The 101,044-nt window shown below is 72.5% G+C and carries 88 protein-coding genes and 2 pseudogenes; 44 read left to right on the top strand and 46 right to left on the bottom strand.

Features of this window, described 5'->3' with window-relative positions; all coding sequences use genetic code 11:
* From ACFPIJ_RS20835 to ACFPIJ_RS20865, 7 genes are all read left to right on the top strand, one after another.
* A partial coding sequence (locus ACFPIJ_RS20835; RefSeq protein ID WP_380116842.1) for an extracellular solute-binding protein occupies positions 1 to 993 on the top strand: 993 nt, incomplete at its 5' end.
* Positions 994 to 1,113: 120 nt separating this feature from the next.
* Positions 1,114 to 1,899, top strand: coding sequence for an SDR family NAD(P)-dependent oxidoreductase (locus ACFPIJ_RS20840; RefSeq protein ID WP_380116843.1), 786 nt, complete (start codon positions 1,114 to 1,116; stop codon positions 1,897 to 1,899).
* Entirely contained in the window at positions 1,896 to 2,492 is a 597-nt protein-coding gene (locus ACFPIJ_RS20845) for a bifunctional 4-hydroxy-2-oxoglutarate aldolase/2-dehydro-3-deoxy-phosphogluconate aldolase (protein ID WP_380116844.1), read from the top strand. Before ACFPIJ_RS20840 ends, ACFPIJ_RS20845 begins: the two co-directional genes overlap by 4 nt.
* Before the next feature lie 23 nt (positions 2,493 to 2,515).
* Positions 2,516 to 3,763 (top strand): BNR-4 repeat-containing protein, encoded by a 1,248-nt coding sequence (locus ACFPIJ_RS20850; RefSeq protein ID WP_380116845.1) that lies wholly within the window; start codon positions 2,516 to 2,518, stop codon positions 3,761 to 3,763.
* A complete protein-coding gene (locus ACFPIJ_RS20855) occupies positions 3,763 to 4,908 on the top strand; it encodes a golvesin C-terminal-like domain-containing protein (RefSeq protein ID WP_380116846.1) in 1,146 nt (381 codons plus the stop codon). The genes ACFPIJ_RS20850 and ACFPIJ_RS20855 overlap by 1 nt, the downstream gene beginning before the upstream one ends.
* Positions 4,909 to 5,008: 100 nt before the next feature.
* Positions 5,009 to 5,989, top strand: a complete 981-nt coding sequence (locus ACFPIJ_RS20860; RefSeq protein ID WP_380116847.1) for a pirin family protein — start codon at positions 5,009 to 5,011, stop codon at positions 5,987 to 5,989.
* A complete protein-coding gene (locus ACFPIJ_RS20865; RefSeq protein ID WP_380116848.1) occupies positions 5,990 to 6,256 on the top strand; it encodes a GNAT family N-acetyltransferase in 267 nt (88 codons plus the stop codon).
* Between the two features lies 1 nt (position 6,257).
* On the opposite strand, the gene ACFPIJ_RS20870 is transcribed toward ACFPIJ_RS20865, so the two are convergent.
* On the bottom strand, positions 6,258 to 7,100 hold the full coding sequence (locus tag ACFPIJ_RS20870; protein ID WP_417323603.1) for an SCO6745 family protein: 843 nt from the start codon (positions 7,098 to 7,100) through the stop codon (positions 6,258 to 6,260).
* Between the two features lie 243 nt (positions 7,101 to 7,343).
* Between ACFPIJ_RS20870 and ACFPIJ_RS20875 the strand changes: the two genes are divergently transcribed.
* Both ACFPIJ_RS20875 and ACFPIJ_RS20880 read left to right on the top strand, forming a co-directional pair.
* On the top strand, positions 7,344 to 7,916 hold the full coding sequence (locus tag ACFPIJ_RS20875; RefSeq protein WP_380116849.1) for a TetR/AcrR family transcriptional regulator: 573 nt from the start codon (positions 7,344 to 7,346) through the stop codon (positions 7,914 to 7,916).
* A gap of 89 nt (positions 7,917 to 8,005) precedes the next feature.
* Complete coding sequence (locus ACFPIJ_RS20880; RefSeq protein WP_380116850.1) at positions 8,006 to 9,508, top strand: MFS transporter; 1,503 nt, start codon at positions 8,006 to 8,008, stop codon at positions 9,506 to 9,508.
* Between the two features lie 114 nt (positions 9,509 to 9,622).
* On the opposite strand, the gene ACFPIJ_RS20885 is transcribed toward ACFPIJ_RS20880, so the two are convergent.
* The 11 genes from ACFPIJ_RS20885 to ACFPIJ_RS20935 all read right to left on the bottom strand — a co-directional run bounded on the left by ACFPIJ_RS20885 (position 9,623) and on the right by ACFPIJ_RS20935 (position 20,253).
* Positions 9,623 to 10,717, bottom strand: coding sequence for a LacI family DNA-binding transcriptional regulator (locus ACFPIJ_RS20885; protein ID WP_380116851.1), 1,095 nt, complete (start codon positions 10,715 to 10,717; stop codon positions 9,623 to 9,625).
* 74 nt (positions 10,718 to 10,791) lie between these two features.
* Entirely contained in the window at positions 10,792 to 11,001 is a 210-nt protein-coding gene (locus ACFPIJ_RS20890) for a hypothetical protein (protein WP_380116852.1), read from the bottom strand.
* Between the two features lie 94 nt (positions 11,002 to 11,095).
* Positions 11,096 to 11,932 (bottom strand): hypothetical protein, encoded by an 837-nt coding sequence (locus ACFPIJ_RS20895; protein ID WP_380116853.1) that lies wholly within the window; start codon positions 11,930 to 11,932, stop codon positions 11,096 to 11,098.
* Positions 11,929 to 13,911, bottom strand: a complete 1,983-nt coding sequence (locus ACFPIJ_RS20900) for an RICIN domain-containing protein (RefSeq protein ID WP_380116854.1) — start codon at positions 13,909 to 13,911, stop codon at positions 11,929 to 11,931. The genes ACFPIJ_RS20895 and ACFPIJ_RS20900 overlap by 4 nt, the downstream gene beginning before the upstream one ends.
* Before the next feature lie 444 nt (positions 13,912 to 14,355).
* Positions 14,356 to 15,759, bottom strand: coding sequence for a HAMP domain-containing sensor histidine kinase (locus ACFPIJ_RS20905; RefSeq protein WP_203853724.1), 1,404 nt, complete (start codon positions 15,757 to 15,759; stop codon positions 14,356 to 14,358).
* Between the two features lie 38 nt (positions 15,760 to 15,797).
* On the bottom strand, positions 15,798 to 16,484 hold the full coding sequence (locus ACFPIJ_RS20910) for a response regulator transcription factor (RefSeq protein ID WP_033363396.1): 687 nt from the start codon (positions 16,482 to 16,484) through the stop codon (positions 15,798 to 15,800).
* A gap of 185 nt (positions 16,485 to 16,669) precedes the next feature.
* A complete protein-coding gene (locus ACFPIJ_RS20915) occupies positions 16,670 to 17,221 on the bottom strand; it encodes a QsdR family transcriptional regulator (protein WP_380116855.1) in 552 nt (183 codons plus the stop codon).
* Between the two features lie 10 nt (positions 17,222 to 17,231).
* Complete coding sequence (locus ACFPIJ_RS20920) at positions 17,232 to 18,176, bottom strand: threonine/serine dehydratase (protein ID WP_380116856.1); 945 nt, start codon at positions 18,174 to 18,176, stop codon at positions 17,232 to 17,234.
* A gap of 308 nt (positions 18,177 to 18,484) precedes the next feature.
* Positions 18,485 to 19,240: a crotonase/enoyl-CoA hydratase family protein gene (locus tag ACFPIJ_RS20925; RefSeq protein WP_380116857.1), complete on the bottom strand. Its 756-nt coding sequence runs from the start codon at positions 19,238 to 19,240 to the stop codon at positions 18,485 to 18,487.
* 87 nt (positions 19,241 to 19,327) lie between these two features.
* Positions 19,328 to 19,519, bottom strand: a complete 192-nt coding sequence (locus ACFPIJ_RS20930; protein WP_203853720.1) for a hypothetical protein — start codon at positions 19,517 to 19,519, stop codon at positions 19,328 to 19,330.
* A 47-nt stretch (positions 19,520 to 19,566) separates the two neighbouring features.
* Positions 19,567 to 20,253, bottom strand: a complete 687-nt coding sequence (locus ACFPIJ_RS20935) for an ArsR/SmtB family transcription factor (protein WP_380116858.1) — start codon at positions 20,251 to 20,253, stop codon at positions 19,567 to 19,569.
* 63 nt (positions 20,254 to 20,316) lie between these two features.
* Between ACFPIJ_RS20935 and ACFPIJ_RS20940 the strand changes: the two genes are divergently transcribed.
* Positions 20,317 to 21,318: a hypothetical protein gene (locus tag ACFPIJ_RS20940; RefSeq protein WP_380116859.1), complete on the top strand. Its 1,002-nt coding sequence runs from the start codon at positions 20,317 to 20,319 to the stop codon at positions 21,316 to 21,318.
* The gene (locus tag ACFPIJ_RS20945; RefSeq protein ID WP_380116860.1) at positions 21,315 to 22,046 is read left to right on the top strand and encodes an isocitrate lyase/PEP mutase family protein; all 732 of its coding nucleotides are present in this window, start codon (positions 21,315 to 21,317) and stop codon (positions 22,044 to 22,046) included. Before ACFPIJ_RS20940 ends, ACFPIJ_RS20945 begins: the two co-directional genes overlap by 4 nt.
* A gap of 284 nt (positions 22,047 to 22,330) precedes the next feature.
* Here ACFPIJ_RS20945 and ACFPIJ_RS20950 read toward each other — a convergent pair whose 3' ends face one another.
* A complete protein-coding gene (locus tag ACFPIJ_RS20950) occupies positions 22,331 to 23,344 on the bottom strand; it encodes a LacI family DNA-binding transcriptional regulator (RefSeq protein ID WP_380116861.1) in 1,014 nt (337 codons plus the stop codon).
* Positions 23,345 to 23,435: 91 nt separating this feature from the next.
* Between ACFPIJ_RS20950 and ACFPIJ_RS20955 the strand changes: the two genes are divergently transcribed.
* From ACFPIJ_RS20955 to ACFPIJ_RS20965, 3 genes are read left to right on the top strand one after another with little or no spacing between them, the layout of a single operon-like run.
* Positions 23,436 to 24,146, top strand: a complete 711-nt coding sequence (locus ACFPIJ_RS20955) for a cupin domain-containing protein (RefSeq protein WP_380116862.1) — start codon at positions 23,436 to 23,438, stop codon at positions 24,144 to 24,146.
* Positions 24,147 to 24,163: 17 nt separating this feature from the next.
* Positions 24,164 to 25,315: a Gfo/Idh/MocA family protein gene (locus ACFPIJ_RS20960; protein WP_380116863.1), complete on the top strand. Its 1,152-nt coding sequence runs from the start codon at positions 24,164 to 24,166 to the stop codon at positions 25,313 to 25,315.
* The gene (locus ACFPIJ_RS20965; protein ID WP_380116864.1) at positions 25,312 to 26,127 is read left to right on the top strand and encodes a sugar phosphate isomerase/epimerase family protein; all 816 of its coding nucleotides are present in this window, start codon (positions 25,312 to 25,314) and stop codon (positions 26,125 to 26,127) included. The genes ACFPIJ_RS20960 and ACFPIJ_RS20965 overlap by 4 nt, the downstream gene beginning before the upstream one ends.
* A 63-nt stretch (positions 26,128 to 26,190) precedes the next feature.
* Here ACFPIJ_RS20965 and ACFPIJ_RS20970 read toward each other — a convergent pair whose 3' ends face one another.
* Positions 26,191 to 27,570, bottom strand: coding sequence for a serine/threonine-protein kinase (locus ACFPIJ_RS20970; RefSeq protein WP_380116865.1), 1,380 nt, complete (start codon positions 27,568 to 27,570; stop codon positions 26,191 to 26,193).
* Between the two features lie 242 nt (positions 27,571 to 27,812).
* Positions 27,813 to 28,271: a MarR family winged helix-turn-helix transcriptional regulator gene (locus tag ACFPIJ_RS20975; protein ID WP_203853711.1), complete on the bottom strand. Its 459-nt coding sequence runs from the start codon at positions 28,269 to 28,271 to the stop codon at positions 27,813 to 27,815.
* A gap of 271 nt (positions 28,272 to 28,542) precedes the next feature.
* On the opposite strand from ACFPIJ_RS20975, the gene ACFPIJ_RS20980 reads away from it, so the two are divergent.
* On the top strand, positions 28,543 to 29,526 hold the full coding sequence (locus ACFPIJ_RS20980) for a Kelch repeat-containing protein (RefSeq protein WP_380116866.1): 984 nt from the start codon (positions 28,543 to 28,545) through the stop codon (positions 29,524 to 29,526).
* Between the two features lie 135 nt (positions 29,527 to 29,661).
* Here ACFPIJ_RS20980 and ACFPIJ_RS20985 read toward each other — a convergent pair whose 3' ends face one another.
* Positions 29,662 to 30,405, bottom strand: a complete 744-nt coding sequence (locus ACFPIJ_RS20985) for a DUF72 domain-containing protein (RefSeq protein ID WP_380116867.1) — start codon at positions 30,403 to 30,405, stop codon at positions 29,662 to 29,664.
* A gap of 165 nt (positions 30,406 to 30,570) precedes the next feature.
* Between ACFPIJ_RS20985 and ACFPIJ_RS20990 the strand changes: the two genes are divergently transcribed.
* The 5 genes from ACFPIJ_RS20990 (at position 30,571) to ACFPIJ_RS21010 (ending at position 38,925) form a co-directional block, all read left to right on the top strand.
* Positions 30,571 to 30,702 (top strand): hypothetical protein, encoded by a 132-nt coding sequence (locus ACFPIJ_RS20990; protein ID WP_380116868.1) that lies wholly within the window; start codon positions 30,571 to 30,573, stop codon positions 30,700 to 30,702.
* Between the two features lie 549 nt (positions 30,703 to 31,251).
* Complete coding sequence (locus ACFPIJ_RS20995; protein ID WP_380116869.1) at positions 31,252 to 33,999, top strand: ATP-binding protein; 2,748 nt, start codon at positions 31,252 to 31,254, stop codon at positions 33,997 to 33,999.
* A gap of 22 nt (positions 34,000 to 34,021) precedes the next feature.
* The gene (locus tag ACFPIJ_RS21000; protein WP_380116870.1) at positions 34,022 to 37,477 is read left to right on the top strand and encodes a helix-turn-helix transcriptional regulator; all 3,456 of its coding nucleotides are present in this window, start codon (positions 34,022 to 34,024) and stop codon (positions 37,475 to 37,477) included.
* Positions 37,478 to 37,481: 4 nt separating this feature from the next.
* The gene (locus ACFPIJ_RS21005; protein ID WP_380116871.1) at positions 37,482 to 37,913 is read left to right on the top strand and encodes a hypothetical protein; all 432 of its coding nucleotides are present in this window, start codon (positions 37,482 to 37,484) and stop codon (positions 37,911 to 37,913) included.
* Positions 37,914 to 38,043: 130 nt separating this feature from the next.
* Positions 38,044 to 38,925 carry a diacylglycerol/lipid kinase family protein gene (locus tag ACFPIJ_RS21010; RefSeq protein WP_380116872.1) on the top strand — a complete coding sequence of 294 codons (882 nt, stop codon included), beginning with the start codon at positions 38,044 to 38,046 and terminating at the stop codon, positions 38,923 to 38,925.
* Between the two features lie 41 nt (positions 38,926 to 38,966).
* On the opposite strand, the gene ACFPIJ_RS21015 is transcribed toward ACFPIJ_RS21010, so the two are convergent.
* The 10 genes and pseudogenes from ACFPIJ_RS21015 to ACFPIJ_RS21060 all read right to left on the bottom strand — a co-directional run.
* Positions 38,967 to 40,346, bottom strand: a complete 1,380-nt coding sequence (locus tag ACFPIJ_RS21015) for a nucleotide pyrophosphatase/phosphodiesterase family protein (RefSeq protein ID WP_380116873.1) — start codon at positions 40,344 to 40,346, stop codon at positions 38,967 to 38,969.
* On the bottom strand, positions 40,343 to 41,479 hold the full coding sequence (gene eboE, locus ACFPIJ_RS21020; RefSeq protein WP_380116919.1) for a metabolite traffic protein EboE: 1,137 nt from the start codon (positions 41,477 to 41,479) through the stop codon (positions 40,343 to 40,345). The genes ACFPIJ_RS21015 and eboE overlap by 4 nt, the downstream gene beginning before the upstream one ends.
* Positions 41,479 to 42,330, bottom strand: a complete 852-nt coding sequence (locus ACFPIJ_RS21025; protein WP_203853696.1) for a TatD family hydrolase — start codon at positions 42,328 to 42,330, stop codon at positions 41,479 to 41,481. Before ACFPIJ_RS21025 ends, eboE begins: the two co-directional genes overlap by 1 nt.
* On the bottom strand, positions 42,330 to 42,926 hold the full coding sequence (locus tag ACFPIJ_RS21030; protein WP_380116874.1) for an EboA domain-containing protein: 597 nt from the start codon (positions 42,924 to 42,926) through the stop codon (positions 42,330 to 42,332). Before ACFPIJ_RS21030 ends, ACFPIJ_RS21025 begins: the two co-directional genes overlap by 1 nt.
* The gene (locus ACFPIJ_RS21035; RefSeq protein ID WP_380116875.1) at positions 42,923 to 43,783 is read right to left on the bottom strand and encodes a sugar phosphate isomerase/epimerase family protein; all 861 of its coding nucleotides are present in this window, start codon (positions 43,781 to 43,783) and stop codon (positions 42,923 to 42,925) included. The genes ACFPIJ_RS21030 and ACFPIJ_RS21035 overlap by 4 nt, the downstream gene beginning before the upstream one ends.
* Entirely contained in the window at positions 43,780 to 44,643 is an 864-nt protein-coding gene (locus ACFPIJ_RS21040) for an SCO3242 family prenyltransferase (protein WP_380116876.1), read from the bottom strand. Before ACFPIJ_RS21040 ends, ACFPIJ_RS21035 begins: the two co-directional genes overlap by 4 nt.
* Positions 44,640 to 45,755 (bottom strand): inositol-3-phosphate synthase, encoded by a 1,116-nt coding sequence (locus ACFPIJ_RS21045; RefSeq protein WP_380116877.1) that lies wholly within the window; start codon positions 45,753 to 45,755, stop codon positions 44,640 to 44,642. Before ACFPIJ_RS21045 ends, ACFPIJ_RS21040 begins: the two co-directional genes overlap by 4 nt.
* 167 nt (positions 45,756 to 45,922) lie before the next feature.
* Positions 45,923 to 46,507: a YidC/Oxa1 family membrane protein insertase gene (locus ACFPIJ_RS21050; RefSeq protein ID WP_380116878.1), complete on the bottom strand. Its 585-nt coding sequence runs from the start codon at positions 46,505 to 46,507 to the stop codon at positions 45,923 to 45,925.
* A gap of 91 nt (positions 46,508 to 46,598) precedes the next feature.
* Positions 46,599 to 46,856 carry a hypothetical protein gene (locus ACFPIJ_RS21055; protein WP_380116922.1) on the bottom strand — a complete coding sequence of 86 codons (258 nt, stop codon included), beginning with the start codon at positions 46,854 to 46,856 and terminating at the stop codon, positions 46,599 to 46,601.
* 88 nt (positions 46,857 to 46,944) lie between these two features.
* Positions 46,945 to 47,406: pseudogene (locus tag ACFPIJ_RS21060) on the bottom strand (diguanylate cyclase); the annotation flags it as partial.
* A gap of 396 nt (positions 47,407 to 47,802) precedes the next feature.
* Between ACFPIJ_RS21060 and ACFPIJ_RS21065 the strand changes: the two are divergent.
* The 5 genes from ACFPIJ_RS21065 to ACFPIJ_RS21085 all read left to right on the top strand — a co-directional run bounded on the left by ACFPIJ_RS21065 (position 47,803) and on the right by ACFPIJ_RS21085 (position 52,784).
* Positions 47,803 to 48,768 carry an ABC transporter ATP-binding protein gene (locus ACFPIJ_RS21065; RefSeq protein WP_380116879.1) on the top strand — a complete coding sequence of 322 codons (966 nt, stop codon included), beginning with the start codon at positions 47,803 to 47,805 and terminating at the stop codon, positions 48,766 to 48,768.
* Positions 48,752 to 49,630 (top strand): ABC-2 transporter permease, encoded by an 879-nt coding sequence (locus ACFPIJ_RS21070; RefSeq protein ID WP_380116880.1) that lies wholly within the window; start codon positions 48,752 to 48,754, stop codon positions 49,628 to 49,630. Before ACFPIJ_RS21065 ends, ACFPIJ_RS21070 begins: the two co-directional genes overlap by 17 nt.
* Positions 49,630 to 50,541, top strand: coding sequence for an ABC transporter ATP-binding protein (locus ACFPIJ_RS21075; RefSeq protein ID WP_380116881.1), 912 nt, complete (start codon positions 49,630 to 49,632; stop codon positions 50,539 to 50,541). Before ACFPIJ_RS21070 ends, ACFPIJ_RS21075 begins: the two co-directional genes overlap by 1 nt.
* On the top strand, positions 50,541 to 51,254 hold the full coding sequence (locus tag ACFPIJ_RS21080) for an ABC transporter permease (protein WP_380116882.1): 714 nt from the start codon (positions 50,541 to 50,543) through the stop codon (positions 51,252 to 51,254). Before ACFPIJ_RS21075 ends, ACFPIJ_RS21080 begins: the two co-directional genes overlap by 1 nt.
* 126 nt (positions 51,255 to 51,380) lie before the next feature.
* Positions 51,381 to 52,784 carry an MFS transporter gene (locus tag ACFPIJ_RS21085; protein ID WP_380116883.1) on the top strand — a complete coding sequence of 468 codons (1,404 nt, stop codon included), beginning with the start codon at positions 51,381 to 51,383 and terminating at the stop codon, positions 52,782 to 52,784.
* Here the strand turns inward: ACFPIJ_RS21085 and ACFPIJ_RS21090 are convergent.
* Positions 52,744 to 53,499, bottom strand: coding sequence for a 3-ketoacyl-ACP reductase (locus ACFPIJ_RS21090; RefSeq protein ID WP_380116884.1), 756 nt, complete (start codon positions 53,497 to 53,499; stop codon positions 52,744 to 52,746). The two genes, ACFPIJ_RS21085 and ACFPIJ_RS21090, sit on opposite strands and share 41 nt — an antisense overlap.
* Positions 53,496 to 54,884: a hypothetical protein gene (locus ACFPIJ_RS21095; protein ID WP_380116885.1), complete on the bottom strand. Its 1,389-nt coding sequence runs from the start codon at positions 54,882 to 54,884 to the stop codon at positions 53,496 to 53,498. Before ACFPIJ_RS21095 ends, ACFPIJ_RS21090 begins: the two co-directional genes overlap by 4 nt.
* Positions 54,885 to 54,962: 78 nt before the next feature.
* Here ACFPIJ_RS21095 and ACFPIJ_RS21100 point away from each other — a divergent pair, with 78 nt between their 5' ends.
* Positions 54,963 to 55,328: a hypothetical protein gene (locus ACFPIJ_RS21100; protein WP_380116886.1), complete on the top strand. Its 366-nt coding sequence runs from the start codon at positions 54,963 to 54,965 to the stop codon at positions 55,326 to 55,328.
* Between the two features lie 57 nt (positions 55,329 to 55,385).
* Here the strand turns inward: ACFPIJ_RS21100 and ACFPIJ_RS21105 are convergent, their stop codons facing one another.
* From ACFPIJ_RS21105 to ACFPIJ_RS21125, 5 genes are all read right to left on the bottom strand, one after another.
* Positions 55,386 to 56,987, bottom strand: a complete 1,602-nt coding sequence (locus tag ACFPIJ_RS21105; protein ID WP_380116887.1) for a DUF2334 domain-containing protein — start codon at positions 56,985 to 56,987, stop codon at positions 55,386 to 55,388.
* A 20-nt stretch (positions 56,988 to 57,007) separates the two neighbouring features.
* Positions 57,008 to 58,177, bottom strand: coding sequence for a non-hydrolyzing UDP-N-acetylglucosamine 2-epimerase (wecB, locus tag ACFPIJ_RS21110; protein ID WP_380116888.1), 1,170 nt, complete (start codon positions 58,175 to 58,177; stop codon positions 57,008 to 57,010).
* 13 nt (positions 58,178 to 58,190) lie between these two features.
* Positions 58,191 to 59,501 (bottom strand): glycosyltransferase, encoded by a 1,311-nt coding sequence (locus ACFPIJ_RS21115; protein WP_380116889.1) that lies wholly within the window; start codon positions 59,499 to 59,501, stop codon positions 58,191 to 58,193.
* Between the two features lie 3 nt (positions 59,502 to 59,504).
* Complete coding sequence (locus ACFPIJ_RS21120; RefSeq protein ID WP_203853677.1) at positions 59,505 to 59,672, bottom strand: LPXTG cell wall anchor domain-containing protein; 168 nt, start codon at positions 59,670 to 59,672, stop codon at positions 59,505 to 59,507.
* 190 nt (positions 59,673 to 59,862) lie between these two features.
* On the bottom strand, positions 59,863 to 60,681 hold the full coding sequence (locus tag ACFPIJ_RS21125; protein ID WP_380116890.1) for a serine/threonine-protein kinase: 819 nt from the start codon (positions 60,679 to 60,681) through the stop codon (positions 59,863 to 59,865).
* A 191-nt stretch (positions 60,682 to 60,872) separates the two neighbouring features.
* Here ACFPIJ_RS21125 and ACFPIJ_RS21130 point away from each other — a divergent pair, with 191 nt between their 5' ends.
* Entirely contained in the window at positions 60,873 to 61,865 is a 993-nt protein-coding gene (locus ACFPIJ_RS21130; RefSeq protein WP_380116891.1) for a LacI family DNA-binding transcriptional regulator, read from the top strand.
* Positions 61,866 to 61,872: 7 nt separating this feature from the next.
* Positions 61,873 to 63,222, top strand: a complete 1,350-nt coding sequence (locus tag ACFPIJ_RS21135; RefSeq protein WP_380116920.1) for a serine/threonine-protein kinase — start codon at positions 61,873 to 61,875, stop codon at positions 63,220 to 63,222.
* A gap of 66 nt (positions 63,223 to 63,288) precedes the next feature.
* On the opposite strand, the gene ACFPIJ_RS21140 is transcribed toward ACFPIJ_RS21135, so the two are convergent.
* On the bottom strand, positions 63,289 to 63,420 hold the full coding sequence (locus tag ACFPIJ_RS21140) for a hypothetical protein (RefSeq protein ID WP_380116892.1): 132 nt from the start codon (positions 63,418 to 63,420) through the stop codon (positions 63,289 to 63,291).
* 409 nt (positions 63,421 to 63,829) lie between these two features.
* A complete protein-coding gene (locus ACFPIJ_RS21145; RefSeq protein ID WP_380116893.1) occupies positions 63,830 to 66,658 on the bottom strand; it encodes an ATP-binding protein in 2,829 nt (942 codons plus the stop codon).
* 63 nt (positions 66,659 to 66,721) lie between these two features.
* Between ACFPIJ_RS21145 and ACFPIJ_RS21150 the strand changes: the two are divergent.
* A pseudogene (locus tag ACFPIJ_RS21150) lies at positions 66,722 to 67,468 on the top strand (PP2C family protein-serine/threonine phosphatase); the annotation flags it as partial.
* Between the two features lie 49 nt (positions 67,469 to 67,517).
* Here ACFPIJ_RS21150 and ACFPIJ_RS21155 read toward each other — a convergent pair.
* Positions 67,518 to 68,648 (bottom strand): FAD-dependent oxidoreductase, encoded by a 1,131-nt coding sequence (locus ACFPIJ_RS21155; RefSeq protein ID WP_380116894.1) that lies wholly within the window; start codon positions 68,646 to 68,648, stop codon positions 67,518 to 67,520.
* Positions 68,649 to 68,710: 62 nt separating this feature from the next.
* Here ACFPIJ_RS21155 and ACFPIJ_RS21160 point away from each other — a divergent pair, with 62 nt between their 5' ends.
* A complete protein-coding gene (locus ACFPIJ_RS21160; protein ID WP_380116895.1) occupies positions 68,711 to 69,226 on the top strand; it encodes a TetR/AcrR family transcriptional regulator in 516 nt (171 codons plus the stop codon).
* Between the two features lie 77 nt (positions 69,227 to 69,303).
* Complete coding sequence (locus tag ACFPIJ_RS21165; protein WP_380116896.1) at positions 69,304 to 71,973, top strand: putative bifunctional diguanylate cyclase/phosphodiesterase; 2,670 nt, start codon at positions 69,304 to 69,306, stop codon at positions 71,971 to 71,973.
* Between the two features lie 63 nt (positions 71,974 to 72,036).
* Here ACFPIJ_RS21165 and ACFPIJ_RS21170 read toward each other — a convergent pair whose 3' ends face one another.
* Positions 72,037 to 74,694, bottom strand: a complete 2,658-nt coding sequence (locus ACFPIJ_RS21170; RefSeq protein WP_380116897.1) for an MGH1-like glycoside hydrolase domain-containing protein — start codon at positions 74,692 to 74,694, stop codon at positions 72,037 to 72,039.
* A gap of 337 nt (positions 74,695 to 75,031) precedes the next feature.
* Here ACFPIJ_RS21170 and ACFPIJ_RS21175 point away from each other — a divergent pair, with 337 nt between their 5' ends.
* The 6 genes from ACFPIJ_RS21175 (at position 75,032) to ACFPIJ_RS21200 (ending at position 83,064) form a co-directional block, all read left to right on the top strand.
* Entirely contained in the window at positions 75,032 to 76,951 is a 1,920-nt protein-coding gene (locus tag ACFPIJ_RS21175) for an amylo-alpha-1,6-glucosidase (protein WP_380116898.1), read from the top strand.
* A gap of 206 nt (positions 76,952 to 77,157) precedes the next feature.
* Positions 77,158 to 78,429 carry a glycosyltransferase family 4 protein gene (locus ACFPIJ_RS21180; RefSeq protein WP_380116899.1) on the top strand — a complete coding sequence of 424 codons (1,272 nt, stop codon included), beginning with the start codon at positions 77,158 to 77,160 and terminating at the stop codon, positions 78,427 to 78,429.
* A 129-nt stretch (positions 78,430 to 78,558) separates the two neighbouring features.
* Positions 78,559 to 80,208, top strand: a complete 1,650-nt coding sequence (locus tag ACFPIJ_RS21185) for a protein kinase domain-containing protein (RefSeq protein WP_380116900.1) — start codon at positions 78,559 to 78,561, stop codon at positions 80,206 to 80,208.
* Positions 80,201 to 81,037 carry a patatin-like phospholipase family protein gene (locus ACFPIJ_RS21190; protein ID WP_380116901.1) on the top strand — a complete coding sequence of 279 codons (837 nt, stop codon included), beginning with the start codon at positions 80,201 to 80,203 and terminating at the stop codon, positions 81,035 to 81,037. The genes ACFPIJ_RS21185 and ACFPIJ_RS21190 overlap by 8 nt, the downstream gene beginning before the upstream one ends.
* Positions 81,037 to 82,029, top strand: a complete 993-nt coding sequence (locus ACFPIJ_RS21195; protein ID WP_380116921.1) for a 1-acyl-sn-glycerol-3-phosphate acyltransferase — start codon at positions 81,037 to 81,039, stop codon at positions 82,027 to 82,029. The genes ACFPIJ_RS21190 and ACFPIJ_RS21195 overlap by 1 nt, the downstream gene beginning before the upstream one ends.
* 141 nt (positions 82,030 to 82,170) lie before the next feature.
* A complete protein-coding gene (locus ACFPIJ_RS21200) occupies positions 82,171 to 83,064 on the top strand; it encodes a Gfo/Idh/MocA family protein (protein WP_380116902.1) in 894 nt (297 codons plus the stop codon).
* A gap of 57 nt (positions 83,065 to 83,121) precedes the next feature.
* Here ACFPIJ_RS21200 and ACFPIJ_RS21205 read toward each other — a convergent pair whose 3' ends face one another.
* A complete protein-coding gene (locus tag ACFPIJ_RS21205) occupies positions 83,122 to 87,249 on the bottom strand; it encodes an SCO7613 C-terminal domain-containing membrane protein (RefSeq protein ID WP_380116903.1) in 4,128 nt (1,375 codons plus the stop codon).
* 109 nt (positions 87,250 to 87,358) lie between these two features.
* Here ACFPIJ_RS21205 and ACFPIJ_RS21210 point away from each other — a divergent pair, with 109 nt between their 5' ends.
* Positions 87,359 to 87,658 (top strand): hypothetical protein, encoded by a 300-nt coding sequence (locus ACFPIJ_RS21210; RefSeq protein ID WP_380116904.1) that lies wholly within the window; start codon positions 87,359 to 87,361, stop codon positions 87,656 to 87,658.
* Between the two features lie 15 nt (positions 87,659 to 87,673).
* Here ACFPIJ_RS21210 and ACFPIJ_RS21215 read toward each other — a convergent pair whose 3' ends face one another.
* The 3 genes from ACFPIJ_RS21215 to ung form a co-directional block, all read right to left on the bottom strand.
* Positions 87,674 to 88,306, bottom strand: a complete 633-nt coding sequence (locus ACFPIJ_RS21215; protein WP_203853701.1) for a response regulator — start codon at positions 88,304 to 88,306, stop codon at positions 87,674 to 87,676.
* 382 nt (positions 88,307 to 88,688) lie between these two features.
* A complete protein-coding gene (gene macS / locus ACFPIJ_RS21220; protein WP_380116905.1) occupies positions 88,689 to 89,951 on the bottom strand; it encodes a MacS family sensor histidine kinase in 1,263 nt (420 codons plus the stop codon).
* Between the two features lie 7 nt (positions 89,952 to 89,958).
* On the bottom strand, positions 89,959 to 90,633 hold the full coding sequence (ung, locus tag ACFPIJ_RS21225) for a uracil-DNA glycosylase (protein ID WP_380116906.1): 675 nt from the start codon (positions 90,631 to 90,633) through the stop codon (positions 89,959 to 89,961).
* A 335-nt stretch (positions 90,634 to 90,968) separates the two neighbouring features.
* Between ung and ACFPIJ_RS21230 the strand changes: the two genes are divergently transcribed.
* Positions 90,969 to 92,042, top strand: coding sequence for a hypothetical protein (locus ACFPIJ_RS21230; RefSeq protein WP_380116907.1), 1,074 nt, complete (start codon positions 90,969 to 90,971; stop codon positions 92,040 to 92,042).
* Here ACFPIJ_RS21230 and ACFPIJ_RS21235 read toward each other — a convergent pair.
* Positions 92,002 to 92,661, bottom strand: coding sequence for a class F sortase (locus tag ACFPIJ_RS21235; RefSeq protein WP_380116908.1), 660 nt, complete (start codon positions 92,659 to 92,661; stop codon positions 92,002 to 92,004). The genes ACFPIJ_RS21230 and ACFPIJ_RS21235 overlap by 41 nt on opposite strands.
* A 4-nt stretch (positions 92,662 to 92,665) precedes the next feature.
* Positions 92,666 to 93,139, bottom strand: coding sequence for a hypothetical protein (locus tag ACFPIJ_RS21240; protein ID WP_380116909.1), 474 nt, complete (start codon positions 93,137 to 93,139; stop codon positions 92,666 to 92,668).
* A gap of 294 nt (positions 93,140 to 93,433) precedes the next feature.
* Between ACFPIJ_RS21240 and ACFPIJ_RS21245 the strand changes: the two genes are divergently transcribed.
* The 3 genes from ACFPIJ_RS21245 (at position 93,434) to ACFPIJ_RS21255 (ending at position 96,535) form a co-directional block, all read left to right on the top strand.
* Positions 93,434 to 94,720: a citrate synthase gene (locus tag ACFPIJ_RS21245; protein ID WP_380116910.1), complete on the top strand. Its 1,287-nt coding sequence runs from the start codon at positions 93,434 to 93,436 to the stop codon at positions 94,718 to 94,720.
* A gap of 121 nt (positions 94,721 to 94,841) precedes the next feature.
* Entirely contained in the window at positions 94,842 to 95,501 is a 660-nt protein-coding gene (locus tag ACFPIJ_RS21250) for a hypothetical protein (RefSeq protein WP_380116911.1), read from the top strand.
* A 233-nt stretch (positions 95,502 to 95,734) separates the two neighbouring features.
* Positions 95,735 to 96,535: a hypothetical protein gene (locus ACFPIJ_RS21255; protein WP_380116912.1), complete on the top strand. Its 801-nt coding sequence runs from the start codon at positions 95,735 to 95,737 to the stop codon at positions 96,533 to 96,535.
* Positions 96,536 to 96,538: 3 nt separating this feature from the next.
* Here ACFPIJ_RS21255 and ACFPIJ_RS21260 read toward each other — a convergent pair whose 3' ends face one another.
* The 3 genes from ACFPIJ_RS21260 to nhaA form a co-directional block, all read right to left on the bottom strand.
* On the bottom strand, positions 96,539 to 96,904 hold the full coding sequence (locus tag ACFPIJ_RS21260; protein WP_380116913.1) for an STAS domain-containing protein: 366 nt from the start codon (positions 96,902 to 96,904) through the stop codon (positions 96,539 to 96,541).
* Positions 96,905 to 96,938: 34 nt separating this feature from the next.
* Complete coding sequence (locus tag ACFPIJ_RS21265) at positions 96,939 to 97,898, bottom strand: sodium:calcium antiporter (RefSeq protein ID WP_380116914.1); 960 nt, start codon at positions 97,896 to 97,898, stop codon at positions 96,939 to 96,941.
* A 165-nt stretch (positions 97,899 to 98,063) separates the two neighbouring features.
* Positions 98,064 to 99,263 (bottom strand): Na+/H+ antiporter NhaA, encoded by a 1,200-nt coding sequence (gene nhaA / locus ACFPIJ_RS21270; protein WP_380116915.1) that lies wholly within the window; start codon positions 99,261 to 99,263, stop codon positions 98,064 to 98,066.
* A gap of 141 nt (positions 99,264 to 99,404) precedes the next feature.
* Between nhaA and ACFPIJ_RS21275 the strand changes: the two genes are divergently transcribed.
* Positions 99,405 to 100,154: a hypothetical protein gene (locus ACFPIJ_RS21275; RefSeq protein ID WP_380116916.1), complete on the top strand. Its 750-nt coding sequence runs from the start codon at positions 99,405 to 99,407 to the stop codon at positions 100,152 to 100,154.
* Between the two features lie 93 nt (positions 100,155 to 100,247).
* Positions 100,248 to 101,044, top strand: a 797-nt coding sequence (locus ACFPIJ_RS21280; RefSeq protein ID WP_380116917.1) for an Hpt domain-containing protein, incomplete at its 3' end; no start/stop codon positions are given.

Below are 101,044 nucleotides of genomic sequence, written 5' to 3' on the forward strand. Positions count from 1 at the left end.
CAGTTGACCGGTGCGGTGCAGCTGGACGTGGCGTGGCTGGCCACCCTCGCCGCCACCGGCAAGCTCCTGGACCTCAAGAGCGTCGCCACCGGCCTGGACTACACCCCGGCCGCCCTCGCTCTGGGCCAGTCCGGCGGCAAGCAGTACGGGCTGCCGTGGACGTTCGCCGGGATCGGCCTGATCAGCAACACCGAACTGCTCACCAGGGCCGGTGTCACCAGCCCGCCGAAGACGGTCGCGGAGTTCGAGGCCGCGCTCACCGCGGTCAAGGGCCTCGGCGGCGGGATCGTGCCGTGGGCGGGGATGACCAAGGTGGACCAGCTCAAGGACATCATCCCGTGGATGTGGGAGTTCGGGTCCCCGATCGTGCAGGACAACAAGGTCGTCATCGGCGACGACGGCAGCGTCGAGGCGCTCACCTGGTACAAGAAGCTCTACGACCAGAAACTCATCGCCCCCGACGTCAACCGCGTCGACGCCCGCGCCCTCATGTCCCAGGGCAAGACCGCCTTCTACGAGGACGCCATCGGCGGACGCGCAGCCGTCACGAAGTCCTCCCCGGACAAGGACCTGGCCGCGAAGATGGTCCCCGTCGCCCGCCCGGTCAAGAACAGCGGCGACAAGCCGCGGCACCTCGCCTGGGGCCAGGTCATCGCGGTGATGAACGGCGCTGGCGCGTCCGCGGCGGCGAACTACGCCAAGACCGTCACCACCGACGCCGGATACAACGTGGACTGGTTCAAGAAGACGGGTCTGCCGCCCACCACCAACGCCGGCCTCGCCGACGCCGCGGTGAAGAACGACAAGTTCGCCACCGACTTCACCAGTCAGATCGGCGCGAACTCCAGCGCCAGCCCGTTCTGGGTCTACCCGCAGTTCTCCCAGATGGAGAAGGTCCTCGCCGAAGAGGTCCAGTCGATCCTCATCGGCAAGAAGAACCCCAAGGAAGCCCTCACCTCCGCCCGCGACCGGATGAACGCCCTCATCAAGTGAAGCCCACCAGCGTCTGTTTCATAAGGGGGGTCGGCGTCTGGGCCCGCCGCAGCCCGGCCATCCCTTATGAAACAGACGCCAGGGCCGGCGGGGACCCTGTCGCTCACGACGAGGTGTGCCGTGTCTGAACGAGCCGTGGTCACCGGTGCGGCCGGCGGCATCGGATCCGCCGTCGCGCAACGGTTGCGCGCCGACGGCTGGGACGTCACCGGCCTCGACCGGGCTGTCACGCCCTTCCGGCAGCTCCCGAAGCCGGGCGGTCGAGCGGGCGTCGAACCGGTGGACCTCCTCGACGAACCGGCCGTGGCCGCCACCTTCGCCGCACTCGGGCCGGTCACCGCGCTCGTCACCTGCGCCGGCCTGACCGCCGGCGCACCTGCGCACGAGACCACGCTGGGCGACTGGCACACGGTCCTGGACGCCAACCTCACCGCCGCGTTCCTCGCCGTCAAGCACGCCCTGCCCGGCATGATGGCGGCCGGCCGGGGCGTCGTGGTCACCATCGGATCCATCCACAGTGGATCGTTCGGGCCGGGCCTGCCCGCGTACGCCGCCGCCAAGGCCGGACTGACCGCCTTCACCCGGCAGGTCGCCGTCGACTACGGGCGGCACGGCATCCGCGCGGTCACCGTCGCACCCGGCTGGATCCGCACCCCCGCCACCGAGGAACGCCTCGACGGCGACGCCGACCGCGAGCGGCAGCGCGAATCCCATCCGCTGCGCCGGCTCGGCGCGCCCGCCGACGTCGCCGCGGCCGTCGCGTTCGCGGTGTCCGACGGCGCGGCGATGCTCACCGGCACCGAGATCGTGCTCGACGGCGGCGCCACCGCGGTCCAGGCCGCCGCCCTGCTCCGGGCCGGCCCGCGGGCCCGGCTCGGCCTGAGACCCCTGGGGGAACCGCAATGACGTTCGACGAACTGCTCGACGGCCGCCCGCTGGTGGCGATCCTGCGGGGGGTACCGGTCCCGCGCGCCCTGGAGATCGCCCGCGCCGTCTGGGACAGCGGCCTCGGCATCGTCGAGGTGCCGATCCAGAGCCCCGAGGCCGTCGAGTGCCTGCGGGCCCTCGCCGGGCACGGGCACCCGGTCGGCGCCGGCACGGTCCGCAGTCCGGAGCAGGTCGCCACGGCCGCCGAGGCCGGCGCGGTCTTCACCGTCGCGCCCGGCCTCGACCTCGACGTCGTGCGGGCCAGCCACGAGGCCGGCCTGCCGCACCTGCCGGGCGTCGCGACGGCGTCCGAGGTGCATCACGCGCTGAAGGCCGGCTGCGACTGGCTCAAGGCATTCCCGGCCGGCTCGCTCGGCCCGGGCTGGCTGCGCGAGCTGCGTGGCCCGTTTCCCGAGGCGAAGTTCGTCGCCACCGGCGGCATCGGCGCCCACAACGCACCCGAATACCTGGCCTCCGGCGCGCGAGCGCTGGGGGTCGGCGGCGCCGTCACCCGTGACGGCGGCCTGCCACCGCTCCTGGAGGTCCTGAGAACGGCCCGACGCACGACCTGAGCAAGCCCCTGAGGAGGGGACAGATGAACAGAGCCGTCCTGGTCGCCGCCACCGCCATGGCGACGGCCCTCGTCACCGTGCCCGCAACCGCCGTGCACGCCGCCCCGGCAACCGTCACCCTGGTGCCGTACCCCATCGACAGTTCCAACCAGGCGGCCTGGTGGTCGCCGCTGGACACCTACACCCCCGGCAACGACTACGCGTATCTGGCGTTCAACGAGCCCGGCTCGTCCGCCGGCACGCACCGGGTCGCCATCGCCCGCCGCGACACGGCCGGCGGCTGGACGAAGCTGCCCGTCATGAACGGCGCGGCCCAGGCCGAGTACACCGACGACGTCGGACACAACCAGCCGTCGATCGCGCGGGACGGCAGCGGCCGGTTCCACGTGCTGGCCAGCATGCACAACAACGCCTGGCGGTACTTCCGCTCCGACACCGTCGGCGGCGCGCCCACCAACCACGCCGCCGACCTGCCGGACCAGGGGATCGGCGTCACGTATCCGGTCCTGACCACGGCGCCGAACGGCGACCTGTACCTCATCGCCCGGCTCGACGGCGGCACCGCCCGCTCCGGCCGGCTCTACCGGTGGAACAACGCCGCCGCCACGTGGACCCGGATCGCCGTGTTCGCCGAGTCCGCCAACCGGGCCGTCTACCCCGACGACCTGCAGTTCGACGCCGCCGGCAACCTGCACATCCTGTGGGAGTGGGGGCTGTATCCGGCGACCGCGTTCCGCCACCAGCTCAGCTACCTGCTCTACCGGCCGTCGAGCAACACGTTCGCCGATCACACCGGGGCGGCGGTGACCGTGCCCGTCAGCACCGCCACCGCCGACGTCATCCAGCCGATCGAGGCCGGCGAGGTGTACCAGGGCAACGACGGGACGGGACCCGCCGTGCAGAGCGCCAAGCTCACCGTCGACGGCACCAGCCCCAAGGTGGCGTACCGGTACCGGAGCGGGACGAACTTCATGGTGCGCTACGCGTACGTCTCAGGCACGACCTGGGTCCGCGACACTGTCTACTCCGCCACGCAGACGACCGCCGCGATCGACATCACCTGGCACCCGACCGAACAGAAGCGCGTCTACTACGCCACCGACGCCGGAGCGATGTACGTCGCCACGAAGACCGGCACCGCGTGGACCGCCGCCGCGGTCGCGCCCGGCATCCCCGTGCAGCGCTTCGCCGTCGAGCGCACCACCGCCGGGGTCGACGTGCTGTATCTCGTCGACCTCACCAACCTTCGCCTGTACTACGGGAGGAACTGATGCGCCGCCTGCTCACGATCCTGTTGCTGGCCCCTGCCGCCGCGCTCATCCCCGCGGTGGACGCCCACGCCGACCCGGCCGGCACCGGCTACACGCTCGTCTTCGCCGACGAGTTCAACGGCTCCGCGGTCGACACCGCGAAATGGAACTACCGCACCGACTCGAAGGCGTACAGCACCCAGCGCCCGCAGAACGTCTCCGTCAGCGGCGGCGCGCTGAACATCGCCCTCAAGAAGGAGACGTACGGCGGCAAGGACTACACCGGCGGCGGCGTGGTCAGCAAGCAGACGCTGCGCTACGGCTACTACGAGACCCGCGCGAAGCTCAACGACGGCGCCGGCTGGCACAGCTCCTTCTGGCTGATGGCCGGCGACGGCTCGACCACGTACCCCGCGTCGCAGCGCACCGAGATCGACGGGTTCGAGATCGACTCGGTGACCCCGACCCGGATCCACCACGGCGTGCTCACGTGGAAGGGCAACGGCGTCTCGGCCGGGAAGTCCTACGGCACCACCTACACCAGCGCCGCGATCGACTCCCGGGACTGGCACGTCTACGGCATCGACTGGTCCGAGACCAGCACGAAGTTCTACATCGACGGCGTGCTCAAGTACACCGCGCCCTACCTGCCGACGGACTGGACGCACGACTACACGAGCATCTGGCTGACCAGCATCGCCTACGGCAGCGTCCCCGACGCGACGAAGTTGCCGTCCAGCGTCCAGTTCGACTACGTGAAGTACTGGCAGAAGGACTACTACGTCGATGACGACGGCCCGGCGGCGTACGGATACAGCGAGACGGGCACCTGGTCCACGTCGACGCTGACCGGCTGGACCGTGGGCTCGCCGACCCGGTACGCGGCCTGCGGCACCGCCGGCAACACGGCGACCTGGCGCCCCAACCTCCGTGCGGCGGGCACCTACCGCGTCTCCTACTACCGGGTGACGGCCGCCAACAGTGACCCGGCGGCGAAACTCAGCGTCGCCGGCACCCAGACCACCGTCAACGGCACCGCCGGCCCGTCCGGCTGGGTCGACCTGGGCACCTTCGCGCTGCCCGCGGGCACCGGCACCGCGGTCACCCTGACCGGCTCCGGCACCGGCTGCGCGAGGGCGGACGCGGTGCGCTTCACCCGGGTGTAGCGGCCTGAGCAGGGCTGAGTGGAGATTGTTGACTTGCGGAATACTTGCCCGGCAAGTATCGTTACTGCAGGCGACAACCGCTCAGCCCTGGAGGCATCAGATGCCCGCGATCACCGTCGACAACGTCCTTGCGCTGCCCCGCGTGTCCACCCCGGACCCGGTGACGGCGCGCCCCCGCCCGGTGGTGTCCGTGACCACGGCGCCGAAGGGCTTCGAGGGCGAGGGCTTCCCCGTCCGCCGCGCGTTCGCCGGCGTCGACCTGCGCAAGCTCGACCCGTTCATCCACATGGACCAGATGGGCGAGGTGGAGTACGCGCCGGGTGAGCCCAAGGGCACCCCGTGGCACCCGCACCGCGGGTTCGAGACCGTCACGTACATCATCGACGGCGAGTTCGTGCACAGCGATTCCAACGGTGGTGGCGGCGTCATCCGGGACGGTGACACCCAGTGGATGACCGCAGGCTCGGGCCTGCTGCACATCGAGACCCCGCCGGAGCACCTCGTCGTCAGCGGTGGCCTGTTCCACGGCTTCCAGCTGTGGGTGAACCTGCCGAAGGCCGACAAGTTCGCCGCCCCGCGCTACCAGGACATCCGCGGCGGCCAGGTGGCGCTGCTCAGCTCGCCCGACGGCGGCTCGCTGGTGCGGATCATCGCCGGTGAGCTCGACGGCCACGCCGGTCCCGGCAACACGTACACGCCCATCACCATGATCCACGCGACGATCTCGCCCGGTGCGTCGCTGACGCTGCCCTGGCGTCAGGACTTCAACGCCCTCGCGTACACCCTGGCGGGCAAGGGCACCGTCGGGACCAAGGGTCGGCCGGTGGAGCTGGGCCAGCTCGCCGTCTTCGGCGAGGGCGACAGCATCACCGTGACCGCCGACGCGAAGCAGGACCCGCGTCACCCCACGATGGACGTGCTGTTCCTCGGCGGTAAGCCGATCCGGGAGCCCGTCGTGGCGTATGGTCCGTTCGTCATGAACACCAAGGCCGAGGTCGTGCAGGCGTTCGAGGACTACCAGGCCGGTCGGCTCGGCAGCATCCCCGCGGCGCACGCCGGCGTTCGGGGAGAGGCGTCCTGAGTGGACATCGAGGTCGTCGACAGCCCGGAGCAGCACCGCTTCGAGCTCCGGGTCGACGGTGAGCTCGCGGGTGCGGCCTACTACCGGCTGCACCCGGACGAGATCGTCTTCACCCACACCGAGGTAGACAAGGCGCACGAGGGCAAGGGTCTGGGCAGCAAGCTCGCCGCCGGTGCCCTGAGCGCGGTGAAGGACCGGGGACTGCGGGTGGTCCCGCAGTGCCCGTTCATCGCCGGCTACCTCAAGCGGCACCCCGAGCTCGCATAGGTCACGCGGGCGCCGGCAGCCCGATCGGGTTCGGGTGCCGCAACAGCTGCGACGTCTGCACCGCGACCGGTCGCAGCAGCTCCGCACAACGCGCCGTGGCGTCGGTCCCCAGGACCCGCCACGGCGTCGCCGCGAGCGCGTCCGTCGTGGCCTCGATCGCCGTGCACGCCTCCCGGGCCGGACCCGTGGCCTTCCCGTCGGCGTCGACCCACCCGCGGGAGCGCAACCGTTCGGTCGCGGCGTCCCACTCGTCGTCGGTCCAGCCCCGCGCCGGCTGGTAGAACTCACGGCCGTCGCCGTCGCGCAGGGCGACCCGCCACGCGACGGACTCCGCGCCGTCGAGCTGCCGGACGAGCAGCGCCGCGACGTGGCCGTCGCCGCGGTGCTCCCGCAGGATCGTCGCCGCCTGCCACAGCACCCCCGCCGGGTCCTCCGGCCAGGGCAGCATCGCGTTGGCCGCGCCGAGCACCCGGCCGTGCAGGTCGGCCGCCTCCGCCGCCGCCCGCAAGAGGCGTGCGACCTCGGTGAGGTCGGCGTCCACCTTGAGCAGGACCCGCCGCGCCCCGTCCAGCCGCGCGGTCAGCGCCGCCTCGGGCGTGATCCTGGTCCAGACGTCCGGCAGCGCCCGGGTGACCATCCGCGGCGCGAACCCGTAGAACGCGGCCAGCACCGGACCCGCCGGCACGGCGCCGAGCGGGGCGCTGCGGCCGGCGAAGTACCCGCGCCAGTAGCCGCGCAGGCCCGCCGACTCGAACGCGCGCAGTGCGTCGTCGGCGAAGTAGGTGACCGCGTGGACCGGTTCGAACAGGCTCCACATGCGCCGTTCGATCGACAACTCTGTCATGGACCTGACGATATATGCACTGAGCGTGCGTGCACCCGGAGCCGTCAGTGGAAAAGGCAACACTCGAGGCCGGACCAGCCGCAAGCCATTCCCGGAACGCCCTGTGACGTCGTTCACGAGGGTGAGGTGTACGGAACGGTTTCGTACTCGCGCCGGTCGGGAGTAGGGTTTCGATACGAAACGGTTCCGTACACCTGCGATCCAGGGCTTGCGAAACCGGTCATTGCAATCTAGGAAGTGGTCATGTCTCCCACACCGAAGCCCGGTCGTCGCGATGCGATCTGCGAAGCGGTCTTCGAGCTGCTCGGTGAGGTCGGATACGACCGCATGTCGATGGATGCCGTGGCGGCGCGGGCCCGCGCCAGCAAGGCGACCATCTACCGGGGCTGGCCCACCAAGCCCGACCTGGTGATGGACGCCTTCGAGCACCGGTTCGGCGGCTCGTTCGAGCCGCAGGACACCGGTTCGCTGCGCGGCGACCTGATGGCGCTGCTCACCGCGGCGTGCAGCTTCGCCAACAGTCCCGACGGCGACGTCATGACCGGTCTGATGACCGCGGCCACCCGGAATCCGGAGCTGGCCGAGACGATCCGCCGCTGTGCCTACGAGGCGAAGCAGTCCGCGTACGACACCATCGTGCGACGCGCGGTGGAGCGTGGCGAACTGCCGCACTGCGCCACCGCTGAGCTGCTGCACGAGATCCTGCATGCCATGGTGCTGAACCGGACCATGTGGCGTGAGGCCCCGCTCGACGAGTCGTTCGCGACCCGCATGGTCGACCGGGTGCTGCTGCCCGTCCTACGTCAGCCCGCCTGACCTTTTCGCACAACACGCTTGCGCTGTCAAGACCCGTCCGTCCACCTGGACGCGGTCTCGATCAACCATGCCTTGGGAGGCATACGCTCATGTCGAACGACTCGGGGGGAACGGCCACCGCCACGGCGGCGGCCACGGCTGCGGTCGACCCGAAACGCTGGCTCGCGCTGTCGGTCATCGCCATCGCGCAGCTGATGGTGGTGCTCGACGCCACGGTCGTGAACATCGCCCTGCCTTCGGCCCAGGAGGCCCTGCACATCTCCACCGCCGACCGGCAGTGGATCGTCACCGCGTACACCCTGGCCTTCGGTGGCCTGCTGCTGCTCGGCGGGCGCATCGCCGACTTCTTCGGGCGCCGCCGCACGTTCCTGGTGGGCCTGCTCGGCTTCGCCGGCGCCTCCGCACTCGGTGGCGCCGCGGTCAACGCCGAGACCCTCTACGCCGCACGTGGCTTGCAGGGCGCGTTCGGCGCGCTCCTCGCTCCGGCCGCCCTGTCCCTGATCACGGTGACCTTCACCGAGGCGAAGGAGCGGGCGAAGGCGTTCGGCGTCTTCGGCGCGATCTCCGGCGGTGGCGCCGCGATCGGCCTCATCTCCGGCGGCCTGCTCACCCAGTACGCCAACTGGCGCTGGACCCTGCTGGTCAACATCCCGATCGCGATCATCGCGTTCGTCGCGGCGCTGCCGGTCGTCCGGGAGAGCAAGGCCGCCGGGGACACCCGATACGACATCCCCGGCGCGATCCTGGCGACTGCCGGTCAGGTTGCGCTCGTGTACGGCTTCACGAAGGCCGCCACCGACGGCTGGAGCGCCGGCGTGACGGTCACCTGGCTGGTGGCCGCAGGCATCCTGCTCACCGCGTTCGTCGTCTGGGAGTCGCGGGCCAAGCACCCGCTGCTGCCGCTGCGGGTCCTGTGGGACCGCAACCGGGGCACCTCGTTCGTGGTCTCGATCCTGGTCGGCGCGGGCATGCTCGGCATGTTCCTGTTCATGACCTTCTACCTGCAGCAGACGATGGGCTACTCGGCGCTCAAGAGCGGCTTCGCCTACCTGCCGTTCTCGGTGGGCATCATCGCCGCGGCCACCGTCGCGGCCCGGTTCCTGCCCCGCGTCGGCCCCCGGGTCATCATGTCGGTCGGTGGCCTGCTCGGCACCGCGGCGATGATCTGGCTGACCCGCCTGGACCTGCAGTCCGACTACGTCGTGGACATCCTGCCCGCGTTCGTCGCGATGAGCTTCGGCATGGGCCTGGTCTTCGTGCCGCTCAGCAGCGTCGCCCTGACCGGCGTCGCGAACCACGACGCCGGGGTGGCCAGCGCGCTGGTCAACACCACCCAGCAGGTCGGCGGCTCGCTCGGCACGGCCCTGCTCAACACCATCTTCACCACGGCCGTCACCGGCTACCTCACCTCGCACGCCGCGTCGCCGCTCATTGAGGCGGAGGCGGCGATCCACGGGTACAACGTGGCCTTCACGGCCAGTGCCGTGCTGCTCGGTGTGGCCGCGCTGCTGGTCATCCTGTTCATCCGCCGCACGCCGGCGGACGTGAACAGCACGTCGGACCAGGAGCAGGTGCCGGTCCTCGTGCACTGAGCACGGTCTCGATCCCGGGTCCCTGCGGCGCTGTTCCGGCCGCGGGGACCCGCGTCGTTCCGGGCGCGTCGTTTTCCGGGCGCGCGGGGACCCGCGTCTGTTCGGGGCGCCGGATCAGGCGGGGGGTGCGGTGCTTTCGCGGACGACCAGTTCGGTGGGGATCAGCAGGTGGTCGGCCGTGACTTCGGTGCCGGCCCGGGTCTCGGCGATCGCGCGGGTCAGGGCGGCGGCCGCGGCACGCCCCTTCGCCAGCACGTCCTGGCGGACCGTGGTCAGTGCCGGCCGCATCCGCGCGGCCAGGGGACTGTCGTCGAACCCGATCACCGACAGGTCCTCGGGGACCCGCAAGCCCAGGTCGTACGCCGCCTGGACGACGCCCTGCGCGATGGCGTCGGAGAAGCACAGCACCGCGGTCGGCCGTGGGTCCGACTCGAGGATGAGCCGGGCGCCGTCGTAGCCGTCCTCCGGGGTGCAGTGCGCGAGCCGGACGACCGGTGGATCGATGCCGGCCGGGGTCAGCGCGTCGAGCCAGCCCAGAATCCGTTGCTGTGCCACGTATCCGTCGATGACCTGGGAGTCGCCGCCCTCGTTCGTGGCCGAACCTGAGACGACGGCACCGGCCGGCTCCAGCCCGTCGGCGCGGCGGACACCGCCGGTGATGATGGCGACGCGCTGGTGGCCGAGGCCGACCAGGTGCTCGGCGGCGGCGCGGGCGCCCAGCCGGTCGTCGACGTTGACGCTCGGGATGCCGGCCGCCGGCACCTGGTCGATGAAGACCAGGGGAAGCCGGCGGCGGATGAGCCAGTCGATGGCCGACGAGGTCGGGTCACAGGAGTAGACCATCGCCCCGTCCATCGCGACGTCCCGCGCGGGGACGACGTCGTCATGGGCGGTGGCGGTCAGCAGCGTCAGGCCGAGGCCGGTGGGGGTGAGCTCCTCCGCGATCGCGCCGAGGAACGTGGTGGCGACCTCGTCGTTGAACGCATACCGCAGTGACTCGGTGAGCAGGACGCCGACGGCGCCGGTCGTGCCGCGGGCCAGGGCCCGGGCCGCGGGGTCCGGCCCCACGTAGCCCAGGTCCGACGCGACCGCGAGGATCTTGTCCCGCAGGGTGGGGGAGAGCTGATCCGGCCGGGAGAAGGCATTGGAGACGGTCATCCGGCTCACGCCGACCTGATCGGCGATCGTCTGCAAGGTGACCCGTGCCATCGCACCCTCCCGCCATCCGTCGAGCGAGTCCCCGTGCCGTCAATTCGTCGGGGACCCGACGACGATATCGCGCTTCAGCGTGCCGGGCTGCATGCGGCGGCCGGGGCGACCGCGTCGGCGGCCCGGCGCAGCGACGCGGCGAGGGCCGCGCGGACCTGACGGGCCCTGGGGCGCCGTCCGCCCAGCAGCGGCGCCGGCGGCGCGACCACCGGTGCGTGGGGCAGTGCGCTGCGCACCTCGTGGGCCATCGCGTTCTGGGACTCGATCATCGCGAACGGGAACACGGCTGACCTCCTTGAACCGGCGCCGCCTTCGTGCAGCGCCTATACCGGTACAGTACGGTGAGGTGCTGTACCGGTCAAGAGGGCGTGCCGGGCGTCACTTCCGGCGCGTGGTCGTCCTCCGGGTGGAGGCCTTTCGGCTCGGTGTCCTCCTTGCGGCGGCCCGGGCCGCGATCGACTTGCGGTGGAACAGCCAGGCGGCCAGCCCGGCGAGCGCGGCGACGCCGAGGGCGTACCAGACCCAGGTGTACGAGGTCTTGGGCGTGGTCGTGGCCGGCGGCGGGGTCGCCGCGGCCGGGGGCGGCGCGCAGACGATGTCCTGCGGCGCGCCGTCGGCCGCCACGTGCAGCACGCCCTGACAGCGCCCGATCGCCGGGGTGCCCATCTCGGCGACGACTGTCCAGTCGCCCGCGTCGAGGGTGCCCGCGAACGTGAGCGCGTCACCGTTGCGGCGCAGCCCGGCGGGGCCCTGGCGGCGGCCGTCGGCGGTGGTGGCCAGCAGCGTGATGCCGGCCGCCTCGGTGACCGGGTGGCCGTCCTGCCAGGTCGCGGTCACCCACACCGAGCCGTGGCCGTCGCCGTGCAGCGTGAGGATGACGCCGTCGTGCGCCGCGGCCGGCGCCGCCGTCCCGAACACCACGCCGGCCACGATCGCCGCGGCCACCGTCGCGCGGCCGGCTGTGCTTGTCGTCCGGGCGGCGGTTGCCGCGTCGGCGGCCGTTGCGTCGGCGGTCGCGGTTGCCGCGTCGGCGGCCGTTGCGTCGGCGATCGCGGTCGCCGCGTTGGCGGCCGTTGCGTTGGCGGTCGCGGTCGCCGCGTTGGCGGCCGTCGTTGTTGTCAGGGTGGCGGTCGCCGCGTGGGCGGCGGCCTTCAGGCAGGCCGCGGCCCGGCGCCACAAGGACGCCGGGCCGCGGTCGGTCGGGGACTGGTTCACGTGCGCTGCGGGATCCAGCTCTGGTACTTGGCGCCGCTCGGCTTCTGCAGGACGAGCAGCCGGCTGCCGAAGTACTCGTTGTTGCTGACCCCGACGACCAGGCCGCTCACGGACTGCAGTGAGACACCGAACTCGGTCTTGGTGAGCGTCCACTGCAAGGCCTTTGCACAGTCGCCCTGCACCAGGGTCGCACCGGCGGTGTCCTTGTCACCCGTGGTGGTGATGCAGGCGTTGGTCGCCTTGGACTTGACCACGAACCTGCCGTCGGCCACCGGCTCCAGCTTCCACTGCTGGTTCGCCCCGCCGTGCCGCTGGTAGATGATGATCGGCGTGCCGGCCGCGCTGCGGGCACCGAACACGTCGGCCACCCCGCCGGTCAGGCTGTTGCCGAACACCATCCACGAGCCGGCCGTCGGCGCCGGTGCGGCGGCGGTGTGGACCTTCACGGTCGTGGTCCACGGGGTCAGGGTGCCGTTCTGCGCGAGCGAAATCCCGATCTGATAGTCGGTGTCGGGGCGCATACCGACGATCCGGACGTTGGTCGAGCCGACCTGGCCGATGGAACGTCCATTGAGGACGACCGCGTAACGGCTGCCGGCCGCGGCCGCGTCCCAGGACAGCCGCACCGAGTTGACGGTCGTGTCACTGACTCGCAGCTCCTTGAGCCCGGTCGGCGGCTTCGTCGGCGTCGGCGTGGGCGACGCGGTCTTCGTCGGCGTGACCGACTTCGACGGTGTGGGCGACACGGTCTTCGTCGGGGTCGGCGACGCGGTCTTCGTGGGGGTGGGCGACGCCGTGGGTGACGGCGGCGGAGGCGTGGTGCCGCCGGGGCCCGCGATCAGGAACTGGTTGTTGGCCACGTTCCAGTTGTTCGCGAGGTAGCTGCCGGGGCTCGGGTTGGTGTTGTAGTAGTCGTCGTGGTTGCAGTCCATCCGGTTCTCACCGGCCTTGTCGGTGCAACCGGTCCTGACGGACGTCTTCAGACCACCCGAGTCGTTGTAGCACATGATGTCGTACTCATCGAGGCAGTGCCCGGCCTTGCTGGAGTTCGGCGCGTTGTTGTTCACGGCGCCGAGGTTGTGCCCGAGCTCGTGCGCGGCGACGCTCGCCGCCCAGCAGCCGGAGTCGCTGCGGCCGTAGCCGGGACCGCCGTTGCTGCGGTTGTTCGTGCCCGGCTGGGTGTCGCCGTTGAAGGTGCCGATGCCGCAGTACACCTTCGACTCGCCGAAGATCATGTACTTGCGGTCGGTGCGGTTGTAGCCGAGCGCCTTCAACCCGTTGATCGTGGCGTCGAAGGTGTTCAGGCCACCCGCCGGCAGCTCGACCTCGCGCACGTCGACCTTGCAGTCCGCGGTCGTCACGAAGCGGACGTGCCGCTCGCCGCCGGTCTCCTTGGCGCTCGTGTTGTAGATCGCGTCGACGCCGGCGCTCCAGGTGCGGAAGCTCTCCAGGTACTGGTTGAACCGGCTCGCCGTGTTGGCGTCGCGCACGTACAGCACCTGCACGCGCTTGCCGGCCACCCCGTCGCCGTCGCAGGCCACGCCCGCCGCGCCGATCGTGTACCCCACGGCGGTGTCGCCGGCGGCCTCCGGCACCAGGGCGAAACCGCTGTCGGAGGAGACCGATCCGTCCTGGGCGGTGACAGTCTGTTCCAGCGGGGCGGCCGCCGTGTCCGACTCAGGGACGACCTGGGTCGGGCCGGCCGCCGTGATCGGAGCGATGGTGCCGCGGACGGTCAGACCGGCCGGCGGGACGTCGGGGCCGTGGCTGCACTGGCCGCGCTCGGTGAGCTGGTACCCGCCGACGCACGGCTGGCCCTTCTTCGCCGGCGTCAGACCCGAGTACACCAGGCCGAGCTCAGGGTTGTCGGCCGGAACGCGACTGATTGCGGCCGGCCCCTTCTCTGCGAACAGGTCGTCGATCGCGCCGGGTCCGGCGATCGCCGCACCCGTGCCGACGACCGCGACCGCAACGGTCACGGCGACACGGTGCAAGAGTCGAGACACGCTCGGTTCCTCCGGAGGGGAAGGGGGCGAGCGGCAGGGACGGGCACAGGGCAGAGGTACCCGTCCCCGCCGCTCGCGGGACGGCCGGCCTTCGAGGGTGGCAAGGCGGGTGAGTGCCGGTCCGTCCACGTGGGAACGGGCTGACCATAGCGAGCCGTCAACGTGCCGTTCCAGCCCAAACGACCCAATTAAGGGACTCATAACCGAGACTTGTGGCGCTCCTACGCTGCCGGCCTGCCAGGTGGCTGTCCGCGCCGGTCCAGCCCCTGACCGGAGGCCGCCGGCGCGGATCCGTCCTGCTCCGGCCGGGCGGCCGGGCGGCTGGACGACCGCGCCGGACCCTGCGGGAGGGCGGGCCGGACGATCACGCCGGACACCCGCGCAAGGCTCGACCGATCGATGACCGTGCGGCTCGGGCTACGGGGCGGGTTTGCCGCGGCGGCGGCGTTCGTTCGGCTCGCGGGAGAGGCGGCCGACCAGGCCGAAGCGGCTCTGCGGCGGTTGTTCCACCGGGGCGGGATCGGCGTCGGCCATGACGATGACGACGCTGGCGCCGCCGAGGGTGCCGGACGTGCCGATGTTGACGGTGCCGTTGCCCTCCACCGCGACCCGCCGCACGATGTCCAGGCCCAGGCCCGTCGAGCCCTGGCCGCTCTCGCCGCGCTGCAGCGCGAGCTCCGGGTCGGGGATGCCGGGTCCGCCGTCCTCCACCCGCAGCACGACGTAGCCGTCGTCGCGCCGGGTCACCGCGACCTCGAAGGGGACGCCCTGTGGGGTGTACCGGATCACGTTGCCGATCAGTGCGTCCAGCGCGGCGGCGAGCTCGCTCTTCGCGACGTGGACGGGGGCCGGCCGGTCCGTGCCGACCGCCTTGCAGTCGCGCTCCTGATCGCCGGCGACGGCGGACCAGAACATCATCCGGTCCCGCACGACCTCGGCGACGTCGCAGCCCTGCTCGCCGGTCGAGGCGGCCGCCCCGTCGCTGCGTTCGCCGCGGTCCGGGGTGGGGGAGTGCGCGTCGATCGGCTCGCGCATGGCGCGGATCAGCTTGTCGATCTCGACCTCGAGCGCGGCGATGGCGTCGCGGATCCGGTCGGCGTCCTGACTGTCGTCCAGGGTCTCCGCGTCGAGCCGGAGCGCGGTCAGCGGCGTGCGCAGCCGGTGCGACAGGTCCGCGACCAGTTCGCGTTCGTTGGTCAGCAGGGCCATGATGCGATCCGCCATCACGTTGAGCGCGAAACTCGCCTCGGCCAGCTCCCGCGGCCCGGACGGGTCGAGCCGCACGTCGAGGTACCCCTCGCTGAGCGCTCCCGCGGCACCGGCGAGCTGCCGGGCCGACGCGGTGACCTTCGCCGCGAGGCGGTCGCCGACCCAGACCGAGGCGATGACGAGGCCCAGGGCGACGGCGCTCAGGGCCCACCAGGCGCCACTGACCCCGTCGGACAGCTCATCCTCGGGGATGAAGACCTCGACAACCGCCGTGCGCCCGGATCCGACGTCCACCGGCTCCAGGTAGGACAGGCCGCCGGCGACGGTCGCGGTGACCGGCGCGGCCTGGTCGGCGGCGTGGGCGAGGTCCTTGGCGGCGGCGTGCCCGGTCCCGATTTCCAGGCCCTCCTCGCCGAGGTTGTGCACCGACACGCGGCTGACCGCCGGGCCGCCGGTGCTGGCGATGGCCCGCTCGATCGCCAGGGGGTCCGTGGTCACGGTGAGGACCGCCACGACCACGGCGGTCTGGCGTTCGGCGTCGGCGAAGGCACGCTCGCGGGCGAGCTGCTGCACGACCAGCCCGAGTGGGATCAGGAACGCCAGGGCCACCATCGTGGTGACCGCGGCGCAGACGTAGGCGAGGGTCCGCCTCAGTCCGGGGCCGCGAACCTGAAGCCCACGCCCCGCACGGTGTGCAGGTATCTGGGCGCCGAGGCGCTCTCGCCAAGTTTCCGGCGTAGCCAGTACAGATGCACGTCGATCGTCTGGTCCTCGCCCACTGAGGGTTGCCGCCATACCTCCTCCAACAGCTCGCGGCGTGAGACCACCCGTCCGGGACGGGCGGCGAGGTACGCCAGCAGGTCGAACTCTTTGCGGGTCAGCGTCAGCGGCTCGCCGTGCAGGTGTGCCTGCCGTTGTCCGATGTCCACCCGCAAGCCTCCCACCTCGATGGCGGTGGGTTCCTCGCGGCTCGCCCGTCCGGTGCGGCGCAGCACGGAGGTCATCCGGGCGTCGAGGTGGGCGGACGTGAACGGCTTGATCATGTAGTCGTCGGCGCCCGCCTTGAGCAGCCGGACGATCTCCGCCTCGTCGTCGCGGGCGGTGGCGATGATGATCGGGGTGTCCGCGATGCCGCGCAGCATCCGCAGGGCGTCGGCCCCGTCGAGGTCGGGCAGCCCGAGGTCGAGCACGACCAGGTCAGGTGTCTCCGCGGCGAACCGCCGCAACGCCTCCAGGGCGGTGCCGACCGCATGCACCGTGTGGCCCCGGTCGGTCAGGGAGCGCAGCAGGGCACCCCGCACGACATGGTCGTCCTCAACCAGCAGCACCGTGGCCATGCGAAGAACATACGTCCTGGCGCAAGTGGCAGTTCCCGCGGTCGATGGACGTTTCCGACATGTCCGCTTTTTTCGACCGCGGCCATCGTACGTTCGTCGAGACTTCTGTGCACTCGGGTACCGGCGGGTAGCCGGGTGCCGTGCAACTCCCGGCGCGGCCGTCGGTGCCTGTGCGCCTCGCCCTGTCAGGGCTGGTCGTCCAGGAGCCGCCCGATGACCAGCAACGCCTGCTCCACGTCCGGTTCGCCGTCGGCGATCGCGTCGGCGTAGAGGAAGCTCTCGCCGATGCGCACCAGGACGAAGGCCAGGGTCCGCGCGTCCATCCTGGGGGTGAAGGCGCCGGCCGCGATCTCCTCCTGCAGGAGGCCCTCCAGGTGGGCGCGGACCCCTGGCTGGACGACACCGTGCTTCGACGTGAGGATGCGCAGCGCCGCCTCGGGCTCCGCGGCGAGGAAGTGCCGCAGGCTCGGCTGCTCGATGACGCCGGCAAGGAAGTTGCCGATCACGGCCAGGATCCGGTCGGCGCCGCGCCGGCCCTCCGCGTGCTTGACGGCCCGCTGCAGGCTGCGCTGGGTGAGCTGCCACAACACCTGACCCAGCAGCTGGTCGCGGCTGCCGGCGCGCCGGTACAGGGTGGCGCGGCCCATGCCCAGCTCGACCGCGAGCGAGCGCATGTCGACCCGGCGCTGCTCCAGGAACCGCCGCATGGCCGCGTCGAAGATCTCATCGAGCGGCATGCCAGGCAGGCTACACGCCCTGAGACAGATCCTGAACTGTCTCAGCGGTGAGATCCGCCGGATCGGTGTTCGCCCCGCACAGCACCACCGCCACCCGGTGCGCGCCGCCACCCTGCGGCCCGGCCTCAATCAGGTCCAGCGCGGCGAACGCGGCGGCCGCGCCGAGCTCGACCACGATCCGGTGCTCCGCCCACAGCCGCCGCCGGGCCCGGACGATCGCGTCGTCGTCCACGAGCAGGCTCCGCACCCCGTGCCGCACGGCCGCGTCGAAGCCGATCGTCCCGATGCGCCGCGCGCCCAGCGAGTCCGCGGCGACGCTGTCCACCGCTACGTCCACGGGATGACCCGCGGCGAGCGCTGCGTGCAACGTCGGTGCACCGACCGGCTCGACCGCGACGACCCGTGCCCGGTCACCGATCGCCGCCGCGATGCCACCGACGAGCCCGCCACCGCCGGTGGCGACCAGGACGGTGTCGACGTCGGGCAACTCCAGGGCGAGAGTGCCCTGACCCGCGACGATCTCGGGCTGGTCGTAGGCGTGCACGAACAGCGCACCGGTCTCCGCCACCCGGATCGTCGAGGCGGCGTACGCCTCCGCGTACTCCCGGCCGTGCTGGTGCACGACCGCGCCGAGCTCCCGCAGCCGGCGCACCTTCACCGCCGGCGCCACCTGCGGCACGAACACCTCGGCCGGGATGCCGAGCCGCGCCGCCGCGAACGCCACGGCGAGCCCGGCGTTGCCGCCGGACGCGGCGACGACCCCGGCGGCCGGCAGCTCACCCGCCTCGCGGGCGGCCAGGATCCGGTTGAACGCCCCGCGGGCCTTGAACGAGCCGCTGTGCTGCAGCAGCTCCAGCTTGAACCACAGGCCGGGCGCCACCTCGATCGACGGGGTGCGCCGCACCTGCCCGTCGATCCGCTGGGCCGCCGCTTCGACTGCACTTCTGTCGACCATTCGCCCACCCTACGGTTCCGGCGTCCGGCTCGGTCGCCGCGGTCGCCCTGAGCAGCGATGCTTCGAGGGCCACGACCCCGACGCCGCCAGGTGGGTCGGTGCGGCGGCGCGGTGATGCGACGTGACGCGGCGGTGCGGTGGCGCGGCGGCGTGGCGTGGCGCGGCGGCGTGGCGTGGCGCGGCGGCGTGGCGCGGCGGTCTGGTGTCCCGATAAGTACCTTTCGCCGGTTTCTCGCGGTCCGGGCATCCTCCGTCCGTTGATCTCCGTGGCGGAGCGGCCGGGGCGCGCCCCATCGCGACGGGCGTCGTCAGGTGCCGCCGCGGCCCTCGCCGGCGGCGAACCGGGCGGCACCGGCCGCCGCGCCCGCGCGTAGGGACGCCACGCCGTAGCCGTGCTCGATCGCGAGGGCGTCCGGTAGGGGGCGCCCCAGTGACTCGTACACCGAGTGGCGGTCGTTGCGCAGGCAGTCCTGCGGCAGGGCAGCGAGCGTGGCCGCGAGTGCCTCCGCCGCGGGCCGGGACCCGCCGGCCGGCACGACCCGGTCGGCGAGACCGATCCGGTGCGCCTCGGCCGCGTCGACCGGACGGCCGGTGAGGATCAGGTCGAGGGCGCGGCCGACCCCGATCAGCTGCGGCAGCCGGACCGTGCCGCCGTCGATCAGGGGTACGCCCCAGCGCCGGCAGTACACGCCGAACGTCGCGGTCTCCTCGACCACCCGCAGATCGCACCAGATCGCCAGCTCCAGGCCGCCCGCGACCGCGTGGCCGGCGACCGCGGCGATCACCGGCTTGTTCAGCCGCATGCGGGTCGGGCCGAGCGGGCCGTCGCCGTCCGCCTCGACGCGGAGCCCGTCGCCGGTTGCGACCGCCTTCAGGTCGGCGCCGGAGCAGAACGTGCCGCCGGCGCCCCACAGCACCGCGACCGCGGCGGTGCCATCGGCGTCGAACTCCCGGAACGCGGCCGCGAGCCGTTCCGCCGTGTCCCGGTCGACGGCGTTGCGGGTCTCCGGCCGGTCCAGCACGACCGTCCACACCGGACCGGCCCGTTCGATGCGCACACTCATACCAGCCAGTGTCGGCCACCAGGACGACGACCGCGCCCGGACCCCGTACTGAGGTCGGACGCGGCCGTGGCAGCGGGTTGCGGGCGGTCAGCGGCGGCGACCCCGGCGGTAGCTTCCGTAGCGGGTGTGCCAGGTGCCCGCGCCGGCCAGGTGCAGGGCGACGCACAGGAACCCGGCCAGGCTCAGGGTCCCCACGTCGAGGATGGGCCCGGCGTCGGCACCGAACAGGTCCATCAGCAGCGCGACAGCGAACAGGATCGCGGCAACAACAGCGAACACAACGGCCTCCTTGGTAGTGACCGCTGAGTACCCAACCGCTGCGAAACCTAATCGACGCCGTCGATGCCGAGCAGGTCGGCGAGCGCCGCCCGGCCGTCCGGCGTGACCCGCACCGCCCGGCCGGACCCGATCCGGGCCACCCAGCCGCGGGCCATGAACCGCTCGCACAGCCGCGCGCCGGCGATCCCGGCCAGGTGCGGCCGCCGCTCCGTCCAGTCCAGGCAACCCCGGGCCACCGGCCGCTTCCCGCCGTCCAACGCCAGGCCCTGACCGGCCATCCAGGCCCGGCCGGCCTCCGTCAACGCGAACCCGCCCGTCTGGTCCAGCAGCCCGCGCGCCGTCAGCGCGTCCGTCACCGCCACCCCGAGCCGCCCGGCGAGGTGGTCGTAGCAGGTCCGGCCCCGCGCGAGGGCCGCGGACGCCGTCGCCGCCCGCAACCCCACCGGCCGTTGCGCGTCCGGTGCCAGCCGCGCCGACATGTCCTCCAGGAGCGCGGCGACCGACGGGTCGGCGAGCCGGACGTACCGGTGCCGCCCCTGCCGTTCCTCGGCCAGCAGCCCGCCGGCCGTCAACCGGTGCAGGTGTTCCGTCGCCGTGGACCGCGCAACCCCGGCGTGCCGGGCCAGCTCGCCGGCGGTCCACGCCCGCCCGTCGAGCAACGCCAGGCACATCGCGGCCCTGGTCTCATCGGCGAGCAGCGCGGCGAGCCTGGCGAGCGAGGACGGAGCGTTCACGGTCCCATTGTCCCCGTCGTCAGTTCGTCGGGCACCGAACGGTCCCGGCCGTACGTTCGTCCCATGCAGATGATCGACGACCTGCACGACGCTCTCGCCGTGCTCCACGACCCCGCCTTCGTCGTCCCGCCGGTGCCCCCTGCCACAGCCGGCGTCGCCTGGCTGCGGTCCACCGTCGGCCGGTTCAGCACCGGGGAGGCGCACACCCGTCGCCGCGCCCTCAGCGAGTCCCTGCTGTCCACAGTGGACCCGGTGGCGCTGCGTGAGGCGGCCGCGTCATCCCCGCACGCGCACCCCGTGCAACTCCTCGCCGCCGCGCTCGGCCTGGACTCCTCCCCAAGGACGACCGACGCGGTCCGTGCGGTCGCGGCCGCGTACCAGCCCGGCACCGGCGACGAGGCAGCGGCGGACCTGGCCGTGCGGGTGCTGATCGACACGTTCGGCGGCACGCCCGACGAGCTGATCGCCGCGCGGATCGGGGTGCTGGTCCAGGCCTGCGACGCGACGGCCACCCTGATCGACCGGGCCCGGACCACCGACCTGGAAACCGCGTTGCGCGACACCCCGCCGGTCCCCGCCACCAAGCGGATGGCCACCCGGTCGACCGACCTCAACGCCGCCCACGCGGCGGCGGACCACCCCCGCAGTGGCCGCGTCGAGGCGGGCGAGGTGGTGCGGGTCAGCCTGCGCGGCATCCCGTTCGGTGCCGGCCCGCGCGGCTGCCCTGGCCGCACCCACGCACTCGCGCTCGCCGAGGGCGCGCTGCGCGGCAGCTCCGGTGCAGCGGTCGGTGGTGTGGGAGTCGGTGGTGTGGGAGTCAGTGGTGCGGCGGTCGACGGCGTGGGGGTCGGTGGTGTGGGGGTCGGTGGTGTGGGGGTCGGTGGTGTGGGGGTCGGTGGTGTGGGGGTCGGTGGTGTGGGAGTCAGTGGTGCGGTGGTCGGTGGTGTGGGGGTCGGTGGTGTGGGGGTCGGTGGTGTGGGGGTCGATGGTGTGGCAGTCGACAGCGCGGCGGCCGGTGGCTCGGCGGTCGACGGTGCGGTGGTCGACGGTGGTGATGTGCGGTGAACGACTTCCGCTCGCTGCACCGCGCCGGTGACCCGCTCATCCTGCCGAACGCCTGGGACGTCGCCTCAGCCCGGCTTCTCGCCGGTGCGGGCTTCCCGGCGATCGGCACGACCAGCCTCGGCGTCGCCGCCGTCAACGGGCTGCCCGACGGGGAAGGTGCCACCGACGCCGACACGTTGCGGCTCGTCCGCAGGATCGCCGGGCTGCCGTGCCACGTGACGGTCGACATCGAGCGCGGGTCGGTCGGCATGGCGGTCGCGGTCGCCGCGGCCGGCGCCGCCGGGATCAACGTCGAGGACGCGATGGGGCCGGTCGAGCCGCAGGTGCGCCTGATCCGGGCGGTGAAACGGGAGCTGCCGGAGCTGTTCGTCAACGCCCGCACCGACACCCACTGGCAGCGGGCCGGGGATCTGGCGGAGACGCTGCGGCGGGTGAGGGCGTACGCGGATGCGGGCGCCGACGGGATCTTCGTCCCGGGATTGCGTGAGCCGGCGGACATCGCGGCCGTCGTCCGTGCGGTGGATCTGCCGGTCAATGTGCTGCACGACCCTTGCGGACCCACGCTTGCCGAGTTGACGGCGCTGGGGGTGCGGCGGGTGAGCACCGGGTCGCTGCTGTTCCGGGTGGCGCTCGCGGCGACCGTCGAGGCCGCCCGCGCGGTCCGCGACGGCACTCCGGTGCGCGCCACCGGCCTGCCGAGCTACGCCGAGATCGCCGCTGCCCCTTGAGGCCCGCCATCCGCGGAGCCATCCCGGTCTGGGGAAACGTCGGCCGTGATCCAAGGACGGATCGGGCGGTCCGGAAGCCTGTTGCGGATTGACGTCGCGGTCGGTCGGTGGGGCCTGTTCCCCGCCCTCCGAAACGCACGGGATCCAGCGCTGTCGAGCGCTTGATTCGGCTCCAGAACACCGATCAGGCCTAAGAACGGAACCCATCGACAAGGCGGCGACTGGGAGTACCACAGCCACCAGGAACAGCGCAGATCACCGCAAAGCACCCAAGCGCCGGACCATCAGGTCAGCGGGGCCGAGGACTCCCGGTGGACCAGCGTCGCCGGGGCCGGTTCGACCCGCGGGGTCCGGGCCCGGTCCTCCAGTGCGAGCGTCATCGCCCGCGCGCCCATCTCCGTCAGCGGCAGCCGCACCGTGGTCAGCGCCGGCGTCACGTCCCTGGCGATCGGCATGTCGTCGAACCCGACCACGCTCATCTGGGACGGCACCGCGATGCCCCGCTCCCGCAGCACGCTGAGCGTGCCGACGGCCATCGAGTCGTTCAGGGCCACGATCGCGGTCAGGTCGGGCGAGTCGTCCAGCAGCTGCCGGGTCGCGGCGGCGCCGCTGTCGCGGTCGAAGTCGGCGAAGACGATCCGGCGCTGGGGCAGGGTCCGGCCGTACTGGCGGGCGGCCCGGCGCAGCCCGGCGAGCCGGTCGGTGGTCGTGGTCAGCACCTTCGGGCCGGCGATGACCCCGACCTTGCGGTGGCCGCCGCCGAACACCTCGACGCCGGCGAGGTGCCCGCCGTCGGCGTTGGCCGGCATGACCGCGTCGCCGGGCAGCTCGTGCCGGCCGATGACGCTGACCCGGCCGCCGGTGCGGGTGTACGCGCCCAGTTTGCCCGTCAACGCCTTCGTGAACGCGGGGTCGTGGTAGCCGGAGCCGGCCAGGATGATCGCCGCGACCTGCTGGGCCCGCAGCAGCTCCACGTATTCCAGCTCGCGGGACGGGTCGCGGTAACTGTTGCAGATGATGACGAGCCGCCCGTTCGCGGTGGCGACCTGTTGCAGGCCCCGGGTGATCTCGGCGAAGTACGGGTCGGACACGTCGTGCACGATGACGCCGACCGCGGTGCGCTGGGCCCTGGCGAGGAACTGGGCGTGCGCGTTGGGCACGTACTGCAGCTCGTCGACGGCGCGCAGGACCCGCTCGCGCAGCTCGTCGGTGACGAGTTTGGTGCTACCGCTGATGATCCGCGAGGCGGTTGCGGGGGACACCCCGGCACGGCGGGCCACGTCGGCGAGCGTCGCCATCGTCCGCCTCCTTCCATTGACTCGTTCGCAGCATACGGGTTAGCGTCGTCAGTACCAGAGGAAAGCGTTTTCCTGGGATGAAGGGGTGACCATGACGGACCAGATGCCCGGAGCGGTCGGGATCTCCCGGTTGTCCGTCTACGACTCGGTGGCACCCGACGGGCTCCTGGGCGGGACGCCGCACATGCACCTCACCTGCTCGGAGGGGTACGTGGTGGCCGCCGGCGAGGGGCTCGTGCAGACGCTGTCCGGCGAGGGGTACCGCGAGACGCCGCTGCGCACCGGCACCGTCGCCTGGTTCCCGCCGGGCACGATCCACCGCCTCGTCAACCAGGGCGGCCTGCAGATCGTCGTCATCATGCAGAACAGCGGCCTGCCCGAAGCCGGCGACGCCGTGCTGACGTTCCCGCCGGACGTCCTGGCGGATCCCGCGGCGTACGCGCAGGCCGCCACGCTGCCCGAGGGCGGGGTGCCGGGCAGCGACATCAGCGCCGCGTTCCGCCGCCGCGACCTTGCCGTCACCGGCTTCCTCGCGCTGCGGGAGAGCGGACCCGACGCGCTGCAGGCGTTCCAGGCGGCCGCCGCCAGGCTGATCGCACCCAAACTGCCCGCCTGGCGCGAGCGGTGGGAGCGCGGCGCGCTCCAGGCCGCGCTGGAGACGGGCCGGCAGATCGACGCGCTCGCCGCCGGCGACGCGGGTCATCTCGGCCGGGGCGGCATCAACGTGCTGCCCGCGCCGAGCGAACACGGCCGGCACGGCATGTGCGGCCTGCTCGACACGTACCACGCAACCGTCGCATGAGGAGCCTGAGGAGTCCTGTGTCCCGCATCCCGATCGGTATCGTGCTCAACGGCGTCACCGGCCGCATGGGGTACCGCCAGCATCTGGTCCGCTCCCTGCTCGCCATCCGCGAGGCGGGCGGCCTGCCGTCCCGCGACGGCTCGCTGATCTGGCCGGAGCCCGTCCTCGTCGGCCGCAACGCCGACAAGCTGGCGCAGCTGGCGGCGGCACACGGCCTGACCGAGTGGACGACCGACCTCGACGCCGCGCTCGCCCGGCCCGACGTGCAGATCTACTTCGACGCGCAGGTGACCCAGCAGCGGGAGAAGGCGATCCGCGCGGCCATCGACGCCGGCAAGCACATCTACACCGAGAAGCCCCTGGCCGATGACACCGACGCCGCGGTCGCGCTCTGCCGTGCCGCGCGGGCGGCCGGCGTCAAGCACGGGGTGGTGCAGGACAAGCTGTTCCTGCCGGGCCTGCGCAAGCTGAAGCGGCTCATCGACGGTGGATTCTTCGGCCGGATTCTGTCGGTGCGCGGCGAGTTCGGCTACTGGGTCTTCGAAGGTGACTGGCAGGCCGCGCAACGCCCGTCGTGGAACTACCGCGCCGCCGACGGTGGCGGCATCGTGGTGGACATGTTCCCGCACTGGCAGTACGTGCTGGAGCAGCTGTTCGCGCCCATCCGCTCCGTGCAGGCGACCGTTGCAACCCACATCCAGACCCGGGTGGACGAAAGTGGTACGCCGTACGAGGCGACCGCCGACGATGCGGCCTACGGCACGTTCGAGCTCGAGGGCGGCATCGTGGCGCAGATCAACTCCTCGTGGACGGTCCGGGTCCGCCGTGACGAGCTGGTCGAGTTCCAGGTCGACGGCACCCACGGCAGCGCCGTCGCGGGCCTGCGGGAGTGCCACGTCCAGCACCGCGGGACGACGCCGAAGCCGGTGTGGAACCCGGACCTGCCGGTCACCGAGCCGTTCCGCGCGCAGTGGCAGGCGGTGCCGGACAACGAGCCGTTCGACAACGGTTTCAAGGCGCAGTGGGAGCTGTTCCTGCGGCACGTCGTGGACGGCACCGACTTCCCGTGGGACTTCGCCGCCGGCGCCCGCGGCGTCCAGCTCGCCGAGCTCGGCCTGCAGGCCGCCCGTGAGGGCCGCCGCGTCGAGATCCCGGCCCTCGACCTGTGAGCGGCGCGCTCGACCGGTTCTCCCTCAATCAGGCCACCACGAAGCGCTGGCCGGTCGACGAGACCGTCAAGGGCTGCGTGAAGCAGGGCGTCTCGCAGCTCGGGCTGTGGCGCGACCAGGTCGACACGTTCGGCCTCGAACGCACCGCCGCCCTGGTCCGCGCGGCGGGCATGAGCGTGACGACGCTGTGCCGGGGCGGGTTCTTCACCACACCCGGCTGGTTCGACGACAACCGGCGCGCCATCGACGAGGCGGCGACGCTGGGCGCGCCGGTGCTCGTCCTGGTCAGCGGCGGGCTCCCGGAGGGTAGCCGGGACCTGGACGCGGCGCGCCGCACCGTCGGTGACGCGATCGGCGAACTGGTCCCACACGCCGAGGCGGCCGGGGTGCAGCTGGCGATCGAGCCCCTCCACCCGATGTTCGCCTCGGACCGCTGCGTGGTGTCGACCCTGTCCAACGCGCTGGATCTCGCGGCGCCGTTCCCGCCGGCGGCGGTGGGGGTGGCCGTCGACACGTATCACCTGTGGTGGGACGACCAGGTCTGGACGCAACTGGCCAGGGCGGGCGCCGAGGGACGGATCGCCTGTTTCCAGGTGGCCGACTGGATCACGCCGCTGCCGGAGGGCGTGCTGCTCGGCCGAGGGCTGCCCGGCACGGGCTGTGTCGAGCTGCGCCGATTCCGCGAGGCGGTCGACGCGACCGGGTACACCGGCCCGATCGAGGTCGAGGTCTTCCACGAGGCCGTCTGGTCCCGGCCGGGCGCGGACGTCCTCGCCGAGTCGATCGAGGGTTACCTCACGCACGTGCTCTGACCGGAGACGAAAACGGGAGCGGTGCCCCATCAAGGGGGTGCCGCTCCCGACCTGTGCGTGGCGTCAGGGAACGACGTTGCCGGGGCCGGGGTCCTGTGGCTCGGTCGTGGTCGGCGCAGGGGTGGTCGGCTCCGCCGTGGTTGGTGTCGGGCTCGGCGCGGTCGTCGTCGTCACCGGTGTCGTCGCGGTCGCCGTGACAACCTCGGTCGCCGTGGCCGACACGAGGCCGGACCCGGTCGGGAACACCTGGGGACCGTTGGTCGGGTTGCCCACCGTGGTCGTGGAGCCCGGGTTGGGCCGCTGGCCGGCGGTCACGTTCGGGTTGGGTGCCGGGGACAGGTTGGCGCCGACCTCGTCGCCGCTCGTGCTGCCGCGGTGGGTGCCGGGGTCGGACTTGCCGCCCATCATGTCCGAGGTGGTCTCGGCCGCGGCGAAGACGAGCGCCAGGGCCATCGGCACCGCGATCGCCATCGAGGTCACCCGGCGGCGCGACATCGGGGTGGAGCCGCGCAGCCAGCGGCGCTGCGCCGGCAGGGGCGCCGCGTCGAGGTCGTCGACGGCGAGGCCGAGCAGCAGCTGCCGGGCGTCGGGCCGGTCCAGGGGATCGCGGCTGAGCGCGGCGGCGACGAGCTCCCGGACGGGGTCGGGGATGCCGTTGAGGTCCGGCTCGCCCTCGAGGATCTTCCAGGCGCGGGCCGCGGCCTCCTCGCCGCCATACGGGTGGCGTCCCGTGGCCGCGAACGCGACCAGGCAGCCCCAGCCGAAGATGTCCATGGCGGCCGAGGGCTCCTCGGCGCGCAGCTGCTCGGGCGAGGCCCAGCCGAGGCTGCCGACGATGTTGCCGGTGCCGGTGATGTCGCTCGCGGCGTCCATCGCGCGGGCGATGCCGAAGTCGATGATCCGGACCCCGCCGAGGGTGACCATGAGGTTGCTCGGCTTGAGGTCGCGGTGGACCAGGCCGACGTTGTGGATGGCGGCGAGCGCGGCCGCGACGCCCAGCGCGACGCTGTGCAGCATCGCCGGGTCGAGCGGGCCGTCGTCGGCGACGAGCCGGGACAGCGGGATGCCCTCGAGATACTCGGTGACCAGATATGGCCGGTCCTCGTGCATCCCCGAGTCGAGCACCCGCGCGGTGCAGAAGCCGGGGACCCGCTGCGCGGCCCTGACCTCGCCGGCGAAGCGCACCCGGAACCGGGGGTCGCGGGCGAGGTGCGCGTGGACCAGCTTCACCGCGACCCGCGAGCCGTCGGAGGACTGCGCCAGGTAGACGGTGCCCATGCCGCCGACGCCGAGCTGACCGATCAGCCGGTAGTCGTCGATGCGGATCGGGTCGTTGTTGTTGAGGTCACCGATGGCGGCGCGACGCGACGGCGCGGCCGAACGCAGCGGCAGGTCCGGCGTGCCGGACTCGCCGGCGCCGTCGTGCTTGCCAGCCTCGGTCATCGGGGTCCTTCCAGCAACTCGGCACAGGTCCTATGCAGTCTGATCTGTCCACCGCAAGATGAAAAGACCACCCTGGATGCAACCCTCGTGCCCGTTCGGGCACATTTGCACCGGGCGGCATCCGCGCATGGTGCCCCGACACTAGTCGAGATGCGGGCAGACGTCCGCGCCGGAGGTCACACCTGTTGACCTGCTCCGTCCAACGACTGACACCCGGTCGGATGACGCGGATGCGCGCCACTTCAGCGTGGTCGCTCCAGGTGAGCGATCATTCCACGCAGCGCAGTCGTGACGACGGCGAGTTGTGCTGGCTCCAGATAGGAAAGGGCGAAGACCTCCTCGCTTTGCGACTCCGGCAGCAGCTCACGGATGAGCCGCTGGCCCTTGCGGGTCAGTTGCAGCACGACCAGTCGGCCGTCGTCGGGATGGTCGCTGCGGCGCACCAGCCCCCGGCCGGACAGCGTGTCGACGACGCCGGTCAGCGTGGCCTTGGAGATGCCCGCCTGCTCGGCGACGTGCCTCGTCTCCATCCTCCTGGCCGCCGCCACCGTGCGCAGCACCACGAAACCGGTCCACGTCAGCTGCCGTGGACGCAGCACCACCTGCTCGACGTGCTGCCGGACGGCGTTGGCCGCCCGATGCAGGTGCAGCACGGTCTCCGTCGCCGACGAGTGCGCGGCGATGTCCTGCGTAGCGGTCACCGCGCGTCACGCAGACGCTCATGTTGTGCCACGAAACCTCGCATGCCCATGTGGCGGCCCCCCTCCGGTCCCCATAGAGCACACAGAATATCGGGAACATAGCGGCTCCGTTGTCCCCTCATCACCCTCAGCAATTCTCTGAACGCGATAAGTAGACCGACTCCGGGGTATCTGCCGGTTTTGTCCTGCCAATTTATCGGCTATCGGATGAATTGAAACTTCTGAAGCGCGCATCTGTACCGACCGGCGTTGCATCGACGACACTGGAACCATGCGGGTCACACTGCTGGCCGCAGCGATGCTGCTTGGGCTGACCGCCTGCGACGGTCCGTCCGGGCCCACTCATCCCACCACTACGGCAGCAACCGGCACAAATCAGGCCACCGGTCCGTGGCGGAGACTGCCCGACGCGCCCTCCGAGCGCACCGAGGTCGCTGCCGCCGTCACCGGGACGCGGATCGTGGTCGCGGGCGGGTATCAGCGCGACGGCGGCAGCGTCAAAACCGTCGAGATCTACGACACCGCCACGCGTGCCTGGAGCACCGGGCCACCGCTGCCGCTCGCCGTCAACCACGCGATGGCCGCCGCGGTCGACGGCGTGGTCTACGTGTTCGGCGGCTACCTCGGCGACGGCACCCCGAGCGCCGCGGCGTTCAAGCTGGCCGGCGACCTGAGCCGGTGGGAATCGGTGGCGGACATGCCGGAGGCGCGCGGTGCCGGTACCGGCGCCGCACTTGGCACTTCGATCTTCGTGGCGGGCGGCATCGGCCCTGGCAAGGACGTCCTGGCCGGCTCCATGCTCGTCTACGACAGCGGGACCGACCGGTGGCGCTCCGCACCCGGACCGCCCACGCGGCGCGAGCACCTCGGCGGCGCGGCCGCGGGCGGGCTGTTCTACACCGTCGGTGGCCGCACGGGCGCGGGCAACCTCGCCACCGTCGAGTCCTACGACCCGGCCACCGGCGCCTGGACCAGGCGCCCCGACCTGCCGACCGCGCGCGGTGGCCTCGCCGCGACCGGCACCTGCCACGGCTGGGTCGTCGCCGTGGGTGGCGAGGGCAAGGCGACGTTCCCGCAGGTGGAGCTGTTCGAACCGGCCGCGGACCGGTGGCGGGCGCTGCCGGACATGCCCAACCCGCGGCACGGCCTCGCGGTGGTGACCGTCGGTGCCACCCTCGTCACCCTGCCGGGTGGGCCGATGCCGGGACTGTTCGTCGCCGCCACCACCGAGTCCCTCGACCTGGATCCGTGCTGATCGGTCCTCGTCGCGGCCTGGTCAGTCCTCGTCGCGGTGGCCGCGGCGCAGCAGCCGGTTGCGTTGCCAGATGAGGAACGTGAACAACGCGATCAGCAGCACGATCACGCACAGGAACTTGGCCATCGCGACAGCCTACGGCGGTCCGGCCCGGCCGACCTCCAGACCCCGTCGCCGCGCCAGCCCGGCCAGCGCGAGGGCGTCCCGCACCGCCGCGCCGCCGGGGTCGTTGTTGCAGTAGACGTAGGAGTTCGTGAACCGCGCCAGCCGGCCGGCCCACGTGTCCAGCGCGGTCCGCCCATACCGCGGCCACGGCTTCGCCCGCCCTTCGTGCAGCCGCAGGTACCCCCAGTCGCCGGTCGACCATAGCGGCGTCACCGGCCGGCTCCCGCGGTCCGCCCAGCTCAGCGCCGCGCCCCGGTCCCGCAGCACCTGCCGCACCTCGTCGACCCACCACGAGGCGTGCCGCGGCTCGACCGCCACCCGCGTGTCCCTGGGAAACGCCGCGAGCGTCGCGTCCAGCGCGGCCACGTCGACGCGCATGGTCGGCGGCAGTTGCAGCAGCACGGGTCCGAGCCGGCTGCCCAGTCCGGCCGCCCGTTCCATGAGCCGCCCGACCGGCTCCTGCGGGTCCCGGAGGCGGCGGACGTGGGTCAGGTACCGGCTGGCCTTGACCGCGACGACGAAGTCCCCGGGCGTGCGGTCCCGCCACGCCTCGAACGTCGAGCGCTCCGGCAGCCGGTAGAACGCGTTGTTGACCTCCACCGTGCCGAACACGCTGGCGTAGTGCTCCAGCCAGCATCGCTGCGGGAGCGCGGCCGGGTAGAACGGGCCCTTCCAGTCGCGGTACTGCCAGCCCGACGTGCCGATCAGCATCATGCGGGACCGGATACCCAGTTCCGGGCTCTGTCGTCTACGTGTACGTACGTCGGTCGTGCGGCCGACTACGTATGCCGCCCCGGTGGGATTAGGTAAGTGTTACCGATGTTGCACGGACCTTACCGCGCGACGATATAGGCACACAGATCGAAGAAGGAGCCCGACATGAACATCCACCCGATCCTCCTGACCGAGCTCGTCCGCCAGCGGCAGTTGCACATGCTCGACGAGGCCAAGCATTGGTCAAGCCGCGTGAAGCTGCGCCGCCGAGCGAGCCGCTCCGGTGCGGCGGCCTGAGTCCAGGTCCGACACCCCGCAGCCCCGGACGCTCAGCGTCTCCGGCACCCACCTCCCTCCGGGTGCCGTTGACGCTGGGCCGTCCGGGGCTGTTGTGCATGCGGGCCAGGTGACCCGCAGATCCGTCCTTCGGTCGTGAGGCGGGCGAAGGCGGCTGTGTGGGCAGCCGGCCGGCAGTGGATCATCGGGGGAGATCCACTGCCGGCGCGGGCAACGAGGCCGAACCGGACCTCAGCAGCACCGGATCGGGCGGCGGGCGGGGTGACTACGCGTGGCGGCGGCGGACTAGGTACCGGGTCGGCGGCCAAGATACGTAACAGGTACCGATGGAAATGGCTCCTTACACGACCAGGATGGAGACAACACCGAGTCAGGGAGCTACGAAATGATGCATCCAGTGTTCCTCTTCGTTCAGGTCCAGCACCGCCAGGAGGACCTCCTCGGGCTGCACCGCCGCACGCGGCGCGGCAACGGGGACGACCGGCCATGGTGGCGCAGGTCGCGTCCGTCACAGCCATCGCACCGGCCGCCCGCCGGTAGGCTGGTGGCGTGCGGGCCAGCCGTAACGGAGTGAGCCAGGTGATGGTCGGCCGCGACGATGAGCTACGCCGGTTGCGGCGGCTTCTCGACGGGTCCGAGCCTTCCATCGCCATGCTCGGCGGCGAGCCGGGCATCGGCAAGAGCCGTCTGGTGCAGGAGCTGTTCACGGGGTTGCCCGAGACGGTGCCGGTGCTGGACGGACAGGCCGATCCCGGCACGCTGAGCCGGCCGTTCGAGGTGCTGCTCGACGCGATCGACAGCTGCCACCGCTCGACCGAGCTCGACCCGGAGCTGCTCGTCATCGTCACCGACGCGTCGCGGTCGATGATCGACCGGATCCAGGCCGGGCTGGAGATCGTGCGGCTGCTGACGACGCCGGGGCCGTCGGTGGTCGTGTTCGAGGACCTGCACTGGGCCGACTCGGAGAGCGTGGCGCTGTTCGAGCGGATCGCGGACCTGCCCGGCAGCCGGCTGCTCATCGGCACCTACCGGCCGGACGAGGTGACCCGCCGGCATCCCCTGGCCGACCTGCTGACCAGGCTCGAGCGGCGATACATGGTCACCAACGTGCGGCTGGAGCGGCTCAACCTCGCCGAGACGTCGCGGTTCCTCAAGTCCGTGACGGGCCGGCCTCCGGCGTACCGGACGGCGCTGTCACTGCACAACCGCACCGGCGGCAACCCGTTCTTCCTCGAAGAGCTGATCAAGGCAAACGGCGACGAGGACCTCGACACGCTGTGCGACCGGCCGCTGCCGTGGAACGTGGCGGAGGCGCTCCGGCGGCAGCTCGACGACCTCGACCCGACCGAGAAGCGGATCGTCGAGGCGGCCGCGGTGTTGGGCCGCAAGGTGCCGTTCGACCTGCTCGCGGCGGTGACCAGCCACAGCGAGCCGGAGCTCATCGACGCGCTGCGGGACCTGGTGCGGCGCGGGCTGATGGTGGAGACCGGCGACGACGAGTTCAGCTTCCGGCACGCGCTGACCCGTGAGGCGCTCGTCGACGAGATGCTCGCCCGGCAGCGCCGCCGCCTGCACGAGCTGGCCCTCGAAACGCTGCTGTCGACCGGCAGCAAGGACTACGCGCTGGTCGCGCACCACGCCCGCGGCGCCGGGCGCTACCTGGACATGGTCGAGGCCGCCCGGCGGGGGCTGGCCACCTACCTGGCGATGGGCTCGCCGTATCAGGCGCTGCAGCTGGCCGAGATGGGCCTCGACGAGCTGCCCGACGACGTGGAGCTGCTGGCGTGCGGGGCCCGCGCGGCGTGGCTGGCCGGGCTCCTCGACGACGCGCAGGAGCTCGGCCGGCGCTGGCTGGCCGCGGCCGGCACCCGCGGCGAACGCGCCGACGCGCTGCGGCTGCTCGTGCGGCTCAGCTGGGAGATCGGCAGCAGCGGCAGCATGCAGGAACGGGCCGCCGAGCTGCGGGCGGAGATCGAGCCACTCGACGACGGGCCGGCCAAGGCGCACGCGTATGCGGCGATCGCTCAGGCGTACATGCTGCACGACGACACCGAACGCGCCATCGAATGGGCGGACAAGGCGATCACCCTCGGCGAGGAGCTGGGCCTGCCGGGTGTGTGGCTGGCCGGCAAGGTCGAGAAGGGCTCCGCGCTCGTCAACTTCGCGGCCGGCGTCGACGACGGGATCAAGCTGCTCAACGAGGCGGCGCAGGAGGCCGAGCAGGAGGGGGAGTGGCTGCTCGCGGCGCGGTCGCTCAACAACCTGTACAACCTGCTGCCCGGTGGCCCGGCGGACTGGGCCGCGGCGCTGGAGCGGATGCGGACGTTCGCGGAGCGGGCCGGGTTCGAGTCCCTCGCCGTCGCCGCCTACTTCCAGGGACGGGCCCGGCTCGCCGTGCAGGAGGGCAACCTCGGTGGAGCGCTCGCCGAGCTCGAGTCGGCCCGTCGGCGCGACCGGGGCCTGCTGCGCACCCGCAACGGCATCGACTACCACGGCGTGTTCTTCGCCGGGCTGCTCCTGGAAGCCGGCGAGCTCGACCGGGCCGACACGGTCATCCGCGGCATGGCGGAGGCGACCGACACCTACACGATGCTGACCCAGACGTCCGTGCCCGGCCTGCAGTTCCACCTGGTCGCCCGGCGCGGGCAGACCGAGCAGGCCCGCGAGCTGCTCCGGGCGGTCCTCGACGCGGTCCGCGTCACCGGGGTCACCGGCCGCGACTTCGCCCACGACATCATCTCCGCCGGCCTCGTCGGCGGGCTCGGCGTCGACGAGCTGCGGCCCGTCGCCGCCGCGATCGACGACCCGTTCTTCGACGACGCGTGGCGGTGGCTCGCCGACGCGCAGATCGCCGAGGCGGCCGGTGACCACGCTGCTGCCCTTGCCGGCTACCGGCGCGCCGTCGCCGAGCCGTCGATGCTGCTGCCCGCCACGAAGGGCTCCGGCCACGTCGGCGCCGCCCGCTGCCTGCTCGCCCTCGGCGACCTCGACGGCGCCCGCCAGCACGTGCGCACCGCCGAGCCGCTCCTCGCCCGCTGGTCCGGGTGGCGGGTCGCTGAGCTGTCGGCCCTGCGCGGGCGGCTCGGCCTCGGCACCCCGGTCGCCGGCGACCAGGCGCTGACCCCGCGCGAGCGGGAGGTTGCGGTGCTGCTCGCCGAGGGGCTGACGAACGCCGAGCTGGCCCGCCGGCTGTACATCTCACCGCGGACAGCCGCCGTCCACGTCTCCAACATCCTCAGCAAGCTCAACCTCGAGTCGCGCACGCAAATCGCGGCCTGGGTCAAGGCCGGCAGCTGACCCGTCCGGCAGACTGTCGGGCATGACCGTCTTCGTCGGCCGGACCGCTGAGCTGGCGGCGCTGCGGCGGGCCGCGGACCAGGCGCGCGCCGGACACGGCGCCGCGGTGCTCGTCACCGGCGAGGCCGGCATCGGCAAGAGCACCCTGGTCGACCGGTTCACCGCCGACACCGGCCGGCCCGTCCTGCTCGGCCGGGCCGGCGACGGCGCGCCCGCCCTGTGGCCGTGGCGGCGCATCCTGCGCACCGGTCAGGATCACGGGATCCCGGGCCTCGACCCGGACACGCTGCTGCCCGGGCCGCACGACCCGGCATCGGACCCGTCGGCCGGGCGGATCCCGGTGGCCCAGTTCGAGGTCCTCGACCGGGCCGCGAGAGCGCTGCTGGCCGCGCCGCCTGCGGTCGTCGTCCTGGAGGATGCCCACTGGGCCGACCCGGCGTCGCTGCGACTGCTGCGCCACGTGTGCGCCGACCTGTCCGACTCGTTTCTCGTCGTCGTGTGCACGGTCCGCGACCCCGACGGCCCGACCCCCCTTCCGGCGGCCCTGACCGACCTGCCCAACCTGACCGAGCTCCGGCTCGGCGGTCTCACCAGCGCCGACGTTGCGCACTACCTGCGCGGCACGACCGGCGGCCCGGTCGACCCGGCCCGGGTGGACCGCGTGCACCGGCAGAGCGGCGGCAACGCCCTGTACGTCCGCGAACTCACCCGCCTCGAATCCCCACCCGTCGGCGCCTTGCCCGGCGCCGGAGGTTCGCGGGTCGATGGCGGGGCGGTGTCGCCGGGTGGTGGGGGTTCGCGGGTCGGTGGCGGGGAGCGGGAGCCGGGTCATGCGGGCGCGCTGCCCGGTGGCGACGGGTTGCGGGTCGGTGGTGGGGGACGGTTGCCGGGTGACGGGGGTTCGCGGGTCGGCGGTGACCGTGCGCCGGCCGACGGGGAGGCCCAGGTCGGCGATGACCGTGCAGTGCGCGGCGGGGCGGGGACGCAGATCGGTGGTGAGGGGCGGCTGCCGGGTGGTGAGGGGCGGCTGCCGGGTGGTGAGGGGCGGCTGCCTGGCGTCGGGGGCGTGCCTGCCGGCGGCGAGGCGTTGCGGGCCGGTGGCGAGCGCGCCCTGCCGGCTGAAGGGCTGCGGGCCGGCGATGGGGGATGGGTGCCGGGTGCGGGCGGCGCGGGGCAGGCGGGCCGGCTGCCGGTGGAGCTGCGCCGGATCGTCGAGGCCAGGCTGTCCCGGCTGAGCCCTGCCTGCCGCGACCTGCTCGGCGGTTGCAGCGCGATCGGCGCCGAGATCGACCCCGCGCTCCTACCTGAGGATGACCGGGAGGCGCTGCTGGCGGAAGCGATGACCGCCGGTGTCCTGGTCGAGGACACCGCGCCGGGCGGCCGGTTGCGGTTCGTGCACGACCTCGTGCGGCAGGCCAGGTACGAGACGATGACCCGCACCGAACGCCTCACCTGGCACCGGCGGCTCGCGGACGCCGTCCACGACGACCCGGCCGGCCTCGCCCGGCACCGGCTCCGCGCCGCCGTCGACGCGCCGAGCCGCCGGGCCGCCGCCGACGCCGCGCGGGCCGCCGCGGCCGACGCGGCCCGGCGGTTCGCCTTCGAGGACGCCGTCCGCTGGCTCGACCAGGCGCTCACCGTCGCCGGGGACGACCCGGAACTGATCCTGGCCGCCGCCGAGGCCGAATATCGGCTGGGGCGCATCGACGCCGCGCTGCGCCGGTGCCTCAGCGGCCCGTTCGGCACGGCGGACCTCGCCGCTCGGGCCGCTGTCGTTGTCCGCGGCGTGGGCGGTGGGGCCATGCCGGCGGTGCTGACGTTGTGCGCACGGGCCGAGGCGCTGCTCGGCGACGAGCGCTCCGCGCGGCGCTCCCGGGTCCTCGCCCAGCGGGCGTTCATCGAGGCGAGCCTCGGCAGCGTCCCCGGAGCAACGCCGACCACCCCGGGAACGACGGCGGCCACCCCGGCCCCCGAGCCCAGCCCCGCAACCGGCACCGCGGCCGATCCTGAGACCGGAACCGCGGCCGGCGCCGCAACCGAGACCAGCCCCGCAACCAGCCCCGCAACCAGCCCCGCAACCAGCCCCGCAACCAGCCCCGCAACCAGCCCCGCAACCAGCCCCGCAACCAGCACCGCCACCGGGGCCGGCATCGCGGCCAGCCCCGGCACCGCCACCGGGGCCGGCATCGCAAGCGGGACGGCGGCGGGCGGTGTGGTCCGGACGGCGGGCCTGGCGCTCGAACTCGCCGAGGAGGCCGGTGACCCCGCCGCCGTCGTCGACGCGCTGCACGCCATGAAGGAGGCGGTGGCCGGGCCCGACCACATCGCCGAGCAGCTGGCGCTCGGCACCAGGATGATCGATCTCGGCGCGCGCGAGGACCGGCCCGACGCCGCGTTGTGGGGCAGGATCTGGCGGATCGAGGCGTCGTTGCTGCTCGGGGCGATGCCGGCGTTCCAGCTCGAGCTGAGCGCGCTGGAGGAGCTGGCGGACCGGCTCGGCTGGCCCGTCGCGCGGTGGCACGCGGCGCGCGCACGGGCGACCGCTGCCTGGCTCGCCGGTGACCTGGGTGCGGCGGCGGTGCACATCGGCCGGGCGCACACCGTCGCGCTGCGGATGCAGGACCTGTCGGCGTACTGGCAGTACTACGCGTTCATGACGGCGTTGCTGCGGCGCACCGGCGAGGAACTGCCCGGCCTGCAGGAGACCCTCGCGGGTGCGGCGCACGTGCCGATCGCGGACGCGTTCGCGGTCGGGTACCTGTTCGAGCAGGGCGCGGCCGACGGTGCGCTCGCGCGGTTCGACCGGCTCCGGGCGGCGCTGCCCGGGCTGCCCCGCGACGCGCTGTGGCTGCCCGTGGTCGCGTCGACCGGTGAGGCGGCCGTGCTCGCCGGCGATCTCGGCGTGGCCGAGGTGTGCCTGCGGGAGCTCACCCCGCACGCCGGACTGCACGTCAACTCGGTCTCCGGCTGTTATGGGTCGGTGTCGCGGTTTCTCGGGGTGCTCGCGGGTGCCCTCGGTCGGTACGACGAGGCGATCGCGCACCTGGAGGCCGCCGAGACGATGGAGCGGCGCGTCGCGGCGCCGCCCGAGCTGGTCCTCGCCCGGGTCGAGCTCGCCGCGGCGCTCGTCGCGCGCGGCGCACCGGGCGACCGGCCCAGGGCGGGACGGGTGGCCCGGGCCGCGGCCGACAGTGCCCGCCGGCTCGGGCTGCGGCCGCTGCGGCGGCGCGCCGAGGACCTGCTCGCCGGGCTGGACCGCGAGGTCGCGCTCACCGCGCGCGAGCGGGAGGTGGCCGCGCTCGCCGCCGAAGGCCACTCCAACCGTGAGATCGCGGAGCGGCTGACCCTGTCGGAACGCACGGTCGAGACGCACGTCCGCAACGCCCTGGCGAAACTCGGCTGCGCCAACCGCACGCAACTTGCGGCGCGGTTCAGTGTCGGTACTGAGGAGAACGGCACCGTCCTGCGGCCACGCTGAACGCATGTACGCGACTCTGGAAGTCCAGGCTGACCAGCTCACCGTGACGCTGTCCGGCGAGCACCGCGACGGCAGCCACACCGTCCTGCACGACGTCGCCGGCCCGGCCGGCGGCACCAGCCCCGCGGCGGCGAACGTGCTGCACTTCGACGGGCCCGCCACCGAGGCCGCGCTCGCCGCGGCCGACTTCGCCTACCGGGAGCGGATCGCGCCGGCGTTCCGTGCGGCGCCGGGTGCGGTGCGCAGCCTGGTGCTGTTCGACCCGGTGCGACGTGCGACGGTGGTGGTGTCCACCGCCGTGGACGCCGCCGCCCTGGAGGCGCTCGGGCAGGCGATCGGCGGGCAGGAACTGCTGCCGGGCGAGGACGTGGCGCTGCTGCCCGGCCCCGACCGGGTCAGCTTCCATCCGGTGGCCCAGGTGGTCGAGCCGTCATGAACGCCGGTTGCACAAGAGGGTCCGCGTGGGCCGGCCCGGCCAGGATGCATCGCTCTTCGTGAAACCGGCCCTCAGGGCGGACCGGTGCGCGACGGCGGTGCAATCGACGTGCGGGCCGTATCGTGAGCGGGTGCTGGTCGTCACGAACGAGCTCGCCGGTCGGACCGAGGCCGATGCCGTCGAGGCCGTCCTCGACGTCCTGCGCGGCGCCGGTGCGGGTGACGTCGAGACGGCCGCCTGCGGCGACGCGTCCGACATCGACCGGATCCTCGACGCCCGCCGGGGCCGCCGGCTGGTCGTCGTCGGCGGCGACGGCTCGTTGCACACCGTGGTCGGCGCGCTGGTGCGGCGCGGTGAGGCGGGTGCGTGCGAGGTCGCGCTGATCCCGCTCGGCACCGGCAACGACTTCGCCCGCGGGGTCGGCATCCCGGTCGACGACCTGGAAGCGGCCGCCCGGCTCGCCGCCGGCGGCACCGCGCACCCGACCGACCTGATCGTCGCCGAGGACGCCGGTGTCGTCATCAACGCCGTCCACGTCGGCGCCGGTGCGGAGGCAGCGCTGAAGGCCCGCCCGCTGAAGAAACGTCTGAAGATCGCCGCGTTTCCGATCGGGGCGGTCCTGGCCGGGTTCACCGCGCGGGGCTGGCGGCTGCGGGTCACCGTCGACGGCGCGGTGGTGGCGCGCGGGCGGCGCAGGGTGCTGATGGCCGGGTTGTCCAACGCGCCGACGATCGCCGGCGGCACCGGTGAGCTCGGCCCGGGCGCGGACCCGACGGACGGCCTCGCCGACGTCACGGTCTCCTTCGCCGTCGGGCCGTTCGCCCGGGTCGGCTACGCCCTGGCCCTGCGCAAGGGCCGCCACCCGGACCGGGACGACGTGACCCACCTGCGCGGCCGCGAGATCCGCATCGAGGGCGAGTCGTTCCACGTCAACGCCGACGGCGAGCTGACCGGCCCGTTCAGGACCCGCCGCTGGACCGTCGCGAAGGGCGCCTGGCTCCTCGTGCGCTGACGCACGAGGAGCCAGGCAAGCCACAAGCGCATCGGCCGGCGTCAGGTCAGGCCGGCGAGGCGCAGCAGCAGCCCCTTCACCTCGGTCGCGTCGACGGTGTCGGCGTCGAGCTGCAACGAGGGGTCGTTGCACAACCAGACCGGCCCGTCGTCCACCGTCGCCGGCATCAGGCCGTGCGAACCCTTCACCGCCTTCGCGCCCGCGTCCAGGCCGACCACGCTCATCATGTACCGCATCCCGAGCTTCTTGCGCGCCAGCGCGACCCCGGCCCGGGCCTTCGCCGCGCCCGGCCCGGCCGGGTCGAAGAGCAGCTCCGCCGGGTCGTAGCCGGGCTTGCGGTGGATCTCGACGAGCTGCGCGAAGTCCGGCTTGCGGGCGTCGTCGAGCCAGTAGTAGTACGTGAACCACGCGTCGGGCTCGGCCAGCAGGACGAGCTCGCCGGCGCGCTCGTGGTCCAGGCCCGTGCGCTGCTTGCCAGCGGCGTCGAGGACCTCGCCGACGCCGGGCAGGCCGGCGCACAGCTTCTGCACCAGCGGCAGGTCCGCGGCGTCGCGCACGTAGACGTGCGCGATCTGGTGGTCGGCGACCGCGAACGCCCGCGACGTCCACGGGTCCAGGTACTCCATGCCGTCCTGGGTGTAGACGTTGAGCAGACCTTCGGCGCGCAGGAGCCGGTTGACGTCGACGGGCCGTCCGGCGTCGGTGATGCCGTACTCCGAGAGGACGACGACGGTCACGCCCCGCACCTCAGCGGCGGCCAGCAGGGGAGCGACGACGTTGTCCAGGGCGGCGGCGGCCTCGGCGGCCTGCGGCGAGGACGGGCCGAAGCGCTGCAGGTCGTAGTCGAGGTGCGGCAGGTACACCAGGGTCAGGTCCGGTGACTTCTCGACCATGATCTGCTCGGCGGCCCGGGCGATCCACGCCGAGGAGGGGATGCCGGCGCCGGGGCCCCAGTAGGTGAAGAGCGGGAACTCGCCGAGCTTGGACGTCAGCTCGTCGTGCAGCGCCGGCGGGAACGTGTAGCAGTCCGGTTCCTTGCGGCCGTCGGCGTAGTAGATCGGGCGCGGGGTCACGGTCCAGTCGACGTCGGCGCCCATCGCGTACCACCAGCAGACGTTCGCCACCGTGTAGTCCGGCTTGACCCGGCGGGCGGCGTGCCACAGCTTGTCGCCGCCGACGAGGGCGTTGTGCTGCCGCCACAGGAAGATCTCGCCGAGGTCCCGGAAGTACCAGCCGTTGCCGACGATGCCGTGGTCGGAGGGCAGCGCGCCGGTGAGGAACGTCGATTGCACGGAGCAGGTGACCGCGGGCAGGACCGGGCGCAGCGGCACGGTGGCGCCGACGGCGGACAGGCGCGGCATGTGCGCCAACAGTCGCGGGGTCAGCCCGACCACGTCGAGGACCAGCAGGGGTTTGCTCATCGGGGCTCCAACGTCTTGAGGCCGAGGTCGTGCAGGATGTCACGGGCGTACGCGAGCTCGGCCGCCATTCCCGCGGCGAGTTGCGAAGGGGTTGCGGGGCGCTGGGATTCGGGCAGCACGCCCCAGGTGTAGGTCTCCACCTCGAGGTGGTCGCAGCCGGCGACGGGCCCGCCGAGCAGCGCCGCGAGGCCGGCCCGCAGCACGTCCGTGGTCGCCTGCAGCGGCGGCTCGGGCGAGGCGTGCAGCGGCACGTGGTAGTGCACCCGCCACGGCCCGTCGGCGCCGCTGGACAGCGCCTCGTCCAGGTCGTCGAAGGACGCCGCGCAGCCGCGGGAGCGGGTCTGGTGCATGAACCGCGGCTCCACGTATGACGCGAGCGCCGGCGCGGTCGGGTCGTCGACCGCGAGGGCCGCCGACACCTGGATCTTCACGACCGGCAGGCCCGCCCGGGCCAGGCGCTGCACCGCGGTGACCGGGTTCTCCCAGGCGCAGGCCAGGTGCGCAAGGTCCACGCAGACCCCGAGATACCTGGGATCGACCCGGGACAGGTGCACCGTCGCCTGGAGGGTGTTCTCGATGACGCACCCCGGCTCCGGTTCGAACGCGACCCGGATCGGCCGGTCCAGGAACGACAGCCCGTAGGACAGCTGGTCCAGGGCCCGGTTGACCGCGGTGACCTGCGGGCCGTCCCAGGGGTCGCGCCAGCCCAGCGGCAGCGTCGAGATCGAGCCCCGCTCGGCGTCGTCGGGCAGCAGGTCGACCAGGACGCGGGCCAGGTCCATGGTGTACCGCAGCCGCCGCGGGTCGGCCCAGTCCGGCAGGTACACGGCCTTCTTCACCACCGGTGCCTGGAACGCCTCGTACGGGAACCCGTTGAGGGTCACCACCTCGAGCCCGCGGACGTCCAGCTCGTGCCGCAGCCGCCGGCGAAGCGTTGGGTCGCCGGCGAGCAGCGCGGCCACCGGAGCGGCCAGCCACAGCCCGAGGCCGAGCACCGGGGTGTCCAGGAACGACCGGACCTTCGCCGCGTAGACATCGAGTTGCGTCAGGATGCCCGGCAGGTCCTCCGCGGGGTGGACGTTGGTCCCGTAGGCCAGGTGGATCACCTGGCCGTCGGGGTGCCGCAGCCGCATCACGACCCGCCGCGGAGGATCGAGTTCCCCTCGAAGGTGGCGTCGACATCGAGCAGATCCGAGACGTCGAGGCGTTTCGACTGGCCGTAGAACTCGACCGGGTTGCGCCACAGCACCCGGTCGACGTCGTCGTCGGTGAACCCGGCGGCCAGCATCGCCTCACCGGTGCGCAGGGTCAGCAGCGGGTCGGAGCGGCCCCAGTCGGCGGCGGAGTTGACCAGGACCCGGTCCAGGCCGTGCTCCTGCAGGATCGCCACCATCCGCGACGGTGTCATCTTCGTGTCGGGGTAGATGGAGAAGCCCATCCAGCAGCCGCTCTCGGCGACCCGCGCGACGGTGACCTCGTTGAGGTGGTCCACGACGACGCGGCCCGGGTCGATACCGGACTCTCGGACCACGGCGATGGTCCGGTCGGTGCCGCGGGCCTTGTCGCGGTGCGGGGTGTGCACCATCGCCGGGAGGTCGTGCTCAACGGCGAGCGCGAGCTGCGCGGCGAAGACCTCGTCCTCCTCCGGCGTCATCGAGTCGTAGCCGATCTCGCCGACCGCGACGACGCCGTCCTTCTCCAGGTATCGCGGCAGCACCTGCAGCACCTCGCGGCACCGCGGGTCGTTGGCTTCCTTCGGGTTCAGCGCGATCGTGCAGTGGTGCCGGATGCCGAACTGCGAGGCCCGGAACGGCTCCCACCCGACGAGGGAGTCGAAGTAGTCGGTGAACGAGCCGACGCTGGTGCGCGGCTGCCCGAGCCAGAACGCGGGCTCGACCAGCGCACGGACCCCGGCGGCGGCCATCCGCTCGTAGTCGTCGGTGGTCCGTGACGTCATGTGGATGTGTGGATCGAAGATGCGCATCACGAAACCCTTTCCTGGAGGCGGTGCAGCAGCGCCGTGGCGTCCTCGGCGACGGCACGCCCGGCGGCGTGACGCTCCTCGACGAGCCCGGCGAGCATGGTGGCGAGCTCGGCGTCGGCGCGCTCGTCGAGGTCGGCGACGGCGGCCAGGGGCAGGCCCATGAAGACCGCCTTCAGCACGCCCTGCCGCCACGCGGCGTCGGGCAGGCACGCGGCGGCGGGCCCGAGCGCGGCGGCGACCAGCCGGGTGTCGTTGGTGCGCAACGCGTCCAGCAGGATCGGCTCGAACGCCTCCGAGGCCGGCAGCAGCGGCAGTGCCCGCAGGACGGCCCGCTTCTCCGCCGCGTCGCCGTAGCGGTACAGCGGCTCCAGCTCGGTCGCCAGGGCTTCGACCGGCAGCCGGGTCAGCAGGACGACCCGGGCCGCGTCGTCGACCGTCCAGCCGGGCAGCCCGGCGAGGGCCCACCGGCCGCAGCGGCGCCCCGCGGCGGGGAACAGGCGGCCGACCGCGGCCGGCTGGCGCGCCACGGTCTCCAGCGCCGTGTCCAGCCACACCGTGTCCGCCAGCTCGGCGGTGAGGGAGTCGTACAGGTTCATGGCACCTCCTGGAATCGGTCCAGTGACTGCGCTTCGGCGGCGCGCAGGAAGGCGAGGGAGTCCCGGGCCACGGTCGGCGCGGCGTGGCTGTGCCGGGGCAGTTCGACGGCGACGAGGCCGCCGTAGTCGGTGTCGTTGAGGGCCTGCAGCACCGCCGGGAAGTCGACCTCGCCGGTGCCGAACTCGAGGTGCTCGTGCACTCCGCGGCGCATGTCGTCGATCTGCACGTTGACGAGCTGACCGGCGACGCGGCGCACGCACTCCTCGGCGGACACCGGCTCCAGGCAGCGGCAGTGGCCGATGTCGAGGGTCAGTCCGAAGTGGACGGGCGCGCCGAGGTCGGCCCGCAGCCGCTCCCAGTCGTCGATCGACTCGACCAGCATGCCCGGCTCGGGCTCGAAGCCGAGCATCATCTCCGCGCTCTCGGCGGCGGCGAGGACCTCGGCGCTGCCGGTGACGAGCCGCCGCCACGCGAGGTCGGGCGGCAGGTCCGGCGGGCGGACCCCGGCCCAGAAGCTGACCGCCTCCGCGCCGAGGTCGGAGCCGATCCGCACGGCCCGGCGCAGGAAGTCGATCCGCGCGTCGGGTTCGTCGTCCAGCAGCGTCGGCGCGTGCTTGTGCCACGGGTCGAGCAGGTACCGCGCGCCGGTCTCGATGACGACGCCGAGGCCGAGTTCGTTGAGGCGGTGGCCGAGCGCTCGGACGTGCCGCCACAGGTTGCTGTCGTACGGGTCCAGATGATGGTGGTCCAGGGTCAGCGCCACACCGGTGTAGCCGAGCCCGGCGATCACGGTCAGCGCGTCGTCGAGGCGGTGGTTGCTGAAGCCGTTCGTGCCGTACCCGAACCGGAGGCTCATGTCGGTGACAGCCGTTTCGCGAGGTGCCGGCCCAGTGGCGCGGCGGCCGCGACGGCGATCCCGGCGATCGGCGCGCCGGCCCGTGCGGTCAGCGCGCCCTGCAGCGTCGGCAGGTTGACGATCCCGGCGCCGACGGACGCCCGGATGTTGCCGGCTGTCGGCTTTTCGAGGGCCTTGAGCTGCGCCTCGCCGTAGCGCTTGGCGTACCAACCGGACAATGCGACGGGGATGAGCGACCGCCACCCGAACGGCCGCGACGGCAGCGCCGCGGACACGGCCACCGCAGCGGACCCGGCGAGGGTGGCGGCCGGCAGGGCGGGCGTGGAGCCGTGCACCTCCGCGCGGGACAGGGCGGTCACGGTGTAGGTGTGCGCGAACACCGTCGCGGCCGGGAATGCAGCGGAGCGCAGCCGGCCGCCGCTCGCGCCGAGGAGCACGTCCAGGGCCCGGCAGGTCGCCATCGCCGCGGGACCCGCCGGGGTGTTCTTGAGCTTGAGGTCGTAGGCCCAGACGGCGCCGGCGAGGGGGACCGCGACGGCGAGCGCCCGGCGGCCGCCCGCGAGGCCGGCGAGGGCGACGCCGGCAGCGGTCAGCCCGGCCGCGACCCCGAACGCGGTCCGGGGCGTGATCCGGCCCGACGGGATCGGCCGCTCCGGGCGCTCGACGGCGTCGAGCTCCCGGTCGGACCAGTCGTTGGCGGCCATGCCCGCCCAGTACAACAGCACCGACGACGAGGCGAGCACCGGCGTGCGCGGCCCGAGCGTCCCCGCGGCGGCGGCCCCCGCGACCACGTCACCCGGCACGCTCAACGCGGCGGGCGCACGCACCAGCTCGGCGAGGGTCCGCCAGTCGGGGCTCACAGCGACCGCACGAACACGGCGAGTGCCTCGAACTGTGCGCCCAGCGCGTGGTCCACCTCGCCGAGGGGGTCCTTGAAGAAGAACGCGAGCTCGGTCAGCGGCCCGACCCGCCCGGCCCCGTGCGCGGCGGCGGTGAGCCGGGCCAGGTCCAGCACCAGCGGCGCGGCGAGCGCCGAGTCGCAGCCGTGCCAGGTGAACTCCATCCGCATCGGCGTGCCGAGGAAACCGGCGAACGTGATGAGGTCCCAGGCGGTCTTGAAGTCGCCGATGTCGGGCACGTACTCGATGCGCGTGTGCCCGTCCGGCTGGTAGCCGAGGGTCTCGCTGAGCACCCGCTGCTTGCTGGCGGACTTGGCCGCGTTGGCGGCGGGCTCGGCGAGGGTCGCCCCGTCGCCGCCGCCCAGCAGGTTGGTCCCGGACCAGGACTTCACCCGCAGGTTGCGCATCGCGAACATCGGGGCGAGCACTGACTTGATCAGCGTCTCGCCCGTCTTGCCGTCATGCCCGGCATACGCGACATTCTGGAGTACGGCGAGCTCGTGCAGTGCCGGCAGGCGGGCGCCCGTCGACGGCGTGAAGTCGACGAACGAGCAGCCCGCCTCGAACGCCGCGTACGCCATCAACGAGCTCGGCGGCAGCGTGTCCAGGGCGTCGCGCAGCGTCTCCAGGGACGTGTGCGCGGGGTGTGGCGCCGCCGCGGCCTCGGTGGAGGCGACGTTGACGACCACCACCCGCGCCAGGTCGTGCCGCCGCCGGAAGTCCAGCAGGTCGGCGGTGACGGCGGCGGCGACCTCGGCCGCGGTGCCGTGCGGCAGCGGACGGATCTCCTCGTCCACCGCCACCAGTTCGTCGTGCAGCGTCGCGACCAGTCTTCCCGGCACGACCCCGGCCTCGGCCAGGGCCTCGGCCTTCTTCGCCACGCTGATGGTGGCGATGTCGTGGCCGCCGAAGACGAGGTCGCCGAGCCCGGGCAGCGCATCACTGCGCAGCACCGGATGCTCGGTGACACAACCGATCGGCTCGGTGAGCCCGGCGCGCACAGCGGCAGCGCCGACGATGCTGGTGACGGCGACGGAACCGCGCGCGCCTACCAGCCACACACCCGTTCGCACCGGGCCCTCCTATGGCGGTTGGAGTTGTGTGACGATCTTGTGGGCGACATCGCCGATGGTCGCTGATTTGGCAGCGTAGAACTCGATGCCTTCCTTCCGCCAGTGGCAACCGAACTTTTCTACAAACCGAAAAAACTTTGCGCCAGTACGTGCAAAAGCGTTCTGGCTCATCGCCTTGCGACGAAACGCTCGACGGCCGTCCACAGCCCCGAGGTGACGAGGTAGATCCCGGCCGCGACGGGAGTGAAGACGGCGAACGCCACGGTCCCGAACGACAGGGCGCGGACCAGGGCCGGTGAGCCCTCCGGCAGCTGCCGGACGTTCCAGCCGGCGATCGCGGCGAGGGCGGCGACGATGAGCCAGCCGGTGAGCAGGGCCGGGTGGTCGAGGAGCCGGGCGGTCAGGTCGGCGCCGAGCAGGGTGTGCCCGCGGACGGCGTCGCCGCTGAACTCGCGGTACAGCAGCCAGATGACGGGCGCCTGCGCGAGCATCGGCAGGACTCCGGCGAGGGGACCGGACCCTTCGGCCCGCATGAGCTCGGTGGTCTTCTCGGCGAGGGCGACGGGGTCCTTGCCGTGCCGTTCCCGCAGCGCGGTCAGTTGCGGGGCGAGCCTGGCGCGGACCTTCTCGGCGCGGTACGCCCGCAGGCTGAGCGGGAGCAGCGCCGCGCGGACGGCGAGGGTGGCGATGACGATGGCGGCGGCGACGGAACCGGTGGTGGAGGCGAGCAGGACGAGGACATGGTGCAGCACGATGGGAGCCCTTCGGCAGGATGCGCGCACGCGCCAGCCACCGCAAAGGGTCGGGGGTGCGCGGAGATGGACGAGCGGGAGTCGGGAGGGACTACCGCTGTCCAGGCGCGCGGGGGCGCGGCCGCCCGGCCGCGTCGGGGTCCATCGCCCGGGTGGGCCGGGCCTGCCGCGAGCGGGCCCGCGCCGGCACGGGGACGGCGCGCTGCGCCGCGGTGGGCGCACCGGTGAGCAGGCGCGCCGCGAGCACGATCGCGAGTGCGGCGAGGACCGCCGTCGCCATGGCGACGGCGTCGGCCGGCGAGGTCACGGAGGACCACGCGGCGAGGAGGGTGGCCAGCGACCACGACATGCGAATGAGGATACGCTTGCCGCGCGACCCTCATGTCAACCACGAACTCGTCGCCACCGAGCCGGGCGACCAGATCGCCCTCGCGGGCGTGGGCGCGCAGCCGCGAGGCGACGACACGCAGCAGCTCGTCGCCGGCGGCGTGGCCGAGGGTGTCGTTGACGGCCTTGAACCCGTCGAGGTCGAGCACGAGCACGGAGGCCGGGACGCCGGGGGTGAGCCCGGAGCGGGTGAACTCCTCCAGCAGGTTGCGGTTGCCCAGGCCGGTCAGCGGGTCGTGCAGCGCCTGGTGGCGCAGCTCCGCGCGGGCCTCGCCGAGCTGGCGCAGCAGGACGGCCACGACCAGGTGCAGGGCCGGGGCCAGGGAGACCAGCTCGTTGGGCAGCGGGTGGCCGGCGATCGGCTCGGCCCAGCCGTAGAGCGCGACGCAGCTCAGGGAGGTCGCGAGCCAGGTGAGCAGGGCGCCGGTGAGCTGGTTGCGGAAGGCGCCGACGACGATGGGGATGACGAAGATCGGCCAGAGGGTGACGTCGGTGTAGCGGATCGTGCCCATGATCGCGCCGATGGTCGTCGCGGTGTCCAGTGCCACCAAAACCGCACTTATCCGCGTATAAGAGACATGCCCGACGTTGCGGAGCGCGTACCAGGCCAGGATGTTGGTCAGCACGAGCGGCGCCGCCCACAGCGTGAGTGTGTTGGGCACGGGGAGCAGCACCACGGTGCACACGACCCACAGCACGGAGCCGGACCGGCTGATCAGTCCGGCCCACTCGATGCTGCGCCGGAAACGGAGCAGTGGCAGATCCACGCCCCAACGTCGACCGCGCGTAACCGAACCTGAGAAGGATCTGAGGCAATCTGAGGAAAATCTCAGGTTGAACCCCTAGGTGGACGCTTTCAGGTGCGTTCCGGATAGTCCTCAGGGTTGACGGTCCGTAAGGTCGGCGACGTGGCACTCATCGAGACGCGTGCGCTGACGAAGCGCTACGGGGGTGGCGTCACCGCCCTTTCGGAACTTTCCCTGGCGGTGGAGCCAGGGATCATCGGGCTGGTCGGCGCGAACGGCGCCGGCAAGTCCACCTTCATCAAGATCATGCTGGGGTTGCTCCAGCCGTCCGGCGGCGACCTGCGGGTGCTCGGGCTCGACCCGACGACCCAGTCCGTGCAGGTGCGGCAGCGGGTCGGCTACATGCCCGAGCACGACTGCCTGCCGAGCGAGACGTCGGCCGCCGAGTACGTGACGCACCTGGCGCGGATGAGCGGGCTGCCCGCCAACGCCGCCCGGGAGCGGGCGTCGGAGGCGCTGCGGCACGTCGGGCTCTACGAGGAGCGGTACCGCCAGATCGGCGGCTACTCGACCGGCATGAAGCAGCGGGTCAAACTGGCGCAGGCGCTCGCCCACGACCCGGACCTGCTGCTGCTGGACGAGCCGACCAACGGCCTCGACCCCGCCGGCCGAGACGCCATGCTGGAGCTGGTCTACCGCATCGGCACCGAGTTCGGCATCTCCATCGTCGTGTGCTCGCACCTGCTCGGCGAGGTCGAGCGGATCTGCACGTCACTGATCGCGATCGACGGCGGCAAGCTGCTGCGCTCCGCGACCGTGTCGGACATGACGACCAGCCGCGACGTGCTCACCGTCGAGGTGAGCGAGGGCGTGGAGCTGCTTGTCGCCCGCCTCGCGGAGCAGGGACTGCCGGTGACCCGTGACGGCGCCGCCCTCATGGTGCCGTTGGACAGCGAGGAGGTCTACGACCAGATCCTCGTGGCCGTGGCCGAGCTGGACCTGCCGTTGCACCGCCTCGACCAGCGCCGGCACCGCGTCGCTGAGCTCTTCCAAACCCCGTCAGTGACCGGGCCGAACGGACAGACCGGACCGGCAGCACAGGAGGTCGGCCATGGCGCAGCCAACTAGCGTCATCCATGACATCGGCTATCAGCGTTACAAGGGGCCCCGGCTCGGCCGCTGGTACGCCAACCGTTCCCTCTACGAGCAGAGCCTGCGCACCGCGTTCGGCATTGGCCGGGGCGCCAAGGCGAAGATCTTCCCGTGGATGGTGATCGGCATCGCGCTCAGCGTCGCCGTCATCCAGATCGCGGTCCGGTCGCTCACCGACCAGTCGTTCATCACCTACCGGGGGTTCGCGGCCACCATCGCGTTCCCGGTGATGCTGTTCCTCGCCATCGTCGCGCCCGAGCTGGTCTCCCGCGACCTGCGGGACCGCACGCTGCCGCTGTACTTCAGCCGGCCGCTGGCCCGCACCGACTACGCCCTGGCGAAGTACACCGCCCTGGCAACCGTGATCCTGCTGCTGCTCGCCGTGCCGCAGCTGCTCATGTACATCGGCGCGGTCTTCACCCGCACCGACGGGTTCTCCGGCGCCATGAAGGAGCTCGGCGACATGGGTCCGGGCCTCGTCGGCGCCTTCATCCGGGCGCTGGTCCTGGCCGCGATCGCGCTGCTCGTCGCGTCGCTGACGGGCCGGCGGGCGTTCGCGGCGGCGTTCATCGTCGGCGTGTTCATCATCACCACGCCGATGGTCGGCATCCTCAACGTCATCGGCGGCGAGGGCAGCGCGCTGGCCAGCCTCTCGTTCGCGGTGAACCCGATGACCCTGCTCATCGGGCTGGACCAGTGGCTGTTCGGGGCGGAGCCGGACCAGGGCGGGGGGATGCCGATCGGCGACTACGGCCCCGTCTACGGCGCCGCCACCCTGGTCCTGCTCGCCGGCTGCCTCGGTCTCCTGCTGCTTCGTTACCGGAAGGTGGCCGCCTGATGGGCACCGTCGACCTGCAACACGTGTCGCGCTGGTACGGCAACGTCGTCGCCGTCAACGACGTCACGATGACCCTCGGTCCGGGCGTGACGGGCCTGCTGGGCCCGAACGGCGCCGGCAAGACCACGCTGCTGCACATGATGTCGGGCTTCCTGGCCCCGTCGAAGGGCACGCTCACCGTCGACGGCGCGCCGTCGTGGCGCAACCCCGACGTGTACCGGACCCTCGGCCTGGTCAGCGAGCGGGAGGCGGTCCACGGCTTCCTCACCGGCAAGGAGTTCGTGGTTGCCAGCGCGCGGCTGTTCCGCCTGGCCAACCCGGAGGAGGCGGCCCGCCGCGCCCTGGCGATGGTGGAGATGGAGCCGGCGCAGGACCGGCGGATCGACACCTACAGCAAGGGCATGCGGCAGCGGATCCGCGTCGCCGCCGCGCTCGTGCACGACCCGGGCGTGCTGCTGCTGGACGAGCCGTTCAACGGCATGGACCCGCGCCAGCGCTTCCACATGATGGACCTGCTGCACAAGATGGGCGACGACGGCCGCACCGTGCTGTTCTCCTCGCACATCCTGGAGGAGGTCGAGCAGGTGTCCGGCACCGTGCAGGTCATGGTCGCCGGCCGGCTCGCCGCCTCCGGTGACTTCCGCACCATCCGCCGGCTGATGACCAACCGGCCGCACGTGTTCTCCATCCGTTCCAGCGACGACCGCCGCCTCGCGGTGGCGCTCATCGGCCAGGCATCCGTCGCGGGTGTCGACATCGACGCAACCGGCCTGCAGGTGCGCGCGTCCGACTACGGCACGTTCACCCGGTCGCTGCCCCGCATCGCGCTCAAGGAGGGCGTCCGGGTGCGCCAGCTGCTGCCCGCCGACGAGTCCCTGGAAAGCGTCTTCTCCTACCTGGTGGGTGCCTGATGAATCCGACCATCGCCCGCATCACCCTGCGCGGCCTGCTCGGCCGCCGGCGGATCTGGCTGCTGGTGCCGCTGCCGATCCTCCTCATCGGCTTCGCCTGGGCGGCCCGCGCGTTCGGCGAGGCGCCGGCAGAGTGGGGTGAGCCCGTCATCGTCGGGCTCGGCTTCACCGCCGTGCTGCCCGTCATCGCGCTCATCGTGGGCACCGGCGTGCTCGGCTCCGAGATCGACGACGGCACGATCACCCACATCCTGTCCAAGCCGCTGCCGCGCTCCGAGATCGTGTTCACGAAGCTCGCCGTCGCGGTCGGGGTCACCGGCGGGTTCGCCGGGGTGCCGCTGTTCGTGGTCGGGCTCCTCGCCGACTCGACCCCGCTGGCCTTCGCGCTGGTCGTCGGCGCGTTCGTCGGGGCCCTCGCCTACTCGGCGCTGTTCCTGGCGATCAGCGTGCTCACCCGCCGCCCGGTGCTGCTCGGCCTGGTGTACGTCGTGCTGTGGGAGGGCCTGCTCGGCAACATCATGTCGGGCACGGCGAAGCTCAGCATCCAGCAGTACGTGCAGACGATCGTCGACTGGCTGGCCCCCACCGACGTCCTCGCCGGTTCGGTGTCGGTGCCGGTGAGTTTCGTGATGGCCGGCGTCTTCACCGTCGGGATGACGGCGCTCGCGGTGCAGAAGCTCCGGACGTTCGCCGTGGCGGGCGAGACGGGCTGACGTCGCCACCGCCGGTGCGAGGGGCTACCGTGCGCACGTGAGCGGGCCGGAGCGGAGCGCAGGAGCCGCGAACCAGAATTGCGGTGTTGGCTCAGGCCGACGCCGGAGCGCAGCGGAGGTGGCGGCATGAGCTTCCACCGCGTCTACAGCGTCGCCGTCTTCATCGTGCTGGCGTCGCTGGACAACGTGGCGATCAGCCTGGTGCCGCCGCTCTACTCGCCGATCAGCCGCTCCCTCGGCGTCGGCGAGGGAGCGCTCGGCGTGGTGACCGCGGTCGGCTACCTCGTGACCGCGGTCGCCGCCGTCGGCTGGGCGTACGCCGGCGACCGCACCGACCGCAAACCCGTCCTCATGATCGGCACGCTCATCTGGGCCGGCGGCGCGGTCGGCACCGTGTTCGCCGGCGGCTACTGGGCGTTCCTCGCCGCGCAGATGCTCGCCGCGGTCGGTCTCGGCGCCGTCGGCTCGGTCGGCTTCTCCGTCGTCAGCGACCTCATCTCGCCCCGCCGCCGCGGCCTGGTGATGAGCCTGTGGGGGCTGTCGCAGGGGATCGGGACCCTGGCCGGGGTGCTCGTCGCCAGCCAGCTCGGCGGCGCGGACTGGCGGCGGCCGTTCCTCGTGCTCGCGGGCCTCGGGGTCCTCGCCTCCGCGGCGTACTTCACCACCGCCGACATCCGCCGCGGGCAGAGCGAACCGGACCTCGCCGCGGTGTTCGCCGCCGGTGAGGAGTACGAGCACCGCATCTCCCGCGCCGACCTGCCCGGCATCATCGCCCGCCGGACCAACGTCTGGCTGATCCTGCAGGGGCTCACCGCCCAGGCCGCGTTCGGCTCCCTCGTGTGGCTGCCGCGGTTGTTCCAGGCCAAGGCCGAGGCGCAGGGCTACGACGAGCAGTCCGCCATCCAGATCGGCGGCATCCTCGCAACACTGTTCCAGCTCGGCGGGGTGCTGTCCGTCGTGGGTGGGATGATCGGCGACCGCTGGCAGCGGCGGGACGCCGGCGGGCGGGCCAAGGTCGCCGCGATCGGGATCCTCGCCGGTGTTCCCCTGTACGTGCTGCTGTTCTTCGCGCCGTTGACCCTGCCCGCGCCGGACGGGCGGTCGGCGACGGCGTTGGTGCTCGGCGCGCTGTTCACCACGCCGAGCCTCCTGGCGGCGTTCCTGTGCGCGCTGCTCGCCCTCGCGCTCACGTCCGCGAACTCGCCGAACTGGTTCGCGCTCATCGCCGACGTGAACCCGCCCGAGCACCGCGGCACCGTCTACTCCCTCGGCAACCTCGTCAACGGCGTCGGCCGGGCCACCGGCAACGGGCTCGTCGGGGCGGTCTTCGCCGCGCTCGCACGCAGTTTCCCGCCACCGACGAACCTCGCCGTGGGCCTCGCCGCGTTCCAGGTCTTCTTCATCCCGACCGGCGTCATGTACTGGCGCGCCTCCCGCACCGCCCCGGCCGACATCGAGGCGGTGCACGAGCTGCTGCGCTCCCGCGCCGCTACAGAGTCCGCAGGTGGAACCCTCCGTCCACGTCGATGACCTGGCCGGTGGAGAACGGCAGCAGGTCCGTGGCGATCGCCACCACCGCGCGGCCGACGTCCTCGGGGGTGCCCCAGCGCCGGATCGGGGTGATGCCGTCGGTGAGGATGAGCCGGTCGTACTTCTCCTGCACGGCACTGGTCATGTCGGTGGCGATGATGCCCGGCCGGACCTCGAACACGGTGATGCCGTGCTCGGCGAGCCGGGCCGCGAACAGCTTCGTCATCATGCCCAGGCCGGCCTTCGTCACGCAGTAGTCGCCCCGGTTGACGCTGGCCGTGTAGGCGCTCATCGAGGAGATCGTGACGATCTTGCCCGGTGTGCCGGTCTCGATCATCCGGCGGGCGACCTGCTGGGTGAGGAAGTAGGGGCCCTTGAGGTTGATGCCGACCAGGCGGTCGAAGGACTCCTCGGTCGCCTCCAGCAGGTCCGCGCGAACGGCCGGTGCGACGCCCGCGTTGTTGACCAGGAGGTCGAGGGCGCCGAAAGCGTCGTGCGCCTCCTGCACGAGCCTTGCGCGGTCCTCGGCATCGCCGACGTCCGCACGGACGAGGGCGGCCCGGACGCCGAGCTTCTCGATCTCGGCCGCGGTGTCCTCGGCGGCGGCGAGGTTGGCCGCGTAGTTGACGACCACGTCGAAACCGGCGCCGGCCAGGGCGAGGGCGATGCCCCGGCCGATCCCGCGGGACGCGCCGGTCACCAGCGCCGCGCTCACGCCGCCGATCCTTCGCCGCCGACGCCCGCCGCTTCGGTGCCACCGGTGGCCGCCGTTTCCGGGCCGCCGGTGGCCTCCGCTTCCGGGCCGCCGAAGAACGTGTAGTACGGCCCGTCGACCAGCCGGCCGAGGTACAGCGCCAGCTCCCGCAGGTGGTAGTCGCCCCACATGCTCGACTCGCCGTTCGGCACCGACTGGCCGGGCGCGACGTGGTCCCAGCCGTTGGGCCGGTGGTAGACGGAGTGCAGGAGCAGCCCCTCGTGCCGCGGGTCCACCGACAGGTAGGGCTCGGCCAGCAACGTCCTTGCCACCGTCAGTCCTGCCTGGGTGTACCGCTCCTCCCCGGTGGCCCGCCCGAGCCGCAACAACCCCTGCGCGGCGATCGCGGCAGCGCTGGAGTCGACCGGCTCGAACGCGTTGTACGGGTCCGCGGGCGCTTCCACGTCCAGGTGCACCAGGCCCGGCGCGCCGGTGTCCCAGTACGGCACGCCGTCGGCGGGGGAGTGCTCGATGTAGAAGTCGCACGTGGCTTGCGCCGCCCGCCGGAACAGGTCGGACTCGTGGAACTCCAGCAGCTCGGCGAAGCCCAGCATCGCCCACGCCAGGCCTCGGGTCCACGTGGAGAACGGCGAATACCCCTGCTGCGTGCTCGGCGCCCGGAACCGCCCGTCGTTGACGTTGAAGAGGGCCTCGTGCACGGTGCGCCCGCGGACGTCGTACACGTCGCGGCCGTCGCCGAAGTAGACGTTGTAGCGTGCCGTGCTCGCCGCGTGCTGCTCCAGCCGGGACAGCAGGTCGATCCGCTCGTCGTGCTCGCCCATCAGCACGTGCCCGAGCCGGTGCGCCACCGCCAGGGACCGGCACGAGCGGATCGTGTCCACGAACAGCGACTGCGGCCCGTTGAACGAGTAGATGTACCCGCCGCCGTCCGCGGTCCTGCTCCATCGGGACGCCTGCACGGCCCCGCTGACCTTCAGTGCCAGCTCTGCCATCAACAGATCCCGGTCGTCGACGCGGCCCTCACCGATCAGCCGGCGCAGCGTCCCGTACGTGCTGATGTTGTTGAATCCGTGGTCGTGCACGCCGATGTGGCTGACGTGCGGCGCCATCACCCCGATCGTGTGGCGGCGGCCCTGCTCGTAGAAGTGGCGGTCGCCGGTCGCGTCGAACTGCAGCAGCGCCGAGCCCACCTGGAACCCCTGCGTCCACTCCGTCCAGCCGCGCGCGGTGTACCGGCCCTCGACGGTGAACACGGGCGCGCCCTGGCTGCCGCCCGGCGGGCTGGACCGGTCGATCGCGTCGATCTTCCCGGCGGACAGCTCCCACATCCGCCCGACCGCGGGCAGCAGGTCTTTGGGTGTGAGTTCGTGATCGATGCGCAACATGCCCCGAGGATAAGGGGAAAGCGCTTTCCTGAGAACCCCGGGGTGGGGACGAACCTGCGCGTGGCAGGATGGCGCGTGATGGATGCGACCGCTGTTGAGGATGTCGCCGCGCGCTGGGTCGCGGCCTGGACCACCGGCCGCACCAGCGTGCTGTTCACGCTGCTCGCCGCCGGCGCCCGGGTCGAGTCCAACCTGGATCCCGACGGCGACTTCATCGAGAAGCTCACCGGCTACGCCGCCGCCCTGACCTCGGTCTCGGTCTTCTCCCGGACCGTGATCGACCGGCGCGTCGCCCTCGTCTACGACTGCGCGGTCGACGCCGAGCAGTTCCGCCTCGCCGAGTTCCTGGTGCTGACGGAGTCCGGCCTGATCGCCGAGGTCCGTCGGGTCTACGACCTGTATGCGGTGGAACGCCTCATGCCCGAGCTGCTCCTCGAGACCTGACAGCGGAAGGCCGGGCCCCGCGGAACGGGACCCGGCCTTCGGTGTAACCCGAGGGGATTACGACATCGCGGCGGCGGAGACGAAGGTGTAGCCCAGACCCTGGATGCCTTCCACGGTCTGCTTGAGGTAGGCGGTGCCGAGGTACGGGTGGTAGAAGAAGCTCGCCACGCCGTCGCGGACCGCCAGGTTGGTCTTCGCGTTCGCGATCAGGTCGGCCGGCAGGACCGCCGGGTGCTGGTTGAACGGCTCGGGCTCGATGTTGCCGATGTTCTCCGGGATGACGGTCGTGCCGTACACGTCGCGGACGGTGTAGGGGAAGAACTGCCCGACCATGTGCGCCGTGCTGTTGTCGACGGTGCCGCCGGACAGGACGCCGGGGAAGTACAGGCCGCGCTCGTAGCGGGTGCTGTAGAGCGAGTTGATCGTCTTGTAGTCCAGTGCGCTCGCCGCGTAGTGCGGGAACTCGAAGATGGTCGGCTGCTTCAGGCCCGCGAGGAGCCAGTCGGCGCGGGAGGCCACGACGCGGGCGGTGACGTTGAGCGCCGAGTCGTTCTTCACCGGGCCGTCGTAGATGACGGCGTCGTTGGCGTCGACGTGGGCCATGAAGAACTCGAAGTCGTTGGCGCTGACCCCGTCGTAGGGGTTGTTGAGCGCGTCGAGCTGGTGGGTGTAGCCGTGCTGGAGCAGGGTGCCGCCCTTGCTCTGCATGTACTTCAGGGCGCTGACCACCAGTGGCCGCTGGCGCAGCGTGTAGTCCTCGGCCTTGCCATTGTTGTTCACACCTTTCGGGTCGCGGTAGCGGCTGTAGACGGCGACGGTGAACGGGACGTTCTTCGACGACAGGTAGTCGGCGACGGCGCGCAGCTCGGCCGGGTCGGCGTCGGGGCCGACGTCCTCGATGCGGACCAGGGCCCGGTGACGGGCGGCGGTCTGCGGGGCGAGCACCGAGTACAGCAGGTCGGAGAACGCCAGGTAGCGGTCGTTCGACGTGATGTAGGACAGCGGGATCTCGCCGAGGTAGGTCAGGTTGCCGGACTTGATGCCCCACGGGAACGTGGTGCCGTCGGCGCGGACCGCGGTGCCGACGGCGACGGCCTTGGCCGGGTCGGAGATGACGTAGTCCATGATGCCGCCGGCGTTGCGCACGTCGCGGGTCATCGTGGTGCCGTTGTACTCGATCGAGGACACGGCCGAGGTGTCGTAGCCCTTCCAGGTGTACCCGTACCTGGCGACGAAGTCGGCGGAGCGCGCGGTCAGCTGCCAGATGTTGTTGTACATCCAGACGACCGGCTTGGCGCCCGCGAGCGTGTCGTCGAGGAACGCGGTCGGCAGCGGCTCGTCGTAGGTGGAGCCCACGTAGACGACGGCGGAGTACGCCGCCATCTCGCCGGCCTTGTAGGCGCCGACCGGGTGCGCGGTCCAGGACCCGAAGTGCGAGACGAGGTTCGTCGCCATCGTCCCGTAGTCCTCACCGAGCCACGAGTACGGGCCGGTGTTGTCGTACAGGACGAGCGTCTTCGTCGCGGCGTTGGAGCCGGGGGCGCCGGTGCCGGACCGCGTCGCGGTGGGCGCGGCGGCGACGGCCTGGGTGGCCGGCACGGTGAGAGCGAGCGACGCGGCTACGGTGACGGCTGCGAGCGAACTGATCAACTTGCGCATGTCGGTACGAGATCCCTGATTCAGACGGAGACGGTGGTCGGCATGGGGGCGGGGTGCGAGGCGAGACCCAGGAGTGCGGCCACGGCCTGTTCGGTGCGCTGGGAGGCGAGTCCGTCGCCGTAGGGGTTGCCGTTGGCGGTCATCGACTGGCGCAGGACCGGGTCGTCGAGCAGACGGGCCGCCTCGGCGACGATCAGGTCCTCGTCCGTGCCGACGAGCTTGGCGCAACCGGCGTGCAGCGACTCGACCCGCTCGGTGACCTCACGCAGGACCAGGGCCGGCACCTTGAACGACGGCGCCTCCTCCTGGATGCCGCCGGAGTCGGTGAGCGCCAGGTACGCGTTGGACAGCAGCCGGGCGAGGGCCGGGTAGGGCAGCGGGTCGGTGATCGTCACCCGGGGCACCCCGGCGAGGCCGGCCTCGACCTGGGCGCGGACCGCCGGGTTGGCGTGCGCCGGCAGGACGACCCGGATGTCGGGGTACGCCTCGATCAGGCGGCGCACCGCCGAGAGGATGCGCTCCAGCGGCTCGCCCCACGACTCGCGGCGGTGCGCGGTGACCAGCACGAGCCGGGCCTCCCCGTGCTCGGCGGCGTCGACCGCCGCGGCGACCTCGACGTTCTCGAACGGCAGCGATCGGGCCGCGATCGACAGCGCCGCGTCCACGACCGTGTTGCCGGTGATGAGGACGTTGGCCGGGGAGACGCTCTCGTCGAGGAGGTTCGTCGCGGCGAGGGCGGTCGGCGCCAGGTGCAGCGCGGCGAGCTGGCCGACGAGCTTGCGGTTGGCCTCCTCCGGGAACGGGGAGTCCAGGTCGCCGGAGCGCAGCCCCGCCTCGAGGTGCACGACCGGGATGCGCCGCCAGAACGCGGCCATGGCACCGGCGAGCGTCGTGGTGGTGTCGCCCTGGACGACGACCGCGTCCGGCTTGCGCTCCTCGAGCAGGGCGTCCAGCGAGGAGATCATCGACGTGAGGAGCTCGGGCTGGCTGCCGGTGACCCGCTCCAGCGGCAGGGTCACGTCGGCCTGGACGTCGAACGCGTCGAGGGCCTGGGTCACCATCGTCGGGTGCTGCCCGCTGGCGACCAGCACCGGGGTGAGCCGGCCGGCGGCGCGCATCGCGGCGGCGACGGGCGCCAGCTTGATGGCCTCGGGGCGGGTACCGGCGATGAGGAAGACTTCGGGAGACATGTGCTGACGTCCTTTACGAGAGAGCGGGCTCTTCGACCAGGCGTTCGGTTTTCGCCCAGGCCTGTCGCCGGCTGACCTGCCGGCCGATCGCCCGCCAGGTCGAGACCAGGCCGAGCAGGAGGAAGAAGGGGTACGCGACAGCGGCGACCAGCAGTCGCCAGAGCTTCTCGTCGCCGAGCTGCATGCGGTGGACCAGGGCCCAGACCAGACCGGGGATGGTCATGCCGAGCGCCCAGAAGAGGGCGACGTGGCCCATCTGCGCCCACGAGTGGATCATGATGGTCCGTCCGTGGCCGGGGACCAGCCGCCACATCGCGACCGCCCAGAGGCCGAAGACCGCGGCCGTGCCGAAGGCGTTCATCCACGGCGCGAGCAGGTAGTACAGCATTTCCAGCAGGGCGTGGTTGCGGATCTTCCGGGAGGCGATCAGCTTCGGCACGTAGCCGACACACTGCAGGTTGCCCTGGGCCCACCGGGTGCGCTGGCGCAGCAGCCGCTTCACGTCGACGAGGCCCTGCTGCTTGACGTTGGCGATCGAGGTGTACCGGATGCGCTCGCCGTTGAGGTGCATGCGCAGCCCGAGTTCGAGGTCCTCGACCAGGCAGTGCGACCAGGGCGCGTCGCCGAGCTGCATCAGCGACGACAGCCGGGCGAACTGCCCGTTGCCGCCCAGCCCGACCGTCCCCGCGGCGTTGCGGAGCAGCTGGCTGGCGTTGGCGACGGCGGCGAACTCGAGGTCCTGCACGGCGCCCAGGACGCGGTTGCGGTTGTGGATGCGCACCCGGGTCTGCACCGCCCCGACCTGCGGGTCGCGCATCTGCCGAGACACCTCGGTGAGGATGTTGTCGCTGCCCCGCCCGTCGCCGTCGATGACGCCGACCGCGACCAGCGCCGGGTCCTCACCGTGGGTCAGAGTCAGGTCGCGGATCGCCCGGAAGGCCGCGTTGAGCGCCTCGCCCTTGCCCTTGCGGGCGTTGGGGAAGTCCCGGCGCAGCACCGTCAAACCCGGGTGGTCGATGGCGGCGAGGACGTCCGGGGTGCCGTCGTCCGATCCGTCATCGACCACCAGGACCCTGGTGCGTGTGCCAGCCGGGCCCGCCAGCGCCAGTGCGGCGGAGACGGTCCGGCCGACAACCCGTTCCTCGTTGAGGGCGGGCACGACGATCCAGAAGGTCAGCGGTTCGTGCTGGTTCGGCGCGACGGCATCGCGCCGGCGGCGCCGGCCGGCAGTGGCCGAGTCGCGGGTGGTGAAGGCCACCAGCGCCAGGTTGTATGCCGGCCAGAGCGTCAGCAGCGCGAAGCCGACCAGAAGGATCGCCGTCATGCGTCAGGCTGCGCTGCGGTTGAAGCGGGACGCCCGCACCATCAGGAAGCCGGTGACGACGAGCGCGACACCTGCGACGACGATGGCGAAGACGGGGCTTCCGGTGACTGGCAGCGACGCGGCGGTGGATCCGCCGGTCACGACAACGCCGGTGACCTTCGTTCCTGACATGACAGCTTCCCCTCGGCTATCTCTCCGGCGGTGCTTCCCGGCTCCTTGCTGGCAACCGTTGTGCACCTTGTCCGAGAAGCTTGGAACGACCGAGGGGCAATCACAATGGGTGAGGATGGTCGGATACACCCGAGCGGACCAAGTCCGCCCAACGACCTGACAGAGCCCTTACGCAGGCAAAACTCGGCGACTACGCAGAGTGGTGCGACTGTGTGTGGTAGCTCTCAGTGAAGGACGTGGGATGTTGCCAGTCGGGTGCGAACTCTGCCCAGAGCGCCAGGGCGACCCTGGCACTCTCGGGCCGGTCCGCCGGCCGCTTGGCCATGCACTGGCGGCACAGTTCCGCTACGGAGCGTGGCAGCCCGGGCGCGAGCAGGACCGGCGTGGCCACCGGTTGCAGCAACCTGGCGCCCGGTGCGTGCGGCGAGCGTCCGGTGAGCATCTGGTACAGCAGCACGCCCAGGGCGTAGACGTCCCAGGCAGGCGCATGCTCGATGCGGGAGGCCGCCGGGTGCGCGAACGGCACCGCGAGCCCGAAGTCGATGATCTTCACGCCGGCGGTGGTCAGCATGACGTTGTCGGCGGTCAGGTCGCGGTGGGCGATGCCCCGGCGATGCGCCACCGCGAGGAGCTCGGCGACGGACGCGGCGATCTCGACCGCGTGCTGCCACGGCAGCGGTCCCTCGGCCAGCCGTTTTGTCAGCGGTACGCCGTTGAGCAGCTCCATCGCGACACAGGGGACGCTGGCGCGTCCGGTGTCGAGCTCGCCGTACCCGAAGATCTTGGGCACCGTGGGATGCCGCATCCGCTGCATGAGCAGGGGCTCCCGGCGGGCCGAGTGCACGGCCCGGCCGTTGTTGGCGAACGCCGGTGCGAGGACCTTCACCGCGGCGGGGCGCAGCTGCTCGAGGTCGACGGCCTCATAGACGAGGGACATGCCGCCGCGAGCGATCGGGCGGACGAGCAGGAAGCGCTCCAGCACCCGGCGCCCCAGCTCGATCTCCGACACAATCGCCGACTATTCCCTATTCGGTCCCGATCGCGGAAGTCCCAGCGACGTTTACCACAGCCCGTGTCGATGCGATAAATACGGATATGTCGGGTGAACCAAAGGAACCGCACAGCCGATCGAAACCCATAGTTGACATCCGGGTAACCGTGGCTGACGCTGGCCGCAGGAATCGCTCTACAGGAGACGGGATGCCTGACGAGCCATCGCCACCAACCGTCACCGAGGTCGCCGCCGCCGCGGGGGTCTCCGCGGCGACCGTGTCGCGCGTCCTCACCGGCCGGGTCAGGGTCAGCACCTCGGCCCGGGTGTCGGTGCACGACGCCATCGCACAGCTCGGCTACGTCCGCCACCGCGGGCCGCGCCGGCCCGATCGCGTGGCGCAGCGACTCCCCGTCGCGGCCCTCGTCTTCGAGCCCACCGCCCGGCTGTTCCACGACACCTTCTCCGCCCGGCTGCTCGCCGGCGCCGAGGAAGAGCTGACCCGCCACGGCATCCCGCTGCTGACGATGTCCGCGACCCGCGGCACGATCGCCTCGGCGACCCAGTTCCTGACCACCGGCGGCGTCGGCGGCGTGCTGCTGCTCGGCGGGCACAGCAGCCACCCCCTCGCGGTCTCCCTCGCCGCGTCCCGGGTGCCGCTGCGGGCCACCGGCCGCCCCGCCGAGGGCCTCGAGATCCCGTTCGTCGACGTCGACAACCACGACGGCGCCCGGCAGGCCGTCGAGCACCTCATGCTGCGCGGCCGGCGCGCCATCGCGACCATCGCCGGGCCGCCGGACTCGGCCGCCGCCGCCGACCGCCTCGACGGCTACCGCCGCACCCTCGAAGCCGCGGGCCGTGCCCCCGCCGTGGCGTACGGTGACTTCACCACCGCCTCGGGTGGCCACGCCGCCGCCTGGCTGCTGGACCGCATGCCCCGGCTGGACGCGATCTTCGTCGCCTCCGACGCGATGGCCGCCGGCGCGCTGCAGGCGCTGCGCAAGGCCGGCCGGCGCGTCCCCGAGGACGTCGCCGTGGTCGGCTTCGACGACGCGCCCCTGGCCTCCTACACCACGCCGGCGCTGACCACCGTGCGCCAGCCGGTCTCCGACCTCGGCGCGGTCGCCGCCGCGCTGCTGCTGGAAGGCTCGGAGGACAGTCCCGTGCTGCCGACCGAGCTCGTCGTGCGGGCATCAAGCTAACGACGTGATGCATGACGGTCAGCTCCGGCAGGGCGACGTCCTGGCCCGCCGGTACATCCTGAGACAACCCGTCGGCGCGGGCGGCATGTCCGTCGTGTGGCGGGCCTGGGACTCCAACCTGGAGCGCACCGTCGCCGTCAAGGTCCTCGACGGCCCAGTCGGCACCGACGGCGGCCAGCGGGAGCGGATCCGCCGCGAGGCCCGCGCCGCCGCGCGGATCGAACACCCCAACGCGATCGGCGTCTACGACTACGGCGAGACGGTCACCCCGCACGGGCGGATCGCCGCGTACGTCGTCATGCAACTGCTCGACGGCGTCTCCCTCGCCGGCCGGCTCGCCGAGGGCCCGCTGCCCTGGGTGGACGCCGTCGCGGTCGCCGCCACTGTCGCCGACGTGCTGCACGCCGCGCACCGCCGCGGTGTCGTGCACCGCGACGTCACCCCCGAGAACGTCATGCTCACCACCGACGGCGTCAAGCTGCTCGACTTCGGCATCGCCGCCGACGTCGGCCAGCGCGACACGCTGACGTTCGGCACCCCGCCCTACGTGGCGCCGGAGCGGCTCGTCGGCGCGCCCGCCAGCGGCTCCACCGACGTGTACGCCCTCGGCGTGCTGCTGTTCGAGATGCTCACCGGCGCCCCGCCCCTGCAGGCCGGCACCTGGGACGAGCTCGAACGCGCCGTCGCCCTTGACCAGCGGCCCGCCCTCAACGTGCCCGGCCTGCCGCCGGCGGTGGCGGCCGTGTGCCTGCGCTGCCTCGCCACCGACCCCACCGAACGTCCCACCGCCGCCGAGGTCGCGGCCATCCTGGAATCGGCGTCAGAACGCGGCCGCCGCCGGTGGGTCACGGTGCTCGCCGTCGTGCTGGCGGCGTCGGTGCTGGCCGGGCTCGGTTACGTGTGGCGCGACGGCCAACGGCGCGACACCACCGCCCCCGCCCCGACGGTGAGCATCGTCGTGTCCATCCCTCCGGCGGTCACGGTCCAGCCGACGCCGACGGTCACACCCACGCCGACCCGGGCCCGCACCCCGTCCGCCGGCGCCACGACGGGCCAGCCGTCGTCGCTGCCGCCGTCGTCGCCGGCGACGTCCAGGCTCAGCCCGCAGCAGGCCGGCCAGGCCGTCCTCGACGTCGTCGACCGCCGCTCCGCCGCCGGAGAGATCCGCTCCGACGTCGTCGACGACATCCGCAACCAGGTCAACAACATCATGGGACAGCCGGTCGACGCCGGGCCGCGCGTCGACCGGCTCCGCAACCAGCTGGTGGACCGCCGTCGCGATGGGGGCATCACCACCGCCGCCGCGTACGACGAACTCGACGCCGCCGTGGCCGCTTTTGCCGCGTCACTGACCTGACCGTCAGGATGGACGAGACTGAGCTTCGTCTGAAGGTAGCGACGAGGGTGCGGTCCGTCGCGGTGTTCAGCCCTCCGTGACCCGCCACCGCACCCCGTGCCCGGACAGGAAGTCCATGAACGACTCCGGGTCGAATGCCTGCGACGGTGCCAGGACGCCGGCCTTGGCCCCGTCCGTGCCCTCGACCTCGCCACGCACGGTACGTCCGCCTTGTCCGGACGCCTCGACGGAGATCGTCCACCTGCCCTGCCGTCGCTGTTCGTCGTCGGGTCCTTCGGGCAGGGAATCGATGACCGCAGGGGCCGATCACGTCCTTTCAGCGCGTCGAACGACCCGCCGAGCAGACCTTCCATACGTCCGACCGGCACGTGTCTGGGCACCGCTTGTTGATGTAGTGCTGTTCTCCCGTGGTGTCGACGTAGTGCGCTCCGGCAGCGATCGCTGCGCGCACGACCGGCGCCGAGCCGAGCGAACGGCCCGGCGGTGCTGACCACGGCGTCGGCGCCCGCGAACGCCGCCTCCAGCGATCCCGAGGTCGCTACGGTGTGAAAGCAGACCGGCCGCACCTGACGTAGCCCCTGGTGCAGGAGCAATCTTGGGTCCCGCCTCAGGTCGGTGTGACGACCCGGTGCCGGACCGCCCACATCGCCGCCTCGGTCCGCGACGCCGCGCCCGTCTTGCGCAGCAGGTTGGACACGTGCACGGTGACGGTCCTGATCGAGATGCCCAGTGAGCTGGCGACCTGCTGGTTCGACATGCCGGCGGCCAGGCAGCCGAGCACCTCGATCTCCCGGGCGGTGAGGTCGCCCCCGGCCCGCAGGCTGTGCAGCAGGGTCTCCGCCTCGGTGAGCCGCCAGCCGGGCCAGTGCACGAGCAGCGCGACCGCCCGCTCCGCGTGCTGCCGCGCGTCGCCGGCCCGGCCGAGCCGCAGCAGGGCGTGCGCGACGGCGGTGTGCACCGCGGCGTCGTACGGTGCGGCCTCCACCACCTCGACGGTGCCGCTCCCGCCGCCGTCGTCGGCCGCGGCCGGGTCGCCGTGGTGCAGGTCGCCGTGGTGCGGGGCTGCGGGGTGCGGGGCGGCGGGGTGCAGGTGGTGCAGGGCGGCGGGGAGCAGGTCGACGGCGGCCGCGTCCCGGCCCGCCGCGACCGCCAGGAGCAGCCGCAGCTGCGGTGCCGCGCCGACGGCGTCGCCGACGAGGTCCTCGACCGTCGCGGCCGGCACGCCACCGTGCAGCGCCCACCGGGCCGCCTCGACCAGGCGGGCCGGCCGGCACCGGCCGACGCACTCCGCGAGGGCGAGCGCCGGGTCGACGGGGTGGACGCCGCGGGCCGCGACCGCCACCCGCAGCACCCGGACCAGGCCCACGTCACGGCCGTCGCCGTCGGCGCGGGCGAGGAGCCGGACGGCGAGGGGATCGTCGCCGCGTTCGACGGCGAGGAGCCCGGCGGTCGCCGTGAACCGGACCCGTTCGACGGGGTCGGTCTCGATCGGCAGCCGGGACCACACCAGCGTCTCCGCGCGGGCGAGATCGCCGGTCCGCAGCGCGTGCGCGACGCCGAGCGCGGTCGTGCGCCCCGCGCAGAACTCCAGGCCGGCCCGGCCGATCGCGGCCATCGCCTCGTCGAACACCCGCCGCCCCGGCACGTCACCGAGCCTGGGCAGGCTGACCGCGACGAGGTTGTTGACGGCCCGGCCGACGGTCACCGGGTCCCGGTCGTGCTCGGCGATCTGGCGGCAGGCGTGCAGCAGGGCAACGCCCCGGTCGTGCGCCCCGCTGAACGCCAGCGCGGTCCCGAGCGTGACCCCGGCCGACGCGATGCTCTCCCCGGCCTGTTCGGCGGCCACCATCGCCGCCTCCGCCAGGGGCACCACCTGCGCCGGCTCGGACAGGCGCAAGGCGCTCGCCGCCTCCGCCGCCGCCTGCCGGGCCGATGCCGCCGCGACCGCACCACCGTCCCCGGTGCCGGCCCCCGGCGTGGTGAGGGCGGCGTGGGCGTCGGCGAGTGCGGCCAGGTGGCCGGCGCGGTCGGCGAGGCACCAGCGGATCTCGGCGAGGAGCCGGTGCGCGTCGGAAATCCCGGCCGGGTCGGCAGCCTGGCGCAGCCAGTCCGCCGCGTGCCGCTCCGCGGCCGTGAACCGGCCCGCCACGAAGGCCGCGGCCGCGCCGACGCGGGCCAGGTCGCGGCGGGTGGAGTCGCGGCGGGCGGGGTCGGTGGGGTCGCCGGCGCGCAGGCCGAGGTCGACCAGTTCGAGGGCGGCGTCCGGCAGGCCGGCGGCCAGGCTGGCGTGCGCACCGCGTACCGCTGCCGCACTTGCCTCACCCAGCCGCCCGAGGGCCGCCGCGTGCCGGGCGAGGGCGGCGTCGTCGCCGAGCTCGACCGCCAGGGTCCGGGCCATGCCGTGGACCCTGGCCCGCTCGCTCGGCAGGGCGCTGCGGGCGAGGGCGTCGCGCAGCAGCGGGTGCCGGAACCGCAGCGGGCCGGCCGGGGCCAGGTCGGGGGCGATGACCAGCATGCCGAGGTCCAGCAGCCGGCGCAGCGCCGGCTCGATCTCGCCCTCGCAGACGTGCACGAGGACGTCGGTCTCGACCGGGTCGCCGAGCAGGGCCGCGGCGCGGGCGACCCGCCCGACCAGGGCCGGCTCGCCGGCGAGGGGTTCGACGAGGAGGCCGGCCACGTGCGCGGGCAGTGGCGCGCCGGCCAGGTCGCCGCGGGCGGTGACCAGCTCGGTCAGCCAGAACGGGTTGCCGCCGGTGCGGGTCAGCAGCGCCCGGACCGTCTCCGGAGCGGGGGCGCCGCCGCGGTGCGCCTCGATCAGCTCGGCGGTCTCGCGGGCGTCGAACGGCGTCAGGTGCGCCCGGACCACCGAGGGCGCGCCGCTGAGCCGGCGCAGCGTCCGCGCGGCGGCCGGTGCGAACGCGGCCTCCTGCGGCGGGCGGGTCGTGACCAGCAGCAGCGCCGGCAGGGCGGCGGTCGCGGCGAGCTCGCCGATGAGCGTCAGGCTGGCCGGGTCGAGGTCATGCAGGTCCTCCACGACGAGGACGCCGCAGCGCCCGTCGAGCAGGGTGCGGACCACGTCGACCGCGGCCCGCAGCATCGCGGCGGGCGCCAGCCGGGTCCCGGCGCCGGGGGCGGGGGAGCGCTGCGCGAGCTCCGCCGGCACGCCGCCGTCGAGGGGGTGGCCGCTGAGCACGGAGGCCAGCCAGTCGTGCGGTGCGGCGCCGAGGGTCCGGGCGGCGCCCGCCAGGACGACCGGCGGCTGCGGGTCCAGCCGCTCCAGGACCTCCGCGACCAGCCGGCTCTTGCCGCTGCCGGCCTCGCCCGTGACCAGCACGACCCGCGGCCCGTTCCCGGACGCCGCCCCGGTCTGGGCCGTCCAGGCACCCGTGATCTCGGCGAGCTCCTCGGCTCGTCCGATGAACGGGGTGGCAGGCATGCGGCCACGATACGCAGAAGTGCGTACAGACGCTGTCTGTGTCGATCGGGCACGCTGACGGCCATGGAAGAGTCGCAGCCGCGCCCCCTCGCGCTGGAGTGGGCCGCCCGGACCGAGGTCGGGATGGTCCGCAGCAACAACCAGGACTCGATGTTCGCCGGTGGCCGGCTCCTCGCGGTCGCCGACGGCATGGGCGGCATGGCGGCCGGCGACGTCGCCAGCAGGCTCGCGATCGAGGCGATGACGCCCCTCGACGAGGAGTTCGCCGGCAGCGACCTGCTGACCGCGTTGCGCACGGCCGTCTCCGACGCCAACCGGCGCATCCGCGACGAGGTCGAGGCGGACCCGGAGAAGCAGGGGATGGGCACGACGCTCACCGCGATCCTGTTCTCCGGTGACCGGGTCGGGCTCGTCCACATCGGTGACTCGCGGGCGTATCTGCTGCGGGGCGAGGACTTCGACCAGGTGACCCGCGACGACACGTATGTGCAGATGCTGGTCGACGAGGGCCGCATCACGCTGGAGGAGGCCGCGACCCACCCGCAGCGGTCCCTGGTCAGCCGGGTCCTGCAGGGCCAGCCGACCGACCCGGTCTACTCGGTGGTCCCGGCGCGGGCCGGCGACCGGTATCTGCTGTGCAGCGACGGCCTGTCCGGCGTGCTGCGGGCGGAGACGATCGAGGAGGTCCTGCGGGAGTACGACGACGTCGGTGAGTGCGCCGACCGGCTCGTGGACCTCGCCATGCGGGCGGGCGGGCCGGACAACATCACCGCGGTCGTGGCCGACATCGTGGGCGACGACGTGCCGGAGCCGAAGGGGCTGCGGCACCGGCTGAAGAGCTGGCTCGGGCGCGACGAGGTCAACGGCGCCCGTCTGCCGGCCTGACGCCGGCGTCGCGGTTGACATCGGCGGGGCGTTTGACGTCCTCCGGGGACCAGGCGGCGACCCGTTGCGCGCCGGCGGCGGCCAGGCGGTCCGGGGTGAGGCGGAACAGTGTGCGCACCAGCGCGCCGCTGAGCCTGCCCTTCGCGCCGACCAGCCGGCCGATCTGCCGGGACTGCCGTGAGATCGCGGCGGTGCGGGCGCGGCGCTGCTGGTCGTACACCTCCAACGCCGGAGGGACAGGAGCACCCTTCGGGAGCAGGAGCGCGAGGGTGACCGCGTCCTCCAGTGCCTGACAGGCGCCCTGGCCGAGGTTGGGCGTCATGGCGTGCGCGGCGTCGCCGACCAGCGCCACCCGCTCGCCGAAGCGCATCGGGGCGACCGGGTGCAGCTCGAGCAGCGGGTGGTGCAGCAGGAGCTCGGGCGGGGTCGCGTCCAGCAGCCGGCCGACCGGGTCGTGCCAGCTGCTGAGTTCGCTGCGCAGCTCGGCGAGCTGTTCGGCCGGGGTACCGGTGCGCAACGGGCCGGGCGCGGCGACGTACCAGTAGACGGTGCCGTGGCCGGTCGGCGCGTACCCGAAGCGCCAGCCGCGCGGCCCCATGGTCTCGCCACCGCCTGGTGTTTCGGCGTCCACCACCGCGCGCCAGGACACCTGACCGCTGTCGCGGATTTTCGTTTTCGGCGTGTACGCGGCCCGCACCGCGCTGCGGATGCCGTCGGCGCCGACGATCAGGTCCGCGTCGAGCGCGTGGACGTCGGTGACGGGGTGCCCGGACCTGATGGTCGCCGGCAGGCCGTCGAGCAGGATCTCGTGCAGATCGGCGCGGTGCACCATGACCGGGGGCGCGCCGAGCTCGACCCGGCTGAGCCAGCGCCCGTCCCAGGTGCGCAGCCCACCGCCGCGGATGCGGCCGCCGGCGCGTTCGACGGCGTCGCCGAGGCCGAGGTGGTGCAGCGCCCGCAGCGCGTTGGGCCACAGGGAGATGCCGGCGCCGATCTGGCGAAGGTCGGGCTGCCGCTCCAGGACCGTGACGTCCCAGCCCTGCTGTCCGAGCCCGCGGGCCGTCGCCAGCCCGCCGATGCCGCCGCCGACCACGATCGCGTGCATTGCCGTCGCCTCCTTGTTGCTACAGGTGTAGTAACTGCACGCTACACCTGTAGCATCGTGGTGTGGACGTTCGTGACGGGGATCGCAAGACCCGCCTGGCCGACGCGGCGATCGAGGTGATCGGCACCGGCGGCGTCCGGGCACTGACCCACCGGGCCGTCGACACGCGGGCGGGGCTGCCGCAGGGGACGTGCAGCTACCACTTCCCCAGCCGGGCCGCGCTGCTGACCGCCGCCCTGACCCGCATCGCTGTGCTCGACCTCGCTGACTCGTCCGCGCGCGACCTCGCCGACGTGCTGCGGGCCTGGGTCCTCGGGGATGCGGCCCGCACCCGCGCGCGATTCATGCTCATGCTCGACCCGCAGGTCCGGGCCGAGCTCGGGCCCTCGGCGGCCCGGCTGGCCGACGGTTTCGTGGAGCAGGGGACCGCGCTGTTCGGCTCGCCGGAGCGGGCCCGGCTGGCGATCGCCCTCATCGACGGGCTGCTGCTCGACGAGCTGATCCGCGGCGCCGTCACCGACGAGCAGCGCGTGGCCCGGCTCGCCGCCGTCCAGGAAATTGTCACAGCCCGGCGATAACCTCAGGCGGCTCGGATCGTTGAGCGATTTGAGCACGAATCCCCCCGTGCCTATTGCCTCGCGAAAGCGACACGACCGTGGTCAGCAACCCGCGCATGTTCTGGCTCGTCCTGGTCACCGCGGTGGCCGCGTTCAGCGCCGCCGCCTCCGCCGGTCCGGAGCTGTCCTTCGGCGCCGTCGCCGCCGGTGTCACCGCCGGCTCACTCGTCCACGCCGGCTCGCTGATCCGCCTCGCCCTGCGAATCCACCACGGCCGGCGCAGCTTCGGGCCGTGCCGCGGCGCCGGGTTCCTCGGCATGGGCGCGCTGTTCACCGGCCTCGGCGTGGCCGCCACCGGCATCGCCGCGCTCACCCCGTCGATCGCCGCGCCCGACCTCGTCGCCGCCGTCACCACCCTCGTCGCAGCGCCCACGTTCCTGCTCGGCCTGCTCCTGCTGCCCGGCACCGCGCCGACGGTCAGTGCCCGGCTGCGCCGCCTCCTCGACGGCACCGGGATCGGCGTGACCCTGTGCTACAGCGTCTGGGTCCTCGCCGCCGGGCCGGCCGCCTCCGCGCTCTCCGGCCCGCTGCCGCTGACCGTCGCCGTCACCTGCTGCGTCGCGGTCTCCGTCGCCGTGGTCACCGGCCTGCGCGCCGTCCGGCACCGCCCCGCCGCGATCGCCTGCGCCGGCGGATCCGCGCTGTCGATCGTCGGGCTCGGCGTCTTCACGGTCCTGCTGTCCGCGCTGCGCAACTCCGACGACCCGTTCGGCCCCACCGCAGACTGGGTCGCCGCCGGCCTCGTCGCCGCCGGGCTCGCCCTGATCGCCGGCCCGTTCCTCATCGTCACCGGCGCCCGCCGGGCCGACGACGTGCCCACCAGCCCGCACGCCGCCGACAGCAGCGGCACCCTCGCCGGCTACCCGCTGCTCATCGCCCCCGCCCTGCTCGCCATCGCGGTGTCGGTGCTGCACCTGCTCACCGGCGGCCGGTTCGACCGGGCCGCGCTCGGCCTCGGCTTCGCCGCCGTGGTCGCCGTCGCGCTCCGCGAAGCCCTCGCGGCCCGCGACATCCGCAGCTACGCCCGGGTCCTCGCCACCCGCGAGGCGCACTTCAAGACCCTCGTCGCCGGCTCCACCGACGTCACCGTCGTCCTGGACGCCGATTTCGTCGTGCGGTGGCAGTCACCGGCCGCGGCCCGCCAGTTCAGCCTCTCCGACCAGGACGTCCTCGGCCGCCCCCTCACCGACCTGCTGCACCCCGCCGACGCGGCCCCGGCCACCGAGGCGCTGCACGCCGTCCTCGCCGGCCGCCAGCACGTGCTCGTCCAGGCCCGCCTCCGCGACGGCTTCGGCCGCTGGCGCGACACCGAGTCCACCGTCAGCGACCAGCGCGCCGCCCCCGAGGTGGCCGGCGTCGTCGTCCACGTCCGCGACGTCGGTGACCGGGCCCAGCTGCAGCGCAGCCTCGACGAGGCCACCTGGACCGACGACCAGACCGGCCTCGCCAACCGGCGCAAGTTCCTGGCGAGCGCCGCCGAGGCGCACCGCACCGCGACCGCCGACGCCGGCTCCGTGCTCGCCGTCGAGCTCGACCGCTTCGAGAGCGTCGCCGACCTGCACGGCCCGACCGTCGCCAACGCCGTGCTCGTCGAGGCCGCCCGCCGGCTGCGCACCGCCGTCGGGCGCGACGACCTGCCCGCCCGCCTCGCCGGCGCCGGGTTCGGGGTCCTCACCGACGCGCCGCTCGTGCACGCGTTCGCCCTCGCCACCCGCCTCGCCACCGCCTTCGCCGAGCCGTTCCACCTGCCCGGCCACACCGTGCACCTCACCGCCGACGTCGGCGTCGCCGACCTCCTCGGCGCCACCGACGCCGAGGACGCCCTCCGCCACGCCGACATCGCCCGGCGCCGCGCCCGGCAGCTCTCCCGGGGCCGCGACGGCGGGCGCGTCGAGTGCTACGACAAGTCCTTCGAGGCCGCCCTCGTCCGCCGCACCGACCTGGAGCAGCAGCTCCCCGGCGTGGTCGGCCGCGGCGAGCTCGACCTCGTCTACCAGCCCGTCGTCGACCTCGTCACGCGCCGCCCGGTCGGCGCCGAGGCCCTGCTGCGCTGGCGGCACCCCCGCCTCGGCGCCGTCCCGCCGCACGAGTTCCTGCCCGTCGCCGAGGAGCTCGGCCTCGCCGAGGAGCTCGGCGAATGGGCCCTGCACCAGGCCTGCCGCCAGCTGTCCCGCTGGCGCGGCGACGGCCGCGACCTGTGGATGTCGATCAACGCCTCCGCCCGCCAGCTCGCCGCCCCCGGCTGGCTCGCCACCGTCGCCACCGCCGTCGACACCCACTGCGTCCCCGCCGAGTCTCTGATCATCGAGGTCGCCGAGGCCTCGCTGCCCGACGACGCGGGGGCGATCGAGCAGCTCGCGGGGCTGCGGGCCATCGGGGTGCGCACCGCGATCGACCACTTCGGCACCGGGCCGACCGCGCTCGCCCACCTGCGCCGCCTCCCCGTCGACGTCCTGAAGATCGACCAGGTGCTGTTCAGTGAGCCGGCGGGGCAGCGCGCCCCGGCGACACCGATCGTCGACGTGGTGGTCAGTCTGGCCCGGCGACTGGGGATCGACGTCGTGGCGTGCGGGTTGGAGACCGAGTCGCATGTCGACGTGGTGCGGGCGGCGGGGTGCCAGTTGGGGCAGGGGTTCCTGTTGAGCCGGCCGGATCATGCTGAGCATGTCGAGGCGTTTCTGGAGCGGCATCGGGCTCGGTTGTTCTGAGGCTGGGGCTGTGGTTCGCATTTTTGTGGTTGTCCAGACCAGAAACAGCGATCCACAGCACCGTCAGTAATCAGCAGGCCGAGGATGCGGCGGTGCATGCAGATTCAAAATCAGATCAATGACCAGCGCCGTCCACCCGGTCTGATGCGCCGCCCCGAGACCCGCCCCGGTATCCCCGTGGAAGTACTCGTAATACAGCAACAGGTCATGCCACCCAGGATCGTTCTGGAAAAGCGGCACGTCCCCGAACACCGGCCGCCGCCCCGAGTCGTCGTTCCGGAACAGGTTCACCAGCCGGCGGGACAGGTCGTCCGCCACGGCGGCCAGCGTCGCCATCTTGCCGCTGCCCGCCGGGTACTCCACCTGCAGGTCGTCGCCGAAGAACTCGGAGAACCGGCGGACCGCCTCGATCAGGATGTAGTTGACCGGGAACCAGATCGGGCCACGCCAGTTGGAGTTGCCGCCGAAGAGGCCGCTGGTCGACTCGCCGGGCTCGTAGCCGACGGTGTAGTCCGCCTCGCCGACGTGCACGGTGAAGGGCTCGTCCTTGTGGGCCCGGGAAAGGGTGCGCAGGCCGTAGGGGGAGAGGAACTCCTCCTCGTCGAGCATCCGCTGCAGGATGCGGATCAGCTGGTCCGGGCCGACCATCGACAGTAGGCGCAGCTGCTGACCGCCGCGGCTCTTCTTCGCGCCGACCACGTCGCCGTACTCGGGTTTGTTGGTGAGGAACCAGCGCAGGCGGGCGGCGACGTCGGGCAGGCGGCGCAGGGTGGAGGAGCTGATGATGGTGGTGGCGGTGAGGGGGAGCAGGCCGACGACGGAGCGGACCTTGAGCGGGATGCGCTGGCCGTCGGCGGTGCGCAGGACGTCGTAGAAGAAGGCCTCCTCCTCGTCCCAGAGGCCGAACTCGTAGGCGGCGTCGGCGATGTACGCGAAGTGTTCGAGGAACTTCGCGGCGATGTCCTCGTAGACGCGGTCGTGCACCGCGAGGGTGAGGGACATGTCGAGCATGTTGAGGGCGTACATCGCCATCCATGCCGTGCCGTCGGACTGTTCGAGCCGGCCGCCGACGGGAAGGGCGGCGGAGCGGTCGAACGGGCCGACGTTGTCCAGGCCGAGGAAGCCGCCCTCGAAGACGTTGTTGCCCTCGGCGTCCTTGCGGTTGACCCACCAGGTGAAGTTGAGCAGCAGCTTGTGCAGGACGCGGGCGAGGAAGTCGAAGTCCTTGGAGCCGTCGATCGCGAAGACCCGCAGCGCCGCCCAGGCGTGCACGGGCGGATTCACGTCACCGAAGGCCCACTCGTACGCGGGAATCTGGCCGTTCGGATGCATGTACCACTCGCGCAGCAGCAGCAGTAGTTGGTCCTTGGCGAATCCGGGGTCGACGCGGGCGATGGCCACGCAATGGAAGGCCAGGTCCCAGGCCGCATACCAGGGGTACTCCCACGGATCGGGCATCGACAGGACGTCGCAGCTGTTCATGTGCCACCAGTGGCTGTTGCGGCCGTGGCGGCGGCTGTCCGGCGGCGGCTCGGAGACGGGGTCGCCCTCCAGCCAGCGCGCGACGTCGAAGTGGAAGAACTGCTTGCCCCACATGAGGCCGGCGACGCCCTGCCGGACGATCATCGCCTCCTCGGGGGTGGCGGTGGGCGGGACCAGCGCGCCGAAGTACTCGTCGGCCTCGGCGGAGCGCCGCGACATCGTCGTGTCGAAGTCGGTGCGCAGGTCGGCCGGGGCGAGGTCCTTGGCGCCGGGTGCGTTGAGGTTCAGCCGGAGCCGGATCTCGTGGGTGCCACCGGCGGGCACCGAGACGAGGTAGTGCAATGCGGCCTTGGTACCGACGAGATCAGGGTTGACCGTGTCCTTGCCGTGCAGGATGTGGTCGTTGATGCCGTCCTTCGGGAACTCGCGGCCCGGCTTGCCCCAGATCCGGTCGCCGTTGGTGTCGTTGTTGCAGAACAGGGGGCGGGGTGCGCCGTCGCCGGTGAGCGCGAGGCGCCCGAGGAGCCGGTGCTCGGCGAGCAGGCCGTTGTCCTTGGCGCGGATCTCGGGCATGTAGTCACGCCCGGGCAGCCCCCACGCCCAGGTGTTGCGGAACCACAGGGTCGGCAGCAGGTGCAGGCTGGCCGGCTCGGGGCCCATGTTCTGGATGGTGATCCGGATGCACATGTCGGTCGGGCCGGCCTTGGCGTAGTCGACCTCGACGGCCCAGTAGCGGTCCTCGTCGAAGATGCCGGTGTCGACCAGCTCGTACTCGGGCTCGTCCCGGCCGCGGCGGCAGTTCTCGGCGACCAGGTCGTCGTAGGGGAACGCCTGCTGCGGGTAGTGGTACCGCCACTTCATCCACGAATGGGTGGGCGTGGAGTCCAGGTACCACCAGTAGTCCTTGACGTCCTCGCCGTGGTTGCCGAGGTCGCCGCCGAGACCGAACATCCGCTCCTTGAGGATCGGGTCCTTGCCGTTCCACAGGGCGAGGGCGAAGCAGAACGTCTGGCGGTCGTCGCAGATGCCCGCCATGCCGTCTTCGTTCCACCGGTACGCGCGGGAGCGGGCCTGGTCGTGCGGAAAGTAGTCCCAGGCCGTGCCGTGGGCGCTGTAGTCCTCGCGGACCGTGCCCCAGGCGCGCTCGGACAGGTAGGGCCCCCACCCCCGCCATGGGCGCTCCCCGCTGTCGGCCTCAGCGAGCCGGCGGCGTTCCGCGTTCCCATCGTCCTCGATCACGAAAGTCATTCTCCGTTGCAGATGTTTCGCTCAAGTTGAGCGCTGTCCCGAACTCGCCTGATGTTCTGTTTTCAGCTCCCCGTCCCTGGCGGGCCGCGGTTCTGTGGGGGGCTGCGCCACCCCACACCCCCCATGCTCGCTTCGCTCCCACTTGGGCCCTTACTAGCTCCCCGTCCCTGGCGGGCCGCGGTTCCGTGGGGGGCTGCGCCACCCCACACCCCCCATGCTCGCTTCGCTCCCACTTGGGCCCTTTGTCGGCCCCCCAATCTTGCCTTGATCAATAATCTTGTCGCGAGTTGCTCGCACTCTGCCACCACTTGCCACCAAGATTGTGCCCATGGTGGTGTTCGGTGCGCAGGTATGCGGTGATTTGTCGGCCGGGGCGGCCCGGGAGTGGCTGGTGCCGGACGGCACTGGCGGCTATGCGATGGGCACCGTCTCCGGGTTGCGAACCCGCAGGTACCACGGCCTGCTCGTGGTCGCCGAACCCGGCCGGCCGGCCCGCCGGCACCTCGGGCTGGCCGGGCTCGACCCGGTCCTGACGCTGCCGTCCGGGGCCACTGTGTCCCTCGCCACGCACGAGTGGGACGGCGGCGTGGTCAGCCCCGAGGGCCACACGCTGCTGGAGCGCTTCGAGCTCGTCGACGGCCTGCCGCGGTGGCGCTGGCGGATCGGGCCGGTCGTCCTGGAGCGCCGCCTCGCGATGGTCCACGGCAGTCCACACGTCGGCGTGGTGCACCGCCTGCTCAGCGCGCCCGGCCCCGTGACGTTCACGCTGAAGGCCCTCGTCACCTGGCGCGACGCGCACGGCGAGCGGGGCGCGTCCGGGCCGCCACCCGTGGTGGAGTCGAATTCCGGCGGCGCGGTCGTCGAGCGGGCGTTCCGCTTGCACGGCCCTTCCTGGCAGCCGGGTGGTCAGTGGTACCGAGGTGCCTACGCCCGTGAGGAGGCCGCCCGCGGGCTGAACGCGACCGAGGACCTGTGGTACGCCGGGGAGTTCAGCGCGCGGTTGCACGCCGGCGAGGCCCTCGAAGTGGAGGCGTGGGCTGGTGAGGGCGAGGCGCGCGGCGCACAGCGGATCATCCTCCGCGCGGAGGAGCGCCACCGGTCGTTGACGCACGACGCTTCCGATGCGGTGGATGCGGCGCTGGTACTTGCGGCGGACGCCTTCGTGGTTGCCGGCGCGCAGGGCGCGCCCGACGTGGTGGCGGGATACCCGTGGTTCGGCACCTGGGCCCGCGACACCATGATCAGCTATGAGGGGTTGTTCCTCTCGACCGGCTGGTGCGACGAGGGCCGCGAACTGCTGCGCGCCTACGCGGCCACGCTGTCCGAGGGAATGCTCGCCAACACCGCCGACACCGGGCAGACGGAGTACAACACGGTCGACGGCACACTGTGGTTCCTGCACGCCGTCGAGCGGCACGTCACGGCCACCGACGACGAGGACCTGGCGCGGGAGATCCTGCCGGGCCTCGAGCAGGTGGTCGCCGCGCACGTCGCCGGGACCCGGTTCGGCATCCGCGTCGACCCCGCCGACGGTCTCGTCACGCAGGGCGCCCCAGGGGTCGCCCTCACCTGGATGGACGCACGTGTCGACGGGATCCCCGTCACGCCGAGGGTCGGCAAGCCGGTTGAGGTCAACGCGCTGTGGATCAACGGGCTGGCTGCCGTCGCCGGGCTCAAGGAGCGGCTCGGGGGCGACGCGAGCGGGCTGCACCGGCTCCGCGAGCGGGCCACGGCGAGCTTCGGCGTCCGCTACCGGATGTTGCACTCTGCAACTGGCGTACAGGATGCAGGTTCCCTGTTCGACGTGGTCGACGGCCCGGACGGCGACGACCCGTCGACGCGGCCGAATCAGCTGCTGGCATGGAGTCTGCCGCACGGCCCGATGCGCGGCACGCCGCTGCCGGAGGAACTGTTTTCGCTGTTCACGCCGCTTGGGCCACGGTCGCTCGCGGTGGACGACCCGGCGTTCACCGGCGTGCACCGCGGGTCTCCCGGCGACCGTGACCGGGCCTATCACCAGGGGACAGTCTGGCCGTGGCTGACCGGTCCCTATGTCGATGCGGTCCGCCACAGTCAGTTAAAAAAACACGGTGAGTTGTTGGCCGGTATCGAGGCGCATCTGTGGGAGTGGGGTGTAGGTTCGGTCAGCGAGACAGCAGACGGACATGCCCCACACCGGGGCACCGGGTGCCCGTTCCAGGCCTGGTCTGTCGCGGAAACCCTGCGGGTCCGGCGAATTTTCGGCTGACCGTTACACCCCAGAAATGAGATTTGCCTCCCTGGTAACCCTCGCCCGGCAGGATGAGTCTCAAGCCCACCCACCTCGTCACACGCGAGTCTGATATGCGTGTGTCAGCGTTGGCGCGCGTGGGTACCAGGGCGGGCGTTTTCGATCAACAACTCGACTGTGGGGGCGGCCACGTGGACCAGACCATCGGCAGTGCGGCGACACCGATGAGGATCCTGATGCTCTCGTGGGAGTACCCACCCGTCGTGGTCGGCGGGCTCGGAAGGCACGTGCACGCGCTCGCCACCTCACTGGTGACGGCGGGCCACGAGGTCACCGTCGTCACGCGTCACGCGCCCGGCGCCCCTCTGGAGGAGTACTCCGAGGGCGTCCGCATCGTCCGCGCGGCGGAGGACCCGCCGCTGTTCCCCCTGGCGACCTCCACGCTGCTGGCCTGGACGATGGCCTTCAACCACACGCTCACCAGGGCCGCCCTGCGCGCCGCGGCCACCGGTGAATACGACCTCATCCACGCCCACGACTGGCTCGTCACACACACCGCCGTGACCCTCAAGGAGTGCCTCGACCTGCCGCTGGTCGCGACCATCCACGCCACCGAGGCCGGCCGGCACCAGGGCTGGCTGCCCGACGAGATGAACAAGTGCATCCACTCCGTCGAGTGGTGGCTGGGACACGAGGCCTGCCGGGTGGTGGTCTGCTCCGAGTACATGCGCTGGGAGGTGACCCGGCTGCTCGACCTCGTGCCCGGCCGCGTCTCCGTCGTCGCCAACGGCGTCGACTCCAGCGTCTGGAAGGCCCCGTCCCGAGCCGTCAACGCCGCCCGCGCCAGGTTCGCCGGTGAAGGTCCGCTCCTCGGTTACGCCGGCCGCCTGGTCTACGAGAAAGGCGTGCAGGACCTCATCGCCGCCCTGCCGGAGCTGCGGGCCAGGCACAACGGCCTGCGGGTCGTCATCGCCGGCGACGGCCCGCACCGGGCCGAACTCCAGGAGGACGTGCGGCGGCTGCGGCTGCAACGGGCGGTCAGCTTCGCCGGCTTCATGGGCGAGGGCGAGCTGCCGGCGCTCATGGCGGCCACCGACGCCCTGGTGGTGCCGAGCATCTACGAGCCGTTCGGCATGGTCGCCCTGGAAGGGGCCTCCGCGGGTGCGCCCCTCGCGGTCGCCGCGACCGGTGGCCTGGCCGAGATCGTCGAGCCCGGCGAGACCGGTGTGACGTTCCCGGCGAAGAGCCCCGAGGCGCTCGCCGCGTCCGTCGGCACCCTTCTCGAGGACGAGCCGTTCGCCCGGCGGGTCGCGAAGAAGGCCCGCACGATGGTCGGCCGCAAGTACGGCTGGTCCACCATCGCGGCCAACACCGCCGACGTCTACCGCACGGCCATCACCGAGGCGCCCGGCTTCGCCGCGAGGCAGGCCGCCGCGGTCCTTGAGCACGGCCGGCCGCAGATCGTCGTGCCCGACGGCAACCTTTTGACGATTTAAGTCGGATGTTTGAACGGCCCCGGCGGGAAGTTTGCCGGGGCTGTTCGCTTTTGGGGTCTCGCATCCCGGCCAGTTCACGATTAGGGTCTCTGGGGTACAGCGACCGGAATCAATCAGGACGGCGACTGGGTGAGCGGGACGGCTGACGAAGTCCTCGGCAACAGGTACCGGCTCATCGCACCCGTCGGCACCGGCGGCATGGCGGTCGTGTGGCGGGCCCAGGACCTCGTGCTCGATCGGGACGTCGCGATCAAACTGCTCGCCGAGGAGCTCGCCAACAAACCCGGCAACCGGGAGCGCATCCGGGCCGAGGCGCAGGTCGTCGCCCGGCTCCAGCATCCCAACATCACCGCCGTGCACGACTACGGCGAGGCCGGCGACGCGTTCACGGTGGGCCGTCACGGCCGCCGGCCGTACGTCGTGATGGAGCTTCTCGAAGGCGAACTGCTGTCCAACCGGCTGCGCAGCGGACCCATGTCGTGGCGCCGCGCGACCCAGATCTGTGCCCAGGTCGCTGCCGGGCTCGCCGCCGCGCACGAGCGGCACGTCGTGCACCGCGACATCAAGCCCAGCAACATCATGCTCACCGCCGCCGGCGCGAAGATCCTCGACTTCGGTGTGGCCGGGCTCACCGGCTCGTTCGACCCCGACGACGAAGACGGCACCGTCTTCGGCACCCCCGCCTACCTGGCCCCCGAGCGGCTCCTCGGCGGCGTCGTCGTCCCCGCGACCGACGTGTACACCGTCGGCCTGCTCGTCTACCGGTGCCTCACCGACCGGCTGCCGTGGCACGCGGACACGCCGACCCAGATGATCGCCAACCACGTGTACGAGCCCCCGCATCCGCTGCCGGAGATCTCCGGCCTCCCACTGGAGATCGGCCGGCTCGTCGCCCGCTGCCTCGCCAAGGACCCCGAGGACCGGCCGTCCGCCGCCGAGGTCGCCGGGGTCCTCGCCGCCGCCACCGGCATCCACGTCGTCCTGCCCGGGGAGGACGGCTCCTCCACCCAGGAGGTGCACGCGCCCCACGCGATCGGGGCGCGGCACCGCGAGCCGGGCGGCGCGACCTTCGGCCGTGAGGTGACCGTCCCGCGCCGCCGCCGGGCCGCCCGCCGGCGCAGCCGCCGCGCCCTGGCCGCATCGATCGCCGCCGTCGTGGTCGCCGGCGGCGCCGGCTGGCTCGCCTACTGGAAGCCGTGGGCGCCGCGAGCCGGCTGCAACGTGGACTTCTACATCCATCCCGAAATGGACGCCGGCGGCGACCGCCCGTTCTCGGCCAGGATCACCGTCGCCAACACCGGCAACCGGCCGGTCAACCCGTGGACGCTGCGCTTCCTGCTGCCCGGCGGGCAGGTCGTCGACCGGATCGACGGCGGCATCGCCACGTGGGACCGCATCGGCGGTGGGGTGTGGATGACCGGCGTCTACGCGCTGCCACCCGGCAAGGCGCTCACCGTCGGCATGACCGGCGGCGGTGGCAACCCCAGCCCGCCGAGCAACTTCACCGTCAACGACGTCGACTGCGACACCCGGATCTCCCAGCGACCGCCCGGCTCCGCGCTCCCACCGATGACCGACCTGGTCCCCGCCCCCGAGGGCAAGGACCGACCGGCCAAGGACGACCGTCCCCCGCCGCCGCCCGGCGGTGGTGGCGGACCCGGCGGCGGGCCCGGGGGCGGCCCGCCGCCCGGGGAAGGCGGCGGTGGCCCTCCGCCGTCCGGGCGGCCGTCGAGTTCTGCGGCCTCCGCGCCACCGAGTTACGTTGTGAGTCGTGCCTGAACGGTTTCCCGGCCCCGTCGGGTTCGTCTTCGGCGGTGGTGGCGTCCTCGGCGCGGTCGAGGTCGGTATGGCCCGCGCCCTGCTGCACGCCGGGATCCGCCCCGACCTCGTCGTCGGCACGTCGATCGGCGCGTTCAACGGCGCGGCCGTCGCTGCCTCCCCGGACGAGCGGGTCGCCGACCGGCTGACCGAGCTGTGGGTGTCGCCGGAGGCCCGCACCGTCTACGGCGACTCGCTGCCCCGGCAACTGGGCCGCTTCGCCCGCCGGACCCACCTGCACTCACCGGCGCCGCTGCGCCGGCTGCTGACCCGGGAACTCGGCGCCGACACCACCTTCGACGACCTCGCTGTGCCGTTCCAGTGCTGCGCGGCCAGCATCGAACGCGCGGCGGAGCACTGGTTCGCCAAGGGCCCCTTGGTCGAGGCCGTCCTGGCCAGCTCCGCGGTGCCCGGGTTGCTGCCACCCGTGCACCTCGGGGATGAGCACTTCATCGACGGCGGGATCGTCAACTCCGTGCCCGTCGGCCGCGCCGTCGCCCTCGGCGCGAAGACCGTCTTCGTCATGCAGGTCGGCCGGATCGAACGCCCGCTGCGCCCACCGCGCCGGCCGTGGGAGGTCGCGCAGGTCGCGTTCGAGGTCGCCCGCCGGCACCGCTTCTCCCGCGAGCTGTCCGAGGCGCCGCCGTCGGTGACCGTCCACGTCCTGCCCACCGGCGGCGGCACCACACGCGACGACTCACCGCTGTCCTACCGGAACATGACCCTCGCCCGGGCCCGCATCGACCGCGCGTATGACGCCTCGTGCCGCTACCTGCAAGCGGCTTCCTGATGCCGCCGCGCTGGCTACGACGGGTCGTGCTCACCCCGGTCTTCCTCGTGGTCATCGTCGCGGTCCTGCTCACCATGCCGGTCTGGCTGCTCGTCGCGGCCCTGTGCGCACCGTTCGGGACCGGACGGCTGCGAGCCCTGCGGGTCACCTGGATGCTCGCCGTCTACCTGCTGCTGGAAGCGGTCGCGCTGGTGGTGCTCTTCGGCCTCTGGGTCGGCAGCGGGTTCGGCCTTCGCCTGCGGGGACCACGCTTCCAGCGGATCCACTACGTGCTGACCGGCCGGTTCCTGCGGGTGCTGTACGAGCAGGCCCGCTGGGCGCTCGGCGTGAAGGTCGCGGTCGTCGGCACCGACCCCGACGTGGCCGCGCCCGGCCAGCCGGAGCTGGTGTTCTGCCGGCACGCCGGCCCCGGCGACTCGTTCCTGATCATCCACGCGCTGGTCAACTGGTTCGACCGGGAGCCGCGCATCGTCCTCAAGCACACCCTGCAGTGGGACCCCGTCATCGACGTCATGCTCAACCGGCTGCCCAACCAGTTCCTCACCGCCGGCGGCGGTGACCCGTCGCACGTGGCCCGCCTGGCGACGGGCCTCGACGACAACGACGCCCTCGTGCTCTTCCCGGAGGGCGGCAACTTCACCCCGACCCGGCGGGAACGCGCCATCCAGCGGCTGCGCGACCTCGGCCTGCACGCGATGGCCGAACGCGCCGCCCGGATGCGGCACGTCCTCGCGCCCCGGCCCGGCGGGACGCTCGCGGCGCTCGACGCCGCGCCCGAGGCCGGGGTCATCTGGGTCGCGCACACCGGCCTCGACAAGCTGCTCACCGTCGCGGACCTGTGGCGGCACCTCCCGCTCGACCTGACCATCACGATGCGGTGGTGGTCCGTGGACGCCGCGGACGTGCCGGTGGGTCACGAGCAGCGGGTCGACTGGCTGTACGAGTGGTGGGCCCGCATCGACGCGTGGATCGACCAGCACGGCCCGTCCTGACCGGCGCGGCCCTGCGTTGTCGGGCCTCTTGCTTCTCACCGGGGCCTGGTGCGTCCGTGCCTTCCTCACGGGCCTGGTGCCCCGTGGCTTCCTCACGGGGCCTGGTGCGTCCGTGGTGCGGCGTTCGTGGAGAATGGCCGGATGCGATTCGGGGTGCTGGGCACGGGACACTGGGCGAGGACGACGCAGGCGGCGGCCCTGGCGGCGCACCCGGACGCCACCCTCACCGGTGTCTGGGGCCGGTCCCCGGCCAAGACCGCTGAGTTCGCCGAGTCGTTCGGGACCACCGCGTTCGACGACGTCGACGCGCTGCTTGCCACCGTCGACGCGGTCGCGATCGCCCTCCCGCCGGAGATCCAGGCCGACCTCGCCGTCCGGGCCGCCCGCGCCGGCAAGCACCTCCTGCTCGACAAGCCCCTGGCGCTGACCGTCGAGTCCGCGGCCGCGGTCGTCGACGCGGTGGCGGCCAGCGGCGTCGCGTCCGTGGTCTTCTTCACCAACCGGTTCATCCCGGCCGTCGACACCTTCCTGCGCGACAACGCCGCCCTCGGCGGGTGGTACGCCGCGCACGCCACCATGTACGCCTCGATCTTCCAGCCCGGCAACCCCTATGCAGGCTCGACCTGGCGCAAGGAGCACGGCGGGCTGTGGGACCTCGGCCCGCACGCCCTGTCGGTGGTGCTGCCGCTGCTCGGCCCCGTCGTCGACCTCAGCGCCGCCGACGGCCCCCACGACACCGTGCACCTCCTCCTGCGGCACGACAGCGGGGCGGCGAGCACGCTGTCACTGACGCTCGACGCGGCACCGGACGCGACGTCGTTCGGGTTCTCGTACTTCGGCGAGCACGGCGCGCTGACGCTGCCCGCCTGGGGCGTCGACACCCCCGTCGACGCCTTCGGCCATGCGGTGACGGCCCTGATCGGCGCGGCGGGCGGCACGCCGCATCCGTGCGACGTGCGGTACGCGGCCTCCATCACCGGGATCCTGAGTGCGGCGGACCAGGCCCGCCGCACCCAGATGATCGTCGCCGTCTGACGTTTGCGGCCGTTGCCGCGCCTTCGCGGCGGTTCGTAGCCGCGGTTTCGCGGCGGTTCAGTGCATGCGGGTGACCGCCGCCCGGAGCCGCCGGACGTCGCGGATGCGCCGCTCGTAGGTGGTGGCCAGGGCGACCAGCACCAGGCCGGCCACCGCGAGGGGTGCCCACCTCGGCAGCAGGTCCCAGTACACGGCGATCTCGTGCAACGCGATGACCACCAGGACCACGCCGCCGGCGACGGCCGGAGCCTGCAGCCGCCGCACCGCCCCCAGGACGACGACGGTGAGCGCACCGACGCCGAGCAACAGCCGCCGGGCCGGCTCGCCCTCGCTCACCAGCACCGACGCGAGGCTGGGCCCGAACGAGGCGAACAGCGCGGGCCCGTACGCCACCCAGCTGCTGAGCGGCTCCTGGCCGGCCGGGCGGCGGCGGATCGCGTACCAGCCGACGGCGGCGGCGATCGCACCGGCCGGCAGCGTGTACGCCTCCAACTGGGCGACCTCGTTGGACGCGAGCACCAGCCAGTACGCGACCAGTTGCGCGGCGGCCGCCGCCCCGGCGAACGCGACCCGGGGTCCGCCGGCGAGCGCCCGCAGGCCGAGCGCCAGGCCCCAGAGGCTGCTGATCCCGGCCATTGCGGCAAGGTCGCCACTGGCGAGCAGGAACGCCACCACGGCGGTGGCGTGGGCGACCACCTCGAGCACCTGCGCCTCACCCGGTAACTGCCCCTGCGCCAGGCTTTGCCCCTGCGCCAGACTTTGCCCCTGCGCTTGTGCCGGACCCTGGCCGTGCGCTTGTGCCGGGCCCTGCGCCTGTGCCGGGCCCTCGGTGTATGCCGGGACCGGACCTTGAGCCGGTGTCTCAGCCGGCGCGGGGCCGGGCTGCACGGGGCTTGCAGCCGGCCGGAGCCGGCGGATGACGACCGACGTCACGAGGACGAGGGCGGCGGCCAGCAGCACCCAGTAGCCGGTCCACCGCAGTGGCAGGTCAGCCGCGCGGGCCGCGGTGAACGCCAGCCACCCGGCGCTGACCGCACCGACCAGCCAGCCGAGGACCCGCGCCGTCCCGGTCCGCCCGGCGACACCGGCGACCGCGCCGGTCACCAGGACCGCGGCCAGGGCGGACAGCGTCGCGGGCTTCGTCGCGAGGCAGCCGGCGAACCCTGCCCCGGCGGTGAACCAGCACGTGAACGCCCCCACGTTGGCCGGCAGCGCCCGCGACCCGGGCCCGACCAGCGCCGCGACCAGGGCCGTGACCAGCCCACCGGCGAGCGTGACGGCCGGCACCGCGGGCCACGGCGCCTCGACGGCCAGGCAACCGAGCACCACGGCCAGGGTCGCGGGCGCTCCCGCGAGGGTCCACACCGCAGTCCGGGTGCGCCGCCCGACGAGCACCGCCAGCACCGTGATGAGCCCGAGCGCCACGGCGGCCGGCCCCGGCCCGAACGCCTGCGCCTCGTCGGCCCACCAGCGCCCCGTCGGGTCGAGCCCAACCCCGGTCGGCGCGCCCTGCCAGACGGCGCCGAGCCACCGGTACGGCCGCAACAGTGTCTCGAACACCGCCGGCGCCACCGCCACCAGCGCCACCAGCGCGGGGATGACCGCGGGCAGCGCCGCCGGCACGAACCATGCAGGCACGGTTCCTACCGAGGTAGGAGTGCCGTTGCCAGGCTCCGACCAGTGGGTGACACCGGCCGCCACGAGCCAGACCGCCAGCACGGCCGCGGCCGCGAACACCCCGAACGGCAGGTGACCGCCGCCCAATGCGGACAGCTCAGCCGCGGTCAGGGTCACCCCGAGACCGGCCAGCGCCACGCCGAGCACCCCAGCCACGCCCGCCACCACCGCGGCGCCGGACACCCGCACCGGGCTGGCTGCCGCCACCGGGCTGGCCGCTCCGGCCACGCCGGCCACCGCGCCGGACGGCAGTTCCGCGCCGGACGGCAGTTCTGCGGCGGCGAGTCGTTTCGCGGCGGCGGATGCTGCTTCGGCGCCGGACCGTTCGGCGGCGCCGGATGTCGCTTCGGCTCCGGACCTGGTCCGGGCCACGGCGACCAGGACCGTCGCCAGCACCAGCCCGGCCGCCGCCCCGAACATCGGCGCCGGCACCGACAGCGCGCCGCCGGACCAGGTCAGCCGGACCGCCGCCGCGACGAGCAGCGGCATTCCCGCCAGGCCGACGGTGACCGCGGGCGCCGTGAGCTGGACCGTCCTGCCCTTCGCGGCGACCAGCACGCACACCGCGACCAGCCCGACCATGCTGAGCAGCGTCGCCGCCGGCGTGTCCAGCCCGACGAAGACGGCGTGCACCGCCACGACCGGCAGCCCCACGGCCGCCCACCACCCGTCCGGCAAGTTCACCCTCGACAGCCCCGCACCGGCCGGTTGCCCCACGCCGCCCGTCGTTTGTGCCACGCCGCTCGCCGGTTGCCCCACGCCGCCCGCCGGCGTCGTCGTAATGCTTTCGGCGGCGGCCAGCTGACCGGTGGCGGGGGCGGTCGCGATGGCGGGGGTGGTCGCGGGGGCGGTCGCGCGCTGTGCGGGCCAGCACAGCGCGGCGACGGACAGGCCGGCCAGGACGGCGAAGTCCAGGACGGACACGACCGACAGCGGCGCGTCGAACGATCCCGGGACGGCGAACGCGACCAGCACCACCGCCGGCCACACCACCCAGCGGAACCGGGTCAGCACGAAGAACGCCGCGGCGACCGGCAGCAGGGCCACCGGAACCTGCCAGGAGAACACTGCGTCCATGGTGGACATCGGGCCGTTCCAGGCGGGCAGGGCCCAGTCGACGGCGGAGCCGGCGGCGAGCAGGGCGGCGCCGGCGTACGGGAGGGCGGCCACACCGGCGACCACCAGCGCGCCGACCCGCGCGCCGGCGCGGACCCGGTCCGGCAGCACCATGACGGCGAGCGCGACCAGGACCGGCACGCAGGCGAACGCGATGACCTGCTGGTTCGGCACGACCTCCGCGAGGATCCGCACCGCGACGAGCGCGACGATGCCGACCGCCACCCCGGCGCCGGCGTGCGCCGTGTCCGGGTGCATGAGACTGGCGATCACGATGACCGCGGCCAGCGACAGCATCGCGGCACCCGCGCCGAGCGCCCCGGTCACGCCGTCCACCGTGGACAGCGCGATCAGTCCCTGCAGCCCCGCGACCACGACCGCGAGGCCGGCCCCGACCCACGCGGCCTTCTCCACCGTCCGGGCGAGGAGCAGGTCGAGTGCGGCGATCGTGACGAACGTGAACGTCCAGCCCGTCGCCTCGAACGACCGTTCGACGGCGAGCAGCGGCAGCACCGGCTGGGCCACGAGGACGGCCGCGAAGCGGGGACCCCGCAAGCCGGTTGCAACGGCGTACCCACCGGCGATGACGGCGGTGATCGCGAAGACCAGCCCCGTGTACGTGCTCGGCCGGGTCGTGCCGGCGAGCCCGGCGAGGTTGACGTACCAGGCGGCGTAGCCGTCCAGCAGCACGAGCAGCAGCCCCAGCGCGGCGAACGTCTCCGCCGTGGACCGCAGCCCTCGCGCGAGCGCGACCGGCGGCACCGCGAGGGTGATCAGCGTGACCGTCGCCAGGATCGCGGCCCGCCCGAGCACCCCGAAGCTCGCCCAGGCAACCGCCGTGAACACGATCGCCGCGCTGCCGAGCAACAGGCCACCGAGGATGAACAGCAGGTTCTGCACCGTCCGGGGGCTGGCCTCGGGCTGCCCCACCGGAATGAGCAACGGCCCGCGGCCACCCGGCGCGAGGCCCGGCCCGCGGCCACCCGGCACGGAGACCGGCTCATGGCCACCTGGCACACGGGCGGGCCCGTCGCCACCCGGCGCGGGCACGGGCCCGGCCGGCGGCTGGTGAGGTGCGGTGGGAGTTGGCTGGGCCGGAGGCATCGCGGGGGACAGTGCGCGTCTGGCTGCCTGCACCGCCTGGCTGACCCGCGCCGCAAGGATGTTGCGCTGTGCGAGCACCGCGTTCAGCCGCTGGACCGCCGCGCGGTACTTGCTGCGTGCCTCGCTGAGCTCCGCGCGGGCCGCCTCGACCTCGGCGAGCAGTTCGTCGGCGCGGACCCCGAGCCGTACCACCTCGGCGGCGTCCGGGAACGGCGCCCGACCGCAACCGGCGCAACCGGCCTCCAGGTCGGCCTGGCCGCCGCAGAACGGGCACGGATACGTCATCATGCCGATCAGGATGATCCTGCAAGGCCGTTGCGCATATCGGGTGCCCTACTCATCCTCGTCTGAGTAGTGAGATCTTCCTGTCCCGTGAGTGACGCGGCATGCTGGCGGGATGCGGTTGCTCACCGAGGCTGAGTACAAGGCGACGATGGAGCCCGAACCGATACAGATCGGTCCGGACGACGAGCCGCCGTTCGACTTCTGGCCCTACTTCGACGCTATCCCCGAGGCGCACCTCGGCGGCCACGACTTCAGCGAAGGCAGCGTCAACTACGCCTGGCAGATGCCCGTCGGCAAACTGCAGCACGTCCTGGTGAACTGCGAGACCCCGAACGTGTTCCTGGTCCTCGTCCTCGACCTGCGCACCGAGACCGTCCTGGGCCACTACCTGCTCGACATCTACGGCGTGTGACCACCCGGTGGCGGACTACTCGTCCAGCCCGCGCTCGATCGCATAGCGCACCAGGTCGACCCGGCTGTGCAACTGCAGCTTGCCGAGCGTGTTCTGCACATGGTTCTGCACCGTGCGATGCGACAGCACCAGCCGCTCGGCGATCTCCTTGTACGTGACGCCCTTCGCCACCAACCGCAGCACCTCGGTCTCCCGCTCGGTCAGCCGCGGCGCGTCGGGGTCCTCGGCCCGCGTCACCGTCGCCAGCCGGCGGAACTCCCCGAGCACCAGCCCCGCCAGCCCGGGCGTGAACACGGCGTCCCCCTCGGCCGTCCGGCTCACCGCGGCCAGGAACTCCTCCCGGGCCGCCGACTTCACCAGATAGCCGGTGGCACCGGCCTTGACCGCGTCGAGCACGTCCTGCTGCTCGCCGCTCGCCGACAGCATCAGGATCCGCACCTCGGGGCACGACGCCAGCAACCCCTGGATGACCTCGACGCCGGACCGGTCGGGCAACTGCAGATCGAGCACCACCACGTCGGGCCGCACCGACCCCGCGATCCGGACCGCCTGCGCTCCTTCGCCGACCGCGGCGACGACCTCGTAGCCGGCCTCGGCCAGATCCCGGGCGACACCCTCACGCCACATCGGGTGGTCATCGACCACCATCACCCGGAGCCGTCCCGCTGCGTCCACACCCAGCACCCTATAGGTCCGTTTCCCCGCCGGCTGCCCGTGTCCATCGCGTGCGTGGCCGATCGATCCCGGCGCGCACCGCGCGGAGTTCGATCACGCCTGCAAGTTCGTCCGCCAGAGCACCGGGGAGATCCACTCCCGGCGCAGTACGAGCGGGCAGAGGAAGCTGATCCAGACCTCGGCAGTGCCGGATCTGGCGTCGGGCCCGCTGGGGTCGTTGCCGGATTCCGTACAGTCCGAAGGATCCCCGGGCACCTGAAGCCGGAAATCACTCGGCTTGTCGCGCCACCGCCCGCCGGACACCATCGCCGGCCGGAGTCGCGAAGGGCCGATCGAGGCTGCGGGATGGCGGGGGTCAGCGGGGGACCTGGAGTTCGATCTCGGTGCCTGTGGTGGGGGTGCTGGTGATGGTGGTCGTGCCGCCCAGGTCGCGGATGCGGCCGCGGATCGACTGGGCCAGGCCGAGGCGGCCCGCCCGCTCGGCTTCGGTGAGGCGGCCGTCCGGGATGCCGGGGCCGTTGTCGCGGATCGTGACGGTGACGGTGTCGTCAAGCTCCTCGACCAGCAGCCAGGCGCTGGCGTCCGGGCCGGCGTGCAGGCTGACGTTGTCGACGGCGGCGGCGACGGCGGCCGCGACCTCGGCGGCGATCGGGGCCGGCAGCAGGACCTCGGTGGCCGGGGCGGCGACGCTGACGCCCATGGCGCCGTAACCCGCGAGCAGGGTCCGCAGGTCGACGAGGTCGGCGGAGGACGTCTCGCGCAAGCCTGCCGCGGTGGTGGCAAGGGTGGCCGGCCTGGCGCGCTGGGTGGTGGACGGCGAACGGGACAGGCTGGCCGGGAGGCGGAAGGAGCGGCGGCCGGGCGGCTGGGGCGCCGTGGACGCGGTGCGGCGACGGGTCGTGGCGGCGGGTGGGGGGCCGCTGGACGTGACCAGGGCGCGCAGGGTGGCCTCCTGCTCGCCCGCGAGGCGGCCCAGCTCGGCTGCCTCGCCGCCGAGCTCGGCGCCGCGGCGCTGCAGGAGGGCGAGGACCTGCAGGACGGAGTCGTGGATGCCGCGGGCGAGGCGCTCGCGCTCGCGGGTGGCGGCCTCGAGCTCGGTCGCGCGCTGCAGGCGGGCCTCGGCGTCGATGGCGAGACGGGCGATGTGGCCGATGCCGACGCCGGCCAGGAGCATGAGGACCGGGCCGTTGACGGTGGCCTGGGAGAAGCCGTCGCGGACGATCACGTCGGCGCCGCTCATCAGCAGCGCGGCGATCGCGCCGCGGCGGCGGCCGCCGGAGATGGCCCAGGCGACGACGGGGCTGGCCACCCACGCCATCGGCAGGGTGGGCGCGCCGACGCCGAGGCCGTCGGGCTGGACGATCCAGCGGGTGGCGAGCAGGCAGCCGGCGGTGACCGCGAGGTCGGCGGTGAGCAGCGGCCAGTCGCGCCGCTCGGGGCGGGCATAGGCCAGGCTGCTCACCACCGTCCAGGCGGCCATGACGGACAGGACCAGCCAGCCGCCGAGGGGCCAGTGGTAGTGCTGGAAATTGCCGATCATCAGCACCGCCGCGTAGCCGAGCGCGGCGATGCGGAAGACGAGCAGCGCCCGCCACAGGGGTCCCTCGAGGGCCTTCATGGTGGGCTCAGACCCAGCGGACCGGGGGCAGGCCGGCCTCGATGAGCGCGGCGTCGGTCTGGCTGAAGGGCTTGGAGCCCAGGAAGCCGGCGGGGTTCATCGGGCTGGGGTGACCGGCCTCGACGATCTTGTGCTGAGGGTTGGTGATCAGGACGGCCTTCTTGCGGGCATAGCTGCCCCACAGGACGAACACGACCCGGCGGGGCATCGCGTTGAGGGCGGCGATGGCGGCGTCGGTGAAGTGCTCCCATCCCTTGTTGGCGTGGGAGGCGGCCTTGCCGGCGCGGACGGTGAGGACCGCGTTGAGCAGCAGGACGCCGTCGCTCGCCCAGCCGGTGAGGTCACCGTTGGTGGGCGGGGTGACGCCGAGGTCCTCGCGCAGCTCCTTGTAGACGTTGCGCAGGGACGGCGGGATCGACACGCCGGGGCGCACCGAGAAGCTCAGCCCGTGGGCCTGGCCCTCTTTGAAGTAGGGGTCCTGGCCGAGGATGAGCACCCGCGCGGCCTCCGGCGAGCAGAGCCGGAAGGCGGTGAACAGATCCGGCAGCGGGGGATAGACCGGGCCGGCCGCATACTCCGCCTCCACGAACGTCTCGAGCTTGTGCACGATCTCGAGGTCCAGGTGCGGCTTCATCAGGTCCCGCCAGCCGGCGGGGAGCAGCTCGAGCAAATCCAACGACATGCACCGCACTCTACGAAAGCGGTACGACAAAAAGTCGAAAGGTACCGGGCGCAAAACGCGGAGGTATGTCGGAATTGGCAACATTGCCGCGCTGAACCCGGGAGACTGGACGCGTGGCACACGTAGGACCGGTCGGAACTGGTGGCGAGCGGTTGACTGTGCTCTGGGCATGGCGGCAGGCCCAGCTGGAGCAGCACGACCGGGCGGCGTCGCCAAGACCCCGGCGTCAGCAAGATCAGCCAAAGGACAGTCTTGCACAGGACGGTCCCACGGACGGGCCGAAACCCGGCGATCAGGGCTATCTGACGCAGCTCCAGCAGCGCCTCCGGGACACCGTGAAGGAGCGAAGCGTCGTCGCACGGCTCGCGGACGTGCCGCCGGAGCAGCGCACCGTCCTGCACAGCGCGATCGCCGCCGATCCCGGGGCCGCCGAGCGTGGGTTCGTCTGGCTGCTGGAGCACTTCGACCAGCCGAGCGCCGTCGTGCCGCACTTCGCCCAGCTGGCCCCGGCGCTCGACGCGCTGATCGGGCCGCGAAGCCGGCAGCTGGATCTGTTCGGTGAGGCACTCGTGGCGGCCGTTCGTGACACGTACCGCGGCGAATGGAGCGACGACCACGACGGTGCGTGGCGCGAAGGCTGGCGGTTCGTGGTCGGCTGGCTGCGCCAGGCCAAGTCGTTGCAGCAGGACGAGATCCCGTCCTGGACGGCCACCGTCCTGGCGCACGACCAGCGCCGCGACGACGTGGCGGTGCTGCGCCTGGCCACCGACCTGCCGTATCCGGCCCGCGCCGGGCAGCGGGCCGTCATCGAGCATCCGTTGGTGCCGGACGCGTGGCGGCCCTGCTGGATCTCGGCGCCGCCGACCGACGACAACCGCCTGGAGCTGCACGTCCAGGCCATGCCGAGCGACGACGCGACCGGCGCGCTGGTGCACGGCACCCGGGTCGGCGACCGGGTGCGGCTGCACCGGGCCGAGGGCGAGTTCGTCATCGAGAAGCACGGCCGGGCGATCCTGATCGTCGCGGAGGACGTCCACGTCGCGCCGGTGAAGGCGCTGCTGGACGAGCTGGCGGCGCGCCAGGACGAGCGGGTGGTGCACCTGTTCTGGGGTGTGTCGGCCCGCGACGACCTGTACGACCTGGAGTCGCTGCGGGCCCACGCCGCCCAGTGCGCCCACGCCACCGTGCATCCGGTCGTGGCGCGGGGGCCGTCACACCCGTATCTCGGCGGTTCCCTGCCGCAGGTGGTGGTCGACTTCGCCGAGTGGACCTCCCACGACGTCTACCTGTGCGGCACCCCCCTCGGGGTCGGGGTCATGCGCAACATGCTCATGCAGCGGTCGGTGCCGGCCGGCCGGATCCACCCGGTCACCCTCGAGCGGCTCGCCACGACACCATCGTTGCGGTGATCACGGTGTTGCCGGAGTAGGTGCTGGTCGCCCGGTCGAAGGTGCCGCCGCAGGTGACCAGCCGCAGCTGGGGCCGGTCCGCGGGGCCGTAGACCAGGTCGGCCGGGAACGCATGCTTCGGGTAGAGGCGCACGCCGTCGACGGCGAACGTGACGGTCGAACCGTCCTTGCGGGTCACCCCGACGAGGTCGCCGGGTTTGAGCTTGCCGAGCAGGTAGAACACCGCCGGTCCGCTGTTGGCGGTGTCGACGTGGCCGACGAGCACGGCATTGCCGGTCTCGCCCGGGGTGGGCCCCCGTTCGTACCAGCCGACCCGGGAGGCCTGCCGCAGCGACGGCGGGATCAGGGTGCCGTCGCGGTCGACGTCGACCCGCTCGACCGGCGCGTCGATGGAGATCGCCGCAATGCTGAGCCCGACCGGCGGCGAGGCGGGAGCGTGTGCTGACGAACCCAGTCCGGTGGAGGCGCTGGACTCCACGACCGGCGGTGGTGCGGGCGTGCCGTAGCCGGCGCCGATCAACGAGACGCCGCTGACGGCCAGGGTGATGACGCCGACCACGGTGCCGCCCCGCCAGGTCCCGTTGGACCTGACGAGCACGTGCCGTGGCCGGTGCTTCACGCCGTCACACCGTCCGGCGGCGCAGCGCCAGGGCACCGGCCGCGCCGACCAGCAGCAGCCCTCCTCCGGCGGCCATGAGCGTGCGGTTCGGGCCCCGCGCGGTGGAACCGCCGCCGGTCGGGACCCCGCCCGACGGCGAGATGACCAGCTTGACCAGTGAGGAGCTGCCGTCCGCGCAGTCGATGCTGACGTTGAAGGTGCCGGCGCTGATTGTCGCCGGGATGTCGACCGCGACGGAGAAGGTGCCGGGCGACTTGCCGGCCTCCATCGGGATGCGAGCGGACAGCCCGAGCGTGGTCCCGGCGACGTCCGCGGACTTCACACCGTCGGCGCACACGGTACTGAACGTGACGCGGCCGCCCGGTTTGACTGTCTCCGGGGTTACCGCGCCGGCGCCCTCGGCCGCTGCGACGCCGGGGAGGGCGAGCGTGGCCGTCGTACCGGCAAGCATGGCGCCGGACAGCAGGATTCTTCGCATACTCCCATTTGCCGCCGCACCGGGGTGATCTCCGAACACCTTCCTTGGAGGAGTGACACGATGGCACTGAGGTCACCCGGTAAACTTGAGAGTTTCCAGAAACGTGCGGTTGGTCCCGCACTTCCTCCGGTGCGAGGATGAGGTAACGAGTAGGAAATATCGCACGTGAGCGCCCCGCGTGGCGGCGCGGCCAGAGCGTCTGAAATCCTGCGCGTCGGCGCCATAAGCGCCGGTCGTGGGCAATGGCGGCCGCGGCCAGAAGCCGGACTGCGGGACGAGACGGGAACGACGCGCATGAGTGAGTACAAGATCACCTACCCGGACGGCGAGCTCGACCTGCCGGCACGCAAGGCAACGGAAGGGCCCGCCGGTCTCGAGATCGGCAAACTGCTCAAGGACACCGGTCAGGTCACGCTCGACACCGGATTCGTCAACACCGCCTCCTGTGTATCGTCGATCACGTACATCGACGGCGACGCCGGCATCCTGCGATACCGGGGCTACCCGATCGAGCAGCTCGCCGAGCGTTCGACCTTCCTGGAGAGCTCCTACCTGCTCATCCACGGTGAGCTGCCGACGCCGGCCCAGCTCGACGACTTCACCACCCGCATCCAGCACCACACGCTGCTGCACGAGGAGATGCGCCGCTTCTTCGACGGCTTCCCGCGCGACGCCCACCCGATGGCGGTGCTGTCCTCCGCCGTCAGCGCGCTGTCGACGTTCTACCAGGACAGCCTCAACCCGTTCGACCAGGAGCAGGTCGAGATCTCCACGATCCGGTTGATGGCGAAGGTACCGACCATCGCGTCCTACGCCTACAAGAAGGCGATCGGGCAGCCGATGCTGTACCCGGACAACTCTCTGGGTTACGTCGAGAACTTCCTGCGCATGACGTTCGGCGTCCCGGCGACCCCGTATGAGATCGACCCGGTCGCGGTCAAGGTCCTCGACATGCTCCTGCTGCTGCACGCGGACCACGAGCAGAACTGCTCGACGTCCACGGTCCGGCTCGTCGGCTCCAGCCAGGCGAACCTGTTCGCCTCGGTGTCCGCCGGCGTCAACGCACTGTTCGGTCCGCTGCACGGCGGCGCCAACCAGGCGGTCCTGGAGATGCTCCAGGTGATCCGCGAGGACGGCGGCGACGTCGCCAAGTTCGTCAGCAAGGTCAAGGACAAGAAGGACACCGCCACCCGCCTCATGGGCTTCGGTCACCGTGTGTACAAGAACTACGACCCCCGCGCGGCACTGGTGAAGAAGGCCGCGCAGGAGGTGCTCGGCCGGATGGCGAAGCCCGATCCGCTGCTGGACCTGGCGATGCAGCTCGAGGAGATCGCGCTGTCGGACGAGTACTTCGTCTCCCGCAAGCTGTACCCGAACGTCGACTTCTACACGGGCCTCATCTACAAGGCGATGGGCTTCCCGACCACGATGTTCACCGTCCTCTTCGCGCTCGGCCGGCTGCCCGGCTGGATCGCCCAGTGGCGCGAGATGATCAACGACCCGGAGACCAAGATCGGTCGTCCGCGTCAGGTGTATATCGGTTACGGCGCACGGGATTACGCTCCGATTGCTGGCCGGTAAAGACCCGCAGCGTCAACCGGTTCTTGCTCGTTTGTACCTTGACGGAGATCGACCCCGGCTGTCTCATACATGAGGTCCATCTGGGGTCGTTGTCCGTTTTCGACAGGGGAGACCGGTTTTCATGAGCGCGCCAACGTTGTCGCCGCTACTCACCGCGGCAGTGCAGGACAGGACCTCCGGAGCGACCGGAGTGGCCCGGCAGGTCCTCGACGGCCTGGCCGAGTTCGTGCACGATCCCGTCACGCTGCGTCAGGTCGTGGCGCCGTTGCCGGAGCTGCTGCCGGGGTACGCCTCGATGTGGCACATCGCCCGCGCCGCCAACGCAGATGACCCGGGCCCTGCCCTGCGCGCGATCCGCGAGCAGCTCGACCGTGACGTCGAGGCGAGCGTCGCCACCGCGACCCGCCTGCTGCACCAGCGCGGCGGCTGGGCCCGCACCGCGCCGAGCAGCGCGCTGGTGAAGGCCGTCGCCGCGCAGCTGCCCACCGGCACCGTCGACGCGCCCGGCACCGAAGGGCTCCTGCCCGTGACGGGGCTGGCCGGGGCCGACGCGATCAGCCCCACCCGGGTGCTCAACATCAAGGGCACCCTCAAGCTCGCGCAGGGCATCCCCACGGTCGTGGTCACCACGTCGTTGAAACTGGTGCCGGAGCGGGTGTTCGACGGGCTCGGCTCGCCGCTGTTCGAGCGGATCCCACTCACTGCCTTCTGGGCCGTCGTCCTGGACGGCGAGCTGCTGACCCCGGCCGAGGTCGGCCGCCGAGCGGCCGCGCTCAGCTGACGCCCCAACCAGAACATGTGCGAATCTGTGCGGTTACGTCGGGCTCACGTTCTACATTGGACGGTTCTCCGACACTGGTAAGACGGCACGGATTGGGGGCTGTGCAGTGGCTCACGTTGGGAGTACATTGCGTTGCATCCCAAGGACGCCGGGGCCGCCGCTTCCCCCGTGGCGGCGGCCCCGGTCTTGAATCCCGGACGGCCGAGCAGGCTGACACGCGTTTCGATGGCTGCGTGCGCGGAGAGCACATCGACATGGTGACCACCGCTCGCCCGCGCGCCACGGCCCCCGCGCACGCCGCCGGGCCGTCCCCACGCACCGCGTTGTTCGTCGGCGGCATGATCCTGCTCGCCGTCCTCGTGCTGGCGGCGGTCACCGTCGCCGTGTGGCGCGCCCGGCACGAGTCCGTCGACCGCGCGTCACACACCGTGACCGCGGCCGTGGCCGGTCGCGACGAGGCGACGCTGGACCTGCTCAGCGGCGTCACCGCGGTCACCGTGACCGCCGCGGACCTGGGCGACGTGCTGTATCGGGTGCGCACCCCCGAGGGTGGCCGCATGGTCCCCGGCGTCACCGACCTCGACGGCCGGGTCGGCGTCCAGCTCAACGACACCGGCAACGGCGCGGCCGACAAGGGCGTCGTCGCCGTCGAGCTCAACCGCGACGTGCGCTGGACCGTCCGGTTCACCGCCGGGGCCACGAGCAACACCGCCGACCTGCGCGGCCTGCGCGAGATCGGCGGTGTCGAGTACATCGGCGGCGTCTCCGCCATCGAGCTCAGCCTGCCCGCCGCGAAGGGGACGGTCCCGGTGCGGATGAGCGGCGGTGCCAGCACCTTCCGGATCCACCTGCCGCAGGGCCGGCCGGTCCGGGTGATCGCCGGCGGTGGCGCCGGCAGCGTGACCCTCGACGGCACCCGCCACGACGGGGTCGCCGGTGGGGCGTCGTTCCAGAGCGGGGACACCGCCGCGAACGACAGGTTCGAGGTCGACAACACCGCCGGCGTGTCCAGCGTCGTCGTGGACCGGTACTGACACCTACAAGGGCAGGATCACTCCGGCGCCCGAGACGGGCGCGTCGACCGGGAGGTCCGGCAGCCCGAACAGCTCCGTCAGCCCGGTCACCTGCAGCAGGCGGTGCACGAACGGTGACGGGCTGCGCACCTCCATGCGGCCGCCGACGTCCCTGGTCTTGTTGTTGATCGCGACCAGGGTGCCGATGCCGATCGAATCCATGAACGGGACCCGCCGCAGGTCGACGGTGAGGACCGCCGGACGCTGGACGTCGATGGTGTCGAGCACCACCGACCGAAGCGCACCGACCGTGGCCGCCTCCAGCGGGCCCAACACTTCCACCACAAGTACATCTCCGGAGCGGTGTGTCCGGACCATCGCGTCGCCCATTGAGGTCGCGTACCCAGTCAGCGGAACCGGAAACTCACGGGTTGGCCGAGATCAGCAGTGGCAGGACACACACGTAGGCGGCCAGCAGGACGCAAGCCTCCGGCCGGGTGATCCTGCTGCCCCGCCACAGCAGCAGCCAGGCCAGGACCGCCGCGAACACCATCGCGGTGACCGCGGCGAAACCGAACGGCGCGATCGTCGAGCTGCCCGCGGCGAGACCGACGACCGCGCCGCCGATGAGGCTGTTGAAGATGTTGCTGCCCAGCAGGTTGCCGACCAGCAGGTCCCCCTCGCCGCGCCGCTGCGCCTGGACCGAGGTCATCAGCTCCGGCAGCGACGTGCCGAACGCGACCAGGGTGTAGCCGATGACCTGGTCGCTGACGTGCCACCGGTGCGCGAGGGTGACCGCGTTGTCGACCAGCAGCTGGGCCCCGCCCAGGGTCGCGGCGAGCCCAACGACGGTCCGCAGCGCCTCGACCCACCAGCGGCGCGGCCGCTGCGACACGAACGCGGCGACCTCGTCCGGCAGCGGGTCGCCGTCCTGGACCCGGGACAGCCGCACCAGCAGCGCGAGCGTCCCGACGCTGAGCACCGCCAGCAGCACCCCGGCCGCGAACTTCAGCCCGACCAGTGCGAACGCGCCGAACACCGCGACCGCCGCTGCCATCAGCGGCGCCTCCCGGACCGGCACGGACGAGCGCACCATCACCGGCGACACGACCGCGACGACCCCCAGGACCAGGGTCACGTTGAGGATGTTGGAGCCGACGAGGTTGCCCAGCGCCAGGCCCGCGTTGTCGCGGACTGCGGCGGTGCCGGACACCACGAACTCCGGGGCGCTGGTGCCCAGCCCGATCACGACGACGCCGACGATGACCGGCGCGACCCGCAGCAGCGTCGCGAGGCGGCTCGCACCCACCACCACCTGGTCGGCGCCCAGGGTCAGCAGCACCAGCCCGACCAGGCCGAGCCCGACGACGAGCAGCGTCGACATCAGTCTCCAAAGGTCCGGATCAACGGACCGACACGGTACCTCCCCCTGTCACGCCCAGATCCGTAACCGGTTCCGGTGGATTGCCCCGGCGCACGGCTGGCGCAAAGTCCCGTCGAGCCTTATCGTTTTCAACGAGACCGGCGTCTTCCCCCGTGGATGCCGGTCTCACCATTTCTGTAGCCGGTCGCGGGCACTGCCCCGTCGGCGGACCAGGACCGTCGCCAGCACCGCCGCGACGACCGAAGCGCCAAGCACCGCCGCGGCCGCGGCGTCGGCGGCCTCGCCAGGCACCGACAGGCGGGCGATCAGCAGGCTCACCGTGTAGCCGACCCCGCCGAGCATCGCCACCGGCAGCACGTCACCCCAGCCGACCTCGGGCGGCAGCGCGCCGAGCCGGATCCGCACCGCCAGCCACGCGCCGAGCAGGATGCCGACCGGTTTGCCGAGCAGCAGCCCGGCCGCGGCCCCCCGCGCCACCGGGTCGCCGATCGCGTCGGCGGCCGCGGCGAGGGGGATGCCGGCGGCGGCGAGCGCGAAGATCGGCACCACCACGCCGGCGGACAGCGGATGCAGCCGGTGCAGGAGCCGATCGCAGGCGGACTCGTCCTCGCCGCCCCGGGCCCGCACCGGCGTCAGCAACCCCAGCGCGATGCCGGTCACGGTGGCGTGGACACCGCCGCCCTGCACGCACACCCACGCCCCGACCGCGACCGGCACGACGAGCCACGCGGGGGTCCACCGCAGGCGGTGCAGCAGCCCGTACGCCAGGCACAGCAGCAGACCGCCGGCCAGCCACCAGAGCCGCACGTCGTGCGCGAACAACACCCCGACGAGCGCGATCGCACCGAGGTCGTCGATGACGGCGAGGGACAGCAGGAGCACCCGCACCCCCGACGGCAGCGTCGAGCCCGCGAGGGCCAGCACCCCCAGCGCGAATGCGATGTCGGTGGCGACCGGGACGGCCCACGCCCCGCCGTGCGCGGCCGCGCCGCCGGACACCGCGATCGCGACGACCGCCGGCACCATCATGCCGCCGAGCGCCGCCACGACCGGCAGGGCCGCGACCCGCCAGCCGGCGAGCTCACCGACCGTCAGCTCCCGTTTGACCTCCAGGCCGGCAACGAAGAAGAAGACGGTCAGCAGCCCGTCGGTGACCCAGCCCGCGAGCGTCAGGTCCAGGTGCAGCGCGTCGAGGACCGCCGAGGACGGCAGGCGCAGGGACCAGAACTGCTCATAGGTGCCGCCGGGCAGGTTGGCCCACAGCAGGGCGACCCCGGTCGCGAGGAGGAGCAGCCGGCCACCGGTCGTCTCCAGGCGGAGGAACTCCAGCAGCATGTCGATCCGGCGTGCGGTGCCACGTGCCATCCCGGGTTTCCTTCCAGCGGGCAGACTCATCCTGTCCTGCCGACCAGACTTCCCGGCGCACCTGAGCCCGAATGCTACCCCACCGGGGTATCACTCCACTGTGGACTGTCGTGGTTTGGAGCCGTGCGGTACCGTGTCCGCGTGCGGTGTCCGAGATGTGGCGCGACCGGCGTCGACGCGCAGGGACGGTGCCTGCGCTGCGGGCTGCAGGTCGGGGCACCCCCTCCGGCCCAGCGTAACCCCCTGCTGATCCCCGGCATCGTCTTCGCCGTGGTAGCGGTCCTGATGATCGCCGCCATCATCGTCTACGCGGCCACCGGCGGCGACCAGCCCGCCGACGACCCCGTGGCGGCGCGGACGGCCGATCCCGTGGCGACGGCCGCTGCCTCCGAAACGGCCACCGGGCCGAGCGCCGGCACCAGCCCGAGCGCGGATCCCAGCCCGAGCGCCAGCCCGTCGCCGTCGACCGACTCCTGCATCCTCGGCGTGTGGTTCGAAGAGCAGCACAACGAGAAGATCACGGTCCCCAACACCGGCGTCTTCCCGGTCCACGGCAGCGGCACGTATCAGCGCTACAGCTATGACGGCGTGGCCTACTTCGACTACGGATCCGGCGTCCGGCTGTCCGGCACCAGCGGATCCACCGCCTACGAGTTCATCTACACCGGATTCATCCGCTACAGCTACCGGGTCGAGAACGGCGAGGTCATCTACAGCAACCCGCGGGCGCAGGGCACGGAGACGCTGTATCGCGACGGCGGACAGGTCTACACCGGCAAGCTCGAGGCGCGCAACATCCCGTCGCGGAAGCTCAACTGCGGCAGCGTCGCCATGAGCCTCACGAGCGCCGACGTCAGCATCGAGCTGAAGCGCACCAGCGCCCGGCAGTAACCCGGCAGGACCCCGCTCCCGCAGGGCGGCTGCTGTTTGCTCAGGTTCCCCCTCCGACGGTCGATTGGGCCGTCGGAGAAGGGGAGCGTGGCAGTGAGCGACGACTTGGGTGACATCGTTCAGGAATTTCTCGTGGAGTCGCACGAGAACCTGGATCAGCTGGACCGGGACCTGGTGGCATTGGAGGCCGCGCCGGGGTCGCGGGAGTTGCTGTCGTCGATCTTCCGGACCATCCACACCATCAAGGGCACGTCGGGGTTCCTGGCGTTCAATCGCCTGGAGAAGGTGACGCACGTCGGTGAGTCGCTGTTGTCGCGGTTGCGCGACGGCGCGCAGGGGATGACGCCCTCGACGACGGACGCGTTGCTGCGGATGGTCGACACGGTCCGGGGGCTGCTGTCGGAGATCGAGGAGCACGGCCAGGAACTCGAGGGCGACGACACGGGCGTGATCGCGGCGGTCAACGCCTGCATCACCGACGGGTCCGCGCCGGCCGGCGCGGCACCGCGGGCCGCTCCTGCACCGCCGGCCGCTCCGGCACCACCGGCACCACCGGCCGACGAGCCGCTCAGTGGGGAGGTCACCGGGCCCGCGACCGCTGCCCCGGTGCCGGCCGTCGAGGTCGTTGTCCAGCCGGTGACGGTGGTAGCGGTCCGAGCGCCTACGCCCGTTGCTCCGGCACCGCCCGCCGCTGCGGAGCCGGCGCCCGCCGCCCCCGCAGCATCCACCGCGCCCGCGGCCGCTCCGGCTCCGGCGCCTGCGCCTTCGCCGGCCAAGGGCAAGCCCGCGGCAGCCGGTCAGCCGCCCACCGACGGCGCCGATGACACGGTCTCGAAGCGCAGCGTGGCGGATCAGTCGATCCGGGTGGATGTGGATCTGCTGGACAAGTT

It is taken from the genome of Dactylosporangium cerinum, from assembly GCF_042653625.1.
Classification (GTDB): Bacteria; Actinomycetota; Actinomycetes; order Mycobacteriales; family Micromonosporaceae; genus Dactylosporangium; species Dactylosporangium cerinum.

Excerpts from the sequence above, each read along its gene's own strand:
- ACFPIJ_RS21130 (WP_380116891.1), top strand. The coding sequence starts at position 60,873 with ATGCCTGACGAGCCATCGCCACCAACCGTCACCGAGGTCGCCGCCGCC.
- ACFPIJ_RS21105 (WP_380116887.1), bottom strand. The coding sequence starts at position 56,987 with ATGCGCAAGTTGATCAGTTCGCTCGCAGCCGTCACCGTAGCCGCGTCG.
- ACFPIJ_RS20955 (WP_380116862.1), top strand. The coding sequence starts at position 23,436 with ATGACGGACCAGATGCCCGGAGCGGTCGGGATCTCCCGGTTGTCCGTC.
- ACFPIJ_RS21025 (WP_203853696.1), bottom strand. The coding sequence starts at position 42,330 with ATGCGCATCTTCGATCCACACATCCACATGACGTCACGGACCACCGAC.
- ACFPIJ_RS21000 (WP_380116870.1), top strand. The coding sequence starts at position 34,022 with ATGACCGTCTTCGTCGGCCGGACCGCTGAGCTGGCGGCGCTGCGGCGG.
- ACFPIJ_RS21240 (WP_380116909.1), bottom strand. The coding sequence starts at position 93,139 with ATGCGAAGAATCCTGCTGTCCGGCGCCATGCTTGCCGGTACGACGGCC.
- ACFPIJ_RS21155 (WP_380116894.1), bottom strand. The coding sequence starts at position 68,648 with ATGCACGCGATCGTGGTCGGCGGCGGCATCGGCGGGCTGGCGACGGCC.
- ACFPIJ_RS21250 (WP_380116911.1), top strand. The coding sequence starts at position 94,842 with ATGAGCGCGCCAACGTTGTCGCCGCTACTCACCGCGGCAGTGCAGGAC.
- ACFPIJ_RS20885 (WP_380116851.1), bottom strand. The coding sequence starts at position 10,717 with ATGGCACGGGTCACCTTGCAGACGATCGCCGATCAGGTCGGCGTGAGC.
- ACFPIJ_RS20870 (WP_417323603.1), bottom strand. The coding sequence starts at position 7,100 with ATGACAGAGTTGTCGATCGAACGGCGCATGTGGAGCCTGTTCGAACCG.
- ACFPIJ_RS20970 (WP_380116865.1), bottom strand. The coding sequence starts at position 27,570 with ATGACCGAGGCTGGCAAGCACGACGGCGCCGGCGAGTCCGGCACGCCG.
- ACFPIJ_RS21265 (WP_380116914.1), bottom strand. The coding sequence starts at position 97,898 with ATGTCGACGCTGCTCGTCGTCGGGCTCGGCCTGGTCGGGCTGGTGCTG.
- ACFPIJ_RS21175 (WP_380116898.1), top strand. The coding sequence starts at position 75,032 with ATGGTGGTGTTCGGTGCGCAGGTATGCGGTGATTTGTCGGCCGGGGCG.
- ACFPIJ_RS20880 (WP_380116850.1), top strand. The coding sequence starts at position 8,006 with ATGTCGAACGACTCGGGGGGAACGGCCACCGCCACGGCGGCGGCCACG.
- nhaA (WP_380116915.1), bottom strand. The coding sequence starts at position 99,263 with ATGGCACGTGGCACCGCACGCCGGATCGACATGCTGCTGGAGTTCCTC.
- ung (WP_380116906.1), bottom strand. The coding sequence starts at position 90,633 with ATGTCGTTGGATTTGCTCGAGCTGCTCCCCGCCGGCTGGCGGGACCTG.
- ACFPIJ_RS20950 (WP_380116861.1), bottom strand. The coding sequence starts at position 23,344 with ATGGCGACGCTCGCCGACGTGGCCCGCCGTGCCGGGGTGTCCCCCGCA.
- ACFPIJ_RS21135 (WP_380116920.1), top strand. The coding sequence starts at position 61,873 with ATGCATGACGGTCAGCTCCGGCAGGGCGACGTCCTGGCCCGCCGGTAC.
- ACFPIJ_RS21260 (WP_380116913.1), bottom strand. The coding sequence starts at position 96,904 with ATGGGCGACGCGATGGTCCGGACACACCGCTCCGGAGATGTACTTGTG.
- ACFPIJ_RS21205 (WP_380116903.1), bottom strand. The coding sequence starts at position 87,249 with ATGATGACGTATCCGTGCCCGTTCTGCGGCGGCCAGGCCGACCTGGAG.
- ACFPIJ_RS21115 (WP_380116889.1), bottom strand. The coding sequence starts at position 59,501 with ATGACGGCGATCCTTCTGGTCGGCTTCGCGCTGCTGACGCTCTGGCCG.
- macS (WP_380116905.1), bottom strand. The coding sequence starts at position 89,951 with ATGAAGGCCCTCGAGGGACCCCTGTGGCGGGCGCTGCTCGTCTTCCGC.
- ACFPIJ_RS21015 (WP_380116873.1), bottom strand. The coding sequence starts at position 40,346 with ATGAGCAAACCCCTGCTGGTCCTCGACGTGGTCGGGCTGACCCCGCGA.
- ACFPIJ_RS20910 (WP_033363396.1), bottom strand. The coding sequence starts at position 16,484 with ATGGCCACGGTGCTGCTGGTTGAGGACGACCATGTCGTGCGGGGTGCC.
- ACFPIJ_RS21215 (WP_203853701.1), bottom strand. The coding sequence starts at position 88,306 with ATGGTGGTCGATGACCACCCGATGTGGCGTGAGGGTGTCGCCCGGGAT.
- ACFPIJ_RS20860 (WP_380116847.1), top strand. The coding sequence starts at position 5,009 with ATGCCCGCGATCACCGTCGACAACGTCCTTGCGCTGCCCCGCGTGTCC.
- ACFPIJ_RS21210 (WP_380116904.1), top strand. The coding sequence starts at position 87,359 with ATGCGGTTGCTCACCGAGGCTGAGTACAAGGCGACGATGGAGCCCGAA.
- ACFPIJ_RS21005 (WP_380116871.1), top strand. The coding sequence starts at position 37,482 with ATGTACGCGACTCTGGAAGTCCAGGCTGACCAGCTCACCGTGACGCTG.
- eboE (WP_380116919.1), bottom strand. The coding sequence starts at position 41,479 with ATGCGGCTGCGGCACCCCGACGGCCAGGTGATCCACCTGGCCTACGGG.
- ACFPIJ_RS20980 (WP_380116866.1), top strand. The coding sequence starts at position 28,543 with ATGCGGGTCACACTGCTGGCCGCAGCGATGCTGCTTGGGCTGACCGCC.
- ACFPIJ_RS20915 (WP_380116855.1), bottom strand. The coding sequence starts at position 17,221 with ATGCCGCTCGATGAGATCTTCGACGCGGCCATGCGGCGGTTCCTGGAG.
- ACFPIJ_RS21070 (WP_380116880.1), top strand. The coding sequence starts at position 48,752 with ATGGCGCAGCCAACTAGCGTCATCCATGACATCGGCTATCAGCGTTAC.
- ACFPIJ_RS21145 (WP_380116893.1), bottom strand. The coding sequence starts at position 66,658 with ATGCCTGCCACCCCGTTCATCGGACGAGCCGAGGAGCTCGCCGAGATC.
- ACFPIJ_RS20850 (WP_380116845.1), top strand. The coding sequence starts at position 2,516 with ATGAACAGAGCCGTCCTGGTCGCCGCCACCGCCATGGCGACGGCCCTC.
- ACFPIJ_RS20875 (WP_380116849.1), top strand. The coding sequence starts at position 7,344 with ATGTCTCCCACACCGAAGCCCGGTCGTCGCGATGCGATCTGCGAAGCG.
- ACFPIJ_RS20920 (WP_380116856.1), bottom strand. The coding sequence starts at position 18,176 with ATGGTCGACAGAAGTGCAGTCGAAGCGGCGGCCCAGCGGATCGACGGG.
- ACFPIJ_RS21200 (WP_380116902.1), top strand. The coding sequence starts at position 82,171 with ATGCGATTCGGGGTGCTGGGCACGGGACACTGGGCGAGGACGACGCAG.
- ACFPIJ_RS20845 (WP_380116844.1), top strand. The coding sequence starts at position 1,896 with ATGACGTTCGACGAACTGCTCGACGGCCGCCCGCTGGTGGCGATCCTG.
- ACFPIJ_RS21030 (WP_380116874.1), bottom strand. The coding sequence starts at position 42,926 with ATGAACCTGTACGACTCCCTCACCGCCGAGCTGGCGGACACGGTGTGG.
- ACFPIJ_RS20925 (WP_380116857.1), bottom strand. The coding sequence starts at position 19,240 with ATGAGTGTGCGCATCGAACGGGCCGGTCCGGTGTGGACGGTCGTGCTG.
- ACFPIJ_RS21080 (WP_380116882.1), top strand. The coding sequence starts at position 50,541 with ATGAATCCGACCATCGCCCGCATCACCCTGCGCGGCCTGCTCGGCCGC.
- ACFPIJ_RS21095 (WP_380116885.1), bottom strand. The coding sequence starts at position 54,884 with ATGTTGCGCATCGATCACGAACTCACACCCAAAGACCTGCTGCCCGCG.
- ACFPIJ_RS21180 (WP_380116899.1), top strand. The coding sequence starts at position 77,158 with ATGAGGATCCTGATGCTCTCGTGGGAGTACCCACCCGTCGTGGTCGGC.
- ACFPIJ_RS21245 (WP_380116910.1), top strand. The coding sequence starts at position 93,434 with ATGAGTGAGTACAAGATCACCTACCCGGACGGCGAGCTCGACCTGCCG.
- ACFPIJ_RS20990 (WP_380116868.1), top strand. The coding sequence starts at position 30,571 with ATGAACATCCACCCGATCCTCCTGACCGAGCTCGTCCGCCAGCGGCAG.
- ACFPIJ_RS21085 (WP_380116883.1), top strand. The coding sequence starts at position 51,381 with ATGAGCTTCCACCGCGTCTACAGCGTCGCCGTCTTCATCGTGCTGGCG.
- ACFPIJ_RS20905 (WP_203853724.1), bottom strand. The coding sequence starts at position 15,759 with ATGGTGGCCCTGGCGTTCCTGATCCCACTCGGGCTGGTCGTGCAGCAG.
- wecB (WP_380116888.1), bottom strand. The coding sequence starts at position 58,177 with ATGTCTCCCGAAGTCTTCCTCATCGCCGGTACCCGCCCCGAGGCCATC.
- ACFPIJ_RS21100 (WP_380116886.1), top strand. The coding sequence starts at position 54,963 with ATGGATGCGACCGCTGTTGAGGATGTCGCCGCGCGCTGGGTCGCGGCC.
- ACFPIJ_RS21120 (WP_203853677.1), bottom strand. The coding sequence starts at position 59,672 with ATGTCAGGAACGAAGGTCACCGGCGTTGTCGTGACCGGCGGATCCACC.
- ACFPIJ_RS20855 (WP_380116846.1), top strand. The coding sequence starts at position 3,763 with ATGCGCCGCCTGCTCACGATCCTGTTGCTGGCCCCTGCCGCCGCGCTC.
- ACFPIJ_RS20985 (WP_380116867.1), bottom strand. The coding sequence starts at position 30,405 with ATGATGCTGATCGGCACGTCGGGCTGGCAGTACCGCGACTGGAAGGGC.
- ACFPIJ_RS21035 (WP_380116875.1), bottom strand. The coding sequence starts at position 43,783 with ATGAGCCTCCGGTTCGGGTACGGCACGAACGGCTTCAGCAACCACCGC.
- ACFPIJ_RS21075 (WP_380116881.1), top strand. The coding sequence starts at position 49,630 with ATGGGCACCGTCGACCTGCAACACGTGTCGCGCTGGTACGGCAACGTC.
- ACFPIJ_RS21195 (WP_380116921.1), top strand. The coding sequence starts at position 81,037 with ATGCCGCCGCGCTGGCTACGACGGGTCGTGCTCACCCCGGTCTTCCTC.
- ACFPIJ_RS21055 (WP_380116922.1), bottom strand. The coding sequence starts at position 46,856 with ATGTCGTGGTCGCTGGCCACCCTCCTCGCCGCGTGGTCCTCCGTGACC.
- ACFPIJ_RS20940 (WP_380116859.1), top strand. The coding sequence starts at position 20,317 with ATGCAGATGATCGACGACCTGCACGACGCTCTCGCCGTGCTCCACGAC.